Raw genomic sequence first — 115,343 nt, 5'->3', positions numbered from 1 at the left:
TCATTCCCATGAGATCCAGTTCAGCTTTTTCAGTTGCAATGCTGTATCCCAGATCGTTAATTTTATTTTCAATATCTAAAACCGTGGTACTATCAGGATTGTAAATGACGGTAGCCTTTTCCAGTGCGAGATTGACAGTAGCTTGATCGACACCTTCCAATTTATTAAGGCTTTTTTCAATTCGGGAAGAACAAGCAGCACAGGTCATCCCCGAAATCGGTAATTGCACTTCCTTTGTTTGTCCAGCCATGAGTGAACCTCCTTAATTATAAAATACATCCATAGGGTATACTCAATACTCTTATAGTATACCCCTGTATAGTATATGTCAAGGCGTATTATCCGCTTTTTTCCAAAGTCAAATGAATGAAAATGGTGACTAGCAAGGGCCCTCTTCTCATCCAGGAGATGAAAACAATGCGGACGGTGCCTGACCCTCTTTAGTGGACTAAAGGGGGTCAGGCACCGTTTTTTTGTCTTTGTGATTTACATCACAAACATGGTGTTTTAGATGTGTTACATTGTGAATGAGAAAACTTTTCAATTACAAAATCACTATAGCTAGTATAAAAATAGAAATTTTCCCTAAAACCGCTTCCTATTTTCAAAAGAAAGAAGGAGAAATTCAAGATGAGTGAAATCATTAATAATCGTGAATTGGTCCAGGAGCAAAAATCCCGCCGACAGGAAATCCTGAAGGAAATTATCAAAGAACTGCACAGCGGCAAAAGTGTCGATCATGTAAAAGCACAATTCGAAGAGGCTGTTGGCAATATTACCGTCGCAGAAATTTCCCAGCTTGAACAGGCTCTGATGGAGGAGGAAGGAATCCCGGTCTCGGAGGTCCAGCGCTTATGCTCCGTCCATACAGCCATTTTTAAAGGGTCGATCGAAGAGATTCATACTTCCGATAAGCCTGAGGATCAGCCAGGCCACCCTGTTCATACTTTCAAGCTTGAAAATAAAGAAATTGATATGCTCGTCAACTTCAAACTGCAGCTGCATCTCGAGCACTTCGAAAAAGAAGACACCGAAGAAAATATTTATAAATTAATAGAAGATTTAAACCTGTTGATGGATATCGACAAGCATTATACACGCAAGGAAAATCTGCTTTTCCCTTACCTCGAGAAATACGGCATCCTTGGTCCTACACAAGTAATGTGGGGTGTAGATGATGGAATTCGCGCAGCGATCAAAGGAGCAAAAGAAAAACTGACCAGCTATGATGGGGATAAAAAAGCCGTAAGTGCTGCCCTGTATTTTGTAATCAAGGAAACGAGCGATATGATTTTCAAAGAGGAAAACATCCTGTTCCCCATGGCTTTGCAGACATTAACAGAGGATGAATGGATTAAAATTGCCCATGATGGCAGTGATATCGGCTATTGTCTTGCAAACCCCGCTGGAGTCTGGAAGCCGGAGCGTGCTGAAATCAAAGCAGATGCCATGGCAGAAGGATTCATCAGACTGGAGACAGGAATTTTATCATTACAACAGCTGGAATTAATGCTCAACCATTTGCCGGTTGACATTACCTTCATCGATCAGGACGATGTGGTCCGATATTTCTCCCACGGGAAAGAAAGAATCTTCCACCGGACAAAAGCGGTCATCGGCAGGACCGTTCAAAACTGTCATCCCCCAAAGAGCGTCCACGTTGTGGAGGACCTGCTTCATGATTTCAAAGCGGGAGTCAAGGACGTCGAGGATTTCTACATCAAGTTCCGTGACAAGTATGTATACATCCGGTACTTTGCTGTCCGGGATGGGAATGGAGTGTATATGGGAACGCTGGAATTCACCCAGAATATCGAACCGATTCAGGCCATCCAGGGAGAGAAAAGGATTTTATCATGACAGGCTCCCTGCCGTACAGTTTTAAAAATAATGGATGAGGTGAGGAATGATGAGCAAGGAATTAATTGACCGTATCTATGAAGTCTTGGAGAATGTAATCGATCCCGAATTGGGCATCGACATTGTCAATCTTGGCCTTGTCTATGATGTAGTTGTAGATGAAGAAAAGAACGTGCAGATCAATATGACCATGACGTCCATGGGCTGCCCCATGGCCCCGCAAATCATGACAGATGCCAATATGAAGCTCGCGGCCAACATCAAAGAACTTAAAGAAATTAAAATTGATATCGTCTGGAGCCCTGCCTGGACAAAAGACAGAATGTCCCGTTTTGCCAAAATCGCCCTCGGTGTCCATGCCTAGATGAAACGGTGCCTGACCCCCTTTAGCACACTAAAGGGGGTCAGGCACGCGCACTTGCTTTAACACGTTAAATTGCCATTCTTGCTAACAGTGCCTTGACAAACTGCCGGCATCGTTCGTGGTCCTTGTCCTGGGGAGTCAATTCTATTTTCAGGGTAGCCGCCAGGTTGGTATGCACAAAGAGCATATCCCGAAACTCATCCACCGCGCCGCAGAAATAAGGATAAAAACGATCCCCTGTACCAGCTGCTCCTGTAATAAGATGCTTGACCTCATGTTGTTCAAAGGCTTCATAGACTTGTTTCATTTCTTTCGGAATCTCTCCGCTGCCCCATGTATAGGTGGCAACCACCGCAAAATCCAGATCAGCCAGCCCTTCAGCCCGAAATTCCCTGGCATTGTACAAATCAGGCTCGACCCCGAAATCCCGAAAGCAGCTTTGAAGAATGCCAGCCAAATCCAGCGTGTTTCCTGTTGAGGAAGCATAGATGATGGCGGCTTTCAGCGATTTATAGTTCATCGAATCCGTTCGACTGCGTGACCTTTGAATAGGTCCGCGATTTTTGCTCGAAGAAATCCGATTTTGTATCATTGATCATTTCGTCGCTGAATACATAGATCCATGGCATCGGATTGTCCCTTTCCACATAGAGGTTTTGCAGACCCAGCTGACGGAGTCTTTTATTCGCCAGATATTCCACATAATCACCGAATTCGTCAATATCGATTCCATCAATATTTTCGAAAACAATTCCAGCCCATTCCTTTTCCAGTTTCACAGCCTCGCCGATTGTCTCGTACACATACTGTATATTCTCTTCTGTATTCAGCTCCGGATTCTCAGCAAGAAGAATGCGGATAAACTGAGAGATGAAATAAGCATGCTGCATTTCATCCCGCTGAATATAGCTGATCATGGTACTGGTCTTGAGCATTTTCTGCTGTCGCGCCAGATGGTAAAAGAATGCAAAACCCGCATAAAAGTAGATGCCCTCAAGATTAATCGAGTTGACAGCCAGCCTGAAAAGATTTAAAGGAGACGGATTTTGGCGAAATTCCTCATATGCATTCAGAATCAGCTGATTCCGTTTGCGCACCACCGGGTCAATTTTAGCCTGATTGAATCGTTCATTCTGCTCACGAAGCGGGATCAGAGAACTCAAAATATAGGAATACGATTCGTTATGGACTGCTTCCTGCTGGGAAATTACCGCAAAGATTGCTTTAAAGCTCGAATCGGTCACATAATCCATCACCTGGCTCATGGTTGGTGTCTGCAGGCTGTCCAGGCAGGCAAGCTGAGTGTTTATTCGCAGGAAAACATCCTGCTCGACAGGACTTAGCAGGTCCCATTGTTTAATATCATCCTGCATGTTGATTTCCTGGGCCTTCCAAAAGTTCGAAAGCAGGGCCTGGTATAAATCATACATCTGCGGATAGGCGATATCATTCCAGTTTAATAGTCCTGACGATGCCCCGTTAATAATTCCAGTTGATTTATTGGGAGAATCCGGATTCAGCAATTTAATTTTTTTTAAAGGTGTATTCATTTCCATGTTGCTCCTCCTGTTAACTGTGGCATGCCTGGCATTCTTCAATTTCTGCCTGGGATGTACTTCTGACGTAATACGTTGTTTTCAGGCCCTGCTTCCAGGCTTCCAGATGCAGATTCAGCAGCTCCTTTGCTTTGATATCATGCTTGACATAAAGATTAAAACTGATGGCCTGGTCGATATGCCGCTGGCGGGCAGCATTTTGGCGGATGCTCCATGCCTGATCCAGCTCATGCCGGGCTCTTCGGTAAAAATTGTATGTGATATGATTCAAATCCGGAGCGGTTACCTTGAATTTAAAGTTCTTCTTTTCCTCTGCATACTCAACGGCATACAAAGGATCGATTCCATCCGTGGAACCGCCGATTTTAGCTGTGGAGGAATTTGGTGCCACAGCCATCAGCCAGCCATTGCGAAGCCCATTCCTGCCAACCTCTTCTTTTAATTGAATCCATCTCTCTGAATGATACTGCTTTCGCTCGAAATAACGGCCAGTCTGCCATTCTGAGCCGTTAAATTCACTGTACGCGCCTTTTTCCTTTGCGAGCTCCATGGACGAACGGATTGTAAAGTAGGCTATATCTTCATAAAGCCCGTCGGCATATGCAACAGCTTCCTCCGATTCCCAATGGATGCCTTGCAAAGCAAGAAGGTGGTGCCACCCAAAGGTTCCCAGGCCGACCGCCCTGAATCTTTGGTTCGTTTTCTGAGCCTGTCCCACCGTAATCGTGTTCAGGTCGATTACATTATCGAGCATTCTCACCTGAACCTTGATAAGCCGTTCCAGCACTTCCACCTGTACAGCTTTCGGAAGGTTAATTGAAGATAGATTGCAAACCACAAAGTTCCCCGGCTTGCGCACAATGACAATGTTCCCATCTTCATCCTCGTACTCTTTTACAATGGATGTAGCTGACATATTCTGTGTGATCTCCGTGCAAAGATTGCTGCAGTAAATGGCGGTGCGTCCTTCTCCCAGCTGATGCTTGTTGGGATTCTGCCTGTTGACTTCGTCCCTGTAAAACATATATGGAGTCCCTGTTTCCAGCTGGGCCACCATGATGCGGGCCATGATATCCATTGCCCGGTAGGTTTTGCGGGGCAACAGCGGGTTCGCGGCAGCTTCCAGATACTTTTCGGTAAAATACCTTTGGTTGCTCTCATCGTAAAAATCCTCAAGACCAAGAGGGTTTCCGTTTTCGTCCTTCCAGCCCATTAGCTGTTTAACCTGATGCGGGCAGAATGTGTGCCACTCGCCAATGCTCCGGCCGTTCTCATCCTTTTCTTCCAGCCTTTCCATAAATAAATCCGGAATGGCCACCCCGGTGAATATGTCATGAGCTTTCCGTCGCTCGTCCCCATTGTTTGTTTTTAAATCAAGGAAGCCATTCATGATATCCTTGTGGAAAATATCAAGGTATATAGCGACAGCTCCCTGACGCTGGCCCAGCTGGTCCACGCTGACGGCGGTATCGTTCAAAAGCCTGATCCATGGAACCACTCCGGACGAGGTTCCTTTGAATCTCTTGATGTCCGAGCCAAGCGCCCTCACCTTCCCATAGTAAATGCCAATGCCACCGCCATCCTTGCTTAATCTGGCAATATCCCAGTTATTCAGGTAGATGCCGTCAAGCGAATCATCAACCGTATCAATGAAGCAGGAGGAAAGCTGGCCAAAGCTTTTACCTGCATTGGACAAGGTTGGTGTAGCTACGGTCATATAAAGATTGCTTAACGCCCAGTATGCCTCTTTTACAAGCTCCTGCCTGATGCTTTCGGGTTCATTTCTCATCAGCGTCATGGCAATGACCATAAAGCGCTCCTGCGGAAGTTCATAGACATTCCGTTCATGGTCTTTCGCCAAATATCGGTCAGCCAGCAAAAAAAGGCCTATGTAATTAAAAAGCTGGTCTTTCTGCGAATCTATTTCCCTGCCAAGCTCGTCAATCTGTTCCTTCGAGTAGGCAGCCAGCAAATCTCCGGAGTAGATTCCTATATCACTCAGTTTTTTAATCAGAGAATAAAAGTCCCCATATTTTTCAGAGGGGCTGTAGCCGCGGTTTTGGGAGGCCTTCCCATATAATTCATTTAGATAAAGGCGGGCCGCAACAAAAGTCCAATCCGGCTGATCCATGGCAATGTGATTCAATGAATACATCAATGCCTGCTGATTGGCTTCCAATTCAGTTAAATCCAGGCTGTTGAGACGGGTGATGATCCCGCTGGCGTCTATCTGGTATTGTTCGGCTGCCTGTTTGATCGTTTCCAGTACATATTTATACTCAGAATGAACTCCGGTGCTCATAATGATTCCTCCTAATATAAAATTTCATAAAAAAATCCGCCCAAAATTGAGCGGATGAAACGATAACATCAAAAGAACAGCAGCCAGCAATCGACCATGCCAAGCCAGGAAAACGTCTTCTGTCGCCATCGTTTCATCTTCCCAATCCCCGAAGAATCTGAAACATCTTAAGCAAGACAGGTCTCCTGACTCATGCGTCTTCCTACTCCGAGCCCTTCCCATATAAGCACCTGAAAAAATTCCAAGCACATTATACAGTGGTCTGCTCATTTCGTCAGCAATGACAGTTGCGGGGGCAGTTCTGGATTCCAACCAGATTCCCAATTAAGCCTAGCGGCATCTTATCTTAAGGCAACACCATATATAGTTGTCCATCAAAATATCAATCACAATATATTGATATGATAGTCTACTTGATTCCAATAATCAAGCAATTTAAATTTTTATAGGGGGACAGGGGGCTGGCCCCCTGTAATTCTGTGATGCTTCCCTCTTTGAGGGTCTGGCACCCTGTTTCGCTGCGCAGCATTACTGCACTGCGGGTCTGACCCCCTTCTGTTCTGTGCAGCATTACCGCACTGCGGGTCTGACCCCCTTCTGTTCTGTGCAGCATTACCACACCGCGAGTCTGACCCACTTTTGTGCGGTGCTGCATTACCGCACTGCGGGTCTGACCCCCTTCTGTTCTGTGCAGCATTACCGCACTGCGGGTCTGACCCCCTTCTGTTCTGTGCTGCATTACCGCACTGCGGGTCTGACCCCCTTTTGTGCGGTGCTGCATCACCGCACCCTTGCCTCCTATGTTAGACTGTCCGGCCCCAATGGCGGTGCTGGGCGACAGCTTGAATAAATTCGGCGGCAATGTCTCTTATTTTTTCCTTGTCCCTGTCAGCGATAATTCCAGGGTCTGAATCTGGCGCTAGGATGCCGTTTGCGAGAAGCACTTCGACTCCCTCGCCTGCTGCCCCAACCGCTTTGTAATGTTTATAGGCTTCATTGATGAAGTCGAGGGCATCTTTGCTCAGCTTAAAGCGATTTGCACTTTCTTCCCCGCCTGCAACAAACACCGCATCAAATTCTACGGAGCTGCTGGTCAGGAAGGTATGCTGGACTTCTGCTTCATCCCCCTGATTACTTTTTATCATTCCGAGGCTGCTGCTGATGATTTCTCCCCTGATCCCCGCTTCCTCCAGCGCTGCAAGCAGCAAATTGAGTTCTGGAGCAGCAAACCCGTTATCTGCGAGGATGGCTACTTTTCTTGTATCTGGTGTCTTCACCGTATTTTCCTGACTGAGAGCCGGTGATTCAAATGTTCCGGATACTTCATCAGGGTTGGGCGGTGCCTCCAAACCCAGTCCGGCAGCAACCTGCTCAGCAAGGTAGCCGTCGACATTTGTGAACATATTGACCACCTGGGCGCGGATATCCTTGCTCTTCACCTTTCCAAGTTCGAAACGGAAGGCCTCAATAATGTGCTGCTTTTCCACTTTCGACATGCTGTTCCAGAAAAGCTTGGCCTGGCTGTAATGATCTTTAAAGCTGTCGCTCCGCCTCTGGACCTTTCTCCCTTCCACCTTTTCCTGGTAATGCTGGTATCCGCCTTCTTCAGGAGCTGCAGGCTCTGGTGAATTTCCGGCCAGGGAGTTTTTATGATAGCTCACCTGCCCCTTGTTGATGGTCATTCGGTGGTAGCCATCCCGCTGGTTGTTGTGGACAGGTGTGATGCTGCGGTTAATGGGAATTTCATGAAAGTTTGGGCCACCAAGCCGAATGAGCTGTGTATCGGTATAAGAGAAGAGCCTTCCTTGCAACAGCGGGTCATTGGAAAAGTCAATTCCCGGCACAACATGGCCCGGATGAAACGCGGCCTGTTCTGTTTCCGCGAAGACATTGTCTGTATTTTTATTGAGAATCATTTTCCCAATCAGCTGTACGGGAACTATTTCCTCCGGCCATAGCTTCGTCGGATCAAGAATATCAAAGTCAAAATTAAACTCGTTCTCTTCCTTAATGACCTGGATGCCCAGCTCATATTCCGGATATTTCCCCATTTCAATTGCTTCATAGAGATCACGGCGATGAAAATCAGGATCCTTCCCTGCAATTTTCTGGGCTTCATCCCAGACAAGTGAATGGACGCCGAGCACAGGCTTCCAGTGAAATTTCACAAAATGGGCCTCCCCCTGCTCATTAACTAGCCTGAAGGTATGGACCCCAAAACCTTCCATCATCCGATAGCTTCTAGGTATGGCACGGTCGGAAAGATGCCACATGATCATATGTGCCGTTTCCGTATTATTTGCGACAAAGTCCCAGAATGTATCGTGAGCTGACGCAGCCTGCGGCATTTCATTGTGCGGTTCCGGCTTCACGGCATGGATCAGGTCAGGAAACTTCATTGCATCCTGAATAAAGAAAACCGGAATATTATTGCCAACAAGGTCATAATTCCCTTCTTCTGTATAAAACTTCGTGGCAAACCCTCTGACATCCCTTACCGTATCACCAGAGCCCCGCGAGCCCGCCACGGTTGAAAACCGGACAAAGACTGGAGTCCTTACAGAAGGGTCTTGCAGGAACCTGGCTTTTGTCAGGTGAGCCATGGGCTTATACACCTGGAAATGTCCATGGGCTCCAAATCCGCGTGCATGCACGACCCGCTCTGGAATCCGCTCATGGTCAAAATGGGTCATTTTTTCCCTGAAATGAAAATCCTCCATCAAGGTTGGACCGCGTTCCCCGGCCTTTAATGAATGTTCATCCTCGCTGATCCGGAGGCCCTGATTGGTAGTGGTTTTTTCACCCGCATTGTCGACTCTAAACTCATCCAGCTGCTTGTCCTTGCTAAATTCACTGTTTCTTCCTTTTTCCATTCTTTGATATCCCTCCATCATCACTTTACAATGCCGCCTTTAAAAATTGCATTCCTTTATGTATGTAACGAATACAAGCAAAAATTCGCACAACCAAGCGGCAGCCCTGCAATTTGCCAGGCTATTATCCTCTACCCAACATCTGACGGAGAAAACCATTATTTGGATAAGAGCGCCACCTCAATTTCACACCCCGAAAGCATTAAGCTAAGGCAACCTCTTCTCCAGGGCGGAATCATGCTTCGGTCTCAGGTCCTAGCAGAATTTCGTGCTCCGGTTCATTGAGGGATAACGGCAAGTGGAATATGATGGTAGTAGGAAAACAGCACGGCTTAAAAGAATGGGAGTGGAGTTCATGTTTAAAAAAATTCTTGCAATCTTTTTAGTAATCACAGGGCTGTATATTGTTATATCCAGCCTGCCAATTTTAAACTGGATTGGACTGGGGAACGGTGCCATGGAAGCGGCCGTCTCAGAAAGGACTGACGAAATCTCTATTAACACCTCAAGTATCCATACAATCATTATTCCTGACAAAAGAAGCGATGTAAAAGCAGAGTATGACGGCAAAGGAAAAGTAGAGGTGGACCAAAAAGGCGATAAGATTGTCGTGACAGCCAAAGGGCCGCGTTTCGGATTCTTCTCCTTTAAGCAAAGAGGAGACCTGAAACTTTATATTCCTGAGGATTATGACCAGGATATGAACATAAAAGTAGGATCAGGTTCGCTTGAATTTGCCGGTGATTCTGCAAAGGACCCTTATCAGCTTAATAAGTTATCTCTGAATGTTGGCTCAGGCAGGATGGAGGTCCAGAACATCAAGGCCAACCATGTTGAACATGATATTTCATCGGGATTTATGAAGGTGAATTCCTTGTCAGCCAAATTCGGATCCTTTGAAGTCAGTTCAGGAAGTCTCCATGCCGAAGATTATACTGGGGCTTTTGAAGCAGAGGTTTCATCCGGAGAGCTGAATCTGGAAGTGAAAAAACTAACTGGCCCTGCTGAAATTGAAGTAAGCTCAGGAAAAGCCGATCTAAACCTTCCCGATGATGCGGACTTTACCCTTAACAGCAAAGTGAGCAGCGGAAGCGTCAACAATGACTTCCAGCTGACGGACAAAAGCTCAGGGAAAAACCGCCTGTCAGGAACTCATGGCTCCGGCACCCATAAAATTAACCTGGATGTCTCCAGCGGAAATATCTACTTGCACTGAAACACATCTTCAAGTGCGTGGCCCCCTTTACTTGCTAAAGGGGGCCACTTGCCTTTTCCATTTACTTTTTTTCCTTTAAAATAATGGCATTAGAACATGTCCATCAATCTTTATCCTACCCCGCCTTTTAAAGGAGAAGCCGCATATGTTTGAACTATTAATCACAATGGTGGAAAGGCTTGGAATTATTGTCACGATAGCCTTCATATTGACGAGATTTCAATTTTTCCGGGATATGATTTACCAGGAAAAACTGAGCAAACGGCAGCAGTTTACCGCCATCGTGTTTTTCGGCTTTTTCGGAATCATCGGCACCTATACAGGGCTGAGCCTGGATACCGAGAGCCTTCAATTTAACCGGTGGACTTCTGGCCTGGCAACAGACGAAGCAATTGCCAACTCAAGAGTGATCGGCGTTGTCCTGGCAGGGCTTCTGGGAGGGTATAAAGTCGGAATTGGCGCCGGACTGATCGCAGGACTCCACCGCTTTACCCTGGGAGGCTTCACCGCTTTATCCTGTGGGCTTGCGGCCATTATTGCCGGCATCGTATCAGGAGCGTTCCACAGGAACAACCATGTCAGGCTCAGCTCGGCCTTTTTTATTGGAGCCCTTGCCGAAACCCTTCAGATGCTTGTTATTTTGCTTATCTCCCGTCCATTTGAACAAGCAAGGACCCTGGTTGAAATCATTGGCTTGCCGATGATTCTTGCAAATGGAATTGGCTCTGCCCTTTTTCTGCTGATCATAAAAAGCGTGGTGAACGAGGAGGAAAAAGCAGGGGCGATCCAGGCGCAGAAAACACTTCGCATTGCTGATAAAACATTGGCCCACCTTCGGAACGGCCTTAATCCTGATTCAGCAAAGGCAGTGTGCCATATCCTTCATAATGAAATCAAAACAAGCGCCGTCGCCATGACCGATTTAAAGGAAATCCTGGCCCATGTCGGGCTGGGTTATGACCATCATCGGGCGGAGAATCTGATCCAGACACAGATTACGATGGATGCGATCAAGCAGGGGGAAATCGTCATTGCCAACCAGCGATCCATTCACTGCCGGGTGGAGGGCTGCCCGCTTGGGGCCGTTGTGATTGCTCCTTTAAAACAGAGGGATACCACGATTGGAACGTTGAAATTTTATTTTGCCACCGAGAAAGAAATCACAAATGTCACTATGGAAGTGATCACAGGTCTTAGCTCACTTCTGAGCAGCCAGCTGGAAATTGCCGAGGCAGACAAAGCCCGCCAGCTGGCTAAGGAAGCGGAAATCAAAGCCCTTCAGGCCCAAATCAGCCCCCACTTCCTGTTCAACACCTTAAACACCATCGTTTCCCTTGTGCGGATTGACCCGGCCAAAGCAAGAAAGCTTCTTGTCTCACTGTCCCATTACTTGCGGCAGAACCTTAATGTCACGACCCATACGATGACTTCTCTTGAGCAGGAATTAAAGCATGTAAAAGCCTATTTGGAGCTTGAAGAAGCAAGATTTGCCGATAAGCTGGAGGTTATTTATGAGATTGATCCTGGTGCACTGTTAAAATATATTCCACCTCTGACCCTGCAGCCCATTGTCGAAAACGCAATCAAGCATGGGATAAAAAATAAGGAATCAGACTGCAGAATTAAAATCACCATTAAAAAGTGCAAACGAGCCACCTATGTAAAGGTAGAAGATAATGGACACGGGATGGACAGCCTGCGGGCCAGCCAGATAGGCAAATCCCCCATTCCTTCCGATACAGGCACAGGCCTTGCCCTTTACAACGTAAACAGGAGGCTCACAATGATGTTCGGTGAAGATGCGGAATTAAAAATTAAAAGCCAGCAGGATACAGGCACGGAAATTGCCTTTTCCATTCCATATGATGGGGATGAATGAAAATGGAAGACAGAATTAAAACTCTTATTGTTGACGATGAACCATATAGCCGGGAAGAGCTCAAGCATCTTCTGGGGGCCTTCCCTTCCATTCAAATTGCGGGGGAAGCCGAATCAGGAGAGGCAGCGATCATGAAAGCTTTGCAGCTTCAGCCTGATGTTGTTTTTTTAGATGTAGAAATGCCAAAAATGAATGGAATGGAAGCAGCAAAGGCCTTAAGTGAATTCAAAAAGGTTCCGCTGATTGTCTTTGCTACAGCCTATCCTCAGTTTGCAGCTGAAGCATTCCGTTATAATGCGGTTGACTATTTATTGAAACCTTATGAAGAGGATCAATTGAAGGAAACAGTTGACCGAGTCGAAAAAAAGCTAAATCCAGTGATCGAAGCGGATGCTGGCAGGTCCTCCGGAGGAAAACTGGCCGTTGAAGCTGATGGAGAAATCTTTTATCTTGATCCGAATGAAATCCTTTATCTCTACAGGGACGAAAAGGTCACAAAGCTCATTACGAAAACAGGAAAATTTGAGACAAAAACTCCGCTAAAAGATTTAGAAGCAAGGCTGAGCTCCTACCATTTTTTCCGAATCCACAAAAGCTACGTCGTGAACCTCGATTATGTAACACGGCTTACTCCCTGGTTCAACGGGGCCTATCAGCTTCAAATAGAAGGAGAAGACGAAAGGCTGTCGGTTAGCCGGAATTATGTAAAAGCACTCAGGATGCGATTGGAAATTTAACTTCTATCGCATCTTAATCCTGTTTTAAAACATGTTAACCTTGTTTTTCTACCTGTTAATCTTAAAAGCCCCTATTATTCTTTGAGTCTATTATAATAAAAATGTAAACGCATTCATTTAATTTCCTTGTAAGGGGGAGAAATCATGTATACATTTTTGGCAGGGATTGTCCTGTTGGTTATTGGTTATTTTACGTACGGCAAATTTGTTGAAAAAGTGTTTGGGGTAAAGGAAGAAAGGGCAACTCCGGCTTATGTCAACAACGATGGCGTCGACTATGTCCCGATGAGCACTCCTAAGAATTCATTAATTCAATTATTAAATATCGCCGGGACCGGGCCGATTTTCGGACCAATTATGGGAGCGCTTTACGGACCAGTTGCTTTTATCTGGATTGTGGTGGGCTGCATCTTTGCCGGGGCGGTTCATGATTATTTAACAGGAATGATTTCCATTCGGAATCGCGGGGCCCACTTGCCCGAGCTTGCAAGCAAATTTTTAGGGAAAGTAATGAAGCACGTTGTAAATGCTTTCGCTGTTTTGCTCCTTTTGCTTGTGGGAACTGTATTTGTTTCAACACCGGCCAGCTTGCTTCACGTCTTGATGGACGGGAAAATCGCGCTTGGTATTATTGTTGCAGCTATATTTATTTACTACATCCTGGCCACTCTATTGCCAGTTGATAAAATTATTGGCCGCCTTTATCCATACTTCGGGGCCTTGCTTGTCATAAGTGCTCTTGGAGTCGGAATTGGTCTAATCGTTACAGGAGCTCCGATTCCGGAACTGTCCTTGACTAATTTCCATCCTGATAACGCACCTATTTTTCCGCTGATTTTCTTTACGATTACTTGTGGTGCCCTTTCAGGTTTCCATGCAACACAGACCCCGATTATTTCACGTACAACTCAGAAAGAGCAGCAAGGCCGGAAGATTTTCTACGGAATGATGATTGCAGAAGGAATCATTGCCATGATCTGGGCTGCTGCTGCGATGAGCCTGTTTGACGGCTACGGCGGTTTAAATGAACTGCTTGCGGCGGGCGGACCTGGAGCCATTGTCAGTGAAGTATCGACCATGATGCTTGGTGCGATCGGCGGAACACTGGCCGTGCTCGGCGTGGTTGTCCTGCCAATCACTTCCGGGGATACAGCCTTCCGCAGTGCACGGATGATCATTGCAGAGTATCTTAATATTGCCCAAAAGAAATTTTCAAGCCGCTTATGGATTGCTGCTCCGCTGTTTGTAATCTCTTTTGCCCTGACAAAAATCGACTTCAACATTCTGTGGAGATATTTCAGCTGGGCCAATCAGGCAACCGCAGTGATCGCCCTTTTTGTTGGCGCTATGTACCTGTATATCGCCAGGAAAAACTACTGGATCTCACTTGTGCCGGGCACGTTCATGCTTGTCATGGTCATAACCTATATATTAAATGCCCAAATTGGATTCGGCATGTCGATGACGTCTTCATGGATAGGCGGGTTCATTGGTTCCATCATCCTTGTTGCGCTGTTCTTTATTGCAGCCAAGAAAGCACGGACAAATAATCTTCCTCTGGACGAAGACATCTCCGGATGGAATAAGGTCGCCTAATGCCCAGCTGCACGTCCCGACTATCGCAAGGCAGTCCTTAGATAGGAAGGGTGCTCTGGCCATTTCCTATCAATCACACTGATTATCATCGTGGTCATAGGGGGAGAGTAAACGCAGCCATTCGTCTTTTAAGCAGGAAAGTGCACGCAGTTTAAACGCGTGCACTTTTGCATGGACGGGGTCAGGCACGCGTCATTACACTAAAGGGTGCCTGACCCCCTTTAGTGAAGTAAAGTTAGATAAGTTATAGCAAATTTCAGGAGGTTTTTTATACATGAGAATATTGATGGTTGGTGCCGGTGGGATTGGGGGCTACTTTGGCGGCCGCTTGCTGGAGAAAGGCGTTGATGTGACTTTTCTGGTCCGTGAAAACAGGAGGAAGCAGCTGGCTGAAAACGGCTTGGAAGTGGAAAGTGTTCATGGAGATATGACTCTCCATCCTAAAACCCTGCTAAGTGGTGAGAAAGCTGATCCATTTGATGCCGTCCTTTTATCAACAAAAGCCTACCATTTGGCTGGGGCGATTGAAGGCATCCGGCCATATGTTACCGAAAACACAATGATTTTGCCGCTTCTTAATGGCATTGCCCATATCGGCGAATTAACAGAAGCCTTTGGAACCGAAAAAGTTCTTGGGGGTTTGTGTTTCATTGAGACAACACTGGACAATCAGGGAAGGGTCATCCAAACCAGTCCCGTCCATGATCTGGTGTTTGGGGAACGGTCCGGGGAGATGACGGAGCGGTTACGTAGCCTGCAAGAAACCTTTGAGGGAACGAAAGCCAATTTCCGCCTTTCCAGTCATATTGTTCAGGAGATGTGGCATAAATACCAGTTTATCTCTGTTCTTAGCGGGGTTACCTCCCTTTTCCGCTCTCCTGTCGGCCCAATCCGGGATCAGGAATCCGGCATGCAGACCGTTTATGCCCTGCTTCAGGAAACGGGGAAAATCATGAGAGGGCTCAAGGCGCCTCTTGCAGATAAAATTGAGGAAACCCAGCTGGACAAACTGTTGCAGATAGGCTATGCCATGAAATCTTCCCTGCAAAGAGACATGGAAAAGGGGTTGCTGACAGAAGCCGATCACTTCTTCGGCTATCTTCTTCAGAAGGCAAAGGAGAACCACCTGAACGCACCCGTTATGAGCACAATTTTTGCCAACCTAAAAGTTTATGAAGCACAGCGTTCATCGTAACAAAATAGCTGAAGTCTTCCTCTCCCCCAGTCTGCTGATGACCGGAACCTGACTTTCCTTCACGGGTTCGGTCACCTTGGCTGTGCTTTCGGATATAACAACCGCCCTTGCGTTGGAAAAAGAAACATCGCCGCTGGCCGCGACGGTGTTTTTAGGTTGGAAAACGGCTAAAGATCAATACTTTCTCCATGAGAAGAAATCCTTGCCCAGCAATTCCCTTCTTGCATATTCGTGAGCATAGGATATCATCGTTTCAATAGAACCTGAACTGCGGGCAAGGATACGTAAAATCGCTCCGTCTTCCGGCAGTCTGGACAGGCCAAACTGAACATCACCCTTCAACTCTGACAATAGTTCATACATAGAATCAATAAATCTCTTATCAGCCTTGCTGTGAAGAATCAGGAAGGTCCCCACATGGGTATACCCCTCCATTTGCATGATTCCGCCCAGCCCTTCATCCGGCTCAAGAAGAAGATGATCAAGTAGAACAAGCTTATCCTTTTTAAAGACTTTCAGCTTGGAACGAATCCAGTCATAGCGGAACAAGCGGCCATCTTCCGCCCATCCCGGGGTGATAATATCGCTGTAAAAAAAACTGGATCCCTCACTTATCGTCACATCCGTTTCCTGGATGAACCTCGCCCCTTCATAGGCAATCAGGGGGTCCGGCAAATATTCCAGCACACTCCCCTTCCCCAAAACGATATCAGTATATTGGCAAACTGGTTGTTTGGGAGTTTTATAGACCTTCGTAGAGGACTGCGTTGTAACGGTAAGCTCTGCCCCCTCCTCCAGGGCTAGATTGGTCCGATAGACGTCTCCGTCCACATACCCGCCTCCGACATGGATAAGGTAGATGGAGGGGGAATCCTTCTCAAGATAAACAGGCCGGGTGATTTTCAGAGCCCCCTCATAATAGCAGGAGGAAATTATCGTTCTAGAGTGTTTCTTAGCGGCCGTAAGCTCCAGGAGCCCAATATGGGTCATGACTCCAATCCGGTTAACAGAGCGTTCCTTTTTAGCCACTTAATAACTTGATCCAGTCCCGTTCCATCTTTTAAATTGGTAAAAATATAAGGCTTCTCTCCCCTGGCAGCAATTGTATCACGCTCCATAATCTCGAGCGACGCTCCCACATAAGGGGCCAGATCGGTCTTATTGATAATAAACAGGTCGGATTTAATCATTCCCTGTCCGCCTTTCCTCGGAATCTTCTCTCCCTGTGCCACATCGATAATATAAATCGAGAAATCAACCAGTTCCGGGCTGAAGGTGGCAGCCAAATTATCACCGCCGCTTTCAACAAATATTAACTCCAGGCCATGATGCAGTTCTTTCAATTCATCAATGGCAGCGAAATTCATTGAGGCATCCTCGCGTATGGCTGTATGCGGGCAGCCCCCGGTTTCCACACCGATGACACGGTCCTCAGGCAACACACCATTTCTCATTAAAAACAGTGCATCCTCTTTCGTATAGATATCATTGGTGACAACCGCCATGCTCAGCTCTCTGTGCAGGGCCCTTGTCAATTTTTCAACTAGCATTGTCTTTCCGGCACCAACCGGGCCTCCGACTCCAATCCGTACTGGCTCCATTCAACCCACTCCTTTTTTTCATTCCATAAAAACACCATAAGCTTTATGACATAAACAATCGGACATGCAAGCGTTCATGACGCATTTGTGCAATCTCCAACCCGGGACTCACAGCCCCAAAATCCTCAATCGTTAATTGTAAAATTTGATCGACTGCCTTTCCGATCAGAGGTTGGATTCCGACTAAGATCTTTTGGCCATCCGTTTGCCCAAGCGGAATCCCCCGGACAGCATTCTGAATAAGAGAGGATACATTGGCATACAGATACGCGCCAATCGCCGTCTCTTTTGAGACATTCAAATGATAGGCAACTAGCGCAAACACAATCGCTGGCTGGCCGTATGCCTGTTTTGCTTTTATTCTGGCCACATAATTGGACAGCGCTGAAGACGGATAAAGTTCACTGCACAATTTAGCCATTCGTTCTCCAATCCGTTTGTTCCCCATCCGCGACTCCTCTGCCAGACAGGAAACATATAAGAGCCGGTCCAGCTCCTCAAGACTTGCATCTTCCCCTGCCTCCAATGATTCAAAGGCCAGCCTGCATGCGAGTCCGTCCGTATAGACCAGCTGCTTTCTTATAAAAATGGAAAGTGCTTCGGCAAAGCTGTCCCGCCCTGTGATGTTCTGCTCCTGAATATAGGTTTCAAGACCAAATGAGTGTGAAAACGCTCCCGAAGGAAAGTTGGAATCACACAATTGCAGGAGAGGAAACAAGGCATTAATCATGGCTGTGGCCAATATGACGGAACGCCTGTTTTACCTTTCGTTTCTCACGTTTAAAAGGAATGCCCAATTGCCGGAGCAGCTCTTCTACTAAATAATCATACTGCACAAGCATCTCGTTTCCTTCAAACTGCGCCGGCAAGTGGCGGTTTCCCAGCTGGTGGGCAATTTCGCCCATCTGCTGGATGGATGTCGGCATGATGGTCAGCAGGTCATCATCCTTGACAGAGATCACAATCATATTTTTTTCGTCGATATAAAGGATGTCGCCGTCGATTAAATCCTTGTTTTCCCTCAGTCGAATCCCCAGCTCCTTGCCATGGTCGGTCACCACGCGCTGAATCCTTTTCACCAGGTCATCACTTTTCAGGTATACCCGTTCCACATGTAGAGCTCTCTTTTCCAATGTCGCCACGTTTCCAATTACACTTTCAATGATCATCTACTCTTCACCTCAAAATAAGAAATATCGCTGAGCCATTGGAACACTCTCCGCCGGTTCGCACGTAATCAATTCACCATCAACCTTTACTTCATAGGTCTGCGGATCAACGTCTATCACAGGGGTTTCGCCATTATGGACCATATCCTTTTTCGTCAGCTTGCGTACCCCCGAGACCACACCAACCATTTTTTGCAGTCCAAGGTCCTTGTGGACACCTTTTTCATACGCGGCTTTCGAAATGAATGTCATTGATGTTTTATATTTGGCACTTCCAAAGGAGGCAAACATCTGCCGGTATAAAACAGGCTGCGGCGTTGGAATGCTGGCATTCGGATCCCCCATGACACTGTGGGCAATCATGCCGCCCTTTAAAATTAAATCGGGCTTAACTCCGAAGAAGGCAGGATCCCATACCACCAGGTCGGCAAGCTTCCCGGTTTCCACAGAGCCTACATATTCTGATATCCCGTGAACAATGGCAGGGTTGATTGTATACTTGGCGATATAACGCTTAACACGGAAATTGTCTCCCGCCGTTTTGTCTTCTGCCATTTTCCCTCTCTGCTTTTTCATTTTGTCAGCCGTCTGCCAGGTACGCATGATGACTTCCCCTACGCGGCCCATGGCCTGGGAATCGGAGGAAATCATTGAGAAGACCCCTAAATCATGTAAAATGTCTTCCGCTGCAATGGTTTCCTTGCGAATCCGTGAATCGGCAAAAGCAATATCCTCAGGGACGCTCGGATCCAGATGATGGCAAACCATCAGCATATCCAGATGCTCCTCTAATGTGTTCACGGTAAAGGGCCGGGTTGGGTTCGTGGATGACGGAAGAATATTGGGGAAGCCTGCCGCTTTAATGATATCGGGCGCATGTCCGCCCCCGGCTCCTTCCGTATGATAAGTGTGGATAACCCGGCCATCGATTGCTGCCAGAGTGTCCTCGACGAATCCCCCTTCATTAAGGGTATCCGTATGGATGGCTACCTGAATATCAAACTCGTCCGCCACCTTCAGGCAAGTGTCAATGGCAGCAGCAGTGGTTCCCCAGTCTTCATGCAGCTTTAGCCCGACGGCGCCTGCTTCGATCTGTTCCATTAATGGCTCTTCATCGGACGCATTGCCTTTGCCCAGGAAACCCAAATTGATTGGAAATTCTTCCGCAGCCTCAAGCATGCGGTGGATATTCCATGGACCTGGTGTGCACGTTGTCGCATTCGTTCCGGTAGCAGGGCCGGTTCCTCCTCCTATCATCGTGGTGACTCCGGACGAGAGGGCCGTTTCTATCTGTTGCGGACAAATAAAATGAATATGGGCATCGATGCCGCCTGCGGTTACAATTTTGCCTTCCGCGGCGATGATCTCGGTGGCAGCCCCGATTACAATGTCCACTCCATCCATTAACAGGGGATTCCCGGCTTTGCCGATTGCGGCAATTTTCCCGTTCTTCACACCAATATCAGCTTTATAGATACCCGCAGAATCTACAATTATGGCATTGGTGAGCACCAAATCTGCACTCTCACTGCTTTTAGCAAGCGGATGCTGGCCCATTCCATCCCGAATAACCTTTCCGCCTCCAAACTTCACCTCATCGCCGTAGGTTGTATAATCCTTTTCGATCTCAATGAAGAGCTCGGTATCCGCCAATCGGACACAGTCTCCAACGGTGGGGCCGAACATGTCGGCATACTGTTTACGGGACATGTAAAAACTCATTTACTGATCCCCCTTTTTTAAAGGACCGTTGGTCAAATTATTAAGTCCGTATACTTCCTGCTCTCCTGAAAATGGAACAAGCTCCACTTGTTTTTCATCTCCAGGTTCGAACCGGACAGCGGTACCAGCAGGTATATTCAAGTGAAGGCCGAATGCCCTACCACGGTCGAACACCAGCTTTTGGTTAACCTCAAAAAAATGGAAGTGGGATCCAATCTGTATCGGCCGATCCCCTCGATTCAACACGCTTACCGTTATCGGATTCTTGTTTTCATTGCATAAAACAGGCTCTTTTCTTAACAGATACTCTCCCGGGATCAAGGTGTCCCCTCCTTTTGATTAGCGAATGGGATCATGGACGGTAACCAGCTTTGTTCCATCCGGGAAGGTAGCTTCCACCTGGATATCCGGAATCATCTCGGCAATGCCTTCCATTACATCTTCCTTAGTAAGAATGGTAGCACCGTATTGCATCAGCTGGGCAACCGTTCTTCCATCCCTCGCCCCCTCAAGCACTTCATAAGTAATGATAGCGACCGCTTCCGGATAATTCAGTTTCAGCCCCCGCTTCTGCCGCCGGCGGGCCAGGTCAGCTGCTGTGACCATCATCAGCTTCTCCATTTCACGCGAAGTCAATTTCATTCAACGACCCTCCCACTATTTGTCTGTTGTGTCTTTTATTTTACAAACCCTCCACTTAAGAAACTCATTTTATGTAAGAAAACCTGACAAACATATTAAAAAAGGTGCCTGACCCCCTTTACTTAAATAAAGGGGGTCAGGCACCTTTCGTCATTTTATCTTCTTTAGTTCGTCTAAAAAGGCTGGGCGCCTTGGATATTCCATTTGCGGGCTGCTAATAACGTGCACGGCAGGCTTTTGTCAATAAGCCGTTTAATAATGGTGCAGCCTTGCTTACCCTTTCTGTCCATTGCCTTTTGAGAGGATTCCCGAATATCTACTGGATTAAAGTCATTTGGTCAATATTTTAAATTTGTAAAAAATAGCAAATCCTCTTTTAATCCTTAATCATAAAGGCTATAATTCTCTAAAATATTCTGGAAATTTAAGGGGGGACTAAAAAGATGGACATAATAAAAAAAGACAGCTGGAATGCAGGCTTGTATGATACGAAGCACTCTTTTGTTTCAGCTTTTGGCGAAGAGCTAATTGGATGGCTTAATCCGCTAGCCGGCGAAAGAATCCTTGATCTCGGGTGCGGAACCGGCGACTTAGCGGAAAAACTGGACAAGGCCGGGGTCTCCGTCATGGGGATCGACAATTCCAGTAATATGGTGGAACAGGCATACAGGAAGTATCCCCATATCCAGTTTGATGTACAGGATGCCACCAACCTGTCTTTCAAGGATGAATTTGATGCCGTGTTCTCCAATGCAATGCTACATTGGGTAAAGCAGCCCCAGAAAGCATTGCAGAGCATTTTTCAGGCATTAAAGCCCGGGGGAAGATTCGTTGCTGAGTTCGGTGGAAAAGGAAATGTAAAATTGATCACCGATGAAGTGATCCGCCAGCTGAACAGGCTCGAGAGTGATTATAACCCCCATCAATTTCCCTGGTTTTTTCCGAGCATCGGGGAATACACTTCCCTTATGGAAGAAGCAGGTTTCAGAGTGATCCTTGCGCAGCATTTTGACAGGCCTACACCTTTGCAAGGAAAAGATGGTCTTCGCAACTGGATTGAAATGTTCGCCAGCTCTATGCTAGGTGGTTTATCCGAAGAGACAATCGAGGAAATCCTTTTGAATTCAGAAGAAGGTTTAAAGAATCAATTATTCCAGGATGGAGTATGGATGGCAGATTATAAACGGATACGGGTCTTGGGCATTAAGGAATAAAGGGAACCGGGACTGCCCTCCAGACATGCTTCTATGGATTATCGGGAGGCCGCAGTGAAAAAGCAGATAAAAGTTGTTGGTGCAGTAATTGAAAACGGACATAAAGAAATTTTATGTGCGTTAAGATCTCCCCAAATGTCGATGCCTAATATGTGGGAGTTTCCCGGAGGAAAAGTAGAGAAGGACGAGGACATTTTCTCGGCACTGACTAGAGAAATTCACGAAGAATTATCCTGTAAAATCAGTACATTGAATCTTCTGCATGAAAATGTCTATGAATATGATGATTTTATTATTCAGCTTTTGACAATAAGATGCAGAATTGCCACAGGGATACCCATTCCGGGAGAACATTCAAAACTGATCTGGCTAAAAAGAGAAAATCTGGCATCCCTGGTCTGGGCTCCTGCCGACATCCCGGCAGTTGAACTGCTCATAGCGGAAAAAATACAAACTTAATACTTGTAGACAGTAAAGGCAATTTTTACGAAACAGCTTTTGCTGGAATTGAGATGCTCAAAAACTCTATAATAGTGCACCTCCAATTCCAGCTAAAAGCACCGCCACAAAGAAATTCCGCCTCGTATGTTTTCAACCCAAATGGTTAAAGTAACAACAGATGTACTTATAAGGAGGATTCCAAATGGAAAGCACAGAGGAATTTTTGAATAAACTTCATGATAAACAAAGGAAAGATGAGAAAAACCGGGAAACACAAGGAAATAACAGGATGAGCGACAAGCTCCCGACAAACAGGAATAAAGCTAAGTAATAAGCAGCAGCACTGGATATTGTCCGGTGCTGTTTTGGCGTTCCTATCCCTTCATTCCTTGATTTCTAAAGGACTTCCATCAGCGAATAAGTTTCGCCTTCCTGGGCGCATCAAATCCGTAATGCCAGCCTCCGATAAGAGCCATACTGGGTATTCCTGAGGGTGGATTGCTGAAACTTCCGTTTTTGCTGTAATGCCCATATTAGGTATAGCAATCCGGATAACTCTTCCGTCCTTTTGCTGCCTGCTGGAACCTCCTGAACAAATGCTTATCAACATCGATTACTCCATAAATCCCCGGACGGTTCCTGATTCATTTTAAACTCAACCCCCCCGCCTTTTCCATATCCCGCATCCACTCGATAGCCGGTTCCTATTAGAAAAGATGGAGCCCCCTTTAGGAATATTAAGCTCTTTTGCTTTCTCAGTGCCCGTTTACCTCCTCCTGCCTCAGAGAAACATTACCATATGCACCGGACTAAATCTTTGACAAAAATGGCCTCTCGGTATTAAGGTATATTAGTTACTTACTATTAGTAAGCAAAGGGAGAACTGGAGGTTTATTCATGACAGTAAAAACACAGGACTATTTATCAACAATTATTCGTGAACGGCATTCCGTCAGAAAATATGATTCAAGTTTTACATTATCAAAAGAGGAAATCCTCGAGATACTAAAGGAAGCCACGCTGGCCCCTTCCTCAAGCAACCTGCAGCCTTGGAAATTCCTTGTGTTTCAGGACCAGGAGACAAAGGCTGAGCTAAGATCGATTGCCTATAATCAAGAACAGGTAGAAACATCTGCTGCTGTGATTGCCGTATTAGGCGACAGAGAGATGTATAAAAATGTGGAAAAAGTCTATCAAAGTGCTTTTGAAGCAGGCTATATGACCGAGGCAAATATGAAGCAGTTAATTGAAGGGACAAACAAAACGTACCCTAACGCACCTGTCGGAACCAGAGAAAACATTGCGGCCTTTGATGCCGGACTTGTTTCAATGCAGCTGATGCTGATTGCAAAAGCCAGAGGCTTAGACACGGTTACAATGGGCGGATTTGATAAAGCAAAATTTATTGAGAGGTTTGAGATTGACGAACGCTATTTTCCAATCGTCCTGATTTCACTGGGCAAGGCAGCAGCACCAGCCCACAAGACCACCCGCCTTCCGATTGAGGATACAGTGAGCTTCATCTAAAATTTAACATGCATTAAGGGAGCAGCCTGCCAGACTGCTCCCTTTTCTTAATCCTGTATGCTAAGATCAACTAAATAAGCATAGCCATTTTTAACTTTTACTTTTGCGAGGAGGTTTCCGCTCGCAGATGCCTCCTCCAGTTCAAGACCTGTATTTTCTTCTACAAAATATTTATCGAGACTGTATTCAACATAGGCCACTTCCTCGATGCCGTCCCGGCCAGCTGTTACATATTGAACCCGGCCTTTTAAATACACCCCTGAAGTTGGCTTCTCAAGACTCACCTTTGTCGGAACGTGAGCTCCTTCATCCAGTTTTAAAGGAACGTAAACCTCTAAATTACTCTCTCCCTGTTCAAGTTTAGTCTTTACTTCTTTTTCAAGCAATTGAGCTGGGATCTCTTCTGCTTCATACTGAAGGATTACATAATCCCCACGGAACAAATCCGTTGGGTCGACAGGAACTGTTTTTAGTGTAATCTCTTCCCCAGCCAACAGCGTATAAAGAGGAGTGACCGTCATTCCTAATAAAATGACTATCGGCAGAAGGCAGGCCAGGATCAACTGTTTTGTCCGTCTAGGCATGGATTCCTCCCCCTTTCTTCCTTTGCTTCTCGAAGTAAAACCCGAAGCCCAGCAAGAGGAGACCTCCTATGATGAACACCAGGGATTTAGGCATAAAGTCGAAGGTGAGATCCAGATAAAAACGGAAGATCATGCCGCAGAGAATGATGATGCTATAAAGACTGCCGCCTTTTATTAAAAATAAAATAAAGAGTATATAAAGGATTGAGAACGGGAGATAAATCCAATCAGCCGGCCAGCTCTCTCCAAAGGACAAGAATAAAGCCGCCCCTCCATGGACTATATGCCCCAATAAGATATAAACTGAATGTATTTTTTCTCTCTTGATGATGAGACCCGCTCCAATCAGCAGGTAAATAAGGCCGTAAATATAGGCTGTGCTGTTCACTCCATCGAGGACTGCATTAAGAATGGCTGCTATAAATGTCAGCACCAGTACTCCATTAACAAAGCCGGTCAACGGAAGGAATCCGATTTTTTTATTAAGGAAATAGATGGCTGCAATCCACAGCACAATCCAGTAGGGAACCTCATCTCCCCCCAGATATTGACCATTTGTCATATAGATAAGAGTAAACAGCGATGAGGCCAATAAAATCCATTTATCCCGCAAAAACCAGGCTAAAGGCAGAATGCCAAGCGACCACCATAAAAATGCATCCTCAAAATCCCCGCCAAAATGGAACATCTGTCCAATCAGGAAAATCCCAGCACCGAACACCAGCACGCCGAGATAGAAAAAACTTTTGGCTGTTTTCGGAAAATTCCTTTCGAGCCGGTACCCTGCTGCATTGCAGCCGATAAACATGACAAGGATAAACAAATATTTAGCAAGCTTTCCAATCTCCCCCCAGTTGCTGGCAATCAGGCTCAAGATTCCTGCACCAATCAGGATCGCCCCGGCGTAGAGCAGAGTCTTAGTAAAGGAGACGGTTCGGATTTCATACAGCCCTTCCAGTTCCCCCGCCTTATCTGCACTTAACATGCCGGTTTCTTCCCAATGCCGAAGCTCACTCTGCAGGAACTCCAATTGATTGGCTTTTATTCTGCGCTTTGTCATTCATGCTCACTCCTTTCTGTTCTGAATATCCTTTCCCCCTGCTGCATGCCTTCCGTACAAAATAGTTGAAGACGGCATCTGTCTCCCCGGCAGATAAAGCATGGAGACGTTCTCCTCCCGAGGTGCCTGTAATTCATGTATTCACTTCCCGGCAGAAAAATTCTTTTATTTTGAATCATTTGGAGAGATAATATTTTAGCGGGTTTCTGCCTTTATTTTATCAGGAATCTGGAGATAAAAGTGTAAAATTGTGGCAAAAGGAGAGGTCAAGTTGATCATACGCGAGGCAAAAATAGAAGATCTGCCGGGGATGCTCGATATTTATAATGATGCAGTCCGCAATCTCACTGCAACTTTTGATTTAGAAGAACAAACTCTGGAACAGCGGACAAAGTGGTTTCATAAATATGGGGGAAAATACCCTTTAATTGTTGCAGAGGTTGAAGGGGAGATTGCGGGTTACTGTGGATTGTCCATGTACAATGAAAAGGCTGCCTATGCAAGGACAGCAGAAGTGTCCATCTATCTCTCCAGCAGGTTCCGCGGAAAAGGAATCGGAAGAGCCTTAATGACCGAAATCCTTAAGAGGGCAAGGGAACTGGACTTCCACGCCATCATTGCAGGAATCACAGAAGGGAACGATGTCAGCGTCAAGCTCCATGAAAAGTTCGGATTCAAACTTGCCGGAAGGATCACCGAGGTTGGATTCAAATTCGGCGAGTGGCAAAACGTCCTCTACCTCCAGCTCACCCTATAAAAAAGTGCCTGACCCCCTTTAGCATACTAAAGGGGGTCAGGCACCTTTTAATGATTCACCTTATTCATGCGTCAATGCGCAGCCGCGGGCACCGGCATTTCTTCACCCTGTTTAACCAGAGCATGTTTTTCCCACGCTCTGCTCCTCCACCTGAAGAACATGATAACGGCACGTGTCCACTCATCGGCTGCAATAGCAAGCCAGACACCCGCCAGCCCCATCTCCAGCTGAAAGACCAGGAGATAGCCAAGCGGAAGACTCATCAGGACCATTGACAACATTCCAATCCAGACCGGATATTTGGCATCACCGGAAGCACGCAGGGAATTGATAAATACGATATTTAGCGTTCTGCCAGTCTCCAGGACAATGCTTAAAATGAGCACATTAGCAGCAAGCGTTGAAATTTCTTTATCGTCGGTAAAGATTCCAATTAACGGCTCCCTGAATAATACAACGAGTACCACCATCCCAAGAGTGACCAGACTGGCGATCCGTGCACTTTTCCAAACCCGGACATACGCCTCATCCGCTTTATTTCCGCCAACCAGACGGCCAACAATGATCGAGGTTCCCATTCCTATGGCTATGGCAAATAAGTAAATGAACATGGAAACATTGTTGGCATACTGTCTCGCTGCCATAGAAGCCTCACCGAGGTAAGTTACATAGTACAGAAACACGATTTGGCAAGTTTGGTACATGATCTGTTCAAATGCAGACGGGATGCCGATCTTTAGAATTTTTGCGATAAAATCCTTTGAAATCGAGAAATAATAGTTTATTTTGACCCGAACCTCCATAATTCGGTACAGAAGCCAGAAGAAAACAATCAAGGCAAGAAAACGGCTGACGGCAGAAGAAATAGCAGCACCTTGAACTCCTAATTCCGGAAATCCAAAATTTCCGAAAATCAACGCGTAGTTGGCGATAACATGGAAGATATTCATTCCAAGCGAAACGAACATCGCTTCCTTTGTGTGTCCATGGACGCGGATAATCGCCGACAGTGAATTGATTAACGCCTGCAGGAAAATAAAGCCCCCTACAATCCCGAGGTAACTTTTCGCATAGGCCAGCACTTCCCCTTTTAAATTCAGGCCTTCAAGCAGGCTTCCTCCGAAAAGAAGGAACAGGGAGCTGATCACAAGGCCCATCATCAGGTTCAAGGTAATGGCAAGCGCCGAGATTTTTGCTGCGTCTTTATATTTACGGGCACCAATATATTGCGCTACCACAATAGAAGCCCCGTTCCCAATTACCTCGAGGATTAATATTGCGATATGCAAATATTGATTGGATGCTCCTACTCCCGAAACCGCATTATCTGAAATAGCGCTTAGCATCAACGTATCGGCAATCCCCATAAGCATAAACAAAAACACTTCTAAAAAAATAGGCCAAGTGAGGAAAAACAAATTCAAATCCTTTGCTATTCCCTTTTTGGACGAAACGGTTGCAGTTCCTATATTGGTCACCTTCTTTTCTTTTCTTTACTCCACTAAAAACAAAGAGTATCGTACCACAGTTCCTCCGCATGTGCACGGTTTTTTTACATGTTTCAGCCCCATAAAAAAGGCAACTGCAGGTACACAGTTGCCTCATCATTATTGAACATCCATTGCTGTCTGCTTGACCGTTACTCTAGCCTTCACAATCCTTCTGTCATTCATTTCTTCAACTGCAAACAGAATATTTTTGTACTCAAGAACCGGCCGTTCATCCGTTGCCGGAATATAACCGAGCTGTCCAATCATAAATCCGCTCAATGTATCATATTCCTGTGTCGGCAAGTCCACCTTAAGGACATCTTCGACTTCATAGAGATTAGTTGTTCCAGACATGTAAAAATTATAGGGGTCAATTTCGGCAATATCGGCCACGTCCGAATAGGGCTCATCATACTCGTCAAAGATATTCCCAACAATTTCTTCAATTAAGTCCTCAATTGTGACAATCCCATCCGTCCCGCCGTACTCATCAATCGCAATGGCGAAATGAACATTATTCTTTTGCATGTCCCTGAATAAATGGTCGATCTTAATCGATTCGAGCACATAATACGGCTCACGCAGCAGATCCCTCAAACTAAAGCTGTCTCCATAGTCGTTTTCAACAAACTGGATCAGGTCCTTCACGTGCAGGATTCCAACAATATGGTCGATGCTATCCTCGTATACAGGAAACCTCGTATACTTTTCTTCATTCACGATCTGGATGGTTTCCTTCAGGCTGCAGCTAATCGGGATTGCGACGATATTCGTCCTGTGCATCATGATGTCAGAAACCGTCTTATTATTGAATTCAAAAATGTTGTTGATCATTTCTTTTTCGGCTTCCTGGATCGTCCCTTTTTCTTCACCAACGTCCACCATCATTCGAATTTCTTCCTCGGTGACCTTTTCATCATCCGCATTCGGGTCGACTCCAAACAGCCGGACAATCCCATTTGTTGACATATTCAACAGTTTTACAAACGGAAATGTTACTTTTGCCAGAAGTGTCAGCGGGGTGACGGCAAAGAAGGAAATGGCCTCGGCCTTCTGCAAAGCAAGCCGCTTTGGAACGAGTTCCCCAAGGACCAGTGTAAAATAAGACAAAATCAGTGTAATGACAACCGTTGAAAGAGTTTCCAGCATATCCTGATCAAGAGGAACACCCATCTGATAAAGTGCCTGTGCAAGCGTGCCCGCAAAACTTCCCGCCGCAAAAGCACTCGCCAGGAACCCAGCCAGGGTAATTCCGATCTGGATAGTAGCAAGAAAGTTGCCGGGCTGTTCCAGCAAGGCCAGAACCTTCTTTGCCTTTGGATTTCCGCCGTCTGCCATTAATTTGACCTTATTATCATTCAATGAAACAAGCGCCATTTCAGATCCGGCGAAAAACGCATTTAAAATAATTAAAACAATCAGGACCAATATTTCGGTTCCCAAAAAACCAGCCTCCATGAGTAAAAGTAATTTATTTTTAGCAGTTTACCACGAAAATACATTTTCTTCTTATTGTATGAAGACCCACCGCCCCATCATTTCCATTTCCATGTAAAAATATGAAGGAATTTTTGTTACCTTTTAGTGAAACGATGGCAGCAGGTTTTTCTTGTATAGTGCTGCGATAGCATTTAAAATTTTCTCCGGAGTTTTTTTCGGGAACATCCGGTGCCGGTAGAACATTTTGTAGGCCGCCTTAAGATCATCCCACTGTGAGCATTTTTTAACTTGACGGAATCGGGCAACATCAATAAGTTTAATTGTGTCCTCAGGCGTGACGATGATATTCCGCAAGTGGATATCAGAGGGATTCAGCCCTCTTTCCCTTGCAAGTGACAAGGCTTCATCTATTTGTTTAATATGGTCAGCCCTTATGGCGATCCCTTTCGTCAGACAATCAAACAGGGTATTGCCGGCGATATAGTCGATCACAAGGTAATTATCACCGTGGTCGTACAGGTACGGATAAAACGGATTTCTCTGAAGGGCTTTATAGATGGCTGCTTCTTCTTTTGCAATGTGTTCAAAGGGCGAAAAAAAGACCTTTAACACTTTGTCGGTCGATTGGATCCTGAATGCAAAGGCACTCCTTCCTGCCCCTATTAATTCCAGTTCCGAAGCCTTGTCATTCAGTATTATTTTCGAGCCCTTCTTCGAGAATTTTACGCTTTGAGCTAATTCACTGAATGAATACAATTCAAGTCTCCTCTTTTCTTAATAGTAAATATGGTGAAAAGCCGCCCTTTCCGAGCAGCTTTTCTGTATTCTGATCATCATTAAGCGGCTGTTTGGCTCTCTTTCTTTTCTTTCGTCAAGAACCATCCCGCTGCTGCTATTCCTATCAGGATGGTGTAGAAAATCAGCTTCCACTCAGTCGAGTGTGCAAAATCGTGGGAAATGACCCCGATATCATGATGCCCTAAAGTTAATACCGCAAGCTTGACACCCACCCAGCCGACAATTGCAAATGCGGCAATTTCAAGGCCCGGTCTAGAATGCAGGAGTTTTACAAACATGTTTGCAGCAAATCGCATAATGATCAAACCAATCAGTCCACCGGCGAAGATAACAAGGAATTTTCCGCCATCCATTCCTCCAATATTAGGCAGCGGTGTGTTCGGCAGAGTCATGGCCAAGGCGACAGCAGCCAATATAGAATCTACTGCAAAGGCGATATCCGCCAGCTCCACTTTGAAGACGGTACCCCAGAAACCCGATTTTTTCTTTTCTTTCTCTATTTTATTCTCTTCCTTATTTTTAAAGACGAGTTTTCTCACAATATGGTTAATTGCAATGAACAGCAAATACAGAGCGCCAATTGCCTGAACCTGCCAAACATCGACAAGGAATGAGATGATAAATAATGAGGCGAAACGAAACACGAATGCACCTGCAAGCCCGTAGAAAAGCGCCTTTTTTCTGTCTTCTTCAGGAAGATGCTTTACCATAATAGCCAATACCAGGGCATTATCGGCTGCCAGTAAGCCTTCCAGTGCTATTAGCAATAATAGCACCCACCCATACTCGAACAAAATTGAGATATCCACTTAATTTGTTTCCTCCTTATATTATCTACTAATCAAGCTGATGTTTCTTCTTTAATGCTTCGGGAGCCCATTTAACCATTCTCTCTATGATGAAGCCAATTACCACTGCATCATCGACGATTCCGAACAGATAGAAAAAGTCCGGGATCAGATCAAAAGGAAAAAAGGCATAGGTGAGAATCACCAAAAGGGTTAATGTTTTTTTATAAGATTCTACTTCCCGTGAAAAGAAAAAATCTTTTATGAAGGGAAGGGATTTCCAGAACTTTAATACGAATTTCATTCTTTTTAGGAATTTAAGCACATGATCACCTTTCGTTTCTAGGATCGTTACAAGATTTATGGCAGTAAGTGATGCAAAAAATGTTATACAATTTTAATAGCGTCCTGATCGATGCTTTCCACACCTTCACTGAATACCAATCTTGTCTTAAAGCGGTAGGATAAGGTTTCGGATGAAGGCCGGGCTGAGTCAGACAGACGGAAGGTTAAAGAAATCTGGTTGGCCGCCTGGGACTCAATCAAGGTTGAAGTCAGGATTGTGACAGTATCCATAATTCTCTCTTCATCAGCCTCAGAATCAACCATCACCAGGTCACATTCAATCCGTTTAAGCTGCTGTTCAATTGTCCCGCCCTTTATCAGGAAATATCCATGGACCATTTCGCCAGGCTTATATGTGTCCTTCTGGAGAATCAGATCGATTTTAGCTGAACCTATTCCTAAAAGAGACATGTATTTCCTTAGTATCATAGTTTCCTCCCAATTAATCTTCCGTTAATTTTCCTGCTTGCTGTGCCTTGCATCAATGCGTAGCTCAATCTTTTCCAATTCTCTCTGATTCTTCAATAGTTCTTCTTTGTTTTTCTTGACCAGTTCCAGGAAGTTTACTCTTCTTTTTTTCATGTTCCCTCTCTCCAATCCATTAAAAGTTTAGTATTATGAACGTTCGTATCGGTCTCTGTAAAAACAAAAAAACCTTTACCTGGATTGGTAAAGGTTAAAAAGACAATAAAAGACCTTTACCAAACGGCAAAGGTCTTGCTAACAACTTCCGTTGCCAACAAAGCCGGGAGATTGAAACCTCCGAAATGACGACTCTGCTGTAAAAGCTACTCCCCTTTAGGAGAACTATTCAAATAATTATTTAAACTATAATCCATCTGCAGCCATTTTGTCAAACATTTATTACGGTATCCAATTTACTTTACGGGATAGCACTGGAAATGGTGCGTATTTTTTTGGAGTTTTTGTCAAAACTTTTTAGTTTTCAAATGTAATCAAAGTGTTTATGATTAATATTATCTGCAAAAAGGGGGAAGTCGATGGCTAAACATACTAAGCTGCTTGCCACTATTCTGCTTCTCACCATCTTTTCCGGCCTGTTTTTACCAAACTTTTTCGGCCACGGCGGAAGCAGTGCCGATGGAAAAACCACTGCAGCCGGAATCATGCAATCAGACTCTGAATCTTTTTCCCTGGATAGCGATGATAAAAATGATTCTATACATTTACATCTCGTAAAACATTCACCAGAAATTGTCCTGTGTACAGTCATGTTCTTGCTGACTCTGACAATTATTATTTATCGCAGGCTCCAATTTTCAATGGCTGTCTTTTACCAGTCCAATTATGTGATCCTAGCTCCCTAAAATTCAAACAATGAATTAAAGGGGAGGAATATAACATGTTAATGGTCCGTTTCTTATTGATTGGTTTCTTTTCAATCAGTGCAGCAAGTTTATTTTTATTTCAGGGACTAGAAATTACCCATGCATTCATGGATGTCTTCAGACAAAAATGATTCAGAAGGGGAAGCATATGCTTCTCCTTTTTTCATAGTTATAAGATTGTAAGAATTGGCATTGTCAATCAGCTTGTTATCCATTATACTTAACTATTGTTTTTCGAGTCTTGCTCGGCGTGGTTCGAAATCCTCCCACGATAAAAAACTAAGGAGAGATCATCATGAATATTCGTACACTAGCAGGAAATGGGCTTGTCGCCGCACTTTATATCGCCGTGTCGGCGGTCATCCAGCCTTTTGGCTTTACTAACGTTCAATTCCGCGTATCAGAGATGTTTAACCATCTGATTGTCTTTAACAAGAACTATTTTTACGGAATTGTACTGGGAGTATTTCTGACCAACTTATTCTTTTCTCCAATGGTTGCTTACGACCTTGTATTTGGAGTTGCCCATTCAGTCATTTCACTATTAATCACTATTTTAGCCGGGCGCTTTATCAAGAGTAAATTAGGTCTGATGGTTATAAACACAATGGTTTTTACCTTTAACATGTTTATAATTGCCTTTGAACTGAAACTGGCTTTCAAGCTGCCCTTTCTTTTCACATGGCTTACGACAGCTGCCGGCGAAGTGGCGGTTCTCGCTGCCGGCATCCCCATCATGTATGCCATCCATAAACGGGTCAATCTTGAAAGGCTGGTCTGACGATAAAATAAACGCAGGAATCAGTAGATTCCTGCGTTTATTTTTACAGTATCAATCCTGGCAGTTGCCCGTTAAAGGGCCGCAGGAAAGGATAGTATATACACTTCTCAGGAAAGTTGAAGAAGATAAAAACAGCATGGTTCTACTACATTATAAAAAGGCTAAGGGGATCTTAGCCTTTTGCCGCATTCTACGCTTGATTGATTCCTGGGCTGTGCTGTGTCGGAAGGTCTGCCAGCTTGATTCCGTGCTGTGTTGGAAGGTCTGCCAGCTTGATTCCGTGCTGCGTTGGAAGGTCGGCCAGCTTAATTCCGTGCTGTGTCGGAAGGTCGGCCAGCTTGATTCCGTGCTGTGTTGGAAGGTCGGCCAGCTTGATTCCGTGCTGCGTTGGAAGGTCGGCCAGCTTGATTCCGTACTGCGTTGGAAGGTCTGCCAGCTTGATTCCGTGCTGCGTTGGAAGGTCGGCCAGCTTAATTCCGTGCTGTGTCGGAAGGTCTGCCAGCTTGATTCCGTGCTGTGTTGGAAGGTCCTTCAAGCCTCCCCCCGCTAGATTAGAGCCGCTAAATCCAAAATAAGCTAAGCCCAGTAAACCCAAAACGAATGCAAAACTAATTAATTTTTTCTTCATTTTTAGTTTCCCCCCTTTCTATAATATAGATATTCACCTAAATAATATCACTATTCCGATATTTTTTTCAATTCGGACTTTACCAGATTTACAAACTGATCATTTCTCTGCAAATCAAATATCTGGATTGACTTTTGTAAATACTCTTCCCCCTTGTCAATGTTGCCCATGAGAATGTAATTGTGCGCGGACTGATAATAAAATTCGCCGAATAGATACATGATTTCATCGTTGATGCACTGGCTTAAACCTTTATTGCTGTATATCAGTGACTCGCTGTAATTTTCAGAGTTGGACAGCGACTGGGCCAGGCCAAACAAAGCTCTTAATTGCACTCTGGGATCCGATATCATCGGTAATTCCTCCATGGCATTCAAGGCCTCTTTCAGCAAGGAGATTGCTTCCCTGTAATTGCTGGAGTCTTTTTCTATCAAGGCAATTGCAATCAAAATCTCTATTTCTCTTTCTGTCAGGCCCTTCATGGAGGGATTTGTCAGCTCAATTGCCTGATAGAGCATTTTTATTGTTCTTTTGGCTTCTTTTTCTCCGGGTTCTCCTAAATAATACAGACAGATTGCTTCATGCCACAGCAGGAACTGCTTGCTGGATGGAAGGTTAAAAAGCGGATTTCCCTTTTCCTGCTCCACAATTTCACTAATAGCTTTATAATTTCTGTCCCTTTTGTATTTTTTTATCAAATCAAAAACGGCTGTAACGTAATTCGCAGAGCCAGCTGCTGCGAAATCAAAGAAGTGGAGCGGCTCCACATTTAATTTAGAGGCAATCTTATAGAGCTGATCGATAGTGGGATACTTTTTATCCTTTTCAAACTGATGCAAATCTTCTGTCGAACAGATATCCTTAGCAACATCTTCTGCACTCATTCCTTTATAAAGTCTTAATGAACGAAGGATTTCCCCGAAATTGATGTAACTAATAGTCACTTGTTCTCACTCCCTCCCCTGCTTCTAATTCTATTATAGATGAAAAGCCATGTTTTTTTAGTATAAATTCAGAAAAAAGCAAAAAGAACAACGGCTCTATTCTGCGCGTGTTCATATAGAATTGCCCACAAGGATTTTGACTGCAGCATTCATTATCCTAAAATAACAGCCTGTTAGAAAATGCTATCCCGGGAACACAGACATACCGGAACTAGATCGTTGCGTGAAAGCGCTCTATAAACAGACATACTTTGTTCAATACTTCACAAACTATTATGTATGGTTCATGGTATATTTAAATCAAGAAAGAACACAAGGAGTGAAAAACATGATCTTATGCGAATGGAAGCCCTTCTCAACTGATACTGAAACATACACCCTCGATTCATTCGAAGAGATGGTAGGCGATGAATTCGAAGCGATGATGTTTAAGGATAATGAAGACATCCCCACTGTTATCTGGACAGTCAATTTTGTCATCATTGTGAAAAAATGCTCACGGATCACAAATGATATTTATTTTGACAAGATACCAAGAAACCCGGTTTGTGAGTAGCCTTGTTTTTCTGCTTAATCATGTGAATAATTTCACAATATAAGATGGAGGGATAATAAGATGGCTGTAGACGAAAAGGTTTTAAAAGAGAAGCAGGATGTATCCGAAATGATTGATGGTTTGGTGAATAAAGGGTTGAAAGCCCTGGAAGATTTCCGCGGATTCACACAGGAAATGATTGATGACATTATGAAGGAAATGGCTCTTGCCGGGCTTGACCAGCATATGCCCCTTGCCAGGCTTGCAATAGAAGAAACCAAGCGGGGCGTCTACGAAGATAAAATTATCAAAAATATGTTCTCTACTGAATATGTCTACCACAACATCAAGTACGATAAAACCGTCGGAATCATCAATGAAAATGAACATGAAGGCATCCTGGAAGTAGCGGAGCCTGTAGGCGTAATAGCAGGCGTCACGCCGGTTACCAACCCTACCTCAACCACCATGTTCAAAGCCTTGATCTCAATTAAAACCAGGAATCCCATCATCTTTGCCTTCCACCCATCAGCCCAAAGATGCAGCAGTGAGGCTGCCAGAGTTGTAAGGGATGCAGCAATCAAAGCCGGTGCTCCGGAAAACTGTATCCAATGGATTGAGGCGCCATCCGTGGCTGCAACGCAAGCACTGATGAACCATCATAATGTTTCCCTGATCCTTGCAACCGGAGGATCCGGAATGGTGAAATCAGCATACAGCTCCGGTAAACCCGCCCTTGGAGTAGGACCAGGAAATGTTCCATGCTATATTGAAAAATCAGCCAATGTCCAGCGGGCAGTAAATGACTTGATTTTATCAAAGACATTTGACAACGGAATGATCTGTGCCTCTGAGCAGGCTGTCATCATTGATAAGGAAATCTATACAGAAGTGAAGAGGGAATTGACAGCCAACAAATGCTACTTCTTGAACCCTGAGGAAAAACTGAAGGTTGAAAAGCTTGTCATCAACGAAAATACCTGTGCGGTCAACGCGGATATTGTCGGGATGCCCGCCTGGAGAATTGCTGATATGGCCGGTGTCAGTGTACCTGAAGATACAAAAATCCTGATTGCAGAACTGGAAGGCGTAGGCCCACAATTTCCGCTGTCCCGCGAGAAGTTGAGTCCTGTGCTCGCATGCTACAAAGCTGGTAATCTGGAAGAAGGCATGGAAAGGGCCCAGGAAATGCTTGAATTCGGCGGGCTCGGCCACTCTGCCGTGATTCATACTACGAACCAGGATGTCATAAGGGAATACGGACTGAAAATGAAGGCCGGGAGGATTATTGTCAACGCTCCTTCTTCCCAGGGAGCAATAGGCGACATCTACAATGCCTACATGCCATCCCTGACCCTTGGCTGCGGAACATACGGCGGCAACTCTGTATCAACCAATGTTGGGTCCATTCACTTAATCAACATAAAAAAAATCGCGAGAAGGAATGCCAATATGCAGTGGTTTAAAGTCCCATCAAGGGTTTATTTCGAAAAGAACTCAACTCAGTACCTTGCGAAGATGCCGAACATCTCAAAGGCATTAATTGTGACAGACCCCGGCATGGTGAAGCTGGGCTATGTGGATAAAGTACTCTATTATCTGAGAAAGCGCCCTGACTATGTCCACTGTGAAATCTTCTCCGATGTTGAACCGGATCCAAGCATTGAGACAGTCATGAAGGGTGCCGAAATGATGGCAAACTTCCAGCCGGACGTTATCATTGCCTTAGGCGGAGGGTCAGCAATGGATGCTGCAAAAGGAATGTGGCTCTTCTATGAATACCCGGATGCTGATTTCCATGGCCTGAAACAAAAATTCCTGGATATCAGGAAGCGTGTGGTCAAATATCCAAAACTGGGTCAAAAAGCACAATTCGTTGCCATCCCGACTACTTCCGGAACGGGTTCTGAAGTAACTTCTTTCGCCGTCATTACTGATAAAAATGCCAATATCAAGTATCCATTGGCCGATTACGAACTGACACCGGATGTAGCTATTATTGACCCTCAGTTTGTCATGACAGTTCCTAAGACAGTAACAGCTGATACTGGAATGGACGTCCTGACTCACGCAATCGAGGCCTATGTATCCGTAATGGCGAACGATTATACTGACGGGCTTGCCATCAAGGCAATCCAGCTTGTATTTGAATACTTGCCAAGGGCTTACCGTGATGGCAGCGATGAACTCGCACGAGAAAAGATGCACAACGCTTCTACCATAGCCGGCATGGCCTTTGCCAACGCTTTCCTTGGCATCAACCATAGTCTGGCGCATAAGCTTGGTGCAGAATTCCATATTGCCCATGGCCGCTCCAATACGATCCTGATGCCGCATGTTATTCGATACAATGCTGCGAAGCCAACAAAATTTACAGCTTTCCCTAAATATGAGCACTTCATCGCCGACAAGCGTTACGCCGAGATTGCAAGGACGCTTGGTTTGCCAGCCAGAACTACGGAAGAAGGCGTTGAGAGCCTGATCCAGGCTGTCATCAGGCTCGCTCAGGAACTGAATATCCCAATGAGCATTGAAGCAAACGGAGTCGATAAGGCTGAGTTTGAAAGCAAGGTCGATTATCTGGCAGAACGTGCCTTTGAGGACCAATGTACCACGGCCAATCCTAAGCTGCCTCTTGTAACCGAGCTCGCCGAGGTCTACCGTCAGGCATTCAAAGGAGTTTAAATGCACTTCATCCATCAGCAGTCCCATTAGGGGCTGTTTTTTTTATTGCATTGATTCTTACATGCTTATTGTTTATACTTCTTAGGGTGGGTTTTTGTTTGGGAGCCGCTATTTTTCTCCCAATCTATTACAAAATAAATTAATTTATAAAGTAAAAAGGAGAGCCTATGACAATTGACTTTTTTGATATTATAAAAGCGGTCATTTTGGGTATGGTCGAAGGTTTAACAGAATTCGCTCCTGTTTCCTCAACAGGGCACATGATTATCGTTGATGATATGTGGCTTCAATCTCAGGATATATTAGGGAAATACGCTGCAAATACTTTTAAGGTTGTTATCCAGCTTGGGTCTATCCTTGCTGTAGTCATTATCTTCCGAAACCGATTCATTGAAATGCTTGGGTTGGGAAAGCGAAAGGAAGCTGCTGGATCTCAGACTCGTCTAAAGCTTTCCCAGGTAATTGTTGGGCTTATCCCTGCCGGCGTGCTGGGTGTCCTGTTTGAAGATTATATTGACGAGCACTTATTCTCCCTTGAAACCGTCCTGATTGGGCTGGTTGTAGGGGCCATCTTCATGATTTTCGCTGATTATTTTGGTGCCAAGAATCCTCAGATCCAGACTGTTGACCAAATCACCTACAAAAAGGCTTTTGCCGTTGGACTGATTCAATGCTTCTCTCTTTGGCCTGGGTTTTCCCGTTCCGGTTCAACGATATCCGGCGGAGTCCTGCTCGGTATGAGCCACCGTGCCGCTGCTGATTTTACTTTTATCATGGCGGTTCCGATTATGGCAGGTGCGAGTTTCATATCCCTGCTAAAAAACTGGGAGTACTTCACATTGGATGCCTTCCCGTTCCTGGCTGCAGGATTTATTACGGCTTTTGTCTTTGCGCTGATTTCAATGCGATTCTTCCTAAAGCTGATCAATCGAATCAAGCTTGTGCCTTTCGCGATTTATCGAATTGTCCTGGCCTTGCTAATCTATGTACTTTACTTTTAAATAAAACACCGGAACGGGATGATTTTTTCCGCTCCGGTGTTTTTGTTTTGTGTTAACCATTGTTTTTACAGCAACTTTCTAGGAAAAGATATTTTTTATGCTATCAATCAATTCCTTAAAGAAATCTGATACAGATTGAAGGAACCCTTTATCCCCTACCGCTTCATCAATCCTTTTCTGTATGTCCTGGGAAAGGTTCTCAAGCTGGGTTTTAACGTTATCAAAGTTGATATTCAGATCTCTCATTTTTTCGAACAGGTCGATTAACAGCTGCCGGTCTTCGGCGCTTAGGCTAATTTCCAAGGTTTTGAGCTTTTCGTCAATAATTTTCTCTATTTCCTCTTTGCTGGCTGGATTCTGTTCAGCAATTTCCTTTTTTATCTCTGTAAGGAGTTCGCTTACCTTATCTTGGTCCATGCCTTCTTTTTTGGCCAGATCCGTCGCCAGGTTCAGCTCTTCATTAGCCACCTCGGTCCGTTCCTCACTGAGCTCAGTGCCTTTCCCCTCATCATAAGCCTTATAAATTCCAACAAGTGCGGAATGTCCGCTGACCTTTACCGGAGATGCCACATCAACTACTGCATCCTGTATACCAGCTGTCAATAAGGCATTTGCGTACATCTCGTCAGTAACCTCGGTAATGTTTTCTGGGGTAACCTGATTAATGACCAGTCCTTCTCCGGTATCCTTTCTTGTAATCTTAGCAGAAGAATACATGTTTGAGTGACGATCCCCTTTAATATAGTGAACCAGGTCGTCCCCTGTCACAGTGATTTCCTTGACCTTGCTTGTATCATTCACTTTTAGAAGTTTCCTTACTTCATCCTTTTGTGTCTCGGACAGGGCTTCTCCGTAAACCAAAATTGGCAATCCATATTTTTCGTTAATGCTTTCCTCATCATTGCTTGATGCCTTCACCAAGACTGTATTATTCATAAAGAACAAGATAATCAGAAGCATTAAAGCTCCCTTGAATACACTGCTTAACCTCATAGATGATTCTCCTTTTTCCACGAATTCATTTTTCTGGTGGTCTGGGCTGTTTCCCTTTGACTACTAATCATATCACTCGCAGTCTGACTCCCACTGTTTCACTTGAGGTGGAACTATGAAACTTTTATTTTTCCCCCTGCCTATTATAGACGTTTTGCCCTCATAACTGTTTCATTATTTTTAGAAAAACTGTCTGCCTAAAGGTTATACCCTCAAGAAAAAGTTCATAAAAGTGTCAAGGTTATCAGCATTTTCACCGTATTCCCGTTGCTAAAATAGAAGTAAACCAACTGCCATATTTTTCTAAAGGAGGTTCTCTTTCTGAAAACCACCCCTCATAATAGCAGCAGGCTTGCCTTTATCTTTTTCGGAACATATCTGGTTTTATTAGCCTCCCTGTTTTATTTTACTTTCTCCTTTAGCATCACTGATGAGCAGGAACCTGCATCTCCTGGCATTACAGAAGAGTTTAGCAGGGAATTAGGAAAGTATGAAGCGTTAAAAGCGAAAAAAGAATTAGAGCCCAGCAACCAGTGGAGGCCGTCAAATTCCTTTGTGCTAACAGCTATATCGCTATCCTCCGTACTGGATATTTTGATTATCGTTATCTGGGCAAGATACGAGAATAAAAAAAGGGAGCGGGACGGCAAAGAGAGTTCAAGCAGGTTCAAATGGACAGAGAAGAAATGGTTCTGGAGCATTATAGCTTTCGGGATCATTCAGCCAAACAATGGAAGGCTGTCATTGGACTGGAAAAATTTGATTATTTTTATGATCTTAATGTCTATTTTTAAATATTGCCTTTCTAAAAGGATAGGAGAAACTCAAGGACAGCTTCTTAACTACTTGGCAGCGGGAGCATGACCTTCTAATTTAAACCCCATTACAGCAGAAAAGCAGAGGAGATAATTCCTCTGCTTTTTTCACCTTTATAAGCATCTGGTTTACTGCGGTGTTTAAAACCAAGGACGCCCCAATGCAGGACTCTTGATAAGAATGAAGTCATTATACAAACTCAGGCACCGGAAAATCTGTAAAGTAAATGACCTCGGAAAAGATTTTGTTTCCAGGTGTATTCTTATATTTCTCTTTCGCCTCTTCTTTATTGTCAAACTCGTACATTTTTATGCCAGCTTCGGAATAATGCGTAAGTACCCACACGGCTAATGCCTCCTTGGTATTTAAAATGAATAATCTTTTGTCTATAAAAGATACATCCCTATAAATTGTCATCCCCCCGGATCATTCCAGGTGGATGAAGGATGCTAATCATTAATAGCCGCAGCATCTGGAAGACCACGAAAGGTTCAGGTACGCCTTTGCGTAAATGGCTTTGCAAGATGATTCTAAGGAAGCCGCGTGGTTTATACCCAGCCTCTGAACCTGGATGCTTCCGACATTTTATGGGCACCCACCATATACGCTGCGAGTCGCATGTTCACTTTTCGCTGCTCAGCGGTATTATACACATGATTAAATGACTTTATAATGACAGCTCTGAGTTTTTCATTGATCTCTTCTTCACTCCAGTAAAATCCCTGATTATTTTGGACCCATTCAAAATAAGATACCGTGACACCTCCGGCACTGGCCAATACATCGGGAACCAGAAGCACGCCCCGCTCGGACAGGATCTTTGTAGCTTCCAGCGTCGTAGGCCCATTGGCAGCCTCCACAACAATGGACGCCTTGATTTTGTGGGCATTTTTGTGGGTAATCTGGCTTGAAATCGCAGCAGGCACCAATATATCACACTCAAGCTCAAGGAGTTCTTCATTAGTAATCGTATGTTCAAACAGGTTTGTCACTGTGCCAAAGCTGTCGCGCCGGTCCAGCAAATAGTCGATGTCAAGGCCGTCCGGATTATGCAGGGCTCCATAAGCATCCGAAATCCCGATTACCTTCGCACCGGCGTCATGCAAAAACTTGGCCAGGTAGCTGCCGGCATTTCCAAAACCCTGAATGACAACAGTGGCACCTTCAATGGTGATATCCCGCTTTTTAGCGGCCTGCTCGATGCAAATAACGACACCCTGGGCAGTGGCTTTTTCCCGTCCTTGAGAACCGCCAAGGACCAGCGGCTTGCCAGTGATGAATCCGGGGGAATCATATTCGCGGATGCGGCTGTATTCATCCATCATCCAGGCCATGATCTGTGAATTGGTGTACACGTCCGGTGCAGGGATATCCTTAGTTGGGCCTACAATCTGGCTGATCGCCCGGACATAGCCCCGGCTGAGACGTTCAAGCTCTCCAAGGGACATCTGCCGGGGATCGCAAATGATTCCGCCTTTCCCGCCGCCGTAAGGAAGATCCGCAATCCCGCATTTTAGACTCATCCACATCGACAAAGCTTTCACTTCATCCTCGTCAACCTCGGGATGAAACCGGACTCCCCCTTTCGTCGGCCCAACTGCATCATTATGCTGAGCCCGGTAACCTGTGAAAATTTCAACACTGCCATCGTCCATCCTTACCGGGATCCTGACCGTCAGCATCCTGAGCGGCTCCTTCAAAAGCTCATACATTTCCTCATTGTAGCCCAGCTTGCCAAGGGCTTCCTTGATGACAATCTGCGTTGAAGCCAGCAGATTAAGCGATTCCTCGATTTTGTTTTCTGACTGTTTTTCAGCTTTTATTTGTTTTTCAGCCGTTGCCTGCTTCCCCATTCCTGCACCTCATCATGAATTTAATAGATAGCATTTTATGATCTTAGCCAAAGATTTTATTAATACGCTCAATAGCCCAGTCGAGTTCCTCTTTGGAAATAATTAAAGGAGGAGCAAATCGGATGACTGTATCATGTGTTTCTTTGCAGAGCAAACCTTCTTCTTTAAGCGCTTCACAATATTTCCTTGCAGGTTCGTGCAGCTCGACCCCAATAAATAATCCCCGTCCACGCACTTCTTTGATTATCGGATTGGAGATTTCCTTCAGTTTGTCTGCAAAGTAGTTTCCTAGTTCAAGAGAACGTTCAGCCAGCTTTTCTTCCTCCAAAACCACGAGGGACGCAATTGATACAGCACAAGCCATTGGATTTCCCCCGAACGTCGAGCCATGGGAACCCGGATTAAAAACTCCAAGAATATCTTCACTTGCCACTACGCAGGAAATCGGGAAAACTCCTCCTCCAAGCGCCTTGCCAAGGATATACATGTCCGGGTCTACATCTTCCCATTCACACGCAAACATTTTCCCTGAGCGACCAAGGCCAGCCTGTATTTCATCAGCAATGAACAGGACCTTGTTTTCCCTGCAAAGCTCGTAAGCTTCTTTCATGAATCCTTCACGAGGAATGACTATACCTGCTTCGCCCTGGATCGGTTCTATCAGGAAGGCCGCCGTGTTTGGAGTGATTGCTGCCTTTAACGCTTCAATATCTCCATACGAAATTAATTTAATTCCAGGAAGCATCGGTCCAAAACCGCGCTTATATTCTTCCTCTGAAGAAAGGGATACCGCTGTCATGGTACGTCCGTGGAAATTGCCGATGCATGCGATGATCTCCGCCTGGTTTTCTGCCACTCCCTTGACATCGTAAGCCCAGCGCCGCGCTGCTTTGACAGCTGTTTCAACGGCCTCTGCTCCTGTGTTCATCGGCAGGGCCATTTCCTTGTTGGTCAGCTTGCAGATTTTTTCATACCATGGTCCAAGCTGGTCATTATGGAACGCGCGGGATGTTAAAGTAACACGGTCTGCCTGATCCTTTAACGCCTGGATAATTTTCGGGTGGCGATGCCCCTGGTTCACCGCCGAATAGGCACTGAGCATATCCATATATCTTCGGCCCTCTGGATCCTCTACCCAGACTCCATCTGCCTTTGAGATCACAATCGGCAGCGGGTTATAGTTTTTCGCTCCATATTTATCTGTTTTTTCAATTAGCTTTTTTGATATATTCACATTTGCCATTTTGAATGACCTCCTAATGATGTTTGCGAGGAGCCCTTGATGTGCTTCGGACCCCTCTTTTTCCTTCTGCTATGGAGCCTTTAAAATAATTCTGAAGTTGTTTTTGCCTGCATATGAAGCAGCAGGTAATCCGGTCCTCCAGCTTTGGAGTCAGTGCCTGACATGTTGAATCCTCCAAACGGCTGGTAGCCAACGATGGCTCCGGTACAGCCCCGGTTGAAATAAAGGTTGCCGACATGGAAATCCTCGCGTGCCTTCTCAATTTTTTCACGGTTTCTAGTTATGACGGCACCAGTCAGTCCGTATTCGGTATTATTGGCAATTTCAAGGGCATGGTCGAAATCCCTAGCCCTGCTGAAGCCGACAACCGGTCCGAATATTTCCTCCTGCATGATGCGGGATTTTGGATCAAGGCCGGCAATAATCGTCGGCTGGATAAAGTATCCTTTTGTATCATCTCCGTGACCGCCGGCAACAATCTCTCCTTCCTCCCTGCCAATCTCGATGTACCCCATAATTTTATTAAATGCGCTTTGGTCAATGACCGGTCCCATATAGGTGTCCGGATCATCCGGATTTCCAACTGTCAGCTGCTTGGTCAGTTCGATTGAGCGGTTCAGCACCTGGTCGTAAACTTCTTCGACGACAACGGCACGGGAGCCTGCCGAACATTTTTGTCCCGAGAAACCAAAAGCTGAGGCTACAATGGCCTGTGCCGCAAGTTCAAGATCAGCCTCACTGTCGACTACCACCGTATCTTTTCCTCCCATTTCCGCAATCACACGCTTCAGCCAAATTTGGCCATTGCCAGGTTTGGATGCCCGCTCATAAATACGGAGCCCTATATCGCGGGAGCCAGTGAAGGAAATGAACCGAGTGTCCTTATGGTCAACAAGATAGTCTCCGACCTCGGCACCGCTGCCTGGCACAAAATTCAGCACACCTTTAGGCAGACCGGCCTCTTCCATTACTTCCACAAATTTAGCGGCAACCACCGGCGTCGCAGAAGCCGGCTTCAAAAGGACTGTATTGCCGGCCACAATCGCGGCAACAGTTGTGCCTGCCATAATGGCAAGCGGGAAGTTCCACGGCGATATGATAATGCCCACACCAAGAGGAATATAATCATAGCGGTTGTACTCATTAGGCCTGCTTTGAACCGGCACTCCGTCTTTTAGCACCAGCATCTGACGGCCATAAAACTCGAGGAAATCAATAGCCTCAGCTGTATCAGCATCAGCCTCGTTCCACGGCTTGCCCGCTTCCTTTGTCAGCAGGGCAGAAAACTCATGCTTCCGCCGGCGGATGATGGCAGCGGCCTTGAATAGCACATCCGCACGCAGCTCGGGCTTTGTTTTTTTCCAGGTCTTGAAAGCCTCCACCGCAGCCTTCATGGCTTTCTCTGCTATCTCGCGGTTCGCCTTGGAAACACGTCCGACAACCTCTTCCTTATTGGCTGGGTTGCAAGAAATAATTTTATCCTCTGTCGCAATGCGTTCTCCTCCAACCAAAAGATCATAGTCCTGGCCAAGATATTGTTCTACCTCTTCTAATTCTGCAAGGTAGGCTTTTCTATTTTCTTCATCCTTAAAGTTTGTAAAAGGTTCATGTTTGTATGGCTGCACCATTCTAAATTCCTCCCATTTATCCAGCATCAATTCTCACCCTATTTAAATGCAAGTTCCGTGCCAACTTTTAACACGCTGAATATAGTAGTTTTTTAATATAGCGACGCAAAATAATTTGGCTCCTTTCCTATGCTCGATAAATTTTTTTGCGCAAAAAAACATTGCACCCCTTTTGCCATCTCCCTTAGAATGGAGATGGCAAAAGGGGGCGGATATTGTGAACGGAAATACTAATGGTGACGATCAGATGCAAATGAATAAAATCTATAGATATATTTTAGATAAAATCAATGTTGGAGTTCATGCTGTAAACAAGGAAGGCAGGACCATCATCTACAATAAAAAAATGAGGGAAATTGAGGGAATGAGCACGGAGGATGTCCTGGATAAAAATCTGCTTGATGTCTTTTCCTTCGACAGCAATGGAAACAGCACTCTGATGGAGGCCCTCCGCGATGGCAAAATGGTACAGAATGCAAAACAAACTTACTATAATAATAGAGCCCAGGAAATTACGACGATCAATGATACCTTCCCTTTCTTAGAGGACGGGGTTCGCATCGGGGCGATTGAAATAGCACGTGATGTGACGAAATATGAACGTCTCGTACGGGAGAACCTTCTTAAAACAGGGGATGCCCGGCATACCTTTGACAGCATCATCGGGAGCAGCGATCGTCTTCAGGAGGTAATTGAAGCCGGCAGGCGGGCTGCCCGCACCTCTTCTTCCATCCTCATAACCGGTGAGACAGGAACAGGGAAAGAATTGTTCGCCCAAAGCATCCATAATGGAAGCCCGCGCTCCTCCAAGCCCTTTATATCGCAAAACTGTGCAGCAATCCCGGATAGTTTACTAGAAGGACTGCTTTTCGGTACGAAAAAAGGGGCGTTTACAGGAGCGGTCGAACGCCCTGGCCTTTTTGAACAGGCTGAAGGGGGCACTCTGCTTTTAGATGAAATCAATTCCCTGAATCCTGCCCTCCAGGCGAAGCTGCTCCGGGTACTCCAGGAAAAAACAGTCCGGAGGGTCGGCGATACAAAGGACCGGGCAGTCGATGTCCGGATTATCGCCACAATCAATGAAGATCCTGTTGATGCGATTGCAGATGGGCGTTTAAGGAAAGATTTATACTACCGCTTAAGCGTGGTTTCGCTGTTCATCCCTCCACTTAGGGAAAGAAAGCCTGACATTAAAGATCTTGCCTCCTTTTTTATCGGGAAATACAGCTCTCTGTTCGGAATGGATGTAAAAAGACTGGATGATGAGGTGCTTGGCCTTTTTCACTCCTACGACTGGCCGGGAAATGTACGGGAACTGGAACATATCATTGAAGGCTCGATGAATTTGATGGAATACGGGGACACCCTTTCTTACCTTCACCTGCCAATCCAGTTCAGGAATAAACCGAAACTTCTGCACCGCGAAAAAACACAGTCTGCAGACCTGATGGAGAGCAACATTCAAAAAGGACAGACAATCAAGCCTCTGGATGAATATATGGAAGAAGCAGAAATCTCCTACTTGAAAAAAGTGCTCTCTTCCCATGACTTTAATGTCACCAAAAGTGCTGAAGCCCTGGGGTTGAGCAGGCAAAGCCTGCAGTACAGGCTACGAAAGTGGAATTTACAGGAAGACTAAGAGCTGCACGCGAGAATTTACTATTTCATGAGGCTTTGACTAAGCACCTTTTTCATTGGGCCAAGGGTTTTTATCACCAGTGCCTGATTTGCTACCTTCCTAAAGTAAAATCAAAAAAGCCCGGCTTCATTTCGCCGGGCTTTCATTATTATAGATTCAGGAATCCCTGGAAACCAAATAGTCAGCGAGCCTGGCTTTTGGCTCCCCAAAAATCTCTGCTTCCAGCCTCCGTCCAGTCGGTGTGGCGGCCAGCCCTCCTTCACCCGTTTCCCTTAGGGAGGAAGGCATGGATTGGCCAATCGAATACATCGCTGCAATCACTTCATCACATGGAATCCGGCTGGTGATTCCGGCCAGGGCCATATCCGCCGCGGTCATCGCATTGGAAGCCCCCATTGCATTCCGTTTGACACACGGCACCTCCACCAGTCCCGCCACCGGGTCGCAAACCAGCCCAAGCATATTCTTCAGCGTGATGGCCATTGCTTCTGCGGCTTGCTTCGGTGTACCGCCTGCCATTTCGACGATGGATGCCGCAGCCATTCCTGCCGCAGAACCAACCTCCGCCTGGCATCCGCCCGCAGCCCCGGATATCGAGGCATTATTGGCAATGACAAATCCGAATGCCGCAGCAGTAAATAGGTATTCGATCATTTCCTTGCGGGTAGGGTTCAGCTGGTTCTTTACGGCGAACAATGTTCCCGGAACAACACCAGCTGATCCGGCTGTAGGAGTTGCACAGATAATCCCCATTGCGGCGTTCACTTCGTTTGTTGCCATTGCCTTGCTGACGGCATCCAGAAGCAGATTTCCCGAAAGCGCCCTGCCGCTTTTAATGTAGTTCTGGAGCAGCACCGCATCCCCGCCGGTAAGGCCCGTTTGCGATTTTACCCCGTTCAGGCCGCGCTCGATTGCTTTTTCCATTACCGTTAAATTTTCATCCATTTTGGCGATAATTTCTTCACGTGAAAGGCCTGATACTTCAATTTCCTGCCGAATCATAATCTCGGCAATCTTCACTTGCTGCTGTTCTGCTAATTTAACAAGCTCCGCAACATTTCGAAACATGATTTGTCCTCCTGCTGCCTCGTAATTTCAACTCGATCATCATTCAACCATCCTGATTACTCTCGTAACGTTTTGAAGCTTTTTTAATTCCTCAATGATCTTGTCCTCGATTTTCTGGTCCACTTCAATAACCATGATCGCCGTTTCACCCTTTTCTTTCCTGGCAACCTCCATATGGCCAATATTAATTTGATACTTTGCTAGAATTGAAGTGACAGAGGAGATAATGCCAAAACGGTCCTCATGGATCACGAGGATCGCTGGATCTCCCGAAAGCTTGAGCTTGAACGAATTGATTTCGGTAATTTCAATGGTCCCGCCCCCTATGGAAATTCCGATAACTTCAAGCTGGATATCTCCGTCATATAGATTTATTTTGACCGTATTGGGATGATCCGGTACAGCATCTTCGGTCTTAAAAATAACTTCCATTCCAGACTGTTCCGCAATTTTCAGGGAATCCGGGATACGCTCATCAAATGTATCAAAATCCAGCAATCCAGCCACAATGGCCAAGTCTGTTCCATGGCCTTTATAGGTTTTCGCAAAAGATCCATAAAAAGAAATAACGGCCTTCCTGGGCTGCCTTTCAAAAAGTGTACGGGCAACCCGGCCTATTCTGGCTGCCCCGGCAGTATGTGAGCTGGAAGGTCCGATCATAATCGGGCCAATGATGTCAAAAGCTGAACGATACTTCATCTTAAACGCTCCTTCGCACGTCAGGTTCCTTGATTTTCTATTTATTTACCCAGCCAGAGATGTTTTAACAGCCTCTTTTTGGTTTTGATTCTCTAATTCTTCAAGTGTTCTAATTTTATAATTTTTAAAGATCATAGAGCCTAAAAGTCCGCACAGTGCCCCGACAGCCGCACATGCGAGCGCAACAATTGTTACCTTTAGCGGGTCATTAAAGCCGTACATGACGGCCAGGCCGGCAATTGGTGTTGCAGTTCCACTTGCATCATTGATAAGTCCGGACAAGGCAATAATGACACCAGCGGAAGCACCGCCGATAAAATTTGTTACATAAATTGGAATTGGATTAGCTGATATAATATGCGCCTGAGTAAGAGGCTCGACTGCTACGGAAATAGTGGTTCTTCTGTCGCCAAACTTCATCCGGTCAAATAGAACGTAGTTCATAAACGAGGAACCGAAAACGGCAAGTGCACCGATCGCCATCGGCATTCCTGTGAGTCCCAGCATCGCTGTCAATGCCATCGAACTAAGGGGTGCTGTAGCCACTACTGTGATCACTCCGCCTAAAATAATCCCCATGATGACAGGATTGCTATTAGCACTTTCTGTAATAATTCCTCCGATATTTAAAAGCGTTGCATCGACGACAGGCTCCATCAGTTCTCCAACCAGACGAACCAGGGGAGCACAGAAAACAATAATTACAATAAGGTCCAGGCCTCCCGGAACCTTCTTCTCTATAAGCTTCACAACAAAGGCAACCAGATAGCCTGCAATAAATCCTGGCAGCAGGCCGAGGCCGGCACAGCTGACACCAAGCAGCAAGGCATACACAGGGGAAGCCCCGACGGAAATGGCTACAAGAGATGCTGCCGCAACTCCGCCCATGCTTCCTGCCGCGTCTCCAACCTCACCCAGAAAATCTATCTTCAGTATATCTCCTCCAACAAAGCGCTGAAAGGCCTCTACCAAAAATGCTGCACAGGCTGCCCCTGCCAGCGCTCCCATCGCTTTCATACCTTTTGGCGCCTTATAGCTGAAAAGTGAAAATAGTCCTAAAACGAATAGTAATAGTGCCGTTCCTTTTATAATGTCCATGATGCCCTCCCCTGATTTTTATGCCTTGACCAACCTCTCTATACCTATGTATCTCCTCCCTCACCAATAATGAGAGAGACAATCTCTGGCAGCCTGATAATCCCCGCCAATTCACAATGAAAAATACTATTCTTAAATACTATTCATAATATATCAACTTGTGACGCAAACCGCAATTCACTTCACGGTGCACACCATGCTTATATGTGCTGATTATTGCGAGTATGAATAGGTTCTGCCTTTCTAAGCTATCCTAAAAGAAAAAATAAATAATGATTTTGCTGTTTTTTAAAAGGAGGATACAGTGAACGCTATCTACGGCATCCTGTGGCTGGGAGCACTGCTGAAATGGGGGGATTGGAGAAACTGGAGACTATATTATCCAACCATCCTTTTTTACCTATTGGGAGATTTACTTTATCAATACCTTTTATCAGCTCATTATCCAATGTGGAAATACTCCCCGCAAGGGTTAGATGACACAATTGGGCTAACCCACAGCCATGTCTCTTTGTCGATCATGGCAATTAAATATCCCGCCACGGTCCTAATCTACCTGTCTAAATTCCCAAAGGCAAATCTGGTAAAGCAAGCCTTATTCATAGCTTTCTGGGTTTTAATATTTGCGGTAAATGAAAGCATAGATATAAAAGCTGGCCTGATTCAATACTATAATGGCTGGGGCTTTCACTGGTCCTTGTTTTTTAACCTAGTCATGTTCCTGCTATTAAAGCTGCACCACCACAGGCCGCTGGCAGCATGGCTGCTGTCCCTCGGATTTATTGTATTTCTCTGGAATACCTTCGACGTCCCTTCAACGGTTTTTAGATAAGAAGATCATTTCGGCTGAAGCAGTTTCTTTTTCTTAAAAAAACCGACCAGGGATCTCCCCAGCAGGATAATAACAAATAACAGAAAAATCATAAATTCCACAAATTCCATTACCTTAAAAGGGCTCATCGCATTTCGGATCGAGGTTTTTAAATCAAATCCTAAAAAGATATCAATGGTAAAAGACATGCCCATTAACGAAACTAGAATCATCAGGGAAATTCCGAGTATTTTCATACCTATCACTCCTTAGCATCAGTCTTCCCGGATATAGAAACCCCAATGCTCCTTTACCTCTGTGGTTTTACAGAATAATTAAGGAATTAATGGGGAAAATTGTAAAAAAGTGGAGAAATGTAACTGTGTGGCAATAACCAGGGAGAAAGGAATAGTATGCTTTGGGAATGCTGTCCAATTGAACTATTCCCAAAGATGCAAATAACCTTAAAACTTGGAACGGCGTCACTCTTTCCTGCTTTAAAGGTGGAAGTGAATGCAGAAGCCTATATCCATTGTACGGTTTTTTCGAAACAAACCTCATTTTGGCAGGTAATGATGGCTGAGTAAAAAAGGACGTGACGGATACCCTTGGAAAAAGCAAAAATAAGCGCCTATCAGCTATTTGTCCTTATTATGATATTTGAACTGGGAAGCGCTATTCTTGTCCCGCTCGCCATTGGGGCTAAACAGGATGCGTGGCTCGCCATCCTCTTTGGCCTTGCAGGAGGACTCTTTTTATTCTGGGTGCAATATCGACTGTTCCGCTACTATCCGAACTCCCCTCCAGCAGAGTACATGCAAAAAATACTCGGCAAATTTTTGGGAAGCATTCTTGGGTATATGTATATCCTGCTGTTTATCTACCTGGCAGCGAGAGTGCTTCGTGATTTCGGCGAAATGCTGCTGACATTTGCCTATGTTGAAACTCCTCTCTTTATTGTGAATGCATTATTGATCCTTGTTGTTATCTACGCCTTGCGCAAAGGGATCGAAGTCTTGGCGAGAACGGGGGAAATGTTTTTTATCCTCATGTATGTTCTTGCCATCGTAGGATTTGCCCTTATTGTTTTTTCCGGGTTAATTGATGTCAATAATCTGAAGCCTGTTCTTGAAGCAGGGATTATGCCAGTACTGAAGGTGGGATTAACTGAGACAGTTTTTTTCCCTTTTGGTGAAGCGATTGTCTTTTCGACACTCCTTCCGTATCTGAACCATCCTATGAAGGCCAAGATGACCGGGTTCTTCGCTTTAACCTTAAGCGGAATCAACCTTGCCATCGTAATGGCCATTAACATCAGTGTCCTCGGGGTGGACTTGACTGCCCGTTCACAGTTCCCGCTTCTTTCAACTGTTCAATCCATTCAAGTGGCGGAATTTCTGGAACGTCTCGATGTGTTTTTCATGATGGCAATGGTGATTGGAATCTTCTTTAAGGCCAGTGTGTATTTATATGGGGCTGTAGCTGGAGCAGCAGTATTATTTAAAATAAAGGATCCAACCAAGACAGTCTACCCTTTGGGCTTGGTTACATTATTTATATCGGTCACCATAGCAAGCAGCTATTCTGAACATTTGCTGGAGGGGCTTAATTTTATGCTTCATCGGGTTTTCCCGATCATTATGGCGATTATTCCAATTGGGCTCCTAGTGCTCGCTTTTTTCAAGAACAGAAAAAAAAAGGAAGATCATACATAGTCTCTTCTCCCTATTAATTCCTAAGATAATATGTCGACTCTCTGGGAAAAAGATGAATACATCCTTCCTAGGAGTTGAAAGCAAAGTATGTTTAGCCTAAGAGCTTTTTTTCATTTGACCTTTATATTGATCCTGATAACAGGCTGTGGTCACCAAACAGCCCACAATGAACAGGAAAAGTCCTCACAGGGTGATGGTGAACAGGTCCCAAAACAGCTGGGCCTTCAAAATTCCCGTGAAACCATTAAGACCAGGAAGAAAGTTCTGATCGATGCTCCCCATATTAAACAAGAACCGGAACTTGCGAGGGGATGTGAAGTCACAAGCCTCGCCATGCTGTTAAATGATGCCGGGATAGAAATTGATAAAATGACGCTAGCCAATAAAATTAAGAAAGTGCCCTTTGAGAGGAACGGCTTAAAAGGAAATATGAATGAAGGATTTGTCGGGAACATGCATACCAAGTCCAAGCCAGGCATCGGGGTTTATCATGGGCCGATAAAAAATCTGGCAGAGGCCTATTTGCCTTCCGGAGTGAACGATCTAACGGGAAAAGATTTTGGAGAAGTCATGGTTCAGCTCAATAGGCAGCAGCCAGTATGGGTCATTGTAACAAGCACTTTTGACCTTGTCCCCGAACAGGAATGGGAAACCTGGCAGACAACAAATGGAACCATGAAGATCACATACAAGATGCATTCTGTGCTGGTTACTGGATATGATGACAAGTATATTTATGTCAACGACCCGCTGGACAGCAAGAATCGCCGCTTGCCCCGCAAACCATTTATTGCCGGATGGGAGCAAATCGGAAAGCAGGCCATCACCGTCCAAAAGTAAATCAATGCCCCGGCAGAGCTGTATGGCTGCCGGGGTATTTCCGGCGGCAGAAGCTTTGAAAAGTAAAAACCCTGATGCACGCTGAGACATGGACTTTGAAAGAGAAACGACCTGGCTTGAACAATAAAAGCGACCTTTTGGAAAATAAAAATCCTAATTTGGATCATAAATCGGGATTTTGAAAAATAAGAGCCTTGCTTTGGAAAATAAAGACCCGGGGGCACCCTAAGACATGGACTTTGAAAAATAAATAGTCTTGCTTGAACAATAAAAGCGACCTTTTGAAAAATAAAAATCCCAATTTGGATCATAAATCAGGATTTTGAAAAATAAGAGCTTTGCTTTGAAAAATAAAAACCCTGATGCACGCTGAGACTTGGACTTTGAAAGATAAACGGCCTGGCTTGAACAATAATAGTGACTTTTGAAAAATAAAAACCCCATTTTGGATCATAAATCAGGATTTTGAAAAATATTAGCCTGGCGTTGGATAATAAAAACCCGGGGGCACGCTGTGGCAGGGCCCTCGAAAAATAAATAGCCTGACTTGAACAATAAAAGCGACCTTTTGAAAAATAAAAAGTCCATTTTGGATCATAAATCAGGATTTTGAAAAATATTAGCCTGGCGTTGGATAATAAAAACCCGGGGGCACGCTGTGGCAGGGCCCGCGAAAAATAAATAGCCTGGCTTGAACAATAAAAGCGTCCTTTTGGAAAATAAAAATCCCAATTTGGATCATTAATCAGGATTTTGAAAAATATTAGCCTGGCGTTGGATAATAAAAACCCGGGGGCACGCTGTGGCAGGGCCCTCGAAAAATAAATAGCCTGGCTTGAACAATAAATGCGACCTTTTGAAAAATAAAAATCCCAATTTGGATCATTAATCAGGATTTTGAAAAATATGAGCCTTGCTTTAGAAAATAAAACCCAGCGGCAAAAGCTTCGGAAAATAAATTCCTTAAATTGGGCAATAAAAGCGACCTTTTGGAAAATAAAAATCCAATTTGGATCATTAATCAGGATATTGAAAAATATGAGCTTTGCTTTAGAAAATAAAACCCAGCGGCAAAAGCTTCGGAAAATAAATTCCTTAAATTGGGCAATAAAAGTCCGCTTTGAATCAAAAAAATCCCGATTCGGATCTCAAATCAGGATTTTAGAAAAAACTTCGAACTATAAAAACTCAGCGGCATCCTCCTGCGGAAATGGAGCTCCTCCCTTGAGGAATATTCCGTCACCCTTCCAGCAATTCAGAAAACGCCAGCTTCTTCTTCGTCGCTTTCCCTTCGGACCTGGCCAGAACTTTTCTGCCTTTGTCACTTATCCGGTAATATTTGGCTCCTTCTTCGTCCCATCGGATGTGTAAATATCCTTTTTGTTCCATTCCGTGAAGAAGGGTGTACAACAGTCCCTCGTTGTCTTCAAACCTTTTGATGCCGCGGGCCAGTATTACTTTTGCCAGGTCATAACCCGTTTTTTCAATCGTTGTCAGCTGCAGGATGGCAGAATAGATCATTTCGTCACTTTCCCCGCTTTTACTGATCGCCTTGCGAATGGACTCCTGCTGGTCTTCCGTGAAGTTCACGTTCCGGAATGTCGTTTCCTTCATTGATTTACGAAGCTTCTTTAAACGTTCTTCCACTTTTAACCCTCCAATCGTTCTTTCAAAAGGTCTTTCGCCCGCCTTAATCTTGTCTTCAGTGTATTCTCTTTAATGTCTGTTACTTCAGAAATCTCTTTTATGGAAAGCTCTTCAAAATAAAACAGGTAGATGACTTCCCGATATTTTATCGGCAGTTCCATTACGGCTTCTGCCAATTCCTGATCCTCGCCTTTTTGGATGACTGTTTGTTCAACCGTCTTGTCTTGATGATAAGCTGGTTCCGTTTCTTTCTCTGTAAGAATGACATTCCTGGCATACCAGCTTTTTAAGTAATCCTTGCAGTGGTTAATCGCAATCCGCCACAGCCACGTTCTGATCCGGGCTTTCCCGCTGTATGTATGAAGAGATTTATAACACTTGACGAATATGTCCTGGGTCAAATCCTCAGCAATACTCCTATTCTTTACATAGGAATAAACGAGCTGTAAAATTTCCTGTCCGTGTCGATGCATAATCTCGCCAATTAATAGATCTTTGTCATCCGTTTCTATCACTTCGGTAAAAAATTCCTCCATCCTGGCACCCCCTTTTCTTAGACGAGCCTCACCTTCCGCAGGTTTTCATTTTTTATATAAAAAAATGAAAATTACTGTCGCTGCCCCCTGTTCAAAGGGTCAAAAATTAGCAGCCATTATCGGCATACTTTATAATTAGGGAACAGATAGACAACACGCGGAGGTTTTTAACATGGCTTATGTATTTCTGCTTTTATCCATCATGGGGGAATTAATTGGCACTTCCTTATTGAAAGCTTCTGACGGTTTCACCAAAGTCTTTCCTACCATTGGAGTGATTATCAGCTTTGTCTTTGCCTTTTTCTTTTTATCACTTTCATTAAAAACGATCCCCCTGAACATTGCCTACGCATTATGGTCCGGTATTGGCACGGTTGCAACCGTTGTGATTTCCATCTTAATCTGGAAAGAAAAAATAACAGCAGGCAGTGTAATCGGAATCCTGCTCATTGTAGCCGGAGTTGTCGTCCTGAATTTCTTTGGCCCGAGCGGCGCCCATGCCCAGGACAGCGAGGAAGCTCAATACCAAATCTCCCGGGATCCTAAATAAAAACAGGAAAAGTTATACATTAAGCAGTATAACTTTTCCTGTTTATCTTGGTATTCCTATTTCCCGAAAAGGATAATACCGAAATTTAACCTCTCCTATAACAGCATCATAGGAAATAAATCCATAATACCGGCTATCTCCACTTTTCAGGCGATTGTCCCCCATCACAAACAAAGAGTGGTCAGGTACCTCGGTGGCAAAATCCTGCGTGAGTGTCATCTGGTACTGCTCTTTATTGGATTTTAAATAAGGCTCCTCTCTTTTTACCCCATTAATATATAAGACATCGTCTTTGACCTCTACCTTGTCTCCAGGCAGACCGATGACCCTTTTGATATGATTATCTTCAGAGATGGGGGAGTGAAACACAATCATGTCAAATCGTTCAATCTCGCTTATTTTACTGACAACGACTTTGTTGTTATTTTCAAATGTTGGCATCATGGATTCTCCCTGAACCGTTACAGGTGTAAATAAAAATTTCTGGCAGATAAACGAGAGAATGATTGCAAATATAAATGACTTGATCCACGAATAGACTTCTTTCCTTGTACTATCCTGCACAGACAGCCCTCCCTTGTATCCTTTCTTTTATTGTACAGCATTACACCACTATATTTGGTTAAAACTTTGATAGGATTGTTAATACTTTTTTAAAAGGCGCTTCACTGGCTGTGGAAAGGTATTCCCCTCCCTCTATTTGGATATAACGATAACAAATAGAGGAACGGGGTGTGGACTTTGCATGGCATTTATTTTATCAATGACAAAATCCATTTGAATGGCTTATCCAGGGAGGAAAGCTTCCATCTGCAGGAACAGGCACTGCTGCCTTTTATCGGGGACAAGAAGATTCAGATTGTTACTTTGAATCAGCACCAGCTTAACTCTCACTATACAATCCTGCATGCACTCCTCCATGATCTAAAAAAACAGCGTGTTTCGCTTGATTGTCTCGTATATTATTGTCCTTGCGTTCTTGAGGATTTCACCAGATCCTACCCTGCGCGATGGCTCATTCTTAAAAGCTACTTCCATCACTTGCTGCCTGTTCAGCCTTCCGGACAAGAAAAAGCAGCAGGATTTTAAAACTGCTGATTTTGCTGCTCATATTTCTTTAGTTAACGATGGCTCCGCCTGTATGTGTATTGTTTCCATTGAAATAATAGAAAACAGCCAATACAAAAGCCAAGGATTGCGATAAACGCTGCAAGAGCTACGATAATCGTGAAGACATATCCAGCAGCAGTCCACCCCCACGCAAAGCTGAAAAAGCCAGCACCCAGGCAGAACGACCATTTTCTTTGGCTTCCATCAAAAAAGGGCACTATGAATCTCACATAGTAGCCCTGTCTTCTCATATCGATTGCTGGGAAATCGACCTGCCACATTTGCAGGGCCGCCCCAGCTGTGCTACGGATGCCTGCAGTGCTCGACACACCCCTCAAGCAGCAGTTCCCTTCTTCCTTCCGCCACATTGACAACCGTTAAACTGGTTCCATGGATAAACGGGGGATTCCAGATTTCATTAATCCGGGAATTCCGGCAAATGAGGTACAATGCTTTGATGACCACACCATGTGTAATCACAAGAACATTCCCTGAAGGAACTCTCTTCTCAAGATCCCCAATGAATTCAGAAATCCTTTGTTTCACCTCATGAAAGCTTTCGCCCCCCTGGTTTTCATAAAGCTCGGGGAGATTCCAGTAAGAGTGGAACTGGGCAGGATACAATCCCTTTATTTCTGCATCCGTTTTCCCCTGCCAGGAACCCAGATGAATTTCAAACAGCCTTTCATCGGTTGTCACGGGAATGCTTCTCCCTCCCCGCACGAGTTCGACGGTCTCTAATGCCCGCCCGCTGGGAGAAGAGATGATTTGCTCAAACCGGGTGCCCTTCAGCCTTTCCCCAAGCAGCATGGCATCCCTCTTTCCCTTCTCTGTCAGCTTTGAATCAAGGCGGCCCTGCATCCTCTTCTCTGCATTCCATTCTGTTTCCCCATGTCTGGCAACGTACAAGGTAAGCAAACGCTTCACTCCAAATCGATGTTTACTTCATGAAAATAACGGCCCGCTGCCGATTTTACTTCCGATGCCTTTTCCCGCGGGTACGCGACAATAAAGCAGGTCGAGGGACCGGAAGATTTCATGAGATCCAAGTCAGTATGTACCTGTTTTCCCTGGAAGCACCTATGTTCAAACAGCTGGTTCAGTTCATGAAGGATTCCTTTTGAACCGACAGGCAAGGTTACGACCCTGTCCATCGTGGCGATTTTATAAAATAAAGCTAACGGGGCCACTTCGGTTTCCTGTTCAACCACTTCGTTCCCGACAAGAGGGCTGCCAATGATCCCAATTGCGGTTTGACTCGTATACGCAAGCCCCCAGCCCCCCTCTTGCTTCCGCTTCCTGCCTAACACTGTGATCCCGGCGGCAGACTGGAGCAGCGCAAAATTACTCTCGGTACTTCCCGTTATTTCAATATCCTCTATTTTTAACTCCGTAAGACCTTTTTTGATCCCTGCCTTTAGGGCTTCCCAGGCATTCTCCCCGCAGAAATTCTGAAGGATTGCAGCAAATGGATTCGCACCCGCTGCGATGCACTCCATCACGGCGGTCCGAAACGAATAGTAGCTCACCACCTCATATGGGACTGAGACTGCGTCCGCATCCTTCTGCCCGACACCGCCGCTATTGTCGCTCGCAATAACAATCATTTCTTCTTCAGAAAAAGGAATCTGGAGCACGTCCCTCATTGGCTCGTCCTCCCCCTGTTTGCCAGCTGTTCAGCGATCCCGGACAGCCTTGGAATGACAAGAACGGCAATCACCGCATTGAAAATAGAACCAATCAACAGGGACGGAACCAGAGAGAGGTAAAAGGCTTTATTGAGTAAAAATAAAAAAGGCAGCGGCGCGGCAAACGAATTGCCCAATATAAAGAGGAGGGCTGCCTGCCACCTTTTGCCGCTTTTATAAAGAAGAGAGAAAGCAAAAGCGAGAAAAGCCATCTCGAAAGCAATTAAAACATGAAGCGGCCCGAGCGGCATCCCGCCAATCAGTGCGGACAGCAAATGCCCCGCGCCGCCGACTGCTGCTCCCGCGGGCCCTCCAAGCAGGGCCGCAGCCAGCAAAGCCGGAAAGGAATCCAGCGCGATACTCCCGATGACCGCCGGGATTTTTATAGCCGCCCCAACGACTGTCATTGCCACGAACATGGCCAGCCAGGCCAGCCTCTGACTTCGCATGTTACTTTTCCTCCTTGCGCTTCCCATCGCGGAATACCTTTGCACTTCGGACATACTCCACATCTTTGTGGTTCAGCCGGAAGTTAATCACTCTTGCCAGGGCAAAAAAGTAATCGGATAGCCTGTTTAAATATTGAAGGGCTGTCTCTGAAACATTCGGATCTACTTTTATCAGGGAGACAACCAGTCTTTCAGCTCTCCTGGTCACCGTCCTGGCAAGGTGGATGGATGCAGCCGCGGGTGCACCGCCAGGCAGGATAAACCGTTCAAGCTCAGGCGCTTCCTCAATTAATTCATCAATCTTCTTTTCCAGATACTCTACCGTGTCAGGCATCAGCTTTAATTCCCGTTTATTATTAACAGTGGCCAGATCGCCTCCGCAGTCAAAGAGCTCATGCTGGATTTTTTCAAGATCGCCAAGAATGTCCTGGAAAATCGCAGGATCCAGCTGGGTCACTGCCTGACCGACGAAACAATTAGCTTCATCCACGGTACCGTAAGCCTCTACCCGAATATCATCCTTTTCCACCCTGCCGCCAATGATGCTCGTTTTTCCTTTGTCGCCCGTACGTGTATACAATCTCATTTTCTTATTCCCCTTTTCATTTTAGTTTTTGGCGAATTCCATACCAGACCAAATCCACCTGGTCGGCGGCCGCAGCTGTATCCTGGAAAGCCCAGCCTGCCGCATCCCGCCATTTACGTTCTTCTGCATCGATCGGCACAATTCCTTTCGTGATATCGGATCCAATCAGGATGAGCATCCTTCCTTCCGCTCCCCGTTCCCAGCTTTTCCAAGCCTGAAGAAAGGTTTGCCACTGCTCCCGGACATCAAGGGATGTGCCTGCCATGCTTTTCAGCCAAAGCTCCATGCCTTCGAGTACCACCACATCTTTCTTTTCCCATTCAACTATCCCTGCTGGTAACTCTGCTCCCCGGTAGGCGGATATCCATAGATGCGGCGTATCCTCAAGCTGGTAAAAATCCTTCACCCAATTGGATTTGCCATTAAAGGCACCTCCCGTAACAAAATGCAACGCTCTCCCCTCCTTAAATCTTTTTTATGCCAGATGAGCTCATAGCCTCGATCATGGGGGATACTCCATTCCCAAAACTCTCTTTTGACCGGGGCAAGCTGCGACAAGAGATGGCGGATCACCCCTCCATGGGTAATGACCGCCGTTTTCCTGGCATCATGATCCAGGATCCTGGCTGAAATTCTCCTCCATCCTTCTTCAGTTCTGCAAGCAAACTGGGCAAAGGACTCTCCACCTGGGGGATAGACCGTCAGAAAATCATTGAGCCAGGATTGATAATGAGAATCGTCCTTTAACTCTCCATAGGTCTTTCCTTCCCATTCGCCAAAATGCATTTCCCGCAATTCTTTCATGACCTCTGCCCGTCTATCCGGGAAAAGGATGTCTGCCGTTTCAAGGCACCTGCCCAAATCACTGGAGATAACCAGGTCAAAATCCGGCTTTTCAAGTTTGAGCTCTTTTTTAGCTTCAGGGCATAACGGAGAATCAGACCAGCCAAGATAAGCGCGGCGTTTATTTTCCTCTGTCAAACCATGGCGAAATAATGAAACAGCCACAGTATCATCCATAGTACCAGCTCCGTCCCTTCTGTACTTGCACCGAGGAGGTCCCCCGTCATCCCTCCAAACCAGCCGATTATTTTCCTCTTAAAAACCGGCAGCATCAAAGCAGATACCACAGCAAACAGGATGACCCCCATCCATGCCTGATGAAAAGCAATTCCCGCCGATAGTACTATCAGGATATACACTGGATACATCAAGAGTGTCCGGTCATTGGCAGCGTTCTGGAACAGCGCCCCCAATCCTTCTTTTTTAGCCCCGGGCACCTTTAATAGGAGAACGCCCATGACCGTCTTGCTAAAAAACGGAATCAATCCAGCCAAGAAATAGGACCAGGGCTCAACCTGCTGAGTAATTTCATAGATAAAGAAAAACCTCGCGCTTAATAAAACAAGGACCGACAACACTCCAAAAGCTCCGACCCGTGGATCATTCATGATTTCAAGCCGCTTTTCCCTGTCACGGTAAGAAAAAAAGGCGTCACTCGCATCCATCCACCCATCGAGGTGAATCCCACCCGTAATCAAGATCCCGGCAAGCCATAATACAAAGGCCGCTGTAAGGGCAGAAAAAGGTGTCCACTGGAGAACTGCATAGTACAGGAAGATATATAGGCCGCCTTGAATCAATCCGAGAACAGGGAATGTTTTGACTGCCTTTTCCAGATGCTCCTGATCCATTGGCAAAGCCGCATTTACAGGAATGGCAGTGAAGAATTGAATATTGATCAGCAACCCTTTAAGCCATTTCATGCTCTGCTCCCCACTGGAAAATAATCTGCTTCAGCTTTGGCCAGTCCAGATGCTCCATCAAATGGGAAGCCAGTTCATCGTATTTTGCGTTTTTCACCGAACGGACAGGAACCATTTTCCCGGTCGGAATTCCTTTCCTTTTGCGCAGGCTGTTCAGCCACTCATTGCGCCACTCATCATTATGAAAAAGATGGTGCAGGTATGTCCCGATGATTTGGCCATCGTTCCCGAAATAGCCTTCAGCTCGGCCATCTCTAAGAAGAAGAAAATAGTGGTCACTGGATTCCAGAACCGTCTCACCCAGATGAATTTCGTAGCCGGAGACGGCCAGACTCCTACCCGCGGCAGGATTCACTGTGCCTTCTGCCCGGACAGTTGTTTTCTCCTTTAAAAAAGTAGTGACAGCCGGGATCAATCCCAATCCTTCTTCACTTGTAAAAGCGATGCCTGTATCTGCACCATGAGGATCGATCAGCTTCATGCCGAGCATTTGGTAGCCCCCGCAGATTCCGACAATGGTCCCGCCTTCCTTCGAATAGGATTTTAGCCACCCGTCAAGCTGAGCTTTCTTAAAATACTGCAAATCTCTTATCGTGCTTTTCGTTCCCGGCAGGATTACGGCATCCGGGCTGCCCATCTCGGAAACATGACTTACCCAGCGGATGGCAACACCCTGTTCATAATAAAATGGCTCAATATCACTGTAATTTGAGATATAAGGAGGCTTCAGAACGGCAATGTCAAGCAGCTTTTCTCCTCTATTGACAGATGCAGGAGGCAGAGACAGAGAATCCTCACCATCGATCATATGATTCTCCAGATATGGAAGTACACCGAGCACAGGGATTCCTGTTTTTTCCTCCAGCCATTTCACTCCATCTGTAAAAAGGGAAAGGTCCCCCCGGAACTTGTTGATGATCAGGCCCTTCACTCTTGCTCTCTCGTGATCCTCCATTAATTCGAGGGTGCCCACGATGCTGGCAAACACTCCGCCACGGTCAATATCAGCCACCAAAATAACCGGTACATCCGCCATTTCCGCAACCTTCATATTGACTAATTCCCTATCCTTCAGATTGATTTCGACCGGGCTTCCGGCTCCTTCCATAACAAGAATTTCATATTTCTGATCAAGCTTTGCGAGTGCAGAAGAAATGGCCTCCAGACCTTTTTCATAAAAGGATTCACGGTAGCCCTTTCCAGACATGGTTTGAATGGCCTTTCCCAGCAGCACAATTTCAGACTGCTGTTCGGATCTTGGTTTTAACAAAATCGGGTTCATCCAGACGCTGGCAGCTGTATTCGCAGCCTCCGCCTGAATCCCCTGGGCTCTTCCAATCTCTTTTCCGTCAATGGTGACATAAGAATTGTTGGACATGTTTTGAGATTTGAAGGGAGCCACCGCAATCCCTTCGTTGGCAAAAGCGCGGCAAATGGCGGTTGCAATCAGGCTTTTCCCCACGTCGGACGAGGTACCCTGGACCATAATGCCCTTCATGACTTTTCCCCTCCTTTCATTGCTGCAGGGATGCCTGCTTCTACCAAGAAAGCCTGGTTTGCTTCCCTTGCCATTTCCTGGTGCAGTACTCCCATTAGTTTTGAATATGTAAACACAAGCTCAGAACTTCCAATCGGCTCATTCAGAACTTCATTGCTGACGACAATCAGCGTCTGGCATCGTCCTTTGATTTGCCGGATTCCTTCGGAGATTGATTCTATCATGCACCTTTGGAAGCGAGGGTCTTCCCACTGCTCTCCAGCCTGGAAAAGCTCATTATTTACTAGAGTTGTCAAACAGTCGAACAGGACGACATCCTTCGCAGAAAAAGAGGAAGCAATTTCAGCAAGGTTTCTCGGCTGCTCCCACGTTCTCCACTTCAGCCCGCTTTTCAGACGGTCTTTCTTGTGCTTTTCAATTCTTTCCTTCATTTCCGGATCATTTGCCTGCCCTGCGGCTATGTAATGAAGCTGTGAACCCGACTGCTGTGCGACTTCCGCAGCAAGCTCTTCAGCAAACGTGCTTTTCCCGCTGCGGACACCTCCGCTTATAAAAATGAACGTCGATGGTTCTGCCATTCGGCAATCGCCTCCATCAGGATGGAATTTTCCCTGCTGCCTTTGATGGCAAACCGCAGCCATCCTCCTTCAACGCCTGGAAAATTCATTGTATGCCTTGGAATCATCCCTTTTTCAAGTAAAAACCGAAAAAATGGCAGCTGGTCTTTTAAAGAAGGATCTTTTAATAAATAAAAATTAACCGAGGAAGGAGATACAAGGAAACCCTTCTCCTGGTAAAAGGCAAAGAGCCGGGTTCGTTCTCTTTCAATCAATTCTCTTGTCTCCCTAACAAATGATTCACTTTCCAGGCACCATTCTCCTGCCTGCAATGCAAGGGCATTGATGCTCCAGTGGGGTTGGAGGGCTTCCAGCTTCCGGATCATGGACGGGGCACCAACGAGGTAGCCCAGCCTCAAGCCTGGAATCGCAAACATTTTGGTCATGGACCTGATAATAAGCAAATGTGGATTTTCGTTTATAAACGGAACAAGAGAATCATAGTCCGGCAGAAAGTCATAAAATGCTTCATCAATCACAAGGAAACACTCATTTTCTTCGCATTCCTTCAGCAGCCCCGCAACGACAGACTTTGGATAGCAAACACCGGTTGGATTATTTGGATTGCATAAAAACAAGGCATCACTGCGTCCTAGTTTGTTGGATAAATCTAAATCCCGCCATTCCCACCTGTCAGGGACTAGTTGATGGTAGTCAACGTTACAGCCATTTACCCTGCAAGCTGCTTCGTATTCAGAAAAGGCAGGCTGGACGATGACTACCCTCCTGCCGGATAGAAACCTTCCAACAAGCGATATGATCTCTGCCCCGCCATTTCCAAGCAAAATCTGGTCCGTATGAAGCCCTTCCTTTTCCGCAAGTTTTTCCTTCAGCTCTTTCCCTTTCGGATCCGGATAATCCGTTACGGCAGCAAACAGCTGGCTCCAATTTTCTTTTAATATGGGTGGAGGTCCCTGCGGATTAATATTGGCACTAAAATCAATCCGCTGTTCCGGCAAAGGAAGCTCCAGTGCATCAAATAAATATTGCGGGTTAGACCCATGCTGCGGCCATTTCAATCAGCATTCCTCCCAGCCAAAGCAAGATTAAAAAGATCGGGACGGTGACCGTCACAATTTGATTTGCTTTTACGATATGTTTTTTCTCCAGTTGGACGAGCGGGTCTCCCATTGTCGCCCGGTTTGATTCGACACCTTTATAGTAATTGATTCCGCCCAGCTGAACGCCAAGGAGGGCAGCAACGGCAGCTTCCCCCCAGCCGCTGTTGGGACTCGGATGTTTTTTCGCGTCACGCCTGACGATTTCCCAGGCTTTTGAGGTGGTTACATGACTGGGCCTGCTGCCAGCGAGCATGCAAAGAGATGTCAGCCGGCTCGGGATCCAGTTGGCAGCATCATCAAGGCGGGCGGATGCCCAGCCAAAATCCCTGAATTTTTCATTGCGATAACCTACGATTGAATCACAGGTATTGATTCCCCGGTACATCAAAGCAAGTGGAGCCCCTCCAATCAAGGCCCAGAATAACGGAGCTGTAATTCCGTCACTTGTGTTTTCCGCCACCGTCTCGACAGCACCCCTGACAATTTCAGGCTCGTCAAGCCGGTCCGTGTCCCGGCCAACAATATAGGACAGCTTTAAGCGGGCTTCTTCGGTATTTCCTTTTTCCAATGGAGCATAAACAGTAAGAGCCGCTTCTTTCAGGCTTTTTTGGGCAATTGCCGTGGAAATGAGCACAGCCTCCACAAGAATGCCTGCAGCGGGATGAAGCAAATAAGCAAAGTGGACAGCCAGAAAAGAAGCTCCGCCTGTAACAAGAAGGACAATGGCCAGCATGACAGTCCCTTTCACCTTCCGGAAACTCCCCTTATTTATGCTTTTTTCCAGCGAATAAATCAGGGATCCCATCCACCTGACCGGATGCGGCAAGTTTGGAGGATCCCCGACAATACTATCGATCACTACGGCAAGAGTGATGGCCGCCAGATGAAAAATAATCATGTTCTCACTCTTTTCCTGCTTTTAATTGTCGCTTCCCTGGTGCAATGATAGACGCCTGAGCCAATGACTTTTCCAAGCGGAGTGATGGTGCCTGCATAATCCAGTTTTTTTCCTCTCTGTGCTGCCGCAATCAGAATACTGTCGGTAGAGGTGCCAGTGGCGATGGTCCCGGCAACTGGGTCCTTCACTCCTAAATCATGCAAGGCTTTTGCCTTTGCTTCGGTCGCTGTCATAATACACTGGATGAAAGCTTCCTCTGTAATTTCACCATTGATAAATATCCAGGTGTTGATTGTTCCTGGCGAGAGTTGAAAAGAATGCTCGCGGCCTCTCGACGCATCAACCGCGTTCCCTACTCCTGACGTTACTACAATCAGGACGGAAAAACCATCCTCTTGATAATGCTGGCAGCTGACATCTTCCAGATAGACCGCTGTCATCATTCCGACCGTTTCGCCCGGTTCAAATCCATGAATCCTCAGGTAGTCTCCCATTTCCTTGCGATGGTCGCTGCAGTCATAGCTTTTAGGGACATGCCGATTCACAAACACCTGGTGCCAGCCCGTTCCAGAACCAACTACGCCGGAAGACATCGTCCGGAGCGGGAAGGGAGACCGCAAAACAATATGCTCCTCTGACAGCGAAAGAAGGGATTCATCAATCACGGCAGGACCATCCTCATCCTCCAGCATTTCAGGCAGAAGGACCATTTGCGGAGCAGGAATCTTGGGATGAGGCTGTTTCTGGATTTTCGTCCTGTAGACATCGCGGATTCTTTCCTCGCGCAGAACTTCGTTGGGAACATCATTGATGCTGATTTTTCCGTCTTCCAGCAGGAGAAGCCTGTCACAGTACAGACCGGCAAGGTTCAGGTCATGAAAAATCGAAATGACAGTCAAGCCGCGTTCCTTCGTCCAGGATTTTAATGCATCCAGCAGATCCTTTTGAAAAGAAAGGTCAAGGTGGTTCGTCGGCTCATCCAGCAAAAGGATTTCAGGTTCCTGGGCCAAAGCCATCGCAAGAAAAACCCTTTGCCGTTCTCCGCCTGACAATTCATTTAAATACTGGTGCTCAAACTGGCTTACCCCGGTCTGCTCCATCACTTGCCGGACGATGGCTTCATCCTCATCCGACCATGTCTGGAACCAACCCGTCTGGTGGGCATATCTCCCAAGCGAAACAGTCTCCTTGACGGTATACGAAAACGCCTGATCCGAATGCTGCGGCAGCACAGCAATAATCTTCGCCAGCTCCTTTGATGACAGCTCGGATATGGATGTTCCTTTTATCCGGACGTTCCCATGGGAAAACGGCAGGATACCGCTCAGCATCTTCATCAAGGTTGTCTTGCCGCTGCCATTGGGGCCAAGAATCCCAAACAGCTCGCCTCTCCCCACTTGAAAGGAAACATCCTTCAAGACCTTTTCTTCCGAATACCCTCCAGACAGTTGTTGTACGCTTAGCATGTTTATCCTCTTCTTTCCTTTCGATTTTTCATTAAAATCACGGCAAATACCGGGGCGCCAACGATAGCAGTTATCACGCCGATCGGAAGCTCGGTAGGAGAGATAATGGTCCGAGCAAGGAGATCCGCCAGAATCAAAAAGCCCGCGCCAGTTAAAATGGAAAGCGGCAGCAAATGCCTATGGTCTGGGCCCCATAACAGCCTCGTCAAATGGGGAATCACAAGACCGACAAAGCCGATCGTCCCGGATACAGCTACGGCTCCCCCTGTTAAAATCGAGCCAGCCACGAGGATCAGCATTTTCCTTTTCTGAACGTTGACCCCAATATGCTGCGCCCTTTCTTCCCCAAAGGACATGGCATTCAGTTCCCTGCCATTCAGAAGCAGAAGCAGAGCACCAATTAGAAAGAAGGGGAAAATAATTTTTATATAGTCCCAGCCCCTCATGGACACACTGCCCATCAGCCAGCCTATGATTTGCCTCAGTTCATCCCCGGTAAGGGCAATCATGAGAGAAATCAGTGCCCCTAAAAAGGAACTGAAAATAATGCCGGTTAATATAATCGTTTCCACCTTCATCGAGCGGTCAATTCTCCGGGTAAATGCCAGCACAATGATGATCGTTAAGAAGGCAAAAACAATGCTTAGGATTGGTAAAGTGAACAGTCCGGCAAAAGGGAAGGAAATGCCGAAGAACAGTGTAATGACAGCACCCACAGAGGCACCGGAGGAAACTCCCAGTGTATAGGGGTCTGCAAGGGGATTTCGCAATAATCCTTGAAAGGCGGCTCCCGCAATTGCGAGAGACGCCCCAACCAGCCCGGCAAGGATAACCCTTGGCAGGCGAATATTCATGACAATATTTAAAAACATGGGTTCAGTGTATTCATTGGAGGACAGTGAGAAAAGCTCGCCTCCGATTATTTTGATAATATCCAGCGGCGGAACCGAAACAGTCCCAATGGAAATCCCCAGCAGGACTGAGATCATCAGAAACGCTGCGGCTGTCACATAAGCATAAATTTTATTATTTAAATACTTCCGGATAAACAGCTTTTGCAAGTTCCTCTACTCCTTGAACGATCCTTGGTCCAGTACGGGTAACAGCATCAGAATCGACATTGACAACTTCATTATTCTTAACAGCCGCAATATCCTGCCAGCCATCGCGGCCTGTAACATTCTTGACTGGATCCTCCGTATAGTGGCCGTGTGTTGTGATAATGACATCTGGATTTGCTTTGATGACCGCTTCAGGGTCCATCTTTGGCCAGCCTTCTTCAGTCACAACATTTTTAGCATGAATAATCTGGAACATTTCATCCATAAAAGTATTCTTGCCGGCTGAATAGATTTCAGGCGCTGGGGACACTTCCACAAACACTGATTTTACATCTTCTTCCGGAATTTCCTGTGCCTTTGTCTTGATTTCTTCCACCTTGGCTTTCAGGTCGGAAACAAGGGATTCTGCTTTTTCTTTCTCTCCATTTGCAGTACCGACCATCACAATGGAGTCATAAACTTCGTCAAAATTCTTTGCATCATTTACAACAAGGACCGTAATGCCAGCATCCCTGAGCTGCTGCAATCCCGATTCAGAATTATGGGCACTTGAAGCATGGGCAAGAACAAGGTCCGGATTCAGAGAGACGATTTTTTCCACGTTAAAATCAAGTCCGCCGATTCTTTCTTTTTCTTCGACTTCCTTCGGATAGTTGTCATGATCGGAAACCCCGACAACCTGCTCTCCCAGTCCCAATTCAAAGGCAATTTCCGTGTTGCTTGGAAGAAGGGACACAATTTTTTCCGGTTTCGAGTCAATAACAACCTTATTTTCCAGTGCATCGGTAATAGTGACCGGGAATTCCGCTTTTTCTTTCTGTGCAGATTGTTTCTCGTCACTGGCATTTTCCTTCGGTTCCGAGGCATTGCTGCCGCATGCAGTCAGAACCCCAATCGATAATAGTAAAGCAAATAAGGACAAATAAAGCTTTTTCATTTTCATTCCCCCAAAAATTGTTGATGCGGAAGCGACCAGCGCCAGCACAGCCAAGGCTTTTTTAGAATAAAAAAACACCTCCACATTTAAAAGGAGGTGTTGGTTCGGTAATACTCTTAAAAATGCAAAAGGGTATGTAATCCTGCCAAACACCTCCTATCCTCGTAGGCTTGCCGGTGCTAAGTATCAGGCAGGTCTCCTGGCTCATGTTCACAGCCTTCAGCACCTTCCCATACATAAACGTACAGTGGCTTTTGCTGAAAGCTCCCATTTACAGTGGCGGGACCGCGTTGGATTTTCACCAACTTCCCTTTTAAGTCTTTAAAAGAATGCATTCTTTTAAAAAAACACCTGATCTTATAAGTATGTAATTTTTTCCGCTATTTTTGATTATACACCATAGGCAGACAAAAAGGACAAGCATTTTTTCACGGGCTCTTGCTTCGCAGGCAGACCCTCTACTGACTTTCTTCAGGAAGATACCAGCAACTAGAAATCTTGCTTTTCGCCGATCAAAAGAAAAGGACGTGGACAAAACTGCAAAAGGGATATGAGCCCGGAATCATTCCGAATATGGAATCAGAATGTTTCGCCGTGATCAAGAATTAACCAATCTGGCTGTGACCAAATCATCAAGTATCATCGAAAGCATGCTGGAAAACATGGAATAAGCGGCAAAAGGACCAGGCGCACATCATACGCAATGGTCCTTCTAATATAAATTAGCTTGTCGGATCTATAAAAATCGTTTGCGGATGCTTGGCGGAGGCAGCATGCAGCTTTCTTTTTGACCAAACCATTTATAGCGATTCCTGGCAATCACATCATAAACGAAATTGCGAATGGGGCTCGGGACAATAATCAAGGCATATAACAACTTCCACGCCCCCTGCAAGTGACGGCAAATTCTAAGTGCTGCAGCCGACTTATAGTATACCTTTTCATCCTCAATCAAAATCATGCTGTCGACATCGGCAGGTACACTATGTTTCTTCAATAACTCCTGCCCCGCCTCACTCTGGAGCGATGCAAATTGAAAAATTCCTTTCGGATCCCGATTTATAATAAACTGTACACTTGAGTCGCAAAAGTTGCAGTCGCCATCAAATAAAATCACCGGATTCATCTTCATTCCTCCTAAAATTTGACCTTGGAAATGACGATCCCTCTATATACTACTATAACCGTTCTACAGCGAAGGAAAACAAGTCTTTTCTTGGCTGCAGGGTTTTATTATTGATTTAGAGCGCGGTAAGCTGGCCATGCCATTATCATGTTTGTACACAATCGCCCTATTAAAATAGGGCACCATGAATAGAGTTATTAAATTACTTTTTATAAGGATGCAGAAAATATTTTCGAGATTGAAGTTTAAATGTTTTGAATTGTGAAAAACTTTGTTGTATAATAGGAAAAAGGTCAAGGAGTTGATTTCTATGAAAAAGAACTTGCTTAATTCCCCACACACTCAAGGAACTGCTATGGATTCACTGCTAGCTGAAATGGTGCTAGAAAAAGCACTGCTGAACTTCCGTAAAGAAAAAATTCATCAGAAAATCGACCAGGCCTTAAAAGACAACAACAAACAAGAATTCCTGCTGTTGACAGAGGAATTAAAGAGTATTTCATAATTCATTCCGCATTTATTTCATACTTCGAGTTTATTTATAGGTAAAAAAAGTCCTATCTTTACAGATACGGGCTTTTTTGCTTTTAAAAGCTTCGGCTTCCTTCAGGCTCTGGATATGGTACAGGGCAGGTTATGCTATTTTGCATTTTTTGGACATAGGATGGTAACTTGGTTCTTTTTTGGTTCCCTCTATCATGATGTTTCCCCGAACTAGGTCACACATTTTCCCTTTGCGTTCCCTGTATCACGGCTTTTCACCGAAGCTGGTCACGCATTGTCCTCTAGCGTGCCCCCTCTCACTGCTTTTCACTGAAACCCGTCACACATTCCCCCCTCCCCTCTATTTTTTAATCACACGTGCTCCCCATCTTTTTTGTAAACCAAAAACAAAATAAGTTGACACAAATAATCCCAAGCTATTATTCTAAATTGTATAAAAATGATTTCACTGGAGGACAACACTTATGAAAAAGGGATTAAGGACAATTGATTTAACGATGGCCGCGTTGTTTGTTGCTCTTATGGCTGCAGGGGCAAATGTCTCCTCGTTCTTGGTGGTTGGCGGAGTTCCTATTACTCTTCAAACCTTTTTTGCCATACTGGGAGGTGCAATCCTGGGAAGCAGGCTGGGTGCCATCGCGATGGCTGTCTATGCCTTTGTAGGACTTGCCGGGGCCCCGGTATTTGCCAAATTTGGCGGAGGCTTTGCAACAATTCTTAGCCCAACCTTTGGATTTATCGTTTCCTACATATTCACTGCTTACGTAACCGGCAAGATCATTGAAAGGAAAAGAACTTTGCCGGTTTATATTCTGGCTGCCCTGATTGCCATGGCCGTCAACTACGTCTTCGGCACCAACTGGATGTACATGGCTTATAAACTCTGGTTTACCGCCCCTGAAGGCTTTACCTACCAAATGGCCTGGATGTGGATGGCGGTGCCGCTCCCGAAAGATATCATTCTTTCCATATTTGCTGGCGTCCTGGCTCACCGTCTCGAGCATCGTGTATTTGCCCGCAGCCATTTCAGGAATTTGAACAGAACTGCTTAAAGCTAATTTAATAGGAGTGAAGAAATGGACTTCAGTCACCTTTCCCATCAAGTATTGAATGGATATGAACTAACGGACGAAGAGGCATTGAACATCCTTGACTGCCCTGATGAGGAGTTGCTTGAGTTATTGCAGGGTGCCTATAAAATCCGCCGCCACTACTACGGTAACCTGGTAAAACTGAATATGATCATCAATACGAAATCAGGACTGTGTCCCGAGAATTGCGGCTATTGCGCACAGTCCAGCATCTCAACCGCCCCCATCGAAAAGTACAGAATGATGGATAAAAGCTCGATCCTAAAGGGTGCAGCGCAGGCCCACCAATTAAATGCCGGCACCTATTGTATTGTTGCCAGCGGCAGGGGGCCAAGCGGCAAGGAGCTCGACGAGGTTGTATCTGCCGTCAAGGAAATAAAAAAATCCTATAATATGAAAGTTTGCGCCTGCCTCGGATTATTAAAGCCGGTTCAAGCCGCAAAACTGAAGGAAGCGGGTGTGGACCGCTATAATCACAATATCAACACTTCACAGAACCACCATGAATCCATCACGACTTCACATACCTACCAGGACAGGGTCAATACAGTTGAATTAATTAAAGCGGCCGGAATTTCACCGTGCTCCGGAGTTATCATTGGCATGAAGGAAACCAAAGAGGATGTGGTTTCGATGGCCAGAAGCCTCAGAGCTCTGGACGCAGATTCCATCCCGGTTAACTTTCTTCATGCAATTGACGGGACACCTCTTGAAGGTACGGATGAATTGAATCCGCGTTATTGCCTGAAGGTACTTTGCCTCATGCGTTATATCAACCCTTCAAAGGAAATCCGGATCTCCGGCGGCCGCGAAGTCAATCTCAGGAGCCTGCAGCCCCTTGGACTGTATCCGGCCAACTCCATCTTTGTCGGTGATTACCTGACAACAGCCGGCCAGGAAAGCACCGCCGATCACCAAATGCTGAAGGATCTGGGCTTTGAAATTGATTATGTCTCTGAAAAGACTTTATGCAACTAAACAAGGTCCTGCGAGCGAGTATGCCGCAGGACCTTGTTATAACCAGTTTTGCTGTTTCTTTTAAAGTTAGTTATTTTCAGCCATTCTTCCGAGCGGTCCATTTTCATCAATGATATCCTGGATCTCATATACCGAAATCGGAAACATTGGAAATCCAAAGACATATGGAGTGATATCATATAATTGAAAATAAACGACGAGACTCTTATCCGCAATATAAAAATCCTGGTTGGGCTGGATGGCTGTAAAGTCGCTGATCAGCTGGATATCCCGCTGTCTAATCTGTGCTTGAATAATGGCCGAGAGCCTCTGTACATAATCACTTCCAGGCTTAAACAAATCTTTAAGCTCAAAAAGCCTCCCTTTTTCAAGGTCAAACGTCAAAGACTTGATATAGGTCATCCCGTGAGCGGCCCGGTAATGGTACGTATAATTAGAAAATGACAGGCTAAGGACCTGACGCTGGTTGTTTTTAATTTCATAATAACCGATCATTTCTTCCACCGTTGATGGCATATTCCCAACCTGCTGGTCAATCAGCTGCTGGGTCTGGCGAACAGCCGCCGCATTGATTCTTCTCTCCAGATTGTGATTCTGCATGCCAAATACTTGGGGATAATGCACCGTTTTCTTCGGCCCGCTGGTGACTTTCAGCGTCCTGATAGGAACCGGAAACGAAATAGGCATATTCTTATAACCTCTTTTTACCTCATTCTATTCACAGGAAAGTGAACTGTGTTCGATCTTCATAGGTTATAAATGAATACAAAGCTTGTTCACTGAAAGCTGTGGTATGTTCCACGTGGAATCTTCATTTTCATAAAGACTCCCGGAATAAAAAACCTTTTTACACAATGACAAAAGAAATTCCTTTCATTTAAAAAGGTCTTTAACTCCTTCTAAGGAAAACTTACCATCCTTCAAAAAGGACGCCATCCCCAGAACCAAAAAAAGAACATGAACAATCTTTCAACACGTTCTGCCTTCCTTCGAATAGTCACCATATGCTTTACCCTTAAAGCATAAAATGAACCACACTTTGGGTCCAGGCCGTATATCCCCTCAAAGTGTTCCTAGTCCAGTCACCATTTCTTATCAGCCGAAACTTTCAGAGAAACAATACCAACATACAAATGAGTGAATTTTACTCCTTTTAAGACATAGCTTTAGCGGCTTCCATTTCTGTAAAACTCCCCGCTAAAAAAGCCTGCCGATATACGGCAGGACCTCTTAAATAGACTGATTTATTTTAAACTGCGGGTTAAAAAAGCCTTTGTGCGTTCGTTTTTGGGGTTCGTAAACAGCTCGGAAGGATGGCCGGATTCAATGATTTCACCGTTGTCCATGAACATCACCTTATTGGCTACTTCCCTGGCAAACCCCATCTCATGGGTTACAACGATCATCGTCATTTGCTCCTCAGCCAAAGCTTTCATGACCTCAAGGACCTCCCCGGTCAGTTCTGGATCCAGAGCTGAGGTGGGTTCATCAAATAGGAGGATTTCCGGATTCATCATTAATGCCCTTGCAATGGCGACCCTTTGTTTTTGCCCGCCAGATAGATTGGCCGGGTAAGCGCTCGCCCGGTCTGCAAGACCGATTTTACCTAAAAGCTCTGAACTCCTCTTCTGGATATCTTCAGGAGACTCCTTTTTGACCAGCCTCGGAGGCAGCTCCAGATTTTCCTTTACCGTAAGATGCGGAAACAGGTTGAAGTGCTGAAAGACCATGCCCATTTTAGAGGTGATTCTCTTGACCTCCTGGGGCTTGGAATATACCCCTTCCTTTACAAGTGGTTCTCCGGAAACTGTAATGCTTCCGCCATTGATTTCCTCGAGGTGAACCAGGCTGCGGAGCATGGTGCTCTTACCGGATCCCGACGGGCCGATCACGGCAACCACATCATTTTTATTTACATTAAACGTTATCTGTTTTAAGACATCCAACTGTCCAAACGATTTTTTAAGGTTGGATACTTCAATGATAGCCACATTTACCAATCCTTTTTATTCGAATTTAAATTTTCGCTCAATCCCTTTAAAGAACAGTGTCAGGACGAGCGTCATCATAAGATAAATCAAACCCGCAACGAAAAAAGGAACAATAGTGAAATCCCGGTTGACAGCCGTCTGAGCGAAATGAAGCAATTCCGGTACGGCAACGGCATAGAGCAGCGCTGTATCCTTGACAAGTGTCACCGATTCATTGGCCACCGCGGGAAGTGCCACTCGGAACATTTGAGGCAGGATGATTCTTGTTGTTGTCTGCCATTTATTCAGCCCGAGGACCTTGGAAGCCTCGTATTGCCCTTTATCGATGGCCAAAAGCCCACCTCGAAAAATTTCGGCAAAATAAGCAGCGTAATTTAATACAAAGCCCAGGCAGGCTGCCACAAATCGATCCAGCACTAAATATTCTCCGATTCCAGGAATCATCGGTAAACCAAAACAGATAAACAATAGCTGAAGCAGCAGAGGGGTTCCCCTCATCACATAAATATAGCCTTCCGCCAGGAGTGATAAAGGCTTAATATCACTTTTAACAGCAAGCGTCAAAAGAAATCCAAGCGGAATTGAGGCAATGATTGCAATAATAAATAAAAGGACTGTCATCTGTGCCCCTTCAAGCATGGGCCCAAGGATCGAGGTAATATAATCAAACGACATAAATAGATTCCTCCAAAAACAAAACAGGCTTCCCCTTGGAAATCCTGTTTTGCTCTATATTCCCTATTACTTTAATACTTTATTCTCACCAAACCACTTTTCAGAAATCTCAGCGGCTGTTCCATCTTCATTCAGGTCATCCAGCGCTGTCTGAAGCTTGTCCAGCAGCTCTTCGTTGCCTTTTTTAACACCGATTCCATATTCTTCAGGAGCAAGAGATTCATCCAGAACCTTAAAAGCTTCTTTCTCTTTCGCCATATAATAATTGATGACAATTTCATCAATGACTACTGCATCCAAACGGCCGCTCTTTAAGTCGGTCAGGGCCTGGACATTGTCGGAAAACTCTGTAACAGTCTTGATCTTTTCTTTAATTGGCGCTGCGTTCAAGGCATCCGAAGCAGAAGAAAGAGATTGCAGGCCGACCACTTTGCCTTCCAGATCTTTCAGCTTGGCAACCTTTGAATCAGCAAGAGTTACGACTACCTGTGCATTTTTTAAGTAAGGCTTTGTGAAAAGGACCTTTTCCTTTCGTTCATCAGTAATCGTGTATCCATTCCAGATTAAGTCAATCCGGCCGCTGCTGAGCTCAGCCTCTTTTGTCTTCCAGTCGATTGGCTGGAACTTGACTTCTGCTCCCATTTTTTCGGCTGCAGCTTTGGCATAATCAATATCAAACCCAACAATATTATTGTCTTCATCACGGAATCCCATTGGGGCAAACTTATCGTCGATCCCGATGACAAGTGCTTCGTCCTTTTTCTCTTTCGCTGCAGAATTCGAGCACCCCGCCGCAATAGCCAGGAGTGACGCGATTATGAGAATCATGGTTGCTAAACGCTTCATGTTATAATGACCACCTTTAATTAATTTTAAATCCTTTAGTACGTTACCATATTATCGGACTAGCATATTGTAACACTATATTATTATAAAATTCAATATCCATTCAGAATATTTACTCTGCCAACTTCTGCAAATGTAAAAAATCTGCCACTTTTAAACGATATGAGAGAATGGGTTTATAAAAAGGCGGCAAAAAATGCTTTTAACAGCACTTTAAGACATAAAAAAAATCCCCCATTATCTAATGATGAAGGATTTCTGTCCGTTTGAAATGAAGGTTAAGCCAACCCCGTTTAGTTAGGATAAATCATTATTTTTAACGTATTTGTTTTATCATGTATCGCTTTTTCAAAGGCTTCAGCTGTATCGTTTAATGGGTATTTATTTGTAATTATTTTTTCAATATCGATTTCTGGGTTTGAAAGCATTTCGATTGCCATTGGGTAGGTATGATGATAACGGAAAATCCCAACCATATCGATCTCTTTATCAATAATCTTAGAGACACTTACAGGAACCTCATCCTGTGGTGACATTCCCACAATGGCGACTCTTCCGCCTTTGCGCACTGACTCAATCGTACCTTGAACAGCTTTTGGACTGCCCGCTGTTTCAATTGCAAGATCTGCACCAGTACCATTTGTGTATAGATTAACCTTTTCCTTCAGATTTTCTTCCCGTAAATTGATTGTATGGGTAGCTCCCATTTCTTTTGCTACATCCAGTCGGCTCTGTTCTAAGTCAACTCCAATAATCATCCTTGCACCTGCAGCTTTTGCAGCAGCAGCGGTTACCAGGCCGATCGGCCCCATCCCCATGATAATGACTGTCTCGCCGGGGGAGAGCCTTCCTCTATTAATTGCATGTACCCCAACCGAAAATGGTTCAACCAGGGCGGCGGTTTCATAGCTCATCTCTTCCGGGATTGGAAAGACTAAATCCGCTCTCATTGCGATATATTCACAAAAGGCCCCATCGTAAGGAGGAGTAGCCAGAAACTCGACACTTGGACATAGATTGTATCGCCCCTCTTTACAATACTCACATTCACCGCAAGTCGCCCCTGGTTCAATTGATACGCGCTGTCCTACGGTTAAGCCTTTAACATTTCTCCCTATTTCCACAACATTCCCGGAAGCCTCATGCCCTAAAATAATTGGTTTCTCGACAATAAAGTCTCCAATTCTCCCGTGTTGGTAATAATGAACATCCGACCCGCAAAGACCCACAGCTTTTATCTCAATTAGAACTTCATCATCTTTTGGGTCTGGGATTTTTATCTCCTGCAATTCGATCTTGTTTAAATCTGTCAGCACAGCAGCTTTCATCTTATCTTCAATCATATTATTCTGACTCCTTCCTAAAAAAAAATCTCCTTACCATTAAGATTCTTGATGGTAAGGAGAAAATCATTTATTTTGTCGTCATTTTTTTAGTTTTTATTCATTTCTGCAATTTGTTCTGGAGTTAACGCTCCTTCAAAAACTTGCAGCTCATCGATCAAGCCTTTGTACGGAGTATCCCACCAGTTGACGCCCAATCCAAATGTTCCATTTGTAGTGGTGAAAACATTCGGGAATCCGCCGCGATTAAACTTCTCTTCTCCGTTCACATAAACGGCGATTTGACCATTATCTACAGTGAATGCAAGATGGGTCCATTCGCCCGCTTTTATTGTCATGCCTGTTACCGCATCATACCAGGAAGTTCCGGACCAGATCATGGTCTGGTTCCCGACAGGTCCCATTGGGACAAGGCTCAGCCAGTTACTGGAATCTCTGGCTCCGAAGAAGGTGGTTGTAAACGGTGTAAGCTGGTCTGGCTTGACCCAATAGGACACAGAGTATGTGTTGCTAGAAATCAGCCCATTAGGAAGACGTATGCCTGATGAACCATCGAATGCAGCCGCTTTGCCGTTCACTCCTTCGGCGAAGCCTATAGTTCCGCCGCTGTTATCAATCCGGTCGCCTGTAATAGTTCCGGCACTGGCCTTGCCGAGGCTGTCTGTCAATTCACCGTCAAAGGTATAATGAGCCAATTCTCCTCCAGCCTTGAGCGGCAGGACGGCAATCGCAAACGTTTTTGTTGCTGTCTCGGTGCCTTTTTTAACAGTCGCCGTTAACGTCGCTCTGGCACTTTCCGAACCCGCTGCGGGACGGGTAATTTCCCCAGTCTCCGAAACGACTTCCGGGTTGGAAGTTGCCCATGAAATCACTGTATCCCGCGTTGCTTCTGTTGGAAGGGTTAAATCGTTGATTACATTGCTGGTATCGCCCAAGTCTAAGTCTGCAGCTACATCAGCAACGATTTGTTTGTCACTTCTTGTCGGCACCTTGCTGCCCCAAATGGCAATTCCTTTGCTGGAAAGAGCGCTGAAGGTCATGACATAGGTTTTGGATGTTAGGTCATACTGACGCAGGAACACACCATCATACTGGGCTCCGTCTATTGTCAGCTGAGCCGTGTTATGGCCGGTCTTTTTCCATGTCCCTGTCACATCGCCTGTAACCTTATTATTCTTGGTTAATTGAATATCAACTGATTTTTTAATCTCAGCCGAGATCTCTTTTCCATGATTGATCAGTTTATAATCACCAATAAGATCCTCTCGCTGGACTTTATCCAATGTTTCGCCAGCATAGCGGTATGGTGCTACTACTGGCCATCCATCCTGATTCATGAACATTTGATGAACACGGATTTCGTGCATCTCTCCTTGTCCAGGGAAGCGGGCGTGGAAAATCAAGAAGTGCTCCCCTGTTTCTGGGTCATAATAGGCTGAATTATGGCCTGGGGATACATAGCCTGTACCAATTCCGTTTCCAGGGTCCCCAATCTTTCGGTCAAACAAATGATTGCCCATTACTTTCACACCGTACGGCTCGATGGACTTATCATCAAACAGCGGAAGGCTAGGATCTGCCTTAACGTTGATCATATCGTTTCCTTCCGCATCATAGTAAGGTCCATCCGGGTTCTTGGAACGCACTACACGCATATTATATCCGCCAACAGCATCCAGTCCGCCAAATGATAGATACATATAATAGTAATCTGTTTCAGGGCTGTATAGGACATAGGCCCCTTCAATCCTGCTGTGGTTTCCGCCCAGCAGTTTCTTGCCGTAACCCTGGCCTGGAATTGGCTTCGCGGTTTTTGGATCCATTTCCATAATAAAGATTCCGCCAGAATAGGAGCCGTACATCATCCACAGCTTGCCATCCTTATCGAAGAACACATCCGGATCTACTGCATTAGGATGGATTGTAGCGTCATAGATTGTACCATCTTCGCTCGGCTGATCCCACATGCCGGATTTGAGGATGATTCCCATATCCTTGTAAGGCCCTTCAACATTGTCTGCAACTGCCACACCGAGGGCCGACCGCGGAGAATCCCCTTTACAGGCATTGTAATACATATAAAACTTGCCGTCTTCCAGCTGGATGACATCAGCAGCCCACAGGGTGTCTGACTGCGCCCAGTCAAATGTTTCTTTTAATTCCTTTACAACATCTTCGAACAGAGGGTTATCGCTAGTGGCACCTGATGCAACCTGCTCCCATTGCATTAAGTCGTTTGATTTGGCAGCAGCCAAATGTGAGCCAAACACATAAAAGGTTTCATCCACTTTAATAACAGAAGGGTCATGTACAGACGCATCTTTAAAGACAGGCGTCTTCGGATCGTCCACATTATTTTTATCTTTACTCGCTGCATATACCGAGATTGGAATAATCAATAAGATCGCTGTAAATACCAGTAACAACTTTTGCAATAATGTTTTCCCCATCATTTCATCTCGCTTTCTGGAATAGTTTCAAATGATTAAGCTAGTTAAAATCCATCTACCCTCCACATTTTATTTGTACGTACAAATAAATCAAGTTAACGCTTTCAACTTAACCGTAACTCTAGGATACAACAGGTGTAACCCTTCGCTCAATGTGACTTTAGACCTATATTTGTACGGTCAAGTTAAATTTAAGATAAAAATTTATAAAATATTGGTGCTACCAAGTTTTCATAACTAAATTTCTTCTCTTACAGCCTACAAAATACAAAGAGCCTTTCAGCAATGAAAGGCACATTCAACTCTATTCCATTTTGTGAAAGCGAATCAGCTATTTCCTATTATGAATTGAGTGTTAACACGATTTTCATGCGGTATGATGATTGTAAGCGCTAAATAGAGTGGCTTCTAAAAGTAAAAATCCTCCCCGCCTTTCAAGAACCACCATTTACCTCCAAGGACAATGCATTTATAAATAGCCACTGATGCCAGTAATGTTCTCCTTATGTCAGCTTGATCTCGATTGTATGATCAACAGGAGTCATTAAGTTGATTGATAAATAGATGCAGCCGGGAGGATGGACGTCCTCTCGAAGGGTGCCTAACCAATGTTCATGTGCACCAGGAGAAATTTCAATCTTCTCCTTTCCTACGGAGTAGACAGCCTTCCCTCCAGTTAAGAAATATTGCTGTTCTTGGATTTGCTTTACCCCTTCGCCGTTTAACTCTCCCTCTTCACCCAATATAAAGATAATCTGGGTAAAAACTTCTTCCAGCTGGTCACTCTTTACATGGATACTCCATCTATCTTGGTAAGGAGTAACCTCCACAGCAATTGCATGTTTTTGAAGATGAGTGATTTCACGGTGCTCATGAGGCAGCAAGTACCACGGCCTTCCCTCGACCTTCTCCAGTTTTTCTAACAGATCTCTTGTAATCGGGGCGTTATAGCCTTTTTCCATAACCGTCCGCAAGCGGTAGCCCCCTTCCCGTACCTCAAATTCATCAAAGAAAACAATTCCCGGGGAAAACGAAGTTGAAATTTTAGTCCCCAAAATCCTGAGCTTCCCATGCCGAAGCGAAAAGAAGGATGGAACATTGGTCATGACAGTTCCGCTTTGATTGTCCTTTCGATAGCGTACTACTGGAGAACCAAAAGCAGTATGGGGTGCACTGTGAAGGATTTTGAATTGATGCCCCAAAGCTGCAGCCTTGCCAAGATACTCTAATCGCGGGTATTTTTGATTAATGATTTTCACATAGTGATTTGGAATGGGTGTCCGCTCAATATCATTCACCATCAGGTCGGGGTACAGCAGGTGCCCAACCATGGCATTGGAATCAACGCTCCCCGGCTCAGCGGCGAATTCCGCCGCAAAGTCTGCCATATAAGCAAAAAGCGGATTTTGGTCAACAGAAGCCATCAAGCGATATATTAAATAGTAATTTGACAGATTGGATGGCTTTCCAAAGTCCTGCCTTCCGGAGTAATCGGTCACCACTTCTCCGGATGGGTGGACAAGATATTGCATGAGCTCCAGATTTCTTCTGACAGGTTCAAGAAGTTCGGGGATCTTCAAGTTTCTGGAAGCATGGAAAAGCATGATATTGTTAACCGCGTTGTAAATCCCGTTGCTTCGCTCGGTCCATTCGCCATCTTCTGTGTAATCCAGCCCTTCGGCCAGCCATTCTTTAGCACGTCTAACCAGCGCTTCATCCGGAAATATCTGATTCAAAAAGGACAGGGCAGCCGTTATCACCCAGCGATGGTTAGGAGTATGGCAGCCGCCAGTCAAAAGGGCTGGGATGGCACGTTCCAGGAATAGCTTTATATCGAAGCGAACTTGATCGTATATCCCTGAAGACTGCTTTTTCAGCAGCAGATAAATCTGCGACAAACCTACAACAACAAACCCCGTATCAGGCGGAGAATGATAATTTGTTGCTCCCAGCGAAATTGTTCCGTCCCCATGCTGCTGATTCAGCATATATTGAGAAGCCTTTTCTAATCGCTCGATTAATGCATGACTTTGATAATAATCAGAATCAGCATTTAGAACCGAAGCCGTCCAGGCTGCGATAATTCTTGGTGTTCCCACATGGCTTGGCCTGGCAACCCCCATAATAGGATCAATGATTCCTCCATAATATTTGCTTGCAGGATCCATATCCTGAAGCTCCATCATCCTTCTGGTAAAAGCTTCATTAACTTCGAAGATTTTTTGATACAATCCCAGTCCCCCTGTTCCTATTGTTCAATGTTGCTGTTGTTTCCTTAACAATAAAGTGCTTCTTGCAAACGCTCAATCCCAATAATTCTCCTTTTCATTAAAATCTCTGCTTCAACAGCTTCTATTTTTTGACCTTTCCCCCTAAAAAGCGCCCTTTCAGCCGTAAAATTTCCCCTTCCCCCAGAAGTGGCTATATTTCTATTGATGGCCTGAAAGCGCATCCATATAATGATAGTTAAACGATCAAGGACATATCCAAATTGGCAGTGGCTTGCCGAATTCATCTTGTTTCGCTAGAGAAAAAGGAGGACTTTAATTTGGAAAATGGGGGACATTTGACCAGGCTTTATGTTATTTGTGATTGGGTTGCGCGACTGGCCTACATTAATCTTTTGTGGATTGGCTTTTCTGTGGCAGGGTTCATTCTTTTCGGATTGATGCCGGCAACTGCGGCAATGTTCACGATCATCAGGAAATGGATAATGGGGGAGAATGACTTTTCGATCCTTCAGACTTTTTGGCAAACCTATAAAACTGAGTTTTTGAAAAGCAATGCATTAGGTGGAATTTTGATGACAATCGGGGGACTAATATTCCTGGACCTTAGAATCTCCCAATCCGGCACCACTTCTTTTTCCTTGGTCATGTCACTTTTAATGATAAGCGGACTTTTTATTTTATTTATCATGTTCCTGTATGTGTGGCCGATTTTTGTTCACTTCAACCTTTCGATTTTCAATATCCTAAAAACAGCCTTTGTCTTAAGTATTTCACAGCCAATTTTTACGATCGTAATGATTGTCGGGTCTTTAGCTGTTTATTTTACCATGATGAATATTCCGGGGCTCATCCCATTTTTCGGCGGCAGTCTTCTTGCTTTTATCATGATGTGGTCTTCATCCCTTTGTTTTAATAAAATCATGAAAGATAGTAACTAAAAAGCGCTGCACACGGGAAATAATCGGAGAAAATTCGACGTCTTTTAACCAACTGACCGAAATGCTCCCTATATATTTCCCGGAAAATACACATTTCGACCGGACAGAGACCTTTGCGGTCGAAAAAGCTCCCGTTTTATCACCGTATTTAGAGCAAAAATGTCGAGTTAAACATCAACAGACGCAGAAAATTTAGCGATCAGGCAGTCTTAGGTAGTAGGTTTATTAGGTGATTGCTGGACAATAAAAAACAGGGGTTCCTAAAATCGGAACTCCTGCAAGATGATCGTCCTGAAAATGGACAGTTTATTTGTCTAAAATCAATTTTTGAATAGCATAGGCTACTCCGTTTTCGTTATTGGACAAAGTTTGAAACTTGGCGGCTTCTTTTATGCTGGGTATGGCATTCGCCATTGCCACGCCACAGCCAGCATATTCAATCATGCTTAAGTCATTGCCGCCATCTCCCATGCAAATGACTTCCTCCCTTTGAATCCCCAGCTTTTCTGCAAGCTTTTTCACAGCATTTCCCTTGCTGACACTTGGGTGAAGGATTTCTAAGAAGAATGGTGCACTTTGTACCATCTCATACCGCTCCCTGAATTCTTCGGGGATGGAACGAATGATTTTATCCAGGCGGTCCGGCTCATCAATAAACATGACTTTTGGAATCAGCATGTCTTCCAGCGCTTCCTCAACCGGCATATAGTGCAGAGGAATAGAATTGATATAGGACTCATAAACCGTGTACTTGTTAATGTTTTTATGTGGTGTATAAAGATTTGCGGAATCAAAATAATGCATCGGTGACTCCACATTCACACTCAATTCATACAGCGCTTTTAAATCGCCGTACGTCAGAGAGGTTTCAGAAATAACTTCCTCAGTAAAGGTATTTTGCACCAGAGCACCATTAAATGTAATGGTGTACTCATCTTCACTATTCAGCTTGAGCTCATCAATAAACGGGTCGATCCCGTCAATCGGCCTTCCTGTACAGAGGACAACCTTCACACCCTTTGCCCTGGCCGCCTGAATGGCATCATTCACTTCCTTTGTTATTTGTTTATGGTCATTGACCAGCGTGCCGTCAATATCAATTGCGACTAACTTATACAAATCATTTCCCCCTAAATTGGTCTGCGCTTTTGTTTGTTTAAGATCACATTCTCTTATTTTAGTATAAAAACACAGATTAAATACAGAAAATTTCATTTAGCATTCAAAATTGTTCCACTATATAGAATCAAAACCTATAGGCAGATGCAGATCATTTCCGCTGAACACAGCTCCCTTAAGGCTAATTGCCTTCTCAGGATTCATCCCAAAATGGCTTTTATCACAATGATTTATTTAATTTATATTTGCCTTAATTCTGCATAGAGTCCGAGAAAGAGAGAAAATGAGTTGAAAGCTAATACATTAGAAACTTCTCAGCTCAAAAAAGGTGCATAAGGAAAGATGCTGTTCTCAAATGTAGTTTTTTACTATGACCTGAAATTTCAAACCAAGCATTTAATGAGCGATGCTATAATAGCGGTAAATAGTTTGACAAGAGGAATGGTCGATGTGAAATCAATGAAAATAAAGGCTCGTGATTGGGTCGACTCAATATTCAATCAATATGCACTAACCGATGAAGAGAAAATTAAAAAGGACTGCGCCCTATATTTTAAATTAACAGGATTTGCTGATGAACCCGAGGTCTATTTACGGTCTGCAGATGAAGGGTTGGAACTGGGCTATGAAGCCACTCAATGGAACGGGCCTATAGCGGCCCCATTCCCAGGTGTTTACAAAAAACATTCTTTGTCCTGGGAGACCCTGCATTCATTAGATAAGAAAGAACAACAAGAACTTGTTCTTGATTTATTAATGAAGACGATTAACTTCAGGAAAAGGCAATATCGGAAATGCCAATTCTGCGGGGAAAAGGTGGGAACCGAACACCGCTTTGACCAAAATACTTGCCACGGCTGTGCCAGTGAGCATTTTGGAGTGGTATATTAATGGGTGCTTTAAAAAGAAAAAATGTTCAATGCCTTTTGGAGAAATTTTATTTGTTTAATTAAAACGCTGTTTTTTAAAATCATAAAAAGCCTGTCAGTTTATCAAGCTGACAGGCTTTTACTGTTTGTTAATTTTCTAAAGTCAGTTCAAATTGACCTAATTCAACATTGGTGTCCAGGAGGCCTGCAGCAACTTTCACAGTAAAAGAACTAGCAGGATCGATATCGGCAGAGACAACATCTGCATGGACATCCAATTCTCCAGCACCGGTTACAGAATAATATTCTGTATTAGAAGCAATCCGTTTTCCGTTCTGTTCAATATATACAGTTACCGGAACCTTGATAGCCGGATTTGTATTCACCGTATAACTGCTCGCTGGTATGTGATTCATGTATGCCTTTATATCATCGTTAACTCGAATGGTGCCCGTAATGGATACACCTTGCTCCATAACCCCCGCTTTAACAGAACCTGAAAGTACAGAAGCGATATCAGCGTTAGGTTTATACATTTTCCCACCTGTATAAGCCATGGCTTGTTTGAAAAATGGAATGTAGAAGGCCGAATCATGCTCACCATTCTCAATAAAATAGTGGTGATCTACATCCTTATTTCTGAAGATCTGATCCAGCTGAATGGCATCTCTGCCGAAACCATATACATCCCTGTTTCCACTAATAAAATAGTGAGAGAAGTACTGGAGATATTCAGAGGATTCATTAGCAGAAATGGTTACAGGGTTACCTGCCTGACCATAGGAAAACGCTCCGAAGAAGCTGGCAATACCTGTGAAATAGTCAGGATTTCTCAAGCCTACACTGTATGCTCCCAGTCCGCCCATGGAAGCCCCGGCAGTAGATCGGAATCTGGCATCATCGATACTTCGATAGTTCTGGTCAATTAATGGAATTAACTCATCCGTGACCATATCTTCCCAGTCCCCTCGCCACCAGCTCGTTGCAGCGCTATCCGGGATAACAAGGATCCTCTTACCGAGTTCCCCTGAAGTGATCCCTTCATCCATGAGATGGTGGACGCCGTCGATTTCATAGGATTTACTTGTACTGTTAAATTGATGCAGCATATACACGACAGGATATCTTTCTTCTCCTTCAAAGTACCCCGGTGGAAGATATACACGATAAGTGACTTCCTTTGTCCCGGACATACCGCTCGCTGAAGCTGCTTTTTTAGAGGTAAAGGTATCTGTAAAGAATCGTTCATGGTTTCCGTACATTACGGCTTTTCCATTTTCAATCACGAAATAATACTGGACCTGTTTTTTTGTTTCAGTCCCGTCCACATTCATTGTTCGATCAGCCTGGTACATATACTTGTCACCATCGATAAAAACGGAAACTACGCTGTCCTTCACAGAAACAGAGGAAGCTCCACGGATCATCTCGGACATTTCATTGACCAGCCTTTTTTTATCATATCCGCTTTGGAAGTATTCCGGATCGACTGTTGCAGCAAAACCTTCCGTGTTCAATGCTTCTAAATAAGCATTCTGTTGAGAAACAGTCTCCTTTACTAATTCCTGAATCCTTATTGGAGCTATTTCATATGGGAGTCCTTTTGCTTTGTTGTAGGCCGCAGGGGAATAAATGCCAACCGGCCCTTCATACCAGCCTCCTCCTCCGCTGGAATTAGCCATTCGAACAGCAATTGTGTTTTTTCCTCCATAGTTCAGAAGGGAAGAGTCCAAATGATATAAACGGTCTACATCCCACGGATTCGTGCCATCATATGCCCCGTTCTCTGTAATGCCAGTTGCGCCGGCTTTCTTGCCATTCACATACACAGCATCTGCTTCATCAAATTTCCCAAGGGCTAAAAGCAGTCCTTCTGATGCAAACTCGTCAGGCAGTTCAAAGTCACGGACATACCAGGCATAACCTGTCCAATTTGGATTGCCTCCAAGTGATTCTGCAAAATCTGCGCTCCACCACCCAAGTCCCGGCTGTACAGTTTCCCAGGATGACCACACGTCCTCTGTCAGGTTATCGATTTTATCAAGCTCGTGAGGTTCATTAGTGTATGGCTTATAGGCGTTAAACTTCCAATCCCCCATTAAATCAATAAGCTGATTTTCTGGTTCAGATCCTGTACCCTTAATTCTTACCATTGGCTGGGTTCCGAGACTAATTTCTTTCCCTAAAATGGTTACTGTCATTTCTACATTTGTATTCAAATTGTTAATGGTGTTTGGAAGCTCAAAAACTCCTGTAAGGTTCCCATCTTTGGCGACCGTCTTTTTCAGCCTTTCTGAATGGATGACTTCCTTTGTTTCAGGATCTGTCATGGTTGCTTTTATCCAAACTGTTTCTTTATCTTTTGAGAAGTTCTTCAATTGTTCCTTCACCGATATAGTATAGGACACAGTGACAGAATCCGCCGATGAAGGCAAAGCCTGAGGGTCTAAAGTGAATTTTCCTGTGATCAGCTTTGCTGTAAAAAAGTCACTTAATCTGTCCGTCACACGATTCATGGACTCTGTCAGAAATGATTGGTCAAAGGTCCCATTTCTTGCTGTAAACTCATGAATGCTATATGGAAACATTCTGTTTTTAGTAATGAACATTCTTCCCAGGTCGCCAGTTGAGTGATTCATATAGGTCCATGGGTCTTCCGTTGGTGCATCCAAATACGTATAAAACCTGGATATTTCAGCGGCAGAATATCCATTTAAGATATCGTAGACACTGCCATACTTCTTAAACCATATATTGTCTTTCCCAACAAAATTCCCCCGTGTACTCGCAATTGCTCCGAATAAATCAGGTGTTTTTGTCACTTTTGGAACACCGTCATCACCTAAGGTATGCAACCCGAGAATATAGGCCATATAACCTCCAGTGCCGATGCCAAAAACAGCTCTTGCATCAGAGGAAGAGATCGTTTTATATCTTGCATCAACATCGGCTACGATGTCCTGCATTTCAGCTACAATTTCTGCATCTTTATCAAAGGAAGCCTGGATCAGAATAGCCTCGACAGAATTCTCAGTCTTCATAAGGCCTTCTGCCAGTTTGACCGCGTCGAGATCGATCTCATCGGTTCCATTTTCAGGCATAATATAGATAACCGGATAAGCCCTCTCTTTGTTGGCAGTGTAACCTGCCGGCAGAACCGCTTGATAGGAACTATGCTTCAGCTCTATTCTCTTCTTGTCTTTCCCATTTCCCCCTTGGCCACTTTTACTTTGGGCAAACGCATCACTTGTACCGAACATCCCGAGAAGTAAAACAATCGTCAAATTAAGTGCTAGCAATCTTTTTAAATCCTGCATAATAACCTCCACATAATTTACTTTAAAATATTAAAAAGAGTCATTCGTTGATGCACATCACCTCGCTTAATAGAAGTATCTTCTACTCTTGTAAAAATGCATGGGGTTCTTCCCGAAGGTGTATACTAAAATACTGGGCGTATAACTGTCGCAGGTAGATTTTATCTGAGGGGATACTGGCATAACCAATATGGCGAACGCATTAATTTGTAAACGCTTTCTAAATATCTCGACATCAATAGTAACACCGTGCAGAAATAGGACGCTAGGAAAAAATCCACAATTATTGGTAATATTTCAACATCTTGTTAGAAATGAGATATAACCATTTGTACTATTTTTATATATTTGTCTTTTTTTTAGGTAACCTTCCATTAACTTAAACGCTTGATTAACACTTCAGGGGTCAACTATTCTGAAAGAATTTCCGCAAAAAAAAGCCTAATTGTTATGGGTTAACAATTAGGCTGCTGTTTACCTGCGGTCGGCCGCACCTCTATTAAAATAAATAGTGGGAGTCATCCATGTCCAGATGGATTCGGCAAACTCATAAAAGGTCTGGAGATCCATTCTAAAACGGTGCGGCTGCGGCTTTCATGCTTGGCCTCTAAACAGTCATTTTCCAGTTAGATAAAGCCAGCCATTGTTCTTTTTCTTTGTAGTCAGGCATTATTTTCCCGACGAGGCGCCAGAACGAGCGATCGTGATTCAGATGGACCATGTGGCACATTTCGTGAACAACAACATAATCAATTACCTCCCGCGGCGCCATTGCCAGCCTCCAGTTAAATGTTAATTGTTGCTTTGAATCACAGGTTCCCCATGTACTTTTGCTGTCTGTAATCCGGATAGAACGTGGTTTTGTCTTGAAGCTGCTTTGATGAAAAGCGATGCTCTTCTCCACTAATGCCTTGCACTGCTGATAATAAAACCGTTTTAATGCTTGCCTGCTGTTTTCATGATCAAGCTGCTTCACGTATACATGCAGCTTTTCTCCTTTAAATTCAACATAATCTTGCATTATATTTCTATTTTCAATGATTTTTATGGGATACGTATTTCCTAAATAAAGAAAGCTCTCATCATTCTCATAGACCTTTTCCAGCGGTCCATTCAACCGATCCTTCATTTGCTTTACATGTTGCTGAATAAGATCCCATTTATCCTCCAATGCATGAATAACTCTTTCATCAGGTGTTTTTTTCGGAGCCTGGACTTCAATATTCCCATAGCTGTCGATTGAAATCCCTATGGACGTTCGATTTTTATATTTTATTTGAAATTGAATGGTCTTGCCTGAGTAGGTATGTATCATGTCATCACCTGCATAAACCTGTAAGGCATTATCCCCTGTATTTAATAGCCAGTCCTTTTAGGAAGTTTCTGGCGAATTTATCTCCGCATTCCTTATAATTCTTATGTCCTTCTTTTCTCAATAGAGCTCCAAGCTCTCCTTTTGTGACCCTTATGCCTGCGTTTTCAAATATATCCAGCATCTCCTCTGCCGTTAATGCCATGGCTATTTTAACTTTCTTCAAAAGGAGATTATTCATGTTGGAACTTTTCGTTGAAGAGGGTTCTTGTGTATCGGGCTGTCCTGGTTTAGGCTCTTGCTTCCCTCTTTTATAAATAATAAGTCCGTTTAAAAATGAATCTAACATGCTGTTATTGCATTTTATTTGTTCTTCATTTTCATCTTCAGACTTTGTGAGGATCTGGATGACCTCTGGCACGGATACCTCCACACCGCCAAGTTTAAATATTTCTGCCATCTCTTTGTTCTTTATTTCCAGAGCATATCTCAACCGAATTAAAATATCGTTATTCTCCATCATTAGACCTCCTGTTTTAAAAATACATTGTATACCCAATTACACTCCAGGTAAATCACCTGTCACAAATCTTGAGTCCGAAAAGGTAAATTTAAGTTCCAACCGTTCAGAAGACAAACCACTAAAAGGCAGGCAGAAATATTCCCCTGTCTAAAAGGCACAGATTTATTATTTGCAGTCAAGGCCTTTTTGAGTAAAAGAAGGAACAATATCCATGTTCTAAATAAGATAATGGGAGACGCCTTTGTAACTGTTAAGCAGGAATCTCTTTATAAAGTTTTTACACTGGAACAGGAAATAAGCGGCCCTCCCAAATATCTAACTGGAAATCCTCCAAGGAATACGTTATAAAATTAGAAGCGTTGAAGCCAGCTGTTGCTGTCACTGGACATGGATTACTGTGTCTGGTGATAATAATCAAAGAGCCTAGAAAAGTAGTTCGGGAATTTGATGATATCTCCGTTCCGACTATGGAAAGCATATCATTAAAAATTTTCAGTAAAGATATTGGCCTGCTAAAAAGGGAGAAAATTTAGTCTGTTAATAGACTAGCTTTTCTCCCTTTTTGATATTTGGTTTTCTAAACGTATCAAATTAAATTGAGTATTGTCCTACTGCTTTTTTTGATTGTTGATAAACCGTGGATAAGTCGGACTTTTAATTTGGATTTTCATTCAAGTTGATCACAACCGTGGATAAATTGTGGACAAAGTTCATTTTTATGTGAATAAGTCGAGGGCAAACTTGATGTTGATGTGGATTAAATGTGGATAATTGAAAAATGCTACATACTCTTTTAGTTAATCATTAACAGCCGTCAATCCACATGATATACAATTACAGACCAATCAAACTGCACACTGAAGAAAGTATGGATTAAAATTTAGCTTGCATTAATGGGGAGGATACATAATAAAACAACTGCCAACTGCACAGATTTTGTATCTCTAATGCATGTTCTTACAAATCATCTAATGAAATAACCTCACCGGTGGCTGCATTCACTCCATGTTGACAATCAATTTTTCCGCATAAAACATATTGCTTTTGCTCAAAGTTATACACATAATACGGTTTTACCTCAATTAATTCCTTAATCTTTCCAAGCGCCTCTTCTTTCGTGATTGTTACTTGATCAGAAGCCTGAAATTGATCATATATCTCCAACATTGGTTGATTATCCATATAATTTACTGCTTGAAGGCTCTCCGCATCAATCATGATCATCAGTTTCCTTTGAAAGACACGATGATTCTGATAGCCGGCTTTCAATATGGCATGGATATAACCTTTGTCGCGATGCAGTGTTTTCAGCATCCACCTCCCTGTGTCATTGGGATATTCATGCCGGAGGAGGCTTTTGGCTGCCGCTATGCATTGTTCTTGTTCCGTCTTTGTGATTGGAAACGAAACTGGGCTAGGTTCACATGAAAAGGCTTGTTCTGCGGTAATATCCTCAATCCAGCTTATTTCTTTTCTTTCAAACTGTTCAGTGATGGGTGCATCCTAATAGATGGTTTTGTCTATTTTTAGATATGAGCCTTGGTCCGCATTTATTTCAAATGGCAAGGTTGTCGTCCCGTCATTTGTCACATACAACTCTTCTATTGCATAAACAGGAATCAATCTTTTTTGTTCATAGGACGGAAATTCTACCATTTTCAATTGTTCCTTCACCAAATGCTCCACCTTTTCAAGGGAAAGGGCATATGCTTCTTCTTTAACTATTTCCTTGGCAGGGAATTGACCGTGTAGAGAGAAGGAAGTAAGCTTCCCTTCCTGATTAAATTCAACTCCAATTAATCCAGAAGGAGACACAGGTACCCCTTCAAAACATTCTTTAAAAAGAAGCCTTCCTTCCTCCTGTTTATGTAATGTAAATTGTCTCCCATATGCCAATTCTGTTTCTTCCTCAATCCATCCGATAATGTCACCCGTATCCATACTGGAAAATATTATTCCGTTTTTAGCATAAGTCTTGCCCATCACAAAAATAGCACTTTCAACCTTTTGAGTATTCACATTAATTTCAATGACTGCCGTGCCATCCGGGTTTGTGTCATCATCTTCTTGTTCAGTTACATGCTTCGGAAACCACTCCATGCAGAGTGTATAGTTCGTATCATTGAAGGCGTTGACATTCCGAGACAGGCTGTGCCTTTTTAGGCAGTAATCCTCTAGCCCAAATCTTTCCTTTGTAAAGTTAATTAATTTGTCTATCCTTGAATCCATACAAGAAGACCTCACTTGTCACGTTATTTTGTGAAACAGATCTTTACTCTGTGTATAAATAAAAATGGTACTTTTCACATTGTTGCAGCCGCGCACGTATTGTGGTTGTTCCAAATTTGTGTATCCGCAATTACACCTAACAGGCAAACCATCTCCCCGCTACAACAGTCTATAGTTTCCTGACCTTTCCTTTCGACTTAATCACAATATTCACGCCTGTCGAACTGCCACTTTCAACATGGTTCTCGATATTTGATACGTCTATATCAGATTCTATTATCAACGTTTTGCTCTCGTTCCCTTTTAACTTTACTTCATAATCCGCATTGTTGTTCATGAGTGAAACCATTCGTATATCATCTTCAAAAAGGTATTTTTCATAGAATTCAATGGTGAATTGAACATCCTTTCTACTGTGATTATCGAACGGAAGCTCACATTTTCCACGCAGCGTTTTTGCATCAATCATCTCAAAATTACAGTTACTTTCTTCATGCTTGTAAGAAACTGCGTAAATGCCTGTTGCCAATGTTTTTTGAAAAGAGCTGACAATCAGCGACGGTGCAGCAAATGCTATAATAATAGCAATCAAAACAACCCGCCCATGATATTTGTTTACTGATTTAGCCAGAAAATATAGACTGACAATCAATAAAGCTAATGAGGTAATACCAACATATTGAAGTCCATTAATTGATTGGACAGGGATGTTCAATACTGATATCACAGTCTCGCCATAAGGACTTTCGTGTGGAAAAGGAAAATTCAAAACCATGGATGCAGCAAAAAGAATGAAAGCGAGATATAATATTTTTTTATTTTTTATTATATGAATCACCTCCATTTTTTTAAGGCGAAAGTCACACTTGGTTCTATATCTGTTTTATTGTTGCGGAAGCAGTAATTCTCTAAGCCGATTCGTAGTCCTTGATGACGTCAGGTAGGTTTCGCCTTCACCTACCATATACATGAGGGTGCTTTCCTCATCTTCCTCTCCCAGCCATAAGTGAATGGCGTGGGCAGGTAACCCTCCATCATATTCAACCATTACATCATATTCAGGATCGATACCTTTCATATCTGATTGTTGTTTAACTGCAGTTCTTATACCCTTTTCAAACACTTTAATTGACTGTTTCTCATGGAAGGAAAAAAGAATGTCCTGATTCATGTCACCAATTCCGCCTGATCTGGATACGTTAATCTCTTTAATGGGTTCATCTAAAAGAACCATCGTATTCTCTTGATTATTTTGACAGCCTGCAATTAAAAATAAACATCCAAGCAAAAGCAAAGAATAGAAAACTTTCATTGTTGTCTCCCCTAAAAAACGTTTTATTACTTATCTAAGAAATTCAATTATTTTGGTCTCCCTTTATTTTGCCACCGCAGCAAAAAGACGTCTCCACTCATAGTAGAAACGAATTCAAATAAAATGTCCGGGCTAAATATCCTATGTGATCTTCGGGAAAATGCCCTTTGTGATTCTTTGCAGTAGACGATTTAAAGTTATCATTGCGATCCACAATGTTACAATGACTACCGAGAAGCGAATGATTAATTTTAACCATCCATTTTGAAAACGTTCGGTCAAGAATGCACCGCCGTAATAGATGCAGATTCCAGCAATAATGACTGTAAGGATGTAGGAAATAAAAACGCCCGTGATTTGCGTTTTGTTAAGCTACTTAAGAGTCTCCCTGTATTTGGATACAAAAAAGATGATGACCCCGACACAGCTAATCATTGGGAACAAGTCGATCACCGGAATCCCCTCCCATCGATTAAGATTATCAGCAATTGGCAATATTTTCAATTACTTATTTCAATCTTCGCAACGACCTCGATATGGCCAGAGTGTATGTGGCAACACATAGGTGTTGTAAGTTTTTTGGCCCCATACCGCAATTAGCTCCAAAGACACAAACATTTGATTCATAATGAAAGTGACAGCCACTCTTAATCAATCTGAGGAATCCCATGTTAAACTAATTTTATTTTAAAAGAGGCTCTAAAAAACGCTTATTGTGAAGAATACTTGGATGATCGGGGAGATACTGTCTGGCGATTTCATTGTGTTTATATGCTAACTCATAGTTCTCTAATTGGGAGTAACAAACACATAATTGTAAATGAGGCAACCACGTCCAGCAAGCATGATTAATCATTCCCAAATTATCTGCTGGTTTTTCTAGCTCCGTGGCCAATTTATACCAAACCAATGCTTTCCGAGGCTGATTTTGCTGAAGGAATCGGAATCCTAATCGGCAGCAAAAATCAGCTCGAGGGGAATCATATTCGAAGGACTTTAGAATATATTGAAGCTCGCTTTGATGATCTCCTAATGTATTAAAGCAATCTGAAAGCTTGCCACAGGCAGAAATGTAGTCTTCTATCCATCCGTTTTTAGTTGCTAAAAATTGTTTGTAAAATATAATTGCACGTTCGATTTTTTGATGGTCGAAGAGTTCGTTTGCAAAGTAAAACAAGTCTCTGGCAGAGAATTGTTCTCCTCGTTTCAGACGATTTTCATAGATTCTAAGATTACGGTCTGAATCGTGATGAATGCTGCAATGTGTTACAGCAATCTCGCTATGGAGAATCTTTCCCCAAACTTCCAGGTATTCATGAACTTCCCCATACCATTTGAAATTGTTATTCTTTTTTACAAGGCGATTACGCCGTAAGCTGGTGGTAACGTTCCCTTTTTCATCAAACGCGAGGTAATAGTGCATGGTGACAGAATCAGTGGCAGGATTAAGGGTTTCTTTTAACTCTAAAAATTTTTTACGGTCCTCTTCCATTAATACATCATCTGCATCTAACCAAAAAATGTAGTCCATTTTAGCATGGCTAAATGCAAAATTACGTGCTGCAGCAAAGTCATCAACCCAACAAAAATCAACTACATGATCGGTATATTGTGCGACAATTTCTTTGGTCCGATCGGTTGAACCTGTATCAACGATAATAATTTCATCAACAATACCTTTTACTGACTCCAAACACCTTTCTATTGTGCCTTCTTCATTTTTCACAATCATACACAGGCTTATCGTAATCAAGTTTAAAACGCTCCTTTAACTAAGGCTTTCTTACTTTAAGCTATGTAAAAATATAATGAATGGTTTTTATAACCTATTAATTGGACTATAGATATGTGGAGCATCTACTCACCAACTCTCTGGGATCCTCATAAAAGTTAGAAAAGTTTTTTAATTCCATACACAGAAGAAAATAGCCTTGCCGAAGCAAGGCTATTTAAGAGGTCTTTGGAGGAATGCATTTCTTAAATTAAGGAATAGAAAATAAAATTGCAGCAGTTACGCCATTTGCAAATGCTCCTCCACCGGTAGTAATCCTTACTGATATTAGATCGCATTCATTGATAGGAAAATTTGCCACCGTAAAATCACAACAATTCGGATTAGCTGCGTTATTAGGTCCAATAACGGTTGCTACGATTCCGGTGGCTTCAGGTTCAGTAAAACCGCAATCTGAACTAATAAATATCTGAGCTGTCGCCACTTGTCCTGCTGCTAAAACATTATTACGGATATTTAAAACTAGGCCAGTAATGGTTGAATCCTGAGGAATGACTAACGTATTTCTTTGAAACATTGGTGATGATGTACCTTGCCCTAGAAAATCGTTATTCCCAATTGATTGGTCTGTTCCAAGATAGATGGTACTTCCTCCTGGTCCTGTAGCTCCCGTGCCCCCTGTACCCCCTGTGCCCCCTGTTGCTCCTGTTGCTCCTGTGGCTCCTGTGGCCCCTGTTGCTCCTGTGGCTCCTGTTGCTCCTGTCGCTCCTGTGGCCCCTGTTGCTCCTGTGGCTCCTGTGGCCCCTGTTGCTCCCTGCTCACCTGTCGCTCCCTGCTCACCTGTTGCCCCCGTGGCTCCTGTGGCTCCTGTCGCTCCTGCTGCTCCCTGCTCACCTGTTGCCCCCGTGGCTCCTGTGGCTCCTGTCGCTCCCTGCTCACCTGTTGCCCCCGTGGCTCCTGTTGCTCCTGCTGCTCCCTGCTCACCTGTTGCCCCCGTGGCTCCTGTCGCTCCTGTCGCTCCTGTCGCTCCTGCTGCTCCCTGTTCACCTGTTGCCCCCGTGGCTCCTGTTGCTCCTGTCGCTCCTGCTGCTCCCTGCTCACCTGTTGCCCCCGTGGCTCCTGTTGCTCCTGCGGCTCCTGTTGCTCCTGTCGCTCCTGTTGCTCCCGCAGGCCCCGTAACACCTATAGGATAGTTTTTAATTTTAATTTTGACTTTACAATTACAATTACTTCCTCCACATTTTGAACATTTTATCTCTTTACATCTACAATCTCTATCTCCACATTTTGAACATTTTATCTCTTTACATCTACAATCTCTTTTCCCACATTCCGAGCATCGTTTTTCTTTACTCAAACTTCTCCACCCCCTTCATTCATCTTCTGTATATTATGAAACAAGTAATCAATGAGTTTAGACTAATATAAAGAAAACTTAAAAAAGTGTTATTTTTTTGTGTTTTGCTATTTGAGAAAGATTTAAAATCTTGTGGGATGGAAACTGGTTTGCAAAGGTTAAGAACTAATCCATTCCTCTCTCCTTGGATTTTCCGGAAGGAGAACTAGCGAGAATAGGTCTCTTTAAAAAAAAGCGACCTAAACATACCAATTGTTAGGGGGTTAGTTTGATTCCAGAAAAAGTTAACTCAAATAATTGTTACTCACCTTGGATACATAATGTCCTTCCTTAACACTCAGGAATAAGGGACTCATAGATGCTGTTAGCACGAAAAGACGATTAAAAAATCTTAAACCAATCACCATTACTACGGAAATCTCATACAAAGCCGGTCAGAAACAATTTCAGCCTCCTGAAATAAAGGCGAGTGGTTCATAACCATAATTGTTGTTGAAGGAATTGCACGCAATATTTTAGGGAAGAGTTTTTTACAACTGTTCACTAACTCACTCGCTAGAAAGAGTGCCAGGGATGTTATTCCTATAAGCGACTAACACTGCGTGAACTGCCGCAACACTAAACAAGACTACGTTTGCTTTGGTATTCGTTAGCAAATTTGCAAAAGTACTTGCCGGTATGCTCTTTTATTAGCTGTGCTAATTGTTAGGCAAATTAGAGGATGAGAGCTATGTCAGTCAGATCCCGCGAAAGCTAAATAAAAAAAGATCACAAAGTAATTGAAAGGCGGGAAGGAATTTACAAAATTTGTATTAAAAGGCGCCGTGAGGACCTAAGGAGTATCGAGGGACATCTAAAAATCTGGCAGTTAAACAAGAATTTGCAGTAATGGGAAGAAAAACTATAAAATCCACCTGCGACATGTTAAACCCTTGATGGCGGCATTACCTGTAAAAGCAAGGCCAAAGTAGCAATTCATTACACGTTTGTCACTCCTTTTCAAGACACACAAAAGGCAACTCCCATAAGGGTTAGTTGCCTCCTTTCAATACTATTTTAGCAACGGCCTCCACATGCGCCGTATGCGGAAACATATCCACAGGCTGAATGTATTCCACTTGATAGGATTTGCTTAATACTTCGATATCCTTCGCCAGCGTGGATGGGTTACAGGAAACATAGACCACCTTTTGCGGCTTGACCTGAAGGATGGTCTGAAGAAGGCCGCTGTCGAGACCGGTCCTCGGTGGGTCAACAACGATCACATCTGGTTTCCAGCCCTTTTTTACCCATTTCGGGAGGACATCCTCGGCTTTTCCTGGCACATATTTCGTATGGGTGATTCCATGACGCTTGGCATTTTTCTTAGCATCCTCGATTGATTCGGGAATGATGTCCATCCCGCGAATCTCTCCTGCCTGGTCGGCCAGCCAAAGACCGATTGTCCCCACTCCACAATAGGCATCTACTACTTTTTCTGTTCCAGTCAGCCCGGCTGCTGCCTTTACTTCATTGTACAGATTGACCGTTTGCTCCGGATTTAGCTGGAAGAATGTCCGGGCAGAAAGCTCGAATTGCAGATCACCCAGCGTTTCCTGGATAAAATCATTGCCTTCAATGGTTTCCGTTTCCTCGCCAAAGATCAGCGAGGTTTTTTCCCCGTTAATATTTTGGACAATCGAAACCACTTCCGGAAGCCGTCGTTTGATTTCCTGAACGATCTGCTCCTTGTTTGGCAGTTCTTTTTTCGTCGTGATCAGGACAATTTGAAGCTCGCCAGTCTGGATTCCAGTCCGGACGACAATGGTCCGAACCAGACCTTTTCCGGTTTTTTCATTATAAATGGAAATGTTCAATTCCTGCAGGATGCTTTTAACCGCTTCCGTTGCTTTATTTGTTGCCGGATGCTGAACAGCACACTGTTCAATATTGATCAGTTTATGGGAATTTAACCCGTAAAGGCCCGCGAGAATCTTTCCTCCATGTTCGCCAACCTGGAACTGGCTTTTATTGCGGTAGCCCCAAGGATTTTCCATTCCGACCGTTGGCCGAATATCCATGTTTGCTACCGGCAGCTTTGTGTGGCGCTCAAGTGATTGAATGACAATGTCCTGCTTTTCCTTCAGCTGCTGCGTATAATGAAGATGCTGCAGCTGGCAGCCTCCGCACTCTTCATAAACTGGGCAGACAGGGGTTACGCGGTGTTCGGAAGGCTTTCTGATTTTCTTAATCCTGGCTTCTGAATACTTCGGAAGAACCTTCGTAACCTCGGCAACCACTTCCTCTCCTGGAAGTGCACCTGGAACAAACACAACCTGCCGCTTAAAATAGCCGACTCCTTCCCCATTGATGCCTAGGCGTTTGATCGTGAGCGGAAAGGTTTGTTTAACCTCCATCTTGACAGACTGGTCCTGCTTTTGGTTAAAGTTGCTGCCGGGCCTGGAATTTCCCCTGGCTTTATTCATACCCTGCTTTCCGGTTTTGTTCCTCCCGGAAAACGATGGTGTTTCTTTTTTCATGCTGCTTCACTCCATTTATTCAATGCTTCTCCACAAATAAAGAGAGGCATAGCTTAAGTAAGGCTCCCATGGCACCTTTAGCTGCTCCATTTCGGCCAATGTAGGTTTTTCATCTAGATGATAGTACTTTTTTATCGCATTCTGAAGTCCAATGTCCGCCGTGGGAAACAGGTTCGGCCGCCCAAGCCCGAACATGAGGAAGTTCTGAACCGTCCATGGGCCAACGCCCCTGACTTTTATCAGCTGATTGGCAATCTCTGCATCGGGCATATCCCTCATTTTTTTAAAATCAAGCTTACCTTCTACAGCCATTGTTGCAATCCCGATCACATACTCTGCTTTTCTGCCGCTGAACTGCAAATCGCGAAGCTCCCCGACCTTCAGGGAAGCCACTCTCTCAGGATTCGGATAAAACCAAATCCCATCCACTTCGTTCCCAAAGGCTGTAACAAACCTTTGGGTCAAGGTATAGGCAAAGGCAAGGTTCAGCTGCTGATGGATAATGCACTTCAGCAGACAGCCAAACGGATCAAAATCAAGGACTAAAGGCGTTCCATAGTGGTCATTGAACAAGGCTTTCAGATCGGTAGTCTGGAAATGCTCATGAACATTAAGAAGCTCGACATTCCAGCCAAAAATTTCGTACAGACGGGGGACGACGCTTTCCTTCTCTGCCTCACTCTTTATAAGAAACTCGGGCTTCTCTAGACTGCCGGTTCCTGTTACAACGGCAGCCACCTGCCGGGTCCCGATCGTGACCGGAACCTTTACAGTTTTCTTCTCTTTATCCACACAATGCAGGGGATCGAGAGAAAGCCTGTCCAGCGCAAGGTCAAAATTATAAGGACCGGTGATTGAGATCGTTTCCTCCCACATACCACGACCACCTTTTCATTTTCCCCGTATTATATCATGTTTTCCAGTTTCCTTCCTGAAATAGCTGCTTCTCTCTAATCCTAATTATTATAATGTACTCTCTACTGAAAGAAGCCCGAATCTAGTGGATCCGGGCACTTGTTTTAATAAAGCATAGGGTCTTTAAGCACTCCACTCAGCATTAAGTCATCAAGGCTTTTAAACGTATATCCTTGTTTTTTCAAGTCCTGGATCGCCTTCTCCAGAGCATCTGCATTGTCTTTAGAGACAGTGTGCAATAGTAAAATGGCCCCGGGATGAATCTGCCTCATAATATTGTCATAGGAGTATTGCCAGCCCCTTTGCTGGTCCGTGTTCCAGTCAACGAAGGCAAGTGACCAGAATACATGGGTGTAGCCAGCATCCCTTGCAAGCTGCATGGTCCGCTCACTGAAAACTCCCCGCGGCGGCCTGAGATAACTCATGTGCTTTTGACCTGTGAGTTCCTGGGTCTTCGAACGGACCAATTCCAGCTCCTCCTTCAGCTTTTCATCACTCACTTTGGTCAAATCTGGGTGGTGATAAGAATGGTTCCCGACAATATGCCCATCCTCAACCATCCTGATGACCTGGTCTTCCGCACTTTCCAGGTAATGGCCGGTAACAAAGAATGCAGCTGGCACCTTTTCCTTTTTCAGTACATCCAGAATCTGATCGGTGTAGCCATTTTCATAGCCGTTATCAAAGGTTAAATAGATATCTTTTTTATTTGGATCACCTTTATAGACTGCCCCATACTTTCCAATCAGCTGTTCCAATGGTTTGCCGGCATCGGCAGGCTTCCCTTCACGGCCTTTTTTGAACCCCCAGCCAATCGGGTTGTTCGGGAACTCCGCATAGGCAAGCGGTCCAGTCATTAATAAAATCACACTTACGGCCAGTAGCAGTTTATAGATGCGTCTCATGCTGTTCCTCCAGTGATGTTTTTTCTTATTGTTTGTTAAGAACTAAGAATTAAACAAAAAGCAAAACGATAATTTACTTTCATAAAATATAAACCAGCAGGAGCCGCCCATACATCCATTCAAATTTGCATGTTGCGATTCCCTTTACGGGGACAACAGACTTTTTATAATGTTGCACTGATGTGAAGCACTTCTATCTAATGAATTTTTTGAAACTTAGGATGATGCTAAAGCGTATTGAAATAAGAGAATGAACAAAAGCAGCTTGATTAAAATTGTGATTATATAGGGATGGGGAAAGGAGTGTTTTATTTGATGAAGCGTACCAAGATTGGAAAAATCCTTTATTATACAGGTATCCTTCTATTTGCAGCGGGTTTTGCATTCAATCAGAGGATTGGCATAGCAGATACACCAGAGCCTTACGGAGCACTCTCGTTACCTTTAATTGTTGCAGGAATAGTATTGGTAATAACATCGAATTTTTATAAGCAAGTAAAAGAAAATAAGCAGGACGTTTAATCGAATCAGTTCGGTACGTTAAAACGCCCGGAGGCATACTCTCCGGGCGTTTTATGATGTGTTTGCCTGACAGCTTTTTTTAGCATTTTCAAAGCGGTTAACTAGTAACTTGGCACTCCAATTATTTAAAAACAGGTTCCTTAAACTGGGCAAGCTTTTCAAGTGAAGACTTTTCCACCTCACTGTGAAGGCTGTTTCCATGAGAATCCATTGTGACAACGGCCGTAAAGCCCTCTACGCGCAGATGCCACATCGCTTCCGGAATTCCGAAATTCATAAGATCGACGCCTTCTACTCCCTTGATGCAATCCGCATAATACTGGGCAGCTCCTCCAATGGCATTCAGGTAAACCCCGCCATGCTCCTGCAGTGCAGCCAGTGTTTTGGGACCCATTCCGCCTTTACCGATAACAGCTCGGATGCCAAACTTTTTCATGATGTCCCCTTGGTAAGGCTCCTCACGGATACTGGTTGTCGGTCCGGCTGCCTTAACATGCCAGTTTCCTTCGTCGTCCTTCAGCATGACTGGCCCGCAATGGTAAATTACCTGGCCATTTAAATCTACAGGAGCATCATGATCCATGAGATATTTATGGATGGCGTCGCGGCCTGTATAAATTCTTCCGGTAATTTTCACAACATCGCCGACTTTTAGCTGGCGGATCTGCTCTTCTGTAATCGGCGCGTTCAGTGTAATGGCTTCCTGGACAGCTGGAGCTTCCGGAGCCTCGGCCGCTGCAGCGATTTCTGCTTCTGCAGGCTCGGCGAAATCAATTTTTTCGCCTTCCTGGTAAAGCCAGTCCTGAATTTCCCCGGTTTCCGGGTTCACCTGAACGCCAAGGCGGCGGAATGCCCAGCAGTTATAAGCAACAGATACGAAGAAGCTCGCAGGAATCCGGTTCATAACCCCAACCTTGCAGCCAAGAAGTGTAGTCTCACCGCCAAATCCCATGGTTCCGATTCCAAGTTCATTGGCATTTGCCATAATATAATCTTCAAGCTTGCGAAGGTCTTCGTGAGGGTTTACATCATCGACAGAGCGGAACAGCTGCTCCTTTGCAAGGTCATAACCGGAAGAACGGTCACCGCCAATTCCGACACCGATGAACCCTGCGCTGCAGCCCTGTCCTTGTGCCTGGTAAACAGAGTGCAGGATGCACTTGCGGATTCCATCAAGGTCGCGGCCGGCACGGCCAAGCCCTTCAAGTTCGCAGGGCAGACTGTACTGGATATTTTTATTTTCACAGCCGCCGCCCTTTAAAATCAGACGTGCGTCGATATAATCCTTTTCCCACTGCGCAAATTTAATGACCGGTGTCCCTTCACCCAGATTGTCACCGCTGTTATCCCCAGTCAGGGAATCAACCGAGTTTGGCCTAAGCTTCCCATCTTTTGTTGCGAGGGCAATAGCATTCTTAATCGCTTTTTGCATCTCAAGCTGGTTTGCACCAACCGGTACTTTTATTTTAAAAGTAGGAAGACCCGTATCCTGGCAGATTGGAGAAACATTTTCATCAGCCATTTGTATATTATTCGTAATCGTCGCCAGGCTCATCGCTGAGCGAGTTCCCGCATTTTCACGCTCTTTCGCTGCTTTGATTGCCCGTCTGACATCCTTTGGAAGATTCGTAGATGTTTCCACAATCAGCTTGTACATACTTTCCTGAAACTTCTCGATATTCATGTATATACCCCTCTCCTCTTTGCTCCCTATATCCATCCATTACCGCTAATATTATGAATTTTCTTTAACAATTCCGCTTTCATTATACTCCTATAAAGAATCTTTTTAAAGATAAAAACTGGTATCGTTTACAAGGAGACGGACGGAAAATAAGGAAATAAGCCCTCAAATATACTAGATAGCCGTAACCTGTAATCCCGGGATTTTCTAACGGGTTCGCATTGTTTCATGATTACCTTTTTTCAATTTCCATAGAGGTTTGGGGAGTTATAAACATTTTCACGATAACCCTTTTCTCTTCTACTTTGTACTTAAGGGCATCATGAAGTCGCCAAAATGACCTTTTCTCCCCCCTCGTCCGGGTTTCGGTCGTTATGGGGATAAACAAACCCTTTTTCTTACGGGAACAATGATAACCAATCCTTATTCGCAAGGTGGTTTTGAAGCTTTCATAACCACCTTGCGAAAGGGTTTCTATTAAGAGCTGCGAAATGTCTGAAACCCTGGATGGTTTTCTTTTCAAAAATCGATAATGCCTTTTTTCCACCGTACTACTCAGGTTTTTTCGTCTTCATAGCCCTGATCATCTGATTCTCGGGCTTTACTCCTCATTTCCTTCCTCATCCCTGAATCTTCCCTGAATCTGCCCCGCAACACCCACAACACTCTCTCCGCTAAAAAAAGACCCTAAAAAAGGGTCTTCTTACAAGTCACGGTTTTTAAATTCACGGCACTTGGCATCCATTTCCTCGACAATGGCAATCATTCGATCGATATCGTCCAAATCTGCCTCTTCCGGATCAATGGCCTCAAGCAGATCTAAAAAAGAATTTAGGCGGTGCTTTAAAAATATTACCTGGTTACTGCTATCTTTAATCGGGCTTCCCAAACAACTCTCTCCTTTCACTCCGTTCTCATCCTACCGAAAAACGAAGGTACTTGCAATCTTAATCAAACGTTTGGTTAAAGTTGAGTTCTCCCCATTCCCTTTGGTCCTGCATCGCTTAATAAAAGTATTCCCTTTTCAAAGCCTGGCAAGCAGCCGATTTGCTGAAAGTCGTGCCGATTTTTGGATTTATCATCCGTCAGTCCAGCCCCGCCGCTTTCCCTTCACGGCTGGAGTCTGCTGCCCCATACAGCCTGCCTGTTTCCTGGTCAATGAAAATACCCTGGACATTCCCGATTGGATAAGGGTCTTCAATGAATGTAAAGCCCATCTGTTCCAGCTTGGCCTTGCTCTTTTCATCCACGCCATCTTCCCAGCCAATTAAGGAACCAGTGCTGTTAAAAATCCTCGGTTCCTCGATTGCCTCTTTTAAATCCATTTTAAAATCCAGTACATTAACGATTGTCTGGAACACGGAGCCGACAATTGTCGGACCTCCAGGAGAGCCTAAGGTGAGACAAGGCTTTCCTTCCTTAAAGACAATCGTTGGACTTTTGCAGCTTACCGGGCGCTTGCCTGGCTGGACTTCATTTAAGCCGCCTGGAATCGGGTCAAAATCGGTCAATTCATTATTGAGGACAAACCCGTAATCCTTTACCATGATCCCTGACCCAAATGGATGCTCCACAGTGGAGGTGCATGCGACGATATTTCCCCAGCGGTCCATGACCGTAAAATGAGTGGTCTCACTTCTCTCCCGCTCAGGCTCAAAAGGCTGGGCAACTACTTTAACCTCTTTACCATCGTCATATGCCCATGGATTTCCATAGTCCACCTCCGTACTGCGGCTTTGAAAATTGATCAACCGGCGGCGTTCGCCAAGATAATCAGCATTAAGCATCCCCTTAATCGGTATATGATTAAAGAGCGGATCTCCCGAAAACGCCATTTTATCGGAAAAGGCAATTCTCATTGCCTCAGCAAATAAGTAGTACTTTTCCCACGACTTCGCCTCATAGGCACTCATATTAAAACCTTCAAGCAGCTTAAGGATCTGTAGCATGGTGGTTCCGCCGGCACTCGGCATATTGGAAGAAGCAAGCCGGTAGTCTCGGTAATCAGTCCAGACAGGCTCGTCCACCGTCACCTGGTAATTTTTCAGGTCTGACAGCTCCATGGAGCCCCCATGCTCTTTTAAAGTAGAAACAATCGCTTGTGCAATTTCACCTTCATAAAACGCCTTGATTCCTTCCCTCTGGAGGACCCTGTATGTTTTAACAAGATGTTCTTTAAAATAAATATCTCCCTCAATCAAGCCTTTTCCATTCGGCATGAACAATTCTCTTGCATGGTCACTTAAACGATACTCAAATTCCTTCAAAGCCCAGTCGAGCATCCAATTGACCTCAACGCCTTGTTCTGCCGCTTCAATGGAAGGCTGAATCAAATCGGCAAGCGGCATTAAACCATAATCCTTGCGTGCAGCTTCCATGGCTGCCAGGATTCCCGGCACGCCGACCGCGTTAGCATGGGTCGACCTTTCCCGGAATGGAATGACCTCACCATGATCGTCTAGAAACATGTCTGGATGGGCGCTTTTCGGAGCCTGCGAATGCCCATTATATATTTTCGTGGTTTTGCTTTCATTGTGGTGAACCATAAAAAAACCGCTTCCGCCAATTCCCGTCATCATCGGTTCCCCAAGATTAAGGGCAAATTGGACAGCGATTGCAGCATCTATTGCGTTGCCGCCATTCCTCAGGATTCTTTCCCCGGCATCGGTTGCGTAAGGATGTGCGGATACGACCATCCCCTTAGTTCCTGTCGCGGTCTCTCTTTCATACTCGCTTCGGGATGACCGTGTTTGAATGTTTTTTCCATTCCCCATGCAAAATCCCTCCCTATAAAAACTAATAACTGTCTATTAGTAAATACCCCCTCATAAATTCCCCGAAACTGGGATAATACTGGGTTTGGTGAAAAAGAAAAAGGGCCAATCATAAGCGATTGACCCTTTAAATAAAGCATTCCTTTTTTTAACGGTTGTTATCATTATTCTGGTTTTCAGGATTTACAGATACAGAATTGGTTTTGTCCTTATTCAGCTTGTCCGCAGGCTGACTGTCCATTCCTGTTGCATAATCACCTGCAAGATTGGAGTCCATGTTCTGTTCAGATCCAAGACCGCTGAATGTGCTAGGGTTGGTGCTGCCTTCAAAAGATGTTACTTCTGTTGAGCCTTGGACTGATGAGCTTGTGGTTGCATTTTTATTGTTTGAAGTTCCAGTTTCAGACGCAGCATCGACAACAGGGTTGTCCATTACTGTTGAACCCGCCTCTTTTACCTTAGATCCAATGTTCGCCAGGTCCTCTTTCGCATCCACGGCGGTGTTCATAGCTTCAGTTGTCATTTCTTTTACCTCGCCCATTTTGCCGAACATGTCCCGATTTAGTCGTTCATATAGTTTTTGAGCATCGCTGATCGCTTCTTTCAGGACATTTGAGGCATCCTTGAATGAATTGACCATTTGATCCTTAACATCAGAAGGATTGTTTTTCACTTCGCTGATCATATTCATTGAAGAATCCTTTACGTTTACAGCTGCATCCTTGACCTTAGTGCGTGTGTTGGAATCAAGCATGGCCAGCACTCCGCCAATGACTCCTCCGATGAGTACTCCGCGCATCAGCCTGCTGTTATTTGATGAAGATGAAGACCTGTTCACTGATGTTTTCACCCGGTTCATAGAAGAGCCGTTTTCGTACATACCAGAATTGTACATGGACGAATCCATATTGTTCATCGTTGAATCCATACTGTTCGTTTTACTATCTAAAATATTCTGTGCCATGTTTTAGTTCCTCCTTAACTATAGGTATTAATGCGATTCATGTTTGGTTAATTCCCGGAAAAACGAGGACCTAAACAAGTTTTCTCATCCTATTGTCAAGAAAAGCACCGTGATGTACAAAAAAAACCGGAGAGTAGGTCTCCGGCTATCTTGGACGTTCGCTTGAAACAAACCCGAATGAAACATGATCCTGAATAGGAATCCAGGCTCCAATTCCCTGGGATGTCACATTTTTAACAACAATCATTTTCTTGTTCCCTTTAAGCATCAAGTATACTTCCCCGTAAGTAACCTTTCCCTTTTCATTAATGGCCGGTGCATAGCCATACAAGTAGCCCAGCCTCTTTGGCTGGATGTTGTAGATTTGATCCTTTTTTGTTCCTGCACCAATGACCGTTTCAAATGCCAGCGGGAGCCCCGTCTTTTTGGCAGCAGTCAGCAGCATCATCTTCTGAACGTCGGGAGCATTCTTGATTTTTGCTGTCAATCCGCCTCTAACCACTTTTTGCTGCTCCTGCACATAATGAATTTTATAAGGAGCAGTTCCTCCGCGGTTATCATAGTAATTGGTATTTATCTTTTGGAATTCCCAGTTTGGCGAAGTTTCCGCAGACTCATAACTGAGCGGCCACTCTCCCAGATAAACAATGGCTCGATAGCCGATTGCAAAAGGTGTTGAATTGATGCTTGTTTCGTTCAGCATCCGGATTAAATCAGGGTTTTCAATCTTGACTCTTGAAGAATCGATAAGTTCTTTTGCCAGTTCACTAGGCTGTAAAAATGGCAAATCCTCTGTTGGGTTGGGGTACGTATTTTCCTTCGTGATATTCATGACTGAGTTTGGGATCGCATACTTAGCTTCCTTCTGAGGCGGCTCTGCCTTTTTCCCCGCCAGAGCTGGCGTAAAAAAAGACAATAAGAACACCATGCTTAAAAGGATGGCTGTAAACTTTTTCATGATGTCGGGCTCCTTTCCATACTTCAAAGCTGTTTCTTTGATAGTAGTTTTTTCGGAGTCACGACAGATTATCCAAGCTTTTATAAATTATCTCGCATTGGCCTTCAGCTTGTTCAGCAGACTCTCAAAATGAGGGAAGAAAACCTGAATTAGCGGGCCAATGGCAAAGGTGACGATGATCGTCCCTATTCCAATAGGACCATTGAACATAAGTGCCAGAATAAGGGCAATTACCTCTCCCGCCGTCTTAGCAGCCATTAAATTGAGCCCGAACCTTTCCCGAATGGCCATCATGAGACTGTCAATGGGACTTAAGGAGAATTTTGCCTGAATATAGATGGCGAGCCCGATGCTAATGGTTAAAAGCCCTCCGCTAAAAACGAGCAGCTGATGGATAAGGTCAGTTACGGAAAGCTGATCAAATACCTGTAAGAGCCAGAAATCAATAAAGACACCAGTTATAAAGAGGGTGATGATGGCTCCAATGTCGAGCCGCCTTTTTACCATGAATGCATTGGTCATAATCAAGATGACCCCAACGAGCACCACCCAAGTACCCGTCGTTAAGCCAACGGTTTCAGAAAGCCCTACATTCAGAGCATCCCAGGCACCTGAACCCAGACCCGATTCAATTGTCAGGCTGATTCCAAGCGATAAAATAAATTGCCCCACTAAGAAAAACAAAATCCGATAAAACAATGCCATTGCTACTCTCCTATCCTGCAAAGTTAAAGCCCTGTCCCAAAAGGCACAGGGCTAAAAATTATAAAAGGAAAAAACCTATTCCCATAATAACATACGCAGCAAGGAGTGTGAGGCCTTCAAACCAGTTTGTTTCCCCATCGTTCGATATAATGATGGTCAGAAGCGCAGCCGTCGCCATGGAAATCAACTCGGGCATCGTAAACACCAGCGGCATTTTCGTCTCAAACATTAAAGAAACTAATACAAGAAGCGGCGCTACAAACATGGCCACTTGCAAAGTCGATCCAAAAGCAATCTCTACTGCTACATCCATTTTATTTTTATAAGCCATGATGACCGCTGATGCGTGTTCAGCTGCATTCCCGACGATCGCAACAATAATAACCCCGATAAACAGCTCTGTCCAGCCGAATTGTTCTGCCACCGTCTCAAAAGTATGAACAAGATTTTCGGACACATAGGCGACCGCTAGAGTAGCCAGCAGCAAAATCAGAATTGCTTTCCCTTTGCTCCACTCAGGCTCTTCTTCATGCTGGGATTCGGCATTTTCTGCTGACTGGTAAACACCCCGGTGTGTAACTAGCTTAAAAAACAGTGCAGCCAGATAGAGGGTCATCAAAATGATGGCAACTCCAATGCTCAGGCCCAGTGTTTCGTCACTGTCCATTTCAAAAGAAAACACTTCTGGAATCACAAATGCCAAGATTACGGCAAACATCAGTAATCCCGAATTATGTCTGGCATCAAATACATTAAAGGTTTGCCGCTTGTATTTCAGTCCTCCGATAAAAAAGGACAGTCCAGCTACGAGCAGAAGGTTCCCCAGGACAGAACCAGTAAGGGATGCCAGCACAACCCCTACAAGACCTTCTCTCAGCGCAAAAATGGATATGATTAATTCAACTGCGTTCCCAAAGGTAGCGTTCAAAAGGCCGCCAATCCGCGGACCTGCCACGATGGCAAGACTTTCCGTTGCCCTGCCCATATAGCTTGCCAAGGCAATAATCGTCAAGCAGTAAATGACAAATAACAGAGTGCTTGGCCAATGCATTAAAGAGCCAATGACAGATAGCGGGACTCCTATAAACGTCATCAGCATAAAAACTTTATTCATCAACTAAAACCCCACTTTACAATAAAATGCGTTCGAAGAATTAATCTTCTTCAATCAGTTCAAAGGTTTCCTCCACTTCGATGCTTCCTATGACAGATTGAACCATGGAACAGTTCTTTCTTGTCAGCACCAGCGCCTTTTCCACTTTGGATTCACTTAGGTTCTTTCCAGTGATTGTAAAGTGGACAGTGATTTTCTCTACCCTGTCAGCGGCTTCTTTATTCCGCTCGGCATCAGCTTTAATGGTAATGTCGCTGAACTCCATCCTCATTTTTGTAAGGACCTTTCGCAGTACACCACCGCTGCATACAGCTATAGATGCAACCAGCAGCTGATACGGCCTGAATCCATGTGCTACATCGCCTGCCACGTCAAGCTTTCCATATTCTAAGTCTGCGTGAAAACCCAATACATCTTTCATTTTAAACTCCATTTTCTTTCCTGCCTTTCATCGTATTAACCAGTTGCTTACCTAAATTTTACGGAACGTTTTTCCCGTAATTCACATGAATGAGAGTATACTATTTTTTCCCATAATAGAACTTTAAAAACCTCTCTATCCCTTGCCAGATTGATTTGTCCTCATGTACCATCAAAGAATAATCAACTGTAGGAGACTGTTATGGATAAAAATAATAAATTTCGCTTTTGGGTCCTTGTAAGCATTGTCGCCATTTCTGGCCTTTCTCAGGGAATGCTCCTCCCATTAGTCGCCATCATCTTTGAGCAGGACGGACTTTCATCCTCGATGAATGGTTTTCACGCGACTGGACTGTATATCGGGATCCTGCTGGCTTCCCCTTTAATGGAGGGTCCTCTCAGAAAATTCGGATACAAGCCTGTCATACTCGCAGGCGGAATCCTTGTGGCTGGGGCCCTAGCCTCGTTTCCCCTGTGGAAATCTTTTTGGTTCTGGTTCGTTCTAAGGTTTTTAATCGGAATTGGGGATCATATGCTTCATTTTGGCACCCAGACCTGGATTACATCGTCATCTCCAAAGGAACGGCTTGGCCGCAACATTTCCCTCTATGGGCTTTTTTTTGGACTGGGTTTTACCGCCGGCCCGTTAATGACCCGATTTGTAGAAGTTCATGAATCACTTCCGTTTATGATTTCGTCTGCGATTTCATTGATATCGTGGCTGCTGGTCTGGACTTTAAAAAATGAATACCCTGAAAACGACCTTGAAACAAGCTCCTTCCTTGGAACATTCACAAGGTTCGGCAAAGTTTTTAAATATGCCTGGGTGGCCTTTCTGCCGCCATTTGGCTATGGATTTCTCGAAGCCTCCCTTAACGGGAACTTCCCTGTATATGCTCTTAGAAGCGGGATTGAAGTGAGTGCCGTTTCTCTTATCCTGCCCGCATTTGCGGCAGGAAGCATTGTCTTTCAGCTTCCGCTCGGTATCCTGAGTGACAGGCTCGGAAGAAAGAATGTGCTGATCACCGTCATGCTGCTGGGATTTGTCTGCTTTACTGCAGCCGGGATGGTTCAAAACTCCATTCCAGGATTATTCATTTGCTTTTTCCTTGCAGGCATGCTTGTTGGATCCACATTTTCACTCGGAATCAGCTATATGGCCGATCTGCTTCCAAAGCAGCTTTTGCCTGCCGGTAACTTAATGTGCGGAATATTCTTCTCCTTCGGAAGCATCACCGGACCTTTTATTGGAGGAATGTCCATACAGCATTTAAAAGGTCCAGGATTTTTTTATGTCATTAGCACCATGCTGCTGGTCATATTCTTTTCCCTGCTGGCCTTCAAGCCATCAGAATCCACTGCAAACAAAACACGTTCAGCGTAATATGAAAGTTTTCCGAAAACTGGAGCAGTTTGGTTCTAAAAGCATAAAATGTATGGTACCATTAACAAAACTAAATCCTGGTATATGAAATCTTTTCGCTGCTGTCATCTCCTGATGGCAGCTTTCGTGTTTTTTAAGGCTGCTGATTTTGATTTTTAATCTCAATTAGAGAAGAAAAGCGGAAGCGCCTGGTTAGCCCTGGCAGGCATAAGACAGCCCGCGCAGGAAGGCGTCCTTTGCCTTCTGTAGCGGGATGGCTTATGTCCCGAAGGGCTAGGCGCTGCAGCTGGACAGTGAAAAGCGGAGCCGACATTTCAAAGGAACATCAACTAAAAGCCGCCACGTCCTGTGGCGAACGTTGACGTCAGCACTTCCTGTGCAAGTCCGACAGGCATAAGACAGTTTCCGAAGGAAGGCGTTCCTTGCCTTCTGCAGGGAACTGGCTTATGACCCCGAGGGGCTAGGAGGCGCAGCTGGACAAAGAGAAAAGCGGAAGCGCCTGGTTAGCCCTGGCAGGCATAAGACAGCCCGCGCAGGAAGGCGTCCTTTGCCTTCTGTAGCGGGATGGCTTATGTCCCGAAGGGCTAGGCGCTGCAGCTGGACAGCAAAAGCCTATGCGAGCATGTGCAGACATAAGCAAGACTGATTTGGGTATAGGGATGAAAACAATAGGGAGGGCGATGGTATGGCACAGGCAGCAAATGCACTATCCGAACAAACCTCAGGGTCAGATATTAGTATGTTGGAAAAAGTTAAGCCTCATTCAGAACTTGCAGCAGCGATTTTATGCGGAATTTTGATCGCTGCGGGCTGGCTGCTTGGAAAAGGGGATTACGGAGCAGTCTCTGTTACCTTATTCATACTCGCCTATGTTATTGGCGGATTCGCGAAAGCCAAGGAAGGCATTGAAGATACGATTGCGAATAAGGAACTGAATGTGGAAATGCTGATGATACTGGCTGCTGTCGGTTCTGCGATAATCGGATACTGGACAGAGGGCGCCATCCTGATTTTTATTTTTGCAATGAGCGGTGCACTTGAAACCTATACCATGAACAAGAGCCACAAAGAGATTTCATCGCTGATGGAGCTCCAGCCCGAAGAAGCACTTCTGATCAAGAACGGCATGGAAGAAAAAGTACATGTCTCGGCGCTTTCCATTGGTGATATGATCCTCGTCAAGCCCGGTGAACGCGTCCCTTCGGATGGAAGGATTGCAAGAGGGCATACCACCATTGACGAAGCAGCTATAACCGGGGAGGCTGTTCCGGTTGCCAAAAATATAGGCGAAGAGGTATTTGCCGGCACAGTGAACTTAACCGGTTCAATGACAGTCGAGATTACCAAGCCAAACAGCGACACTCTCTTCCAGAAGATTATCGAGCTTGTGCAATCCGCACAGAGCCAGAAGTCGCCTTCCCAGCAATTCATTGAAAGGTTTGAAGGAGCCTATGTAAAAATCGTTCTAGCCGTTGTCTTTCTAATGATGTTTATTCCGCATTATCTTTTAGGCTGGAGCTGGACGGAAACATTTTACCGCGCGATGATTTTGCTGGTCGTTGCCTCTCCCTGTGCGCTTGTTGCTTCCATCATGCCAGCAACTTTATCCGCCATTTCAAATGGGGCACGACATGGAATTTTGTTTAAAGGCGGCGTTCATCTTGAAAACCTTAGCAACCTCAAGGCCATTGCGTTTGATAAAACCGGAACGCTGACCAAAGGAAAACCGGAGGTAACGGACATTCTGGTGCTGCCCGGCTTGTCGGTTGAGGAAGTTATGCTTAAGGCCGCGTCGATTGAAAGCCACTCGAACCATCCCCTTGCTGGAGCTGTCGTTAAGTATGTTAAACAGACTCTAAATGTTGAGATTCTGTCGCCGGAAAGCATCGAGGATGTCCCTGGCTGGGGAGTAAGAGCACATTTTCCCAATGAAAGCTGGAAGATTGGGAAAGCCGGTTTTATTGACGTTGAAAAGGCTGAAGTCTTTGCAGAAGGTGCCGCACTTAAACTCGCCGGCGAAGGCAAAACCATCGTCTTTATTGAGAAGAATGGTGAAATTGCTGCTTTAATTGCATTGAAAGATGTTGTCCGCAGTGAAACGAAAAAGGCAATCAACCTGTTAAAAGCCCAAGGCATCCATACCGTCATGCTTACCGGTGACAGCAGCAAAACAGCCAAGGCGATTGCTGCCGAGAGCCATGTGGACCAATATGTTGCCGAATGTCTTCCTGAAACCAAAGTCGAACAGGTAAAACAGCTTCAACGAGAATTTGGGACAATAGCCATGGTCGGAGATGGAATCAATGATGCCCCCGCACTGGCCGCAGCCAATGTCGGAATTGCCATGGGAGAAGGAACAGATATCGCTCTCGAAACCGCAGATGTGGTCCTGATGAAAAATGATTTGCCGCGTATCGCCGAGGCCATCTCGTTATCCAGAAAGATGAATTCTATCATTAAACAAAATATCATATTTTCTATTCTGGTCATCATGATCCTGATTTCATCCAACTTTCTGCAGTTTTTGGACCTCCCATTTGGTGTCATTGGTCATGAAGGCAGCACCATACTGGTTATATTGAACAGTTTGAGGCTGCTTCGTTCCTGATGTCAGCAGTTCCCGGCAACCGTTAGCCAAACCACCCGAGCCGTCAGCCGACGTAACATTATAAAGCCCAACTGCATTCGCAATATAATTTCACATTAAAGGCATTCTGCTCTTGATTTTAAAACAGATATCGAGATTATCACAAAAGATTTTTTAGCTAACATGTGCTTCACTATATGTTGGCATGCTTTGCTTCGATAAAAAAAACAACAGGCACTGAGCTTGCACCTTCATACCAACAACCGAAGGTGCAGTTCAATACTGTCGTTTCAATCATTATCTATTTTAGGGATCTAATCTGATACCACGAATGAATCAAGCATCCGAGCCAAGCAACCTAGTCTCTTTCCCTTGCCCTCTGTGCATCCCTAATATTTTTTTGTACCGTGATGGCGGCGAATAAACTAAGAACAAAGGACATTCCATAAAATCCTTTTTCGCTTAAAACAATACTTTCCGCATTGTACAAACCGATGACCATTAATGAAATTGATACAATAAGTGCAACCCAGCTGATTCCATAATAAATGCTGGTTACCGGAATTCCCTCATCCTTATCCCTTACTGCTTTTTGCA

Annotated in this window: 117 protein-coding genes, 1 pseudogene and 3 riboswitches (2 of these 121 cut by a window edge); of the genes and pseudogenes, 34 read left to right on the top strand and 84 right to left on the bottom strand. The window is 44.6% G+C overall.

Going from position 1 to position 115,343, the window contains the following annotated elements; genetic code table 11:
- Positions 1 to 250: the 5' portion of a heavy metal translocating P-type ATPase gene (locus EV146_RS20555; RefSeq protein WP_132010255.1), read on the bottom strand. The gene continues 2,168 nt to the left of window position 1, outside the view; 250 of the gene's 2,418 nt are visible here — the first part of the coding sequence; the start codon lies at positions 248 to 250; its stop codon lies off the left edge, out of view.
- Between the two features lie 380 nt (positions 251 to 630).
- Between EV146_RS20555 and EV146_RS20550 the strand changes: the two genes are divergently transcribed.
- Together EV146_RS20550 and EV146_RS20545 are read left to right on the top strand one after the other, a co-directional pair.
- The gene (locus tag EV146_RS20550; protein WP_132010252.1) at positions 631 to 1,860 is read left to right on the top strand and encodes a DUF438 domain-containing protein; all 1,230 of its coding nucleotides are present in this window, start codon (positions 631 to 633) and stop codon (positions 1,858 to 1,860) included.
- A 46-nt stretch (positions 1,861 to 1,906) separates the two neighbouring features.
- A complete protein-coding gene (locus tag EV146_RS20545) occupies positions 1,907 to 2,224 on the top strand; it encodes a metal-sulfur cluster assembly factor (RefSeq protein ID WP_373566086.1) in 318 nt (105 codons plus the stop codon).
- A gap of 67 nt (positions 2,225 to 2,291) precedes the next feature.
- Here the strand turns inward: EV146_RS20545 and EV146_RS20540 are convergent, their stop codons facing one another.
- The 5 genes from EV146_RS20540 to EV146_RS20520 form a co-directional block, all read right to left on the bottom strand.
- The gene (locus EV146_RS20540; RefSeq protein ID WP_241993990.1) at positions 2,292 to 2,744 is read right to left on the bottom strand and encodes a flavodoxin domain-containing protein; all 453 of its coding nucleotides are present in this window, start codon (positions 2,742 to 2,744) and stop codon (positions 2,292 to 2,294) included.
- Complete coding sequence (locus EV146_RS20535; protein ID WP_132010250.1) at positions 2,734 to 3,780, bottom strand: ribonucleotide-diphosphate reductase subunit beta; 1,047 nt, start codon at positions 3,778 to 3,780, stop codon at positions 2,734 to 2,736. Before EV146_RS20535 ends, EV146_RS20540 begins: the two co-directional genes overlap by 11 nt.
- 13 nt (positions 3,781 to 3,793) lie before the next feature.
- Entirely contained in the window at positions 3,794 to 6,082 is a 2,289-nt protein-coding gene (locus tag EV146_RS20530; protein WP_132010248.1) for a ribonucleoside-diphosphate reductase subunit alpha, read from the bottom strand.
- A gap of 159 nt (positions 6,083 to 6,241) precedes the next feature.
- Positions 6,242 to 6,441, bottom strand: a riboswitch (cobalamin riboswitch).
- A gap of 50 nt (positions 6,442 to 6,491) precedes the next feature.
- A complete protein-coding gene (locus tag EV146_RS20525; protein ID WP_132010246.1) occupies positions 6,492 to 6,866 on the bottom strand; it encodes a hypothetical protein in 375 nt (124 codons plus the stop codon).
- Positions 6,867 to 6,885: 19 nt separating this feature from the next.
- On the bottom strand, positions 6,886 to 8,955 hold the full coding sequence (locus EV146_RS20520) for a catalase (protein ID WP_132010244.1): 2,070 nt from the start codon (positions 8,953 to 8,955) through the stop codon (positions 6,886 to 6,888).
- 355 nt (positions 8,956 to 9,310) lie between these two features.
- Between EV146_RS20520 and liaG the strand changes: the two genes are divergently transcribed.
- The 5 genes from liaG (at position 9,311) to EV146_RS20495 (ending at position 15,578) form a co-directional block, all read left to right on the top strand.
- Positions 9,311 to 10,171 carry a LiaG family protein gene (liaG, locus tag EV146_RS20515; RefSeq protein WP_158287157.1) on the top strand — a complete coding sequence of 287 codons (861 nt, stop codon included), beginning with the start codon at positions 9,311 to 9,313 and terminating at the stop codon, positions 10,169 to 10,171.
- A gap of 145 nt (positions 10,172 to 10,316) precedes the next feature.
- Positions 10,317 to 12,050 carry a sensor histidine kinase gene (locus EV146_RS20510; RefSeq protein ID WP_132010240.1) on the top strand — a complete coding sequence of 578 codons (1,734 nt, stop codon included), beginning with the start codon at positions 10,317 to 10,319 and terminating at the stop codon, positions 12,048 to 12,050.
- Between the two features lie 2 nt (positions 12,051 to 12,052).
- A complete protein-coding gene (locus tag EV146_RS20505) occupies positions 12,053 to 12,787 on the top strand; it encodes a LytR/AlgR family response regulator transcription factor (RefSeq protein ID WP_132010238.1) in 735 nt (244 codons plus the stop codon).
- A gap of 144 nt (positions 12,788 to 12,931) precedes the next feature.
- Complete coding sequence (locus tag EV146_RS20500) at positions 12,932 to 14,383, top strand: carbon starvation CstA family protein (RefSeq protein ID WP_132010236.1); 1,452 nt, start codon at positions 12,932 to 12,934, stop codon at positions 14,381 to 14,383.
- 274 nt (positions 14,384 to 14,657) lie between these two features.
- Positions 14,658 to 15,578 (top strand): ketopantoate reductase family protein, encoded by a 921-nt coding sequence (locus EV146_RS20495; RefSeq protein ID WP_132010234.1) that lies wholly within the window; start codon positions 14,658 to 14,660, stop codon positions 15,576 to 15,578.
- A gap of 174 nt (positions 15,579 to 15,752) precedes the next feature.
- Here EV146_RS20495 and EV146_RS20490 read toward each other — a convergent pair whose 3' ends face one another.
- From EV146_RS20490 to EV146_RS20460, 7 genes are read right to left on the bottom strand one after another with little or no spacing between them, the layout of a single operon-like run.
- Entirely contained in the window at positions 15,753 to 16,568 is an 816-nt protein-coding gene (locus tag EV146_RS20490) for an urease accessory protein UreD (protein ID WP_132010352.1), read from the bottom strand.
- Entirely contained in the window at positions 16,565 to 17,179 is a 615-nt protein-coding gene (gene ureG / locus EV146_RS20485; RefSeq protein WP_132010232.1) for an urease accessory protein UreG, read from the bottom strand. The genes EV146_RS20490 and ureG overlap by 4 nt, the downstream gene beginning before the upstream one ends.
- Before the next feature lie 43 nt (positions 17,180 to 17,222).
- On the bottom strand, positions 17,223 to 17,909 hold the full coding sequence (locus EV146_RS20480) for an urease accessory protein UreF (protein ID WP_132010350.1): 687 nt from the start codon (positions 17,907 to 17,909) through the stop codon (positions 17,223 to 17,225).
- Positions 17,902 to 18,348 (bottom strand): urease accessory protein UreE, encoded by a 447-nt coding sequence (gene ureE / locus EV146_RS20475; protein WP_132010230.1) that lies wholly within the window; start codon positions 18,346 to 18,348, stop codon positions 17,902 to 17,904. The genes EV146_RS20480 and ureE overlap by 8 nt, the downstream gene beginning before the upstream one ends.
- A gap of 12 nt (positions 18,349 to 18,360) precedes the next feature.
- Entirely contained in the window at positions 18,361 to 20,070 is a 1,710-nt protein-coding gene (ureC, locus tag EV146_RS20470) for an urease subunit alpha (protein ID WP_132010228.1), read from the bottom strand.
- On the bottom strand, positions 20,071 to 20,391 hold the full coding sequence (locus EV146_RS20465; protein ID WP_132010226.1) for an urease subunit beta: 321 nt from the start codon (positions 20,389 to 20,391) through the stop codon (positions 20,071 to 20,073). It lies immediately after the preceding gene.
- 18 nt (positions 20,392 to 20,409) lie between these two features.
- Complete coding sequence (locus tag EV146_RS20460) at positions 20,410 to 20,712, bottom strand: urease subunit gamma (RefSeq protein WP_132010224.1); 303 nt, start codon at positions 20,710 to 20,712, stop codon at positions 20,410 to 20,412.
- Positions 20,713 to 21,155: 443 nt separating this feature from the next.
- On the opposite strand from EV146_RS20460, the gene EV146_RS20455 reads away from it, so the two are divergent.
- The 3 genes from EV146_RS20455 (at position 21,156) to EV146_RS20445 (ending at position 22,698) form a co-directional block, all read left to right on the top strand.
- Positions 21,156 to 21,926, top strand: coding sequence for a class I SAM-dependent methyltransferase (locus EV146_RS20455; protein ID WP_132010222.1), 771 nt, complete (start codon positions 21,156 to 21,158; stop codon positions 21,924 to 21,926).
- A 54-nt stretch (positions 21,927 to 21,980) separates the two neighbouring features.
- Positions 21,981 to 22,385: a (deoxy)nucleoside triphosphate pyrophosphohydrolase gene (locus tag EV146_RS20450; RefSeq protein ID WP_132010220.1), complete on the top strand. Its 405-nt coding sequence runs from the start codon at positions 21,981 to 21,983 to the stop codon at positions 22,383 to 22,385.
- Between the two features lie 184 nt (positions 22,386 to 22,569).
- Positions 22,570 to 22,698, top strand: coding sequence for a DUF4023 family protein (locus EV146_RS20445; protein WP_121609941.1), 129 nt, complete (start codon positions 22,570 to 22,572; stop codon positions 22,696 to 22,698).
- A gap of 51 nt (positions 22,699 to 22,749) precedes the next feature.
- Here EV146_RS20445 and EV146_RS20440 read toward each other — a convergent pair whose 3' ends face one another.
- The gene (locus EV146_RS20440; RefSeq protein WP_132010218.1) at positions 22,750 to 22,977 is read right to left on the bottom strand and encodes a hypothetical protein; all 228 of its coding nucleotides are present in this window, start codon (positions 22,975 to 22,977) and stop codon (positions 22,750 to 22,752) included.
- 287 nt (positions 22,978 to 23,264) lie between these two features.
- Between EV146_RS20440 and EV146_RS20435 the strand changes: the two genes are divergently transcribed.
- Positions 23,265 to 23,894, top strand: a complete 630-nt coding sequence (locus tag EV146_RS20435) for a nitroreductase family protein (RefSeq protein WP_132010216.1) — start codon at positions 23,265 to 23,267, stop codon at positions 23,892 to 23,894.
- 47 nt (positions 23,895 to 23,941) lie between these two features.
- Here EV146_RS20435 and EV146_RS20430 read toward each other — a convergent pair whose 3' ends face one another.
- On the bottom strand, positions 23,942 to 24,478 hold the full coding sequence (locus EV146_RS20430; RefSeq protein ID WP_132010214.1) for a GDYXXLXY domain-containing protein: 537 nt from the start codon (positions 24,476 to 24,478) through the stop codon (positions 23,942 to 23,944).
- Entirely contained in the window at positions 24,471 to 25,538 is a 1,068-nt protein-coding gene (locus tag EV146_RS20425; protein WP_132010212.1) for a DUF2157 domain-containing protein, read from the bottom strand. The genes EV146_RS20430 and EV146_RS20425 overlap by 8 nt, the downstream gene beginning before the upstream one ends.
- A gap of 271 nt (positions 25,539 to 25,809) precedes the next feature.
- Here EV146_RS20425 and EV146_RS20420 point away from each other — a divergent pair, with 271 nt between their 5' ends.
- Positions 25,810 to 26,295 (top strand): GNAT family N-acetyltransferase, encoded by a 486-nt coding sequence (locus tag EV146_RS20420; RefSeq protein WP_132010210.1) that lies wholly within the window; start codon positions 25,810 to 25,812, stop codon positions 26,293 to 26,295.
- Positions 26,296 to 26,366: 71 nt separating this feature from the next.
- Here EV146_RS20420 and EV146_RS20415 read toward each other — a convergent pair whose 3' ends face one another.
- The 7 genes from EV146_RS20415 to EV146_RS20385 form a co-directional block, all read right to left on the bottom strand.
- Positions 26,367 to 27,773, bottom strand: a complete 1,407-nt coding sequence (locus EV146_RS20415; RefSeq protein ID WP_241993988.1) for an MATE family efflux transporter — start codon at positions 27,771 to 27,773, stop codon at positions 26,367 to 26,369.
- 129 nt (positions 27,774 to 27,902) lie between these two features.
- The gene (locus tag EV146_RS20410; protein WP_132010206.1) at positions 27,903 to 29,228 is read right to left on the bottom strand and encodes a hemolysin family protein; all 1,326 of its coding nucleotides are present in this window, start codon (positions 29,226 to 29,228) and stop codon (positions 27,903 to 27,905) included.
- A gap of 138 nt (positions 29,229 to 29,366) precedes the next feature.
- The gene (locus tag EV146_RS20405; protein ID WP_132010204.1) at positions 29,367 to 29,981 is read right to left on the bottom strand and encodes a serine/threonine-protein kinase; all 615 of its coding nucleotides are present in this window, start codon (positions 29,979 to 29,981) and stop codon (positions 29,367 to 29,369) included.
- A gap of 80 nt (positions 29,982 to 30,061) precedes the next feature.
- On the bottom strand, positions 30,062 to 30,832 hold the full coding sequence (locus EV146_RS20400; protein WP_132010202.1) for a TerC family protein: 771 nt from the start codon (positions 30,830 to 30,832) through the stop codon (positions 30,062 to 30,064).
- Positions 30,833 to 30,860: 28 nt separating this feature from the next.
- On the bottom strand, positions 30,861 to 31,115 hold the full coding sequence (locus EV146_RS20395; protein WP_132010348.1) for a YkvA family protein: 255 nt from the start codon (positions 31,113 to 31,115) through the stop codon (positions 30,861 to 30,863).
- 83 nt (positions 31,116 to 31,198) lie between these two features.
- The gene (locus EV146_RS20390) at positions 31,199 to 31,585 is read right to left on the bottom strand and encodes a sporulation protein (protein ID WP_132010200.1); all 387 of its coding nucleotides are present in this window, start codon (positions 31,583 to 31,585) and stop codon (positions 31,199 to 31,201) included.
- A 24-nt stretch (positions 31,586 to 31,609) separates the two neighbouring features.
- Complete coding sequence (locus EV146_RS20385) at positions 31,610 to 31,738, bottom strand: FbpB family small basic protein (RefSeq protein WP_121609950.1); 129 nt, start codon at positions 31,736 to 31,738, stop codon at positions 31,610 to 31,612.
- A 419-nt stretch (positions 31,739 to 32,157) separates the two neighbouring features.
- Between EV146_RS20385 and EV146_RS20380 the strand changes: the two genes are divergently transcribed.
- Together EV146_RS20380 and EV146_RS20375 are read left to right on the top strand one after the other, a co-directional pair.
- Complete coding sequence (locus EV146_RS20380; protein WP_132010198.1) at positions 32,158 to 32,484, top strand: hypothetical protein; 327 nt, start codon at positions 32,158 to 32,160, stop codon at positions 32,482 to 32,484.
- A 265-nt stretch (positions 32,485 to 32,749) separates the two neighbouring features.
- Positions 32,750 to 32,794, top strand: a riboswitch (PreQ1 riboswitch).
- Between the two features lie 6 nt (positions 32,795 to 32,800).
- A complete protein-coding gene (locus tag EV146_RS20375; protein WP_121609952.1) occupies positions 32,801 to 33,286 on the top strand; it encodes a QueT transporter family protein in 486 nt (161 codons plus the stop codon).
- A 190-nt stretch (positions 33,287 to 33,476) separates the two neighbouring features.
- Here EV146_RS20375 and EV146_RS27190 read toward each other — a convergent pair whose 3' ends face one another.
- Positions 33,477 to 33,914, bottom strand: coding sequence for a hypothetical protein (locus EV146_RS27190; RefSeq protein WP_158287156.1), 438 nt, complete (start codon positions 33,912 to 33,914; stop codon positions 33,477 to 33,479).
- Between the two features lie 50 nt (positions 33,915 to 33,964).
- Entirely contained in the window at positions 33,965 to 34,858 is an 894-nt protein-coding gene (locus EV146_RS20365; RefSeq protein ID WP_132010196.1) for a helix-turn-helix domain-containing protein, read from the bottom strand.
- Between the two features lie 328 nt (positions 34,859 to 35,186).
- Here EV146_RS20365 and EV146_RS20360 point away from each other — a divergent pair, with 328 nt between their 5' ends.
- From EV146_RS20360 to EV146_RS20350, 3 genes are all read left to right on the top strand, one after another.
- Complete coding sequence (locus EV146_RS20360; protein ID WP_121609955.1) at positions 35,187 to 35,414, top strand: hypothetical protein; 228 nt, start codon at positions 35,187 to 35,189, stop codon at positions 35,412 to 35,414.
- A gap of 60 nt (positions 35,415 to 35,474) precedes the next feature.
- Positions 35,475 to 38,078 (top strand): bifunctional acetaldehyde-CoA/alcohol dehydrogenase, encoded by a 2,604-nt coding sequence (gene adhE, locus EV146_RS20355; protein WP_132010194.1) that lies wholly within the window; start codon positions 35,475 to 35,477, stop codon positions 38,076 to 38,078.
- A gap of 173 nt (positions 38,079 to 38,251) precedes the next feature.
- On the top strand, positions 38,252 to 39,079 hold the full coding sequence (locus tag EV146_RS20350) for an undecaprenyl-diphosphate phosphatase (RefSeq protein ID WP_132010346.1): 828 nt from the start codon (positions 38,252 to 38,254) through the stop codon (positions 39,077 to 39,079).
- A gap of 78 nt (positions 39,080 to 39,157) precedes the next feature.
- Here the strand turns inward: EV146_RS20350 and EV146_RS20345 are convergent, their stop codons facing one another.
- The gene (locus tag EV146_RS20345) at positions 39,158 to 40,039 is read right to left on the bottom strand and encodes a DUF1002 domain-containing protein (RefSeq protein ID WP_132010344.1); all 882 of its coding nucleotides are present in this window, start codon (positions 40,037 to 40,039) and stop codon (positions 39,158 to 39,160) included.
- A gap of 704 nt (positions 40,040 to 40,743) precedes the next feature.
- Between EV146_RS20345 and EV146_RS28235 the strand changes: the two genes are divergently transcribed.
- Positions 40,744 to 40,866: a hypothetical protein gene (locus tag EV146_RS28235; protein WP_258236031.1), complete on the top strand. Its 123-nt coding sequence runs from the start codon at positions 40,744 to 40,746 to the stop codon at positions 40,864 to 40,866.
- Positions 40,867 to 41,077: 211 nt separating this feature from the next.
- Here EV146_RS28235 and EV146_RS27665 read toward each other — a convergent pair whose 3' ends face one another.
- The 4 genes from EV146_RS27665 to pruA form a co-directional block, all read right to left on the bottom strand.
- Positions 41,078 to 41,233, bottom strand: a complete 156-nt coding sequence (locus EV146_RS27665) for a hypothetical protein (protein ID WP_181215949.1) — start codon at positions 41,231 to 41,233, stop codon at positions 41,078 to 41,080.
- Between the two features lie 203 nt (positions 41,234 to 41,436).
- Complete coding sequence (locus EV146_RS20340) at positions 41,437 to 42,741, bottom strand: Glu/Leu/Phe/Val family dehydrogenase (protein ID WP_132010192.1); 1,305 nt, start codon at positions 42,739 to 42,741, stop codon at positions 41,437 to 41,439.
- 43 nt (positions 42,742 to 42,784) lie between these two features.
- Positions 42,785 to 43,984: an ornithine--oxo-acid transaminase gene (locus tag EV146_RS20335; RefSeq protein ID WP_132010190.1), complete on the bottom strand. Its 1,200-nt coding sequence runs from the start codon at positions 43,982 to 43,984 to the stop codon at positions 42,785 to 42,787.
- A gap of 80 nt (positions 43,985 to 44,064) precedes the next feature.
- Positions 44,065 to 45,612, bottom strand: coding sequence for an L-glutamate gamma-semialdehyde dehydrogenase (gene pruA, locus EV146_RS20330; RefSeq protein WP_132010342.1), 1,548 nt, complete (start codon positions 45,610 to 45,612; stop codon positions 44,065 to 44,067).
- A 247-nt stretch (positions 45,613 to 45,859) separates the two neighbouring features.
- On the opposite strand from pruA, the gene EV146_RS20325 reads away from it, so the two are divergent.
- Positions 45,860 to 47,251, top strand: a complete 1,392-nt coding sequence (locus tag EV146_RS20325) for a sigma-54 interaction domain-containing protein (protein ID WP_241993996.1) — start codon at positions 45,860 to 45,862, stop codon at positions 47,249 to 47,251.
- 156 nt (positions 47,252 to 47,407) lie between these two features.
- Here EV146_RS20325 and sdaAA read toward each other — a convergent pair whose 3' ends face one another.
- The 3 genes from sdaAA to EV146_RS20310 are packed head-to-tail and all read right to left on the bottom strand — an operon-like array spanning position 47,408 to position 50,116.
- Complete coding sequence (gene sdaAA, locus EV146_RS20320; protein ID WP_132010188.1) at positions 47,408 to 48,319, bottom strand: L-serine ammonia-lyase, iron-sulfur-dependent, subunit alpha; 912 nt, start codon at positions 48,317 to 48,319, stop codon at positions 47,408 to 47,410.
- 39 nt (positions 48,320 to 48,358) lie between these two features.
- Positions 48,359 to 49,018: an L-serine ammonia-lyase, iron-sulfur-dependent subunit beta gene (gene sdaAB, locus EV146_RS20315; RefSeq protein ID WP_132010186.1), complete on the bottom strand. Its 660-nt coding sequence runs from the start codon at positions 49,016 to 49,018 to the stop codon at positions 48,359 to 48,361.
- Between the two features lie 45 nt (positions 49,019 to 49,063).
- Positions 49,064 to 50,116: a PTS sugar transporter subunit IIC gene (locus EV146_RS20310; protein WP_132010184.1), complete on the bottom strand. Its 1,053-nt coding sequence runs from the start codon at positions 50,114 to 50,116 to the stop codon at positions 49,064 to 49,066.
- 304 nt (positions 50,117 to 50,420) lie between these two features.
- On the opposite strand from EV146_RS20310, the gene EV146_RS20305 reads away from it, so the two are divergent.
- Positions 50,421 to 50,948: a CBO0543 family protein gene (locus tag EV146_RS20305; protein ID WP_132010182.1), complete on the top strand. Its 528-nt coding sequence runs from the start codon at positions 50,421 to 50,423 to the stop codon at positions 50,946 to 50,948.
- 5 nt (positions 50,949 to 50,953) lie between these two features.
- Here EV146_RS20305 and EV146_RS20300 read toward each other — a convergent pair whose 3' ends face one another.
- A complete protein-coding gene (locus EV146_RS20300) occupies positions 50,954 to 51,184 on the bottom strand; it encodes a YczF family membrane protein (RefSeq protein WP_132010180.1) in 231 nt (76 codons plus the stop codon).
- Between the two features lie 195 nt (positions 51,185 to 51,379).
- On the opposite strand from EV146_RS20300, the gene EV146_RS28230 reads away from it, so the two are divergent.
- From EV146_RS28230 to EV146_RS20290, 3 genes are all read left to right on the top strand, one after another.
- Positions 51,380 to 51,514: a hypothetical protein gene (locus tag EV146_RS28230; RefSeq protein WP_277873233.1), complete on the top strand. Its 135-nt coding sequence runs from the start codon at positions 51,380 to 51,382 to the stop codon at positions 51,512 to 51,514.
- 21 nt (positions 51,515 to 51,535) lie between these two features.
- A complete protein-coding gene (locus EV146_RS20295) occupies positions 51,536 to 52,642 on the top strand; it encodes a GerAB/ArcD/ProY family transporter (protein ID WP_132010178.1) in 1,107 nt (368 codons plus the stop codon).
- 87 nt (positions 52,643 to 52,729) lie between these two features.
- Positions 52,730 to 53,482 carry a C39 family peptidase gene (locus EV146_RS20290; protein WP_132010176.1) on the top strand — a complete coding sequence of 251 codons (753 nt, stop codon included), beginning with the start codon at positions 52,730 to 52,732 and terminating at the stop codon, positions 53,480 to 53,482.
- A 1,239-nt stretch (positions 53,483 to 54,721) separates the two neighbouring features.
- Here the strand turns inward: EV146_RS20290 and EV146_RS20285 are convergent.
- Together EV146_RS20285 and EV146_RS20280 are read right to left on the bottom strand one after the other, a co-directional pair.
- Positions 54,722 to 55,129, bottom strand: a complete 408-nt coding sequence (locus EV146_RS20285) for a PadR family transcriptional regulator (RefSeq protein ID WP_132010174.1) — start codon at positions 55,127 to 55,129, stop codon at positions 54,722 to 54,724.
- A 2-nt stretch (positions 55,130 to 55,131) separates the two neighbouring features.
- A complete protein-coding gene (locus EV146_RS20280) occupies positions 55,132 to 55,665 on the bottom strand; it encodes a sigma-70 family RNA polymerase sigma factor (RefSeq protein ID WP_132010172.1) in 534 nt (177 codons plus the stop codon).
- 172 nt (positions 55,666 to 55,837) lie between these two features.
- Here EV146_RS20280 and EV146_RS20275 point away from each other — a divergent pair, with 172 nt between their 5' ends.
- Positions 55,838 to 56,215, top strand: a complete 378-nt coding sequence (locus EV146_RS20275) for a DMT family transporter (protein WP_132010170.1) — start codon at positions 55,838 to 55,840, stop codon at positions 56,213 to 56,215.
- A 42-nt stretch (positions 56,216 to 56,257) separates the two neighbouring features.
- Here the strand turns inward: EV146_RS20275 and lepB are convergent, their stop codons facing one another.
- Positions 56,258 to 56,779: a signal peptidase I gene (lepB, locus tag EV146_RS20270; RefSeq protein WP_132010168.1), complete on the bottom strand. Its 522-nt coding sequence runs from the start codon at positions 56,777 to 56,779 to the stop codon at positions 56,258 to 56,260.
- A gap of 177 nt (positions 56,780 to 56,956) precedes the next feature.
- Between lepB and EV146_RS20265 the strand changes: the two genes are divergently transcribed.
- Positions 56,957 to 57,304 (top strand): hypothetical protein, encoded by a 348-nt coding sequence (locus EV146_RS20265; protein ID WP_132010166.1) that lies wholly within the window; start codon positions 56,957 to 56,959, stop codon positions 57,302 to 57,304.
- A 32-nt stretch (positions 57,305 to 57,336) separates the two neighbouring features.
- Here EV146_RS20265 and EV146_RS28415 read toward each other — a convergent pair whose 3' ends face one another.
- The 16 genes from EV146_RS28415 to EV146_RS20185 all read right to left on the bottom strand — a co-directional run bounded on the left by EV146_RS28415 (position 57,337) and on the right by EV146_RS20185 (position 70,478).
- Positions 57,337 to 57,606, bottom strand: coding sequence for a DUF4395 family protein (locus EV146_RS28415; protein WP_373566085.1), 270 nt, complete (start codon positions 57,604 to 57,606; stop codon positions 57,337 to 57,339).
- A gap of 22 nt (positions 57,607 to 57,628) precedes the next feature.
- Positions 57,629 to 58,243 (bottom strand): histidine phosphatase family protein, encoded by a 615-nt coding sequence (locus EV146_RS20255; RefSeq protein ID WP_181215948.1) that lies wholly within the window; start codon positions 58,241 to 58,243, stop codon positions 57,629 to 57,631.
- Positions 58,244 to 58,248: 5 nt separating this feature from the next.
- Complete coding sequence (locus EV146_RS20250; RefSeq protein ID WP_132010159.1) at positions 58,249 to 58,971, bottom strand: ATP-binding protein; 723 nt, start codon at positions 58,969 to 58,971, stop codon at positions 58,249 to 58,251.
- The gene (locus tag EV146_RS20245) at positions 58,968 to 59,462 is read right to left on the bottom strand and encodes an ECF transporter S component (protein WP_132010156.1); all 495 of its coding nucleotides are present in this window, start codon (positions 59,460 to 59,462) and stop codon (positions 58,968 to 58,970) included. The genes EV146_RS20250 and EV146_RS20245 overlap by 4 nt, the downstream gene beginning before the upstream one ends.
- A 1-nt stretch (position 59,463) precedes the next feature.
- On the bottom strand, positions 59,464 to 60,048 hold the full coding sequence (locus EV146_RS20240) for a cob(I)yrinic acid a,c-diamide adenosyltransferase (RefSeq protein WP_132010153.1): 585 nt from the start codon (positions 60,046 to 60,048) through the stop codon (positions 59,464 to 59,466).
- Between the two features lie 16 nt (positions 60,049 to 60,064).
- Positions 60,065 to 60,499, bottom strand: a complete 435-nt coding sequence (locus EV146_RS20235) for a bifunctional adenosylcobinamide kinase/adenosylcobinamide-phosphate guanylyltransferase (protein WP_132010150.1) — start codon at positions 60,497 to 60,499, stop codon at positions 60,065 to 60,067.
- Positions 60,451 to 61,068, bottom strand: coding sequence for a histidine phosphatase family protein (locus EV146_RS20230; protein ID WP_132010148.1), 618 nt, complete (start codon positions 61,066 to 61,068; stop codon positions 60,451 to 60,453). The genes EV146_RS20235 and EV146_RS20230 overlap by 49 nt, the downstream gene beginning before the upstream one ends.
- Positions 61,026 to 61,814, bottom strand: a complete 789-nt coding sequence (cobS, locus tag EV146_RS20225) for an adenosylcobinamide-GDP ribazoletransferase (protein ID WP_132010145.1) — start codon at positions 61,812 to 61,814, stop codon at positions 61,026 to 61,028. The genes EV146_RS20230 and cobS overlap by 43 nt, the downstream gene beginning before the upstream one ends.
- Complete coding sequence (locus EV146_RS20220; protein ID WP_132010142.1) at positions 61,801 to 63,312, bottom strand: cobyric acid synthase; 1,512 nt, start codon at positions 63,310 to 63,312, stop codon at positions 61,801 to 61,803. The genes cobS and EV146_RS20220 overlap by 14 nt, the downstream gene beginning before the upstream one ends.
- Complete coding sequence (locus EV146_RS20215) at positions 63,309 to 63,890, bottom strand: bifunctional adenosylcobinamide kinase/adenosylcobinamide-phosphate guanylyltransferase (protein ID WP_132010139.1); 582 nt, start codon at positions 63,888 to 63,890, stop codon at positions 63,309 to 63,311. Before EV146_RS20215 ends, EV146_RS20220 begins: the two co-directional genes overlap by 4 nt.
- Positions 63,860 to 64,948 (bottom strand): threonine-phosphate decarboxylase CobD, encoded by a 1,089-nt coding sequence (gene cobD / locus EV146_RS20210; RefSeq protein ID WP_132010135.1) that lies wholly within the window; start codon positions 64,946 to 64,948, stop codon positions 63,860 to 63,862. Before cobD ends, EV146_RS20215 begins: the two co-directional genes overlap by 31 nt.
- Entirely contained in the window at positions 64,923 to 65,888 is a 966-nt protein-coding gene (cbiB, locus tag EV146_RS20205; protein WP_132010132.1) for an adenosylcobinamide-phosphate synthase CbiB, read from the bottom strand. Before cbiB ends, cobD begins: the two co-directional genes overlap by 26 nt.
- Positions 65,885 to 67,354 (bottom strand): adenosylcobinamide amidohydrolase, encoded by a 1,470-nt coding sequence (locus tag EV146_RS20200; RefSeq protein ID WP_132010129.1) that lies wholly within the window; start codon positions 67,352 to 67,354, stop codon positions 65,885 to 65,887. Before EV146_RS20200 ends, cbiB begins: the two co-directional genes overlap by 4 nt.
- A gap of 2 nt (positions 67,355 to 67,356) precedes the next feature.
- On the bottom strand, positions 67,357 to 68,415 hold the full coding sequence (locus EV146_RS20195) for a FecCD family ABC transporter permease (RefSeq protein WP_132010126.1): 1,059 nt from the start codon (positions 68,413 to 68,415) through the stop codon (positions 67,357 to 67,359).
- Positions 68,381 to 69,352, bottom strand: a complete 972-nt coding sequence (locus EV146_RS20190) for an ABC transporter substrate-binding protein (RefSeq protein WP_132010123.1) — start codon at positions 69,350 to 69,352, stop codon at positions 68,381 to 68,383. The genes EV146_RS20195 and EV146_RS20190 overlap by 35 nt, the downstream gene beginning before the upstream one ends.
- Before the next feature lie 172 nt (positions 69,353 to 69,524).
- A riboswitch (cobalamin riboswitch) is annotated at positions 69,525 to 69,722 on the bottom strand.
- A 366-nt stretch (positions 69,723 to 70,088) separates the two neighbouring features.
- Positions 70,089 to 70,478 carry a thiol-disulfide oxidoreductase DCC family protein gene (locus tag EV146_RS20185; RefSeq protein WP_132010120.1) on the bottom strand — a complete coding sequence of 130 codons (390 nt, stop codon included), beginning with the start codon at positions 70,476 to 70,478 and terminating at the stop codon, positions 70,089 to 70,091.
- Between the two features lie 310 nt (positions 70,479 to 70,788).
- Between EV146_RS20185 and EV146_RS20180 the strand changes: the two genes are divergently transcribed.
- The 3 genes from EV146_RS20180 (at position 70,789) to bioB (ending at position 73,051) form a co-directional block, all read left to right on the top strand.
- On the top strand, positions 70,789 to 70,983 hold the full coding sequence (locus EV146_RS20180; protein ID WP_121609994.1) for an IDEAL domain-containing protein: 195 nt from the start codon (positions 70,789 to 70,791) through the stop codon (positions 70,981 to 70,983).
- Positions 70,984 to 71,446: 463 nt separating this feature from the next.
- Complete coding sequence (locus EV146_RS20175) at positions 71,447 to 72,034, top strand: biotin transporter BioY (RefSeq protein WP_132010118.1); 588 nt, start codon at positions 71,447 to 71,449, stop codon at positions 72,032 to 72,034.
- A gap of 24 nt (positions 72,035 to 72,058) precedes the next feature.
- Positions 72,059 to 73,051 (top strand): biotin synthase BioB, encoded by a 993-nt coding sequence (gene bioB, locus EV146_RS20170; protein WP_132010115.1) that lies wholly within the window; start codon positions 72,059 to 72,061, stop codon positions 73,049 to 73,051.
- Between the two features lie 66 nt (positions 73,052 to 73,117).
- On the opposite strand, the gene EV146_RS20165 is transcribed toward bioB, so the two are convergent.
- The 8 genes from EV146_RS20165 to EV146_RS27185 form a co-directional block, all read right to left on the bottom strand.
- Positions 73,118 to 73,738, bottom strand: coding sequence for a DUF3298 and DUF4163 domain-containing protein (locus EV146_RS20165; RefSeq protein WP_132010112.1), 621 nt, complete (start codon positions 73,736 to 73,738; stop codon positions 73,118 to 73,120).
- Between the two features lie 557 nt (positions 73,739 to 74,295).
- Complete coding sequence (locus EV146_RS20160) at positions 74,296 to 75,042, bottom strand: amino acid ABC transporter ATP-binding protein (RefSeq protein WP_132010109.1); 747 nt, start codon at positions 75,040 to 75,042, stop codon at positions 74,296 to 74,298.
- Positions 75,043 to 75,057: 15 nt separating this feature from the next.
- Positions 75,058 to 75,717 (bottom strand): amino acid ABC transporter permease, encoded by a 660-nt coding sequence (locus EV146_RS20155; RefSeq protein WP_132010106.1) that lies wholly within the window; start codon positions 75,715 to 75,717, stop codon positions 75,058 to 75,060.
- 66 nt (positions 75,718 to 75,783) lie between these two features.
- Positions 75,784 to 76,563 carry an amino acid ABC transporter substrate-binding protein gene (locus EV146_RS20150; protein ID WP_132010103.1) on the bottom strand — a complete coding sequence of 260 codons (780 nt, stop codon included), beginning with the start codon at positions 76,561 to 76,563 and terminating at the stop codon, positions 75,784 to 75,786.
- Between the two features lie 293 nt (positions 76,564 to 76,856).
- Positions 76,857 to 77,906 (bottom strand): NAD(P)-dependent alcohol dehydrogenase, encoded by a 1,050-nt coding sequence (locus EV146_RS20145; protein WP_158287155.1) that lies wholly within the window; start codon positions 77,904 to 77,906, stop codon positions 76,857 to 76,859.
- Positions 77,907 to 77,995: 89 nt separating this feature from the next.
- Positions 77,996 to 80,341 (bottom strand): arabinan endo-1,5-alpha-L-arabinosidase AbnB, encoded by a 2,346-nt coding sequence (locus EV146_RS28225; protein ID WP_277873232.1) that lies wholly within the window; start codon positions 80,339 to 80,341, stop codon positions 77,996 to 77,998.
- Positions 80,342 to 80,859: 518 nt separating this feature from the next.
- Entirely contained in the window at positions 80,860 to 82,587 is a 1,728-nt protein-coding gene (locus EV146_RS20135) for a hypothetical protein (protein WP_241993987.1), read from the bottom strand.
- Between the two features lie 44 nt (positions 82,588 to 82,631).
- Complete coding sequence (locus EV146_RS27185; protein WP_158287154.1) at positions 82,632 to 82,871, bottom strand: hypothetical protein; 240 nt, start codon at positions 82,869 to 82,871, stop codon at positions 82,632 to 82,634.
- Positions 82,872 to 82,904: 33 nt separating this feature from the next.
- On the opposite strand from EV146_RS27185, the gene EV146_RS20130 reads away from it, so the two are divergent.
- A complete protein-coding gene (locus EV146_RS20130) occupies positions 82,905 to 83,525 on the top strand; it encodes a YesL family protein (RefSeq protein WP_158287153.1) in 621 nt (206 codons plus the stop codon).
- Positions 83,526 to 83,831: 306 nt separating this feature from the next.
- On the opposite strand, the gene yidA is transcribed toward EV146_RS20130, so the two are convergent.
- The gene (gene yidA, locus EV146_RS20125; protein ID WP_132010097.1) at positions 83,832 to 84,644 is read right to left on the bottom strand and encodes a sugar-phosphatase; all 813 of its coding nucleotides are present in this window, start codon (positions 84,642 to 84,644) and stop codon (positions 83,832 to 83,834) included.
- A gap of 342 nt (positions 84,645 to 84,986) precedes the next feature.
- On the opposite strand from yidA, the gene EV146_RS20120 reads away from it, so the two are divergent.
- Positions 84,987 to 85,535, top strand: coding sequence for a hypothetical protein (locus EV146_RS20120; protein WP_132010094.1), 549 nt, complete (start codon positions 84,987 to 84,989; stop codon positions 85,533 to 85,535).
- Between the two features lie 127 nt (positions 85,536 to 85,662).
- Here the strand turns inward: EV146_RS20120 and EV146_RS20115 are convergent, their stop codons facing one another.
- The 3 genes from EV146_RS20115 to EV146_RS20105 all read right to left on the bottom strand — a co-directional run bounded on the left by EV146_RS20115 (position 85,663) and on the right by EV146_RS20105 (position 90,662).
- Positions 85,663 to 88,830 (bottom strand): alpha/beta hydrolase-fold protein, encoded by a 3,168-nt coding sequence (locus tag EV146_RS20115; RefSeq protein WP_132010091.1) that lies wholly within the window; start codon positions 88,828 to 88,830, stop codon positions 85,663 to 85,665.
- 607 nt (positions 88,831 to 89,437) lie between these two features.
- Positions 89,438 to 90,145, bottom strand: coding sequence for a M48 family metallopeptidase (locus EV146_RS20110; protein ID WP_132010088.1), 708 nt, complete (start codon positions 90,143 to 90,145; stop codon positions 89,438 to 89,440).
- Between the two features lie 28 nt (positions 90,146 to 90,173).
- Positions 90,174 to 90,662, bottom strand: a complete 489-nt coding sequence (locus EV146_RS20105) for a YehS family protein (protein WP_132010332.1) — start codon at positions 90,660 to 90,662, stop codon at positions 90,174 to 90,176.
- Between the two features lie 228 nt (positions 90,663 to 90,890).
- Here EV146_RS20105 and EV146_RS27950 point away from each other — a divergent pair.
- A pseudogene (locus EV146_RS27950) lies at positions 90,891 to 91,164 on the top strand (MBL fold metallo-hydrolase); the annotation flags it as partial.
- A gap of 458 nt (positions 91,165 to 91,622) precedes the next feature.
- Here EV146_RS27950 and EV146_RS28325 read toward each other — a convergent pair.
- From EV146_RS28325 to pdaA, 10 genes are all read right to left on the bottom strand, one after another.
- Positions 91,623 to 91,979, bottom strand: coding sequence for a hypothetical protein (locus EV146_RS28325; protein WP_309136133.1), 357 nt, complete (start codon positions 91,977 to 91,979; stop codon positions 91,623 to 91,625).
- 189 nt (positions 91,980 to 92,168) lie between these two features.
- The gene (locus EV146_RS28320; RefSeq protein WP_309136132.1) at positions 92,169 to 92,894 is read right to left on the bottom strand and encodes a hypothetical protein; all 726 of its coding nucleotides are present in this window, start codon (positions 92,892 to 92,894) and stop codon (positions 92,169 to 92,171) included.
- A 169-nt stretch (positions 92,895 to 93,063) separates the two neighbouring features.
- Positions 93,064 to 93,738 (bottom strand): hypothetical protein, encoded by a 675-nt coding sequence (locus EV146_RS20095; protein WP_241993986.1) that lies wholly within the window; start codon positions 93,736 to 93,738, stop codon positions 93,064 to 93,066.
- A gap of 39 nt (positions 93,739 to 93,777) precedes the next feature.
- A complete protein-coding gene (locus EV146_RS20090; RefSeq protein WP_132010085.1) occupies positions 93,778 to 94,206 on the bottom strand; it encodes a YhfM domain-containing protein in 429 nt (142 codons plus the stop codon).
- A gap of 372 nt (positions 94,207 to 94,578) precedes the next feature.
- Entirely contained in the window at positions 94,579 to 94,710 is a 132-nt protein-coding gene (locus EV146_RS28220; protein WP_277873231.1) for a hypothetical protein, read from the bottom strand.
- Positions 94,711 to 94,888: 178 nt separating this feature from the next.
- The gene (locus EV146_RS20085; protein WP_199232696.1) at positions 94,889 to 95,959 is read right to left on the bottom strand and encodes a tetratricopeptide repeat-containing glycosyltransferase family 2 protein; all 1,071 of its coding nucleotides are present in this window, start codon (positions 95,957 to 95,959) and stop codon (positions 94,889 to 94,891) included.
- Between the two features lie 229 nt (positions 95,960 to 96,188).
- A complete protein-coding gene (locus EV146_RS27945; protein ID WP_241993985.1) occupies positions 96,189 to 97,295 on the bottom strand; it encodes a hypothetical protein in 1,107 nt (368 codons plus the stop codon).
- 1,031 nt (positions 97,296 to 98,326) lie between these two features.
- The gene (gene rlmD / locus EV146_RS20075; RefSeq protein ID WP_373566088.1) at positions 98,327 to 99,691 is read right to left on the bottom strand and encodes a 23S rRNA (uracil(1939)-C(5))-methyltransferase RlmD; all 1,365 of its coding nucleotides are present in this window, start codon (positions 99,689 to 99,691) and stop codon (positions 98,327 to 98,329) included.
- Positions 99,692 to 99,829: 138 nt separating this feature from the next.
- Positions 99,830 to 100,690 carry a DNA-3-methyladenine glycosylase family protein gene (locus EV146_RS20070; protein WP_132010082.1) on the bottom strand — a complete coding sequence of 287 codons (861 nt, stop codon included), beginning with the start codon at positions 100,688 to 100,690 and terminating at the stop codon, positions 99,830 to 99,832.
- Between the two features lie 143 nt (positions 100,691 to 100,833).
- Positions 100,834 to 101,634: a delta-lactam-biosynthetic de-N-acetylase gene (gene pdaA / locus EV146_RS20065; RefSeq protein ID WP_132010079.1), complete on the bottom strand. Its 801-nt coding sequence runs from the start codon at positions 101,632 to 101,634 to the stop codon at positions 100,834 to 100,836.
- Between the two features lie 312 nt (positions 101,635 to 101,946).
- On the opposite strand from pdaA, the gene EV146_RS20060 reads away from it, so the two are divergent.
- Positions 101,947 to 102,156 carry a hypothetical protein gene (locus EV146_RS20060; RefSeq protein ID WP_132010076.1) on the top strand — a complete coding sequence of 70 codons (210 nt, stop codon included), beginning with the start codon at positions 101,947 to 101,949 and terminating at the stop codon, positions 102,154 to 102,156.
- Positions 102,157 to 102,277: 121 nt separating this feature from the next.
- Here the strand turns inward: EV146_RS20060 and EV146_RS20055 are convergent, their stop codons facing one another.
- The 8 genes from EV146_RS20055 to EV146_RS20020 form a co-directional block, all read right to left on the bottom strand.
- Entirely contained in the window at positions 102,278 to 103,840 is a 1,563-nt protein-coding gene (locus EV146_RS20055; protein WP_132010073.1) for a fumarate hydratase, read from the bottom strand.
- Between the two features lie 703 nt (positions 103,841 to 104,543).
- A complete protein-coding gene (locus EV146_RS20050; RefSeq protein ID WP_121610019.1) occupies positions 104,544 to 104,729 on the bottom strand; it encodes an SE1561 family protein in 186 nt (61 codons plus the stop codon).
- Positions 104,730 to 104,925: 196 nt separating this feature from the next.
- Positions 104,926 to 106,614, bottom strand: coding sequence for a gamma-glutamyltransferase (gene ggt / locus EV146_RS20045; RefSeq protein WP_132010070.1), 1,689 nt, complete (start codon positions 106,612 to 106,614; stop codon positions 104,926 to 104,928).
- A 148-nt stretch (positions 106,615 to 106,762) separates the two neighbouring features.
- The gene (locus EV146_RS27655) at positions 106,763 to 107,578 is read right to left on the bottom strand and encodes a hypothetical protein (RefSeq protein ID WP_181215947.1); all 816 of its coding nucleotides are present in this window, start codon (positions 107,576 to 107,578) and stop codon (positions 106,763 to 106,765) included.
- A gap of 145 nt (positions 107,579 to 107,723) precedes the next feature.
- The gene (locus EV146_RS20035; protein ID WP_132010067.1) at positions 107,724 to 108,536 is read right to left on the bottom strand and encodes a YfkD famly protein; all 813 of its coding nucleotides are present in this window, start codon (positions 108,534 to 108,536) and stop codon (positions 107,724 to 107,726) included.
- Between the two features lie 87 nt (positions 108,537 to 108,623).
- Positions 108,624 to 109,241 carry a YczE/YyaS/YitT family protein gene (locus EV146_RS20030; RefSeq protein ID WP_132010064.1) on the bottom strand — a complete coding sequence of 206 codons (618 nt, stop codon included), beginning with the start codon at positions 109,239 to 109,241 and terminating at the stop codon, positions 108,624 to 108,626.
- Between the two features lie 58 nt (positions 109,242 to 109,299).
- On the bottom strand, positions 109,300 to 110,355 hold the full coding sequence (gene cax / locus EV146_RS20025) for a calcium/proton exchanger (protein WP_181215946.1): 1,056 nt from the start codon (positions 110,353 to 110,355) through the stop codon (positions 109,300 to 109,302).
- A gap of 40 nt (positions 110,356 to 110,395) precedes the next feature.
- Positions 110,396 to 110,788, bottom strand: coding sequence for an OsmC family protein (locus EV146_RS20020; protein WP_132010058.1), 393 nt, complete (start codon positions 110,786 to 110,788; stop codon positions 110,396 to 110,398).
- A 189-nt stretch (positions 110,789 to 110,977) separates the two neighbouring features.
- Between EV146_RS20020 and EV146_RS20015 the strand changes: the two genes are divergently transcribed.
- Positions 110,978 to 112,159, top strand: coding sequence for an MFS transporter (locus tag EV146_RS20015; protein ID WP_132010055.1), 1,182 nt, complete (start codon positions 110,978 to 110,980; stop codon positions 112,157 to 112,159).
- A 685-nt stretch (positions 112,160 to 112,844) separates the two neighbouring features.
- Positions 112,845 to 114,767 carry a heavy metal translocating P-type ATPase gene (locus EV146_RS20010; protein ID WP_132010052.1) on the top strand — a complete coding sequence of 641 codons (1,923 nt, stop codon included), beginning with the start codon at positions 112,845 to 112,847 and terminating at the stop codon, positions 114,765 to 114,767.
- Between the two features lie 337 nt (positions 114,768 to 115,104).
- On the opposite strand, the gene yiaA is transcribed toward EV146_RS20010, so the two are convergent.
- Positions 115,105 to 115,343, bottom strand: partial view of an inner membrane protein YiaA gene (gene yiaA, locus EV146_RS20005; protein ID WP_132010049.1) — the 3' portion only. Its footprint extends 232 nt past the window's final position; only the last 239 of its 471 coding nucleotides appear in the window; the start codon falls outside the window, past its right edge; its stop codon occupies positions 115,105 to 115,107.

The organism is Mesobacillus foraminis, from assembly GCF_004340465.1.
In the GTDB taxonomy this organism is placed as follows: Bacteria; Bacillota; Bacilli; order Bacillales; family Cytobacillaceae; genus Mesobacillus_B; species Mesobacillus_B foraminis.
The sequence above is the reverse complement of the archived record's forward strand: the minus strand, read 5'-3'. Positions and strand labels throughout refer to the sequence as shown.

Coding starts and splice junctions, on each gene's coding strand:
- EV146_RS20550 (WP_132010252.1), top strand. CDS start 631: ATGAGTGAAATCATTAATAATCGTGAATTGGTCCAGGAGCAAAAATCC.
- EV146_RS20545 (WP_373566086.1), top strand. CDS start 1,907: ATGATGAGCAAGGAATTAATTGACCGTATCTATGAAGTCTTGGAGAAT.
- EV146_RS20540 (WP_241993990.1), bottom strand. CDS start 2,744: ATGAACTATAAATCGCTGAAAGCCGCCATCATCTATGCTTCCTCAACA.
- EV146_RS20535 (WP_132010250.1), bottom strand. CDS start 3,780: ATGGAAATGAATACACCTTTAAAAAAAATTAAATTGCTGAATCCGGAT.
- EV146_RS20530 (WP_132010248.1), bottom strand. CDS start 6,082: ATGAGCACCGGAGTTCATTCTGAGTATAAATATGTACTGGAAACGATC.
- EV146_RS20520 (WP_132010244.1), bottom strand. CDS start 8,955: ATGGAAAAAGGAAGAAACAGTGAATTTAGCAAGGACAAGCAGCTGGAT.
- liaG (WP_158287157.1), top strand. CDS start 9,311: ATGTTTAAAAAAATTCTTGCAATCTTTTTAGTAATCACAGGGCTGTAT.
- EV146_RS20510 (WP_132010240.1), top strand. CDS start 10,317: ATGTTTGAACTATTAATCACAATGGTGGAAAGGCTTGGAATTATTGTC.
- EV146_RS20505 (WP_132010238.1), top strand. CDS start 12,053: ATGGAAGACAGAATTAAAACTCTTATTGTTGACGATGAACCATATAGC.
- EV146_RS20500 (WP_132010236.1), top strand. CDS start 12,932: ATGTATACATTTTTGGCAGGGATTGTCCTGTTGGTTATTGGTTATTTT.
- EV146_RS20495 (WP_132010234.1), top strand. CDS start 14,658: ATGAGAATATTGATGGTTGGTGCCGGTGGGATTGGGGGCTACTTTGGC.
- EV146_RS20490 (WP_132010352.1), bottom strand. CDS start 16,568: ATGACCCATATTGGGCTCCTGGAGCTTACGGCCGCTAAGAAACACTCT.
- ureG (WP_132010232.1), bottom strand. CDS start 17,179: ATGGAGCCAGTACGGATTGGAGTCGGAGGCCCGGTTGGTGCCGGAAAG.
- EV146_RS20480 (WP_132010350.1), bottom strand. CDS start 17,909: ATGATTAATGCCTTGTTTCCTCTCCTGCAATTGTGTGATTCCAACTTT.
- ureE (WP_132010230.1), bottom strand. CDS start 18,348: ATGATCATTGAAAGTGTAATTGGAAACGTGGCGACATTGGAAAAGAGA.
- ureC (WP_132010228.1), bottom strand. CDS start 20,070: ATGAGTTTTTACATGTCCCGTAAACAGTATGCCGACATGTTCGGCCCC.
- EV146_RS20460 (WP_132010224.1), bottom strand. CDS start 20,712: ATGAAATTGACTTCGCGTGAAATGGAGAAGCTGATGATGGTCACAGCA.
- EV146_RS20455 (WP_132010222.1), top strand. CDS start 21,156: ATGGACATAATAAAAAAAGACAGCTGGAATGCAGGCTTGTATGATACG.
- EV146_RS20445 (WP_121609941.1), top strand. CDS start 22,570: ATGGAAAGCACAGAGGAATTTTTGAATAAACTTCATGATAAACAAAGG.
- EV146_RS20440 (WP_132010218.1), bottom strand. CDS start 22,977: ATGTTGATAAGCATTTGTTCAGGAGGTTCCAGCAGGCAGCAAAAGGAC.
- EV146_RS20435 (WP_132010216.1), top strand. CDS start 23,265: ATGACAGTAAAAACACAGGACTATTTATCAACAATTATTCGTGAACGG.
- EV146_RS20430 (WP_132010214.1), bottom strand. CDS start 24,478: ATGCCTAGACGGACAAAACAGTTGATCCTGGCCTGCCTTCTGCCGATA.
- EV146_RS20425 (WP_132010212.1), bottom strand. CDS start 25,538: ATGACAAAGCGCAGAATAAAAGCCAATCAATTGGAGTTCCTGCAGAGT.
- EV146_RS20395 (WP_132010348.1), bottom strand. CDS start 31,115: ATGAAATTCGTATTAAAGTTCTGGAAATCCCTTCCCTTCATAAAAGAT.
- EV146_RS20390 (WP_132010200.1), bottom strand. CDS start 31,585: ATGATACTAAGGAAATACATGTCTCTTTTAGGAATAGGTTCAGCTAAA.
- EV146_RS20385 (WP_121609950.1), bottom strand. CDS start 31,738: ATGAAAAAAAGAAGAGTAAACTTCCTGGAACTGGTCAAGAAAAACAAA.
- EV146_RS20380 (WP_132010198.1), top strand. CDS start 32,158: ATGGCTAAACATACTAAGCTGCTTGCCACTATTCTGCTTCTCACCATC.
- EV146_RS20375 (WP_121609952.1), top strand. CDS start 32,801: ATGAATATTCGTACACTAGCAGGAAATGGGCTTGTCGCCGCACTTTAT.
- EV146_RS27190 (WP_158287156.1), bottom strand. CDS start 33,914: ATGAAGAAAAAATTAATTAGTTTTGCATTCGTTTTGGGTTTACTGGGC.
- EV146_RS20360 (WP_121609955.1), top strand. CDS start 35,187: ATGATCTTATGCGAATGGAAGCCCTTCTCAACTGATACTGAAACATAC.
- adhE (WP_132010194.1), top strand. CDS start 35,475: ATGGCTGTAGACGAAAAGGTTTTAAAAGAGAAGCAGGATGTATCCGAA.
- EV146_RS20345 (WP_132010344.1), bottom strand. CDS start 40,039: ATGCTTCTGATTATCTTGTTCTTTATGAATAATACAGTCTTGGTGAAG.
- EV146_RS28235 (WP_258236031.1), top strand. CDS start 40,744: ATGGACAGAGAAGAAATGGTTCTGGAGCATTATAGCTTTCGGGATCAT.
- EV146_RS20340 (WP_132010192.1), bottom strand. CDS start 42,741: ATGGGGAAGCAGGCAACGGCTGAAAAACAAATAAAAGCTGAAAAACAG.
- EV146_RS20335 (WP_132010190.1), bottom strand. CDS start 43,984: ATGGCAAATGTGAATATATCAAAAAAGCTAATTGAAAAAACAGATAAA.
- pruA (WP_132010342.1), bottom strand. CDS start 45,612: ATGGTGCAGCCATACAAACATGAACCTTTTACAAACTTTAAGGATGAA.
- EV146_RS20325 (WP_241993996.1), top strand. CDS start 45,860: ATGCAAATGAATAAAATCTATAGATATATTTTAGATAAAATCAATGTT.
- sdaAA (WP_132010188.1), bottom strand. CDS start 48,319: ATGTTTCGAAATGTTGCGGAGCTTGTTAAATTAGCAGAACAGCAGCAA.
- sdaAB (WP_132010186.1), bottom strand. CDS start 49,018: ATGAAGTATCGTTCAGCTTTTGACATCATTGGCCCGATTATGATCGGA.
- EV146_RS20310 (WP_132010184.1), bottom strand. CDS start 50,116: ATGGACATTATAAAAGGAACGGCACTATTACTATTCGTTTTAGGACTA.
- EV146_RS20300 (WP_132010180.1), bottom strand. CDS start 51,184: ATGAAAATACTCGGAATTTCCCTGATGATTCTAGTTTCGTTAATGGGC.
- EV146_RS28230 (WP_277873233.1), top strand. CDS start 51,380: ATGCAAATAACCTTAAAACTTGGAACGGCGTCACTCTTTCCTGCTTTA.
- EV146_RS20290 (WP_132010176.1), top strand. CDS start 52,730: ATGTTTAGCCTAAGAGCTTTTTTTCATTTGACCTTTATATTGATCCTG.
- EV146_RS20280 (WP_132010172.1), bottom strand. CDS start 55,665: ATGGAGGAATTTTTTACCGAAGTGATAGAAACGGATGACAAAGATCTA.
- EV146_RS20275 (WP_132010170.1), top strand. CDS start 55,838: ATGGCTTATGTATTTCTGCTTTTATCCATCATGGGGGAATTAATTGGC.
- EV146_RS28415 (WP_373566085.1), bottom strand. CDS start 57,606: ATGTGGCAGGTCGATTTCCCAGCAATCGATATGAGAAGACAGGGCTAC.
- EV146_RS20250 (WP_132010159.1), bottom strand. CDS start 58,971: ATGAGGGACGTGCTCCAGATTCCTTTTTCTGAAGAAGAAATGATTGTT.
- EV146_RS20245 (WP_132010156.1), bottom strand. CDS start 59,462: ATGCGAAGTCAGAGGCTGGCCTGGCTGGCCATGTTCGTGGCAATGACA.
- EV146_RS20240 (WP_132010153.1), bottom strand. CDS start 60,048: ATGAGATTGTATACACGTACGGGCGACAAAGGAAAAACGAGCATCATT.
- EV146_RS20230 (WP_132010148.1), bottom strand. CDS start 61,068: ATGGATGATACTGTGGCTGTTTCATTATTTCGCCATGGTTTGACAGAG.
- cobS (WP_132010145.1), bottom strand. CDS start 61,814: ATGAAATGGCTTAAAGGGTTGCTGATCAATATTCAATTCTTCACTGCC.
- EV146_RS20220 (WP_132010142.1), bottom strand. CDS start 63,312: ATGAAGGGCATTATGGTCCAGGGTACCTCGTCCGACGTGGGGAAAAGC.
- EV146_RS20215 (WP_132010139.1), bottom strand. CDS start 63,890: ATGGCAGAACCATCGACGTTCATTTTTATAAGCGGAGGTGTCCGCAGC.
- cbiB (WP_132010132.1), bottom strand. CDS start 65,888: ATGATTATTTTTCATCTGGCGGCCATCACTCTTGCCGTAGTGATCGAT.
- EV146_RS20200 (WP_132010129.1), bottom strand. CDS start 67,354: ATGCTAAGCGTACAACAACTGTCTGGAGGGTATTCGGAAGAAAAGGTC.
- EV146_RS20190 (WP_132010123.1), bottom strand. CDS start 69,352: ATGAAAAAGCTTTATTTGTCCTTATTTGCTTTACTATTATCGATTGGG.
- EV146_RS20185 (WP_132010120.1), bottom strand. CDS start 70,478: ATGAATCCGGTGATTTTATTTGATGGCGACTGCAACTTTTGCGACTCA.
- EV146_RS20180 (WP_121609994.1), top strand. CDS start 70,789: ATGAAAAAGAACTTGCTTAATTCCCCACACACTCAAGGAACTGCTATG.
- EV146_RS20175 (WP_132010118.1), top strand. CDS start 71,447: ATGAAAAAGGGATTAAGGACAATTGATTTAACGATGGCCGCGTTGTTT.
- bioB (WP_132010115.1), top strand. CDS start 72,059: ATGGACTTCAGTCACCTTTCCCATCAAGTATTGAATGGATATGAACTA.
- EV146_RS20165 (WP_132010112.1), bottom strand. CDS start 73,738: ATGCCTATTTCGTTTCCGGTTCCTATCAGGACGCTGAAAGTCACCAGC.
- EV146_RS20155 (WP_132010106.1), bottom strand. CDS start 75,717: ATGTCGTTTGATTATATTACCTCGATCCTTGGGCCCATGCTTGAAGGG.
- EV146_RS20150 (WP_132010103.1), bottom strand. CDS start 76,563: ATGAAGCGTTTAGCAACCATGATTCTCATAATCGCGTCACTCCTGGCT.
- EV146_RS20145 (WP_158287155.1), bottom strand. CDS start 77,906: ATGATTGAAGATAAGATGAAAGCTGCTGTGCTGACAGATTTAAACAAG.
- EV146_RS27185 (WP_158287154.1), bottom strand. CDS start 82,871: ATGAATTCGGCAAGCCACTGCCAATTTGGATATGTCCTTGATCGTTTA.
- EV146_RS20120 (WP_132010094.1), top strand. CDS start 84,987: ATGCTGTTCTCAAATGTAGTTTTTTACTATGACCTGAAATTTCAAACC.
- EV146_RS20115 (WP_132010091.1), bottom strand. CDS start 88,830: ATGCAGGATTTAAAAAGATTGCTAGCACTTAATTTGACGATTGTTTTA.
- EV146_RS20110 (WP_132010088.1), bottom strand. CDS start 90,145: ATGATACATACCTACTCAGGCAAGACCATTCAATTTCAAATAAAATAT.
- EV146_RS20105 (WP_132010332.1), bottom strand. CDS start 90,662: ATGGAGAATAACGATATTTTAATTCGGTTGAGATATGCTCTGGAAATA.
- EV146_RS28325 (WP_309136133.1), bottom strand. CDS start 91,979: ATGCTGAAAACACTGCATCGCGACAAAGGTTATATCCATGCCATATTG.
- EV146_RS28320 (WP_309136132.1), bottom strand. CDS start 92,894: ATGGATTCAAGGATAGACAAATTAATTAACTTTACAAAGGAAAGATTT.
- EV146_RS20095 (WP_241993986.1), bottom strand. CDS start 93,738: ATGGAGGTGATTCATATAATAAAAAATAAAAAAATATTATATCTCGCT.
- EV146_RS20090 (WP_132010085.1), bottom strand. CDS start 94,206: ATGAAAGTTTTCTATTCTTTGCTTTTGCTTGGATGTTTATTTTTAATT.
- rlmD (WP_373566088.1), bottom strand. CDS start 99,691: ATGGAGGTTAAACAAACCTTTCCGCTCACGATCAAACGCCTAGGCATC.
- EV146_RS20070 (WP_132010082.1), bottom strand. CDS start 100,690: ATGTGGGAGGAAACGATCTCAATCACCGGTCCTTATAATTTTGACCTT.
- pdaA (WP_132010079.1), bottom strand. CDS start 101,634: ATGAGACGCATCTATAAACTGCTACTGGCCGTAAGTGTGATTTTATTA.
- EV146_RS20055 (WP_132010073.1), bottom strand. CDS start 103,840: ATGAATATCGAGAAGTTTCAGGAAAGTATGTACAAGCTGATTGTGGAA.
- ggt (WP_132010070.1), bottom strand. CDS start 106,614: ATGGGGAATGGAAAAAACATTCAAACACGGTCATCCCGAAGCGAGTAT.
- EV146_RS27655 (WP_181215947.1), bottom strand. CDS start 107,578: ATGGCACAGAATATTTTAGATAGTAAAACGAACAGTATGGATTCAACG.
- EV146_RS20035 (WP_132010067.1), bottom strand. CDS start 108,536: ATGAAAAAGTTTACAGCCATCCTTTTAAGCATGGTGTTCTTATTGTCT.
- EV146_RS20030 (WP_132010064.1), bottom strand. CDS start 109,241: ATGGCATTGTTTTATCGGATTTTGTTTTTCTTAGTGGGGCAATTTATT.
- cax (WP_181215946.1), bottom strand. CDS start 110,355: ATGAATAAAGTTTTTATGCTGATGACGTTTATAGGAGTCCCGCTATCT.
- EV146_RS20020 (WP_132010058.1), bottom strand. CDS start 110,788: ATGGAGTTTAAAATGAAAGATGTATTGGGTTTTCACGCAGACTTAGAA.
- EV146_RS20015 (WP_132010055.1), top strand. CDS start 110,978: ATGGATAAAAATAATAAATTTCGCTTTTGGGTCCTTGTAAGCATTGTC.
- EV146_RS20010 (WP_132010052.1), top strand. CDS start 112,845: ATGGCACAGGCAGCAAATGCACTATCCGAACAAACCTCAGGGTCAGAT.